Origin of the sequence: Bacillus sp. 166amftsu (genome assembly GCF_900107445.1) — a bacterium.
In the GTDB taxonomy this organism is placed as follows: domain Bacteria; phylum Bacillota; class Bacilli; order Bacillales; family Bacillaceae_G; genus Bacillus_A; species Bacillus_A arachidis.
The window spans coordinates 57,672-141,065 of the sequence record NZ_FNQA01000008.1 but is presented as its reverse complement, the minus strand read 5'-3'; the positions used below and the strand labels follow the sequence as shown (position 1 = coordinate 141,065).

At 36.9% G+C, this 83,394-nt stretch carries 72 protein-coding genes, 2 rRNA genes, 4 pseudogenes and 3 riboswitches (1 of these 81 cut by a window edge); of the genes and pseudogenes, 56 read left to right on the top strand and 22 right to left on the bottom strand.

The genetic code is table 11. The features are described 5' to 3' along the window. Together BLV40_RS18445 and rrf are read left to right on the top strand one after the other, a co-directional pair. Positions 1-136, top strand: a 23S ribosomal RNA gene (locus tag BLV40_RS18445); the annotation flags it as partial. Positions 137-186: 50 nt separating this feature from the next. After that, positions 187-302, top strand: a 5S ribosomal RNA gene (gene rrf, locus BLV40_RS18440). A gap of 201 nt (positions 303-503) precedes the next feature. Here rrf and BLV40_RS18435 read toward each other — a convergent pair. After that, positions 504-783 (bottom strand): annotated as a pseudogene (locus BLV40_RS18435) (hypothetical protein). Positions 784-1,183: 400 nt separating this feature from the next. Further along, a riboswitch (purine riboswitch) is annotated at positions 1,184-1,285 on the top strand. A 110-nt stretch (positions 1,286-1,395) separates the two neighbouring features. Between BLV40_RS18435 and purE the strand changes: the two are divergent. The 13 genes from purE (at position 1,396) to BLV40_RS18370 (ending at position 14,986) form a co-directional block, all read left to right on the top strand. Next, on the top strand, positions 1,396-1,881 hold the full coding sequence (gene purE / locus BLV40_RS18430) for a 5-(carboxyamino)imidazole ribonucleotide mutase (RefSeq protein WP_026593310.1): 486 nt from the start codon (positions 1,396-1,398) through the stop codon (positions 1,879-1,881). Continuing rightward, entirely contained in the window at positions 1,878-3,029 is a 1,152-nt protein-coding gene (purK, locus tag BLV40_RS18425; RefSeq protein WP_090692654.1) for a 5-(carboxyamino)imidazole ribonucleotide synthase, read from the top strand. The genes purE and purK overlap by 4 nt, the downstream gene beginning before the upstream one ends. Continuing rightward, positions 3,026-4,327 (top strand): adenylosuccinate lyase, encoded by a 1,302-nt coding sequence (gene purB / locus BLV40_RS18420; RefSeq protein ID WP_026593308.1) that lies wholly within the window; start codon positions 3,026-3,028, stop codon positions 4,325-4,327. Before purK ends, purB begins: the two co-directional genes overlap by 4 nt. Before the next feature lie 94 nt (positions 4,328-4,421). After that, on the top strand, positions 4,422-5,141 hold the full coding sequence (purC, locus tag BLV40_RS18415; RefSeq protein WP_026593307.1) for a phosphoribosylaminoimidazolesuccinocarboxamide synthase: 720 nt from the start codon (positions 4,422-4,424) through the stop codon (positions 5,139-5,141). After that, positions 5,134-5,388 carry a phosphoribosylformylglycinamidine synthase subunit PurS gene (gene purS, locus BLV40_RS18410; RefSeq protein ID WP_026593306.1) on the top strand — a complete coding sequence of 85 codons (255 nt, stop codon included), beginning with the start codon at positions 5,134-5,136 and terminating at the stop codon, positions 5,386-5,388. The genes purC and purS overlap by 8 nt, the downstream gene beginning before the upstream one ends. Further along, entirely contained in the window at positions 5,385-6,068 is a 684-nt protein-coding gene (purQ, locus tag BLV40_RS18405; RefSeq protein WP_026593305.1) for a phosphoribosylformylglycinamidine synthase subunit PurQ, read from the top strand. Before purS ends, purQ begins: the two co-directional genes overlap by 4 nt. Continuing rightward, on the top strand, positions 6,052-8,271 hold the full coding sequence (purL, locus tag BLV40_RS18400; RefSeq protein WP_090692651.1) for a phosphoribosylformylglycinamidine synthase II: 2,220 nt from the start codon (positions 6,052-6,054) through the stop codon (positions 8,269-8,271). The genes purQ and purL overlap by 17 nt, the downstream gene beginning before the upstream one ends. Further along, positions 8,256-9,671 carry an amidophosphoribosyltransferase gene (gene purF, locus BLV40_RS18395; RefSeq protein WP_026593303.1) on the top strand — a complete coding sequence of 472 codons (1,416 nt, stop codon included), beginning with the start codon at positions 8,256-8,258 and terminating at the stop codon, positions 9,669-9,671. Before purL ends, purF begins: the two co-directional genes overlap by 16 nt. 114 nt (positions 9,672-9,785) lie before the next feature. Further along, a complete protein-coding gene (purM, locus tag BLV40_RS18390; RefSeq protein ID WP_026593302.1) occupies positions 9,786-10,826 on the top strand; it encodes a phosphoribosylformylglycinamidine cyclo-ligase in 1,041 nt (346 codons plus the stop codon). Beyond that, the gene (gene purN, locus BLV40_RS18385; RefSeq protein WP_026593301.1) at positions 10,823-11,410 is read left to right on the top strand and encodes a phosphoribosylglycinamide formyltransferase; all 588 of its coding nucleotides are present in this window, start codon (positions 10,823-10,825) and stop codon (positions 11,408-11,410) included. Before purM ends, purN begins: the two co-directional genes overlap by 4 nt. Before the next feature lie 24 nt (positions 11,411-11,434). Then, entirely contained in the window at positions 11,435-12,970 is a 1,536-nt protein-coding gene (gene purH, locus BLV40_RS18380; RefSeq protein WP_090692647.1) for a bifunctional phosphoribosylaminoimidazolecarboxamide formyltransferase/IMP cyclohydrolase, read from the top strand. A 275-nt stretch (positions 12,971-13,245) separates the two neighbouring features. Further along, on the top strand, positions 13,246-14,511 hold the full coding sequence (gene purD / locus BLV40_RS18375) for a phosphoribosylamine--glycine ligase (RefSeq protein ID WP_026593299.1): 1,266 nt from the start codon (positions 13,246-13,248) through the stop codon (positions 14,509-14,511). Between the two features lie 64 nt (positions 14,512-14,575). Beyond that, the gene (locus BLV40_RS18370; protein ID WP_090692644.1) at positions 14,576-14,986 is read left to right on the top strand and encodes a hypothetical protein; all 411 of its coding nucleotides are present in this window, start codon (positions 14,576-14,578) and stop codon (positions 14,984-14,986) included. A 434-nt stretch (positions 14,987-15,420) separates the two neighbouring features. Here BLV40_RS18370 and BLV40_RS18365 read toward each other — a convergent pair whose 3' ends face one another. Continuing rightward, complete coding sequence (locus tag BLV40_RS18365) at positions 15,421-16,830, bottom strand: sigma-54 interaction domain-containing protein (RefSeq protein ID WP_090692641.1); 1,410 nt, start codon at positions 16,828-16,830, stop codon at positions 15,421-15,423. A 189-nt stretch (positions 16,831-17,019) separates the two neighbouring features. On the opposite strand from BLV40_RS18365, the gene BLV40_RS18360 reads away from it, so the two are divergent. From BLV40_RS18360 to gcvPB, 3 genes are read left to right on the top strand one after another with little or no spacing between them, the layout of a single operon-like run. Continuing rightward, positions 17,020-17,796 carry an SDR family NAD(P)-dependent oxidoreductase gene (locus BLV40_RS18360; protein ID WP_090692638.1) on the top strand — a complete coding sequence of 259 codons (777 nt, stop codon included), beginning with the start codon at positions 17,020-17,022 and terminating at the stop codon, positions 17,794-17,796. 30 nt (positions 17,797-17,826) lie between these two features. Then, positions 17,827-19,215 (top strand): aminomethyl-transferring glycine dehydrogenase subunit GcvPA, encoded by a 1,389-nt coding sequence (gcvPA, locus tag BLV40_RS18355; protein WP_090692636.1) that lies wholly within the window; start codon positions 17,827-17,829, stop codon positions 19,213-19,215. 29 nt (positions 19,216-19,244) lie between these two features. Beyond that, positions 19,245-20,816, top strand: coding sequence for an aminomethyl-transferring glycine dehydrogenase subunit GcvPB (gene gcvPB / locus BLV40_RS18350; protein ID WP_090692633.1), 1,572 nt, complete (start codon positions 19,245-19,247; stop codon positions 20,814-20,816). A gap of 296 nt (positions 20,817-21,112) precedes the next feature. Here gcvPB and BLV40_RS18345 read toward each other — a convergent pair whose 3' ends face one another. Next, positions 21,113-21,277, bottom strand: a complete 165-nt coding sequence (locus tag BLV40_RS18345; protein WP_035415543.1) for a type II toxin-antitoxin system antitoxin — start codon at positions 21,275-21,277, stop codon at positions 21,113-21,115. A gap of 14 nt (positions 21,278-21,291) precedes the next feature. Further along, a complete protein-coding gene (locus tag BLV40_RS18340) occupies positions 21,292-22,137 on the bottom strand; it encodes an SPFH domain-containing protein (protein WP_026593289.1) in 846 nt (281 codons plus the stop codon). Positions 22,138-22,341: 204 nt separating this feature from the next. Here BLV40_RS18340 and BLV40_RS18335 point away from each other — a divergent pair, with 204 nt between their 5' ends. Further along, positions 22,342-22,947, top strand: coding sequence for a hypothetical protein (locus tag BLV40_RS18335; RefSeq protein WP_090692630.1), 606 nt, complete (start codon positions 22,342-22,344; stop codon positions 22,945-22,947). 146 nt (positions 22,948-23,093) lie between these two features. Here the strand turns inward: BLV40_RS18335 and BLV40_RS18330 are convergent, their stop codons facing one another. Next, a complete protein-coding gene (locus BLV40_RS18330; RefSeq protein WP_090692657.1) occupies positions 23,094-23,471 on the bottom strand; it encodes a YgaP family membrane protein in 378 nt (125 codons plus the stop codon). 410 nt (positions 23,472-23,881) lie between these two features. Between BLV40_RS18330 and BLV40_RS18325 the strand changes: the two genes are divergently transcribed. From BLV40_RS18325 to pruA, 6 genes are all read left to right on the top strand, one after another. Then, a complete protein-coding gene (locus BLV40_RS18325; protein ID WP_026593286.1) occupies positions 23,882-24,571 on the top strand; it encodes a heptaprenylglyceryl phosphate synthase in 690 nt (229 codons plus the stop codon). Between the two features lie 12 nt (positions 24,572-24,583). Beyond that, on the top strand, positions 24,584-26,818 hold the full coding sequence (pcrA, locus tag BLV40_RS18320; protein ID WP_026593285.1) for a DNA helicase PcrA: 2,235 nt from the start codon (positions 24,584-24,586) through the stop codon (positions 26,816-26,818). Positions 26,819-26,832: 14 nt separating this feature from the next. After that, complete coding sequence (ligA, locus tag BLV40_RS18315; protein ID WP_090692627.1) at positions 26,833-28,842, top strand: NAD-dependent DNA ligase LigA; 2,010 nt, start codon at positions 26,833-26,835, stop codon at positions 28,840-28,842. 16 nt (positions 28,843-28,858) lie between these two features. Further along, entirely contained in the window at positions 28,859-30,052 is a 1,194-nt protein-coding gene (locus BLV40_RS18310) for a CamS family sex pheromone protein (RefSeq protein ID WP_026593283.1), read from the top strand. Positions 30,053-30,147: 95 nt separating this feature from the next. Beyond that, positions 30,148-30,918, top strand: a complete 771-nt coding sequence (locus tag BLV40_RS18305; protein WP_026593313.1) for a TSUP family transporter — start codon at positions 30,148-30,150, stop codon at positions 30,916-30,918. 157 nt (positions 30,919-31,075) lie between these two features. Next, entirely contained in the window at positions 31,076-32,623 is a 1,548-nt protein-coding gene (pruA, locus tag BLV40_RS18300; protein WP_090692623.1) for an L-glutamate gamma-semialdehyde dehydrogenase, read from the top strand. A 677-nt stretch (positions 32,624-33,300) separates the two neighbouring features. Here pruA and BLV40_RS18290 read toward each other — a convergent pair. Then, positions 33,301-33,858, bottom strand: coding sequence for a cysteine hydrolase family protein (locus BLV40_RS18290; RefSeq protein ID WP_026593315.1), 558 nt, complete (start codon positions 33,856-33,858; stop codon positions 33,301-33,303). 179 nt (positions 33,859-34,037) lie between these two features. Next, positions 34,038-34,142: riboswitch (SAM riboswitch) on the top strand. 120 nt (positions 34,143-34,262) lie between these two features. Here BLV40_RS18290 and BLV40_RS18285 point away from each other — a divergent pair. From BLV40_RS18285 to BLV40_RS18275, 3 genes are read left to right on the top strand one after another with little or no spacing between them, the layout of a single operon-like run. Beyond that, complete coding sequence (locus BLV40_RS18285) at positions 34,263-35,282, top strand: methionine ABC transporter ATP-binding protein (protein WP_090692619.1); 1,020 nt, start codon at positions 34,263-34,265, stop codon at positions 35,280-35,282. Further along, positions 35,272-35,937: a methionine ABC transporter permease gene (locus BLV40_RS18280; RefSeq protein WP_090692615.1), complete on the top strand. Its 666-nt coding sequence runs from the start codon at positions 35,272-35,274 to the stop codon at positions 35,935-35,937. The genes BLV40_RS18285 and BLV40_RS18280 overlap by 11 nt, the downstream gene beginning before the upstream one ends. 20 nt (positions 35,938-35,957) lie before the next feature. Then, the gene (locus BLV40_RS18275) at positions 35,958-36,812 is read left to right on the top strand and encodes a MetQ/NlpA family ABC transporter substrate-binding protein (protein WP_090692613.1); all 855 of its coding nucleotides are present in this window, start codon (positions 35,958-35,960) and stop codon (positions 36,810-36,812) included. A gap of 188 nt (positions 36,813-37,000) precedes the next feature. Here the strand turns inward: BLV40_RS18275 and BLV40_RS18270 are convergent, their stop codons facing one another. The 3 genes from BLV40_RS18270 to BLV40_RS18260 all read right to left on the bottom strand — a co-directional run bounded on the left by BLV40_RS18270 (position 37,001) and on the right by BLV40_RS18260 (position 38,927). Next, on the bottom strand, positions 37,001-37,195 hold the full coding sequence (locus BLV40_RS18270) for a DUF3926 domain-containing protein (protein ID WP_090692610.1): 195 nt from the start codon (positions 37,193-37,195) through the stop codon (positions 37,001-37,003). Beyond that, positions 37,188-38,366: an ArsA family ATPase gene (locus BLV40_RS18265; RefSeq protein WP_090692607.1), complete on the bottom strand. Its 1,179-nt coding sequence runs from the start codon at positions 38,364-38,366 to the stop codon at positions 37,188-37,190. The genes BLV40_RS18270 and BLV40_RS18265 overlap by 8 nt, the downstream gene beginning before the upstream one ends. Before the next feature lie 78 nt (positions 38,367-38,444). Beyond that, positions 38,445-38,927 (bottom strand): MarR family winged helix-turn-helix transcriptional regulator, encoded by a 483-nt coding sequence (locus tag BLV40_RS18260; protein ID WP_090692603.1) that lies wholly within the window; start codon positions 38,925-38,927, stop codon positions 38,445-38,447. A gap of 218 nt (positions 38,928-39,145) precedes the next feature. Here BLV40_RS18260 and BLV40_RS18255 point away from each other — a divergent pair, with 218 nt between their 5' ends. From BLV40_RS18255 to BLV40_RS18215, 9 genes are all read left to right on the top strand, one after another. Continuing rightward, a complete protein-coding gene (locus BLV40_RS18255; protein ID WP_026593322.1) occupies positions 39,146-39,382 on the top strand; it encodes a YiaA/YiaB family inner membrane protein in 237 nt (78 codons plus the stop codon). A gap of 141 nt (positions 39,383-39,523) precedes the next feature. Further along, the gene (gene gatC, locus BLV40_RS18250) at positions 39,524-39,814 is read left to right on the top strand and encodes an Asp-tRNA(Asn)/Glu-tRNA(Gln) amidotransferase subunit GatC (RefSeq protein ID WP_026593323.1); all 291 of its coding nucleotides are present in this window, start codon (positions 39,524-39,526) and stop codon (positions 39,812-39,814) included. Between the two features lie 15 nt (positions 39,815-39,829). Next, the gene (gene gatA / locus BLV40_RS18245; RefSeq protein ID WP_026593324.1) at positions 39,830-41,287 is read left to right on the top strand and encodes an Asp-tRNA(Asn)/Glu-tRNA(Gln) amidotransferase subunit GatA; all 1,458 of its coding nucleotides are present in this window, start codon (positions 39,830-39,832) and stop codon (positions 41,285-41,287) included. Between the two features lie 14 nt (positions 41,288-41,301). Further along, complete coding sequence (gene gatB, locus BLV40_RS18240) at positions 41,302-42,732, top strand: Asp-tRNA(Asn)/Glu-tRNA(Gln) amidotransferase subunit GatB (RefSeq protein WP_026593325.1); 1,431 nt, start codon at positions 41,302-41,304, stop codon at positions 42,730-42,732. A 492-nt stretch (positions 42,733-43,224) separates the two neighbouring features. After that, positions 43,225-44,130: a diacylglycerol kinase gene (locus tag BLV40_RS18235; protein ID WP_026593326.1), complete on the top strand. Its 906-nt coding sequence runs from the start codon at positions 43,225-43,227 to the stop codon at positions 44,128-44,130. A 170-nt stretch (positions 44,131-44,300) separates the two neighbouring features. Continuing rightward, positions 44,301-45,047 (top strand): HAD family hydrolase, encoded by a 747-nt coding sequence (locus BLV40_RS18230; protein WP_090692601.1) that lies wholly within the window; start codon positions 44,301-44,303, stop codon positions 45,045-45,047. 158 nt (positions 45,048-45,205) lie between these two features. Then, positions 45,206-46,567 (top strand): 4-aminobutyrate--2-oxoglutarate transaminase, encoded by a 1,362-nt coding sequence (gene gabT, locus BLV40_RS18225; RefSeq protein WP_090692598.1) that lies wholly within the window; start codon positions 45,206-45,208, stop codon positions 46,565-46,567. Positions 46,568-46,875: 308 nt separating this feature from the next. Further along, positions 46,876-48,237, top strand: a complete 1,362-nt coding sequence (locus BLV40_RS18220; protein ID WP_090692596.1) for a sigma-54 interaction domain-containing protein — start codon at positions 46,876-46,878, stop codon at positions 48,235-48,237. Positions 48,238-48,532: 295 nt separating this feature from the next. Further along, positions 48,533-49,984 (top strand): NAD-dependent succinate-semialdehyde dehydrogenase, encoded by a 1,452-nt coding sequence (locus BLV40_RS18215; protein ID WP_090692592.1) that lies wholly within the window; start codon positions 48,533-48,535, stop codon positions 49,982-49,984. A gap of 110 nt (positions 49,985-50,094) precedes the next feature. Here the strand turns inward: BLV40_RS18215 and BLV40_RS18210 are convergent, their stop codons facing one another. Beyond that, positions 50,095-51,324 carry an aminopeptidase gene (locus tag BLV40_RS18210; protein WP_090692588.1) on the bottom strand — a complete coding sequence of 410 codons (1,230 nt, stop codon included), beginning with the start codon at positions 51,322-51,324 and terminating at the stop codon, positions 50,095-50,097. Positions 51,325-51,425: 101 nt separating this feature from the next. Further along, positions 51,426-51,809, bottom strand: a pseudogene (locus tag BLV40_RS18205) (polysaccharide deacetylase family protein); the annotation flags it as partial. Positions 51,810-52,872: 1,063 nt separating this feature from the next. Here BLV40_RS18205 and sdaAB point away from each other — a divergent pair. The 3 genes from sdaAB to BLV40_RS18190 all read left to right on the top strand — a co-directional run bounded on the left by sdaAB (position 52,873) and on the right by BLV40_RS18190 (position 56,082). Continuing rightward, positions 52,873-53,571 carry an L-serine ammonia-lyase, iron-sulfur-dependent subunit beta gene (sdaAB, locus tag BLV40_RS18200; RefSeq protein ID WP_090692584.1) on the top strand — a complete coding sequence of 233 codons (699 nt, stop codon included), beginning with the start codon at positions 52,873-52,875 and terminating at the stop codon, positions 53,569-53,571. 20 nt (positions 53,572-53,591) lie between these two features. Further along, positions 53,592-54,482, top strand: a complete 891-nt coding sequence (gene sdaAA, locus BLV40_RS18195; RefSeq protein WP_090692581.1) for an L-serine ammonia-lyase, iron-sulfur-dependent, subunit alpha — start codon at positions 53,592-53,594, stop codon at positions 54,480-54,482. A gap of 280 nt (positions 54,483-54,762) precedes the next feature. Further along, positions 54,763-56,082 (top strand): amino acid permease, encoded by a 1,320-nt coding sequence (locus BLV40_RS18190; RefSeq protein WP_090692578.1) that lies wholly within the window; start codon positions 54,763-54,765, stop codon positions 56,080-56,082. A 75-nt stretch (positions 56,083-56,157) separates the two neighbouring features. On the opposite strand, the pseudogene BLV40_RS18185 reads toward BLV40_RS18190, so the two are convergent. From BLV40_RS18185 to BLV40_RS18175, 3 genes and pseudogenes are all read right to left on the bottom strand, one after another. Further along, positions 56,158-56,313, bottom strand: a pseudogene (locus BLV40_RS18185) (IS6 family transposase); the annotation flags it as partial. 329 nt (positions 56,314-56,642) lie between these two features. Then, positions 56,643-57,761, bottom strand: a complete 1,119-nt coding sequence (locus BLV40_RS18180; RefSeq protein WP_090692575.1) for a polysaccharide deacetylase family protein — start codon at positions 57,759-57,761, stop codon at positions 56,643-56,645. A 526-nt stretch (positions 57,762-58,287) separates the two neighbouring features. After that, entirely contained in the window at positions 58,288-59,484 is a 1,197-nt protein-coding gene (locus tag BLV40_RS18175; RefSeq protein ID WP_026592614.1) for a NupC/NupG family nucleoside CNT transporter, read from the bottom strand. A gap of 207 nt (positions 59,485-59,691) precedes the next feature. Next, positions 59,692-59,793: riboswitch (purine riboswitch) on the bottom strand. Between the two features lie 121 nt (positions 59,794-59,914). Between BLV40_RS18175 and rlmD the strand changes: the two genes are divergently transcribed. The 4 genes from rlmD to BLV40_RS18155 all read left to right on the top strand — a co-directional run bounded on the left by rlmD (position 59,915) and on the right by BLV40_RS18155 (position 64,109). After that, entirely contained in the window at positions 59,915-61,291 is a 1,377-nt protein-coding gene (rlmD, locus tag BLV40_RS18170) for a 23S rRNA (uracil(1939)-C(5))-methyltransferase RlmD (RefSeq protein ID WP_026592613.1), read from the top strand. A gap of 237 nt (positions 61,292-61,528) precedes the next feature. After that, positions 61,529-62,497 carry a tRNA dihydrouridine synthase gene (locus tag BLV40_RS18165; RefSeq protein WP_026592612.1) on the top strand — a complete coding sequence of 323 codons (969 nt, stop codon included), beginning with the start codon at positions 61,529-61,531 and terminating at the stop codon, positions 62,495-62,497. A gap of 260 nt (positions 62,498-62,757) precedes the next feature. Then, positions 62,758-63,288, top strand: coding sequence for a YehS family protein (locus BLV40_RS18160; RefSeq protein ID WP_026592611.1), 531 nt, complete (start codon positions 62,758-62,760; stop codon positions 63,286-63,288). A gap of 113 nt (positions 63,289-63,401) precedes the next feature. Beyond that, entirely contained in the window at positions 63,402-64,109 is a 708-nt protein-coding gene (locus BLV40_RS18155) for a M48 family metallopeptidase (RefSeq protein WP_026592610.1), read from the top strand. A 337-nt stretch (positions 64,110-64,446) separates the two neighbouring features. On the opposite strand, the gene BLV40_RS18150 is transcribed toward BLV40_RS18155, so the two are convergent. Further along, positions 64,447-65,142, bottom strand: coding sequence for an N-acetyltransferase (locus BLV40_RS18150; protein WP_090692572.1), 696 nt, complete (start codon positions 65,140-65,142; stop codon positions 64,447-64,449). Positions 65,143-65,156: 14 nt separating this feature from the next. Beyond that, a complete protein-coding gene (locus tag BLV40_RS18145) occupies positions 65,157-66,266 on the bottom strand; it encodes a mandelate racemase/muconate lactonizing enzyme family protein (RefSeq protein ID WP_090692569.1) in 1,110 nt (369 codons plus the stop codon). A 238-nt stretch (positions 66,267-66,504) separates the two neighbouring features. Between BLV40_RS18145 and BLV40_RS18140 the strand changes: the two genes are divergently transcribed. Beyond that, entirely contained in the window at positions 66,505-67,611 is a 1,107-nt protein-coding gene (locus BLV40_RS18140; protein WP_090692567.1) for a M20 peptidase aminoacylase family protein, read from the top strand. A 247-nt stretch (positions 67,612-67,858) separates the two neighbouring features. Here the strand turns inward: BLV40_RS18140 and anmK are convergent, their stop codons facing one another. Next, entirely contained in the window at positions 67,859-69,058 is a 1,200-nt protein-coding gene (gene anmK / locus BLV40_RS18135) for an anhydro-N-acetylmuramic acid kinase AnmK (RefSeq protein WP_090692564.1), read from the bottom strand. A 373-nt stretch (positions 69,059-69,431) separates the two neighbouring features. On the opposite strand from anmK, the gene murQ reads away from it, so the two are divergent. The 10 genes from murQ to BLV40_RS18080 all read left to right on the top strand — a co-directional run bounded on the left by murQ (position 69,432) and on the right by BLV40_RS18080 (position 78,613). Beyond that, positions 69,432-70,325, top strand: coding sequence for an N-acetylmuramic acid 6-phosphate etherase (gene murQ, locus BLV40_RS18130; RefSeq protein WP_280138911.1), 894 nt, complete (start codon positions 69,432-69,434; stop codon positions 70,323-70,325). Between the two features lie 36 nt (positions 70,326-70,361). Continuing rightward, positions 70,362-70,673, top strand: a complete 312-nt coding sequence (locus tag BLV40_RS18125) for a PTS sugar transporter subunit IIB (protein ID WP_026592604.1) — start codon at positions 70,362-70,364, stop codon at positions 70,671-70,673. A 233-nt stretch (positions 70,674-70,906) separates the two neighbouring features. Beyond that, positions 70,907-72,196: a PTS sugar transporter subunit IIC gene (locus tag BLV40_RS18120; protein WP_026592603.1), complete on the top strand. Its 1,290-nt coding sequence runs from the start codon at positions 70,907-70,909 to the stop codon at positions 72,194-72,196. Positions 72,197-72,269: 73 nt separating this feature from the next. Beyond that, a complete protein-coding gene (locus BLV40_RS18115; RefSeq protein WP_026592602.1) occupies positions 72,270-72,554 on the top strand; it encodes a hypothetical protein in 285 nt (94 codons plus the stop codon). A gap of 39 nt (positions 72,555-72,593) precedes the next feature. Continuing rightward, positions 72,594-73,913, top strand: a complete 1,320-nt coding sequence (locus tag BLV40_RS18110) for a 6-phospho-beta-glucosidase (protein ID WP_090692559.1) — start codon at positions 72,594-72,596, stop codon at positions 73,911-73,913. 119 nt (positions 73,914-74,032) lie between these two features. Beyond that, a complete protein-coding gene (locus tag BLV40_RS18105) occupies positions 74,033-74,362 on the top strand; it encodes a PTS lactose/cellobiose transporter subunit IIA (protein ID WP_026592600.1) in 330 nt (109 codons plus the stop codon). Between the two features lie 32 nt (positions 74,363-74,394). Then, complete coding sequence (locus BLV40_RS18100) at positions 74,395-75,480, top strand: DUF871 domain-containing protein (RefSeq protein WP_090692557.1); 1,086 nt, start codon at positions 74,395-74,397, stop codon at positions 75,478-75,480. 240 nt (positions 75,481-75,720) lie between these two features. Further along, the gene (locus BLV40_RS18090; protein ID WP_090692550.1) at positions 75,721-76,617 is read left to right on the top strand and encodes an N-acetylglucosamine kinase; all 897 of its coding nucleotides are present in this window, start codon (positions 75,721-75,723) and stop codon (positions 76,615-76,617) included. A 25-nt stretch (positions 76,618-76,642) separates the two neighbouring features. Next, positions 76,643-77,506 (top strand): MurR/RpiR family transcriptional regulator, encoded by an 864-nt coding sequence (locus tag BLV40_RS18085; RefSeq protein ID WP_090692546.1) that lies wholly within the window; start codon positions 76,643-76,645, stop codon positions 77,504-77,506. A gap of 498 nt (positions 77,507-78,004) precedes the next feature. Beyond that, on the top strand, positions 78,005-78,613 hold the full coding sequence (locus BLV40_RS18080; protein WP_026592596.1) for an SAM-dependent methyltransferase: 609 nt from the start codon (positions 78,005-78,007) through the stop codon (positions 78,611-78,613). Positions 78,614-78,665: 52 nt separating this feature from the next. Here BLV40_RS18080 and ahpF read toward each other — a convergent pair whose 3' ends face one another. Together ahpF and ahpC are read right to left on the bottom strand one after the other, a co-directional pair. Next, complete coding sequence (gene ahpF / locus BLV40_RS18075; protein WP_026592595.1) at positions 78,666-80,192, bottom strand: alkyl hydroperoxide reductase subunit F; 1,527 nt, start codon at positions 80,190-80,192, stop codon at positions 78,666-78,668. A 14-nt stretch (positions 80,193-80,206) separates the two neighbouring features. Continuing rightward, complete coding sequence (gene ahpC / locus BLV40_RS18070) at positions 80,207-80,770, bottom strand: alkyl hydroperoxide reductase subunit C (protein ID WP_026592594.1); 564 nt, start codon at positions 80,768-80,770, stop codon at positions 80,207-80,209. Positions 80,771-81,123: 353 nt separating this feature from the next. On the opposite strand from ahpC, the pseudogene BLV40_RS29405 reads away from it, so the two are divergent. Then, a pseudogene (locus BLV40_RS29405) lies at positions 81,124-81,282 on the top strand (DeoR/GlpR transcriptional regulator); the annotation flags it as partial. Between the two features lie 27 nt (positions 81,283-81,309). Here the strand turns inward: BLV40_RS29405 and BLV40_RS18060 are convergent. The 3 genes in view from BLV40_RS18060 to BLV40_RS18050 are tightly spaced (at most 48 nt apart) and all read right to left on the bottom strand, a layout consistent with a single transcriptional unit that may run on beyond the window. Continuing rightward, the gene (locus BLV40_RS18060; RefSeq protein ID WP_090692544.1) at positions 81,310-82,311 is read right to left on the bottom strand and encodes a FecCD family ABC transporter permease; all 1,002 of its coding nucleotides are present in this window, start codon (positions 82,309-82,311) and stop codon (positions 81,310-81,312) included. Beyond that, complete coding sequence (locus tag BLV40_RS18055; RefSeq protein ID WP_139265565.1) at positions 82,308-83,342, bottom strand: FecCD family ABC transporter permease; 1,035 nt, start codon at positions 83,340-83,342, stop codon at positions 82,308-82,310. Before BLV40_RS18055 ends, BLV40_RS18060 begins: the two co-directional genes overlap by 4 nt. 48 nt (positions 83,343-83,390) lie before the next feature. Next, positions 83,391-83,394 carry the 3' portion of an iron-hydroxamate ABC transporter substrate-binding protein gene (locus BLV40_RS18050; protein WP_090692538.1) on the bottom strand. It continues 920 nt past the right edge of the window, so only the last 4 of its 924 coding nucleotides appear in the window; its start codon lies beyond the right edge, outside the window; it ends in the stop codon at positions 83,391-83,393.

Genomic DNA, 83,394 nt, shown 5'->3' with positions numbered 1-83,394 from the left:
AAGCCCCCCTCAAGATGAGATTTCCCATAGCGTAAGCTAGTAAGATCCCTGAAAGATGATCAGGTTGATAGGTTCGAGGTGGAAGCATGGTGACATGTGGAGCTGACGAATACTAATAGATCGAGGACTTAACCATATAATATGAAGCAAATGTTATCTAGTTTTGAAGGAATATGCCTTCAATAGTTTGGTGATGATGGCAGAGAGGTCACACCCGTTCCCATACCGAACACGGAAGTTAAGCTCTCTAGCGCCGATGGTAGTTGGGACCTTGTCCCTGTGAGAGTAGGACGTCGCCAAGCAAAAACCTAAGTCATTTCGACTTAGGTTTTTTTGTGTATATTTTTATCCCGCTATTTACGGGTAGTAAGCCCCTCATCTCAAGATTCAGAGAGAAACGAGAAAGATGGGCGGGGGGATCAACTAACTGCTCGTAAAAGCCGGATTGGTGAGGGGTAATAATCAGTGAGGATGAAGAAAACCCCACTAATTAAAGTTTCACTTTATTTACCGAATGAAATAATCCATAAATTTAGCAATGCTAAAAATGAAAAAAATAAAAAAGAAGAGGCTGTTTAAAATAATAGCAATTTGTTTTCGTTTCCCAGATTTTCCGAACGAACCTAGAATAATTCCGATAATGGGACTAATTATTTCAATAAGCAGTATAGGTTTGAAGTAATGATAGTAGAAGAAATGAGATGTTATAAAAGAGGATTCAATAACTGCAGCAGTTACTGCGATAAAAAGAAATAAATATGACAACTTAGTAAGTTTCTGCATAATCAATCCACCTATAAATGAGTATGAGCTTATAGTAATAGTATCAGAGGATTTACTTAAATATACAAAAACGTAATTATTTACACCTTGATTTGATCACTTTCTCATATGTTAAGATTATAAAGTAATATAGATTTGAAAAAATAACGGTTATTGTAATGCGTTATAACTTTAGATAATTAAAAGTCACTTAAATGATGGCTAAAGTATTGTATCGCTATACCACTAGATCCTCATGTAGTTACGCTTTGTATTCTTATCCTAATTTCCTTTCATACATGTATATATTTTCACTTCTTCTTTTGAATATAACTAAAACACGAACGTTATCAATGACGAACAAAAAAACATTCGATTATTTGTTGACATTGTTCATGAAATATTGTTAATATAACCATAGAAACAATATTATATCGCACCTCATATAATCGCGGGGATATGGCCTGCAAGTCTCTACCTAACGACCGTTATTCGTTAGACTATGAGGGAAAGTCACTCGGTATTTTTCTATTCACAAGGGATACGTATGCCTGAGTAGAGCGCTTTCTCTCATAGTAAAAGAGAAAATGTTCTATGTCAGGCTTTTTTTATTTGAATCGGGGGGATTCTAATATGAAATCACTAGTTGGAGTCATAATGGGAAGCACGTCAGACTGGGAAACAATGAAATATGCTTGTGACATTTTAGATGAATTAAATATTCCGTATGAGAAGAAAGTTGTATCCGCTCATCGGACTCCAGATTATATGTTTGAATATGCAGAAACTGCTCGTGAACGTGGATTAAAAGTTATTATTGCTGGAGCTGGAGGAGCCGCTCACTTACCAGGGATGGTTGCAGCGAAGACAAATCTTCCTGTAATCGGCGTTCCTGTTCAATCAAAAGCGTTAAATGGTTTAGATTCATTACTGTCTATCGTTCAAATGCCAGGAGGGGTTCCAGTTGCCACTGTTGCGATTGGCAAGGCTGGTTCAACAAACGCGGGACTACTTGCAGCACAAATCCTTGGATCATTTCATGATGACATACATGATGCATTAGAACTGAGACGAGAAGCAATTGAGAAAAATGTGCGTGAAGGCAGTGAGTTGATATGACAAAAATCATTTTACCAGGAAAAACAATTGGAATTATTGGCGGTGGCCAGCTAGGAAGAATGATGGCGATAGCAGCGAAGGAAATGGGTTATAAAATTGCTGTTTTAGATCCAACAAAACATTCACCATGTGCACAAGTTGCTGATATTGAAATTGTGGCAGCATACGATGATTTGAAAGCGATTCAACATTTAGCAGAAATAAGCGATGTTGTGACATATGAATTTGAGAATATTGATTATAGATGTTTACAATGGCTTGAAAAATATGCGTATTTACCACAAGGCAGCCAGTTGTTAAATAAAACGCAAAATCGTTTTACAGAAAAGAATGCAATCGTGAGTGTTGGCTTACCAGTAGCACCATATAAACTTGTGCAGAGGCAAGACGAACTTTTAGAAGCAATTACGGAACTTTCCTTTCCTTGTGTGTTAAAGACAACAACAGGGGGATATGACGGAAAAGGACAAGTGGTTTTAAGAAGCGAAGCGGATGTTGCGAGAGCAACTGAACTTGTAAATCAAGCTGAATGTATTCTTGAGAAATGGGTGCCATTTAAAAAAGAAATATCAGTTATTGTAACTCGCAGTGTCAGTGGTGAAACGAAGGTATTTCCAGTAGCTGAAAATATTCACGTGAATAACATCTTACATGAATCTATTGTACCAGCTCGTATTACAGACGAACTTTCACAAAAAGGAGTTGAATACGCACAGGTACTGGCGGATGAACTTCAGCTTGTGGGAACACTAGCGGTAGAGATGTTTGCTACAGCAGATGGTGAGATTTATATTAATGAATTAGCACCAAGACCTCACAATTCAGGACACTATACAATTGATGCATGTGAAACGAGTCAATTTGGGCAACATATTCGAGCAATCTGTAATTTACCTCTAGGAGAAACAAATTTGTTAAAACCAGTTGTCATGGTAAACATTTTAGGCGAACATATAGAAGGGGTCCTAAGACAAGTGAATAGATTTACCGGGTGCTATTTACACTTGTATGGAAAAGAAGAAGCAAAAGCGCAGCGCAAAATGGGGCATGTAAATATTTTAAATGAAAATATTGAAGTTGCTTTAGAAAAAGCGCAGAGTTTGCATATTTGGGACCATCAAGAACAACTTTTGGAGGGAAAAAGATGATTAGTCGTTATACACGCCCTGAGATGGGTGCGATTTGGACGGAAGAAAACAAATTTAAAGCATGGTTAGAAGTTGAAATTTTAGCTTGTGAGGCATGGGCTGAACTTGGTGATATTCCAAAAGAAGATGTAAAAAAACTTCGTGAGAATGCATCATTTGATATTGACCGTATTTATGAGATTGAGAAAGAGACACGCCATGATGTAGTTGCTTTCACTCGTGCAGTATCAGAAACACCAGCACTAGGTGAAGAACGTAAATGGGTACACTACGGCTTAACATCTACAGACGTAGTTGATACAGCGTTATCTTATATCTTAAAACAAGCAAACGAAATCTTATTAAAAGACTTAGAAAACTTCATTACTATCTTAGCTAACAAGGCAAAAGAGCATAAATACACAGTTATGATGGGAAGAACACACGGTGTTCATGCAGAACCAACTACATTTGGTTTAAAACTTGGTCTGTGGTATGAAGAAATGAAACGTAACTTAGAGCGCTTCAAACAAGCAGCTGATACAGTTCGCGTTGGTAAATTATCTGGTGCAGTTGGTACATACGCGAACATTGATCCATTCGTAGAAAAATTCGTTTGTGAGAACTTAGGATTAGAAGCAGCACCAATTTCAACACAAACATTGCAACGTGATCGCCATGCGCATTACATGTCAACACTTGCACTAATTGCAACATCTATCGAAAAGATTGCGGTTGAAATTCGTGGCCTACAAAAGAGTGAAACACGTGAAGTAGAAGAGGCTTTCGCCAAAGGACAAAAAGGATCTTCTGCAATGCCGCATAAACGTAATCCAATCGGATCTGAAAATATGACTGGTTTGGCCCGCTTAATTCGTGGTTACATGCTAACTGCTTACGAAAACGTTCCATTATGGCACGAGCGTGATATTTCTCACTCTTCTGCAGAACGAGTTATCTTACCAGATGCAACAATCGCATTAAACTACATGTTAAACCGCTTTGGTAATATCGTGAAAAACTTAACGGTATTCCCAGAAAACATGAAGCGCAATATGCAAAGAACATACGGTTTAATTTACTCTCAGCGCGTAATGCTTACGCTAATCGACAAAGGTATGGTACGTGAAGAAGCTTATGATATCGTACAGCCTAAAGCGATGGAAGCTTGGGAGACACAAGTACAATTTAAAGAGCTTGTAGAAGCAGATGAGCGTATTACAAGCAAATTAACACAAGAAGAAATCAACGAATGTTTCAATTATGAACATCATATGCAACATGTTGATACAATCTTTGAACGTCTTGGATTGAACTAATTTGAAAATTTTATATGGCACAGAATAGAATCATTCTGTGCCATTTTTTATAAACATATTATTCATATTTTTCAAACTACAGGGGGCTTGCGAAATGCAAAAGCTAGAATTGCTGTATGAGGGTAAGGCAAAAAGAATTTATCGTACAGAAGCAGCAGATATGGTTTGGGTAGAGTACAAAGATAGTGCTACTGCTTTCAATGGGGAGAAAAAAGCGACAATTACAGGAAAAGGTCGTCTGAACAATGAGATTACAACTCTTTTATTCAGAAAGTTACAAGAAGTGGGAATTAAAACACATTTTGTTGAGAAGTTGTCAGATACAGAACAACTTGTGAAAAAGGTAAGTATTATTCCATTAGAGGTTGTCACAAGAAACGTAATCGCGGGAAGTCTTTCAAAACGCTTAGGAATGGAAGAAGGAACTGCACTTGCAGCACCAATCGTAGAATTGTACTACAAAGATGATGATTTAGGAGATCCGCTTGTAACAGAAGATCATATTCGTGTGTTAAACGTTGCAACGCCAGAGCAAGTAAGTACATTACGAGAAAAGGCTCTACAAATCAATCAAATATTGATTGAGCACTTCGCAAGCTGTCGTGTAAGATTAGTAGATTTTAAACTAGAGTTTGGACTAACAGAAGAAGGCGAAATCGTATTAGCAGATGAGATTTCACCAGATACTTGCCGCTTATGGGATGAAGCGAGCAATGAAAAATTTGATAAAGATGTATTCCGCCGTGATCTTGGCGATTTAACAGAGGCATATGAAGAAATTTTAAAACGTTTAGGGGGAGCTTCACATGTATAAAGTTAAGGTATATGTAACATTAAGAGAGAGCGTATTAGATCCACAAGGAACAGCAGTGAAAGGTGCTCTTCACAGTCTTTCATTCACAGAAGTGCAAGATGTTCGCATCGGTAAATATATGGAGTTAACAATTGATAAATCAGTGACTGATCTGGATACAAAGGTAAAAGAAATGTGTGAGAAACTATTAGCGAACGTTGTAATGGAAGATTTCCGTTACGAAGTTGAGGAGGTTGTCGCACAGTGAAATTTGCCGTAATCGTTTTTCCAGGTTCGAACTGTGATGTTGATATGTTTCATGCAATTAAAGATGAGCTTGGCGAAGAGGTAGACTACGTTTGGCATGATGCAGAGAATTTAGATGAATATGATGCAATTCTTTTACCAGGAGGTTTCTCTTACGGTGATTACCTTCGCTGCGGTGCCATTTCTCGCTTTGCAAATGCAATGAAAGCTGTGCAAAAAGCAGCTGAACAAGGAAAGCCAATTCTAGGTGTATGTAACGGATTCCAAATATTGGTTGAATCAGGGCTGCTACCAGGTGCATTAATGCGAAATAAAAACCTAAAGTTTATGTGCCGTACAGTGGGATTACGTGTTGAAAATAACGAAACGATGTTTACATCGCAATATGAAAAAGGTGCAGTAATCAATATTCCAATCGCACATGGTGAAGGGAATTACTACTGTGATGAAGCAACTCTTAAAGAATTAGAAGAAAAGAATCAAATTGCATTCCGTTATGTAGACAATCCAAACGGAAGCGTTTCAGATATTGCAGGTATTGTAAATGAAAAGGGAAATGTACTTGGCATGATGCCGCACCCAGAGCGTGCTGTGGATGAACTTCTTGGCGGCGCTGAAGGTTTAAAAGTCTTTCAATCTATTTTGAAACATTGGAGGGAAACATATGTCGTTAATGCTTGAACCAAATCCAACACAAATTAAAGAAGAACGTATATATGCGGAAATGGGGCTAACAGACGAAGAGTTTGCCATGGTTGAAAAGATTTTAGGACGTTTGCCGAACTACACAGAAACGGGACTATTCTCTGTTATGTGGTCAGAGCATTGTAGTTATAAAAACTCAAAACCTGTTCTTCGCAAGTTCCCAACAACAGGAGAGCGCGTATTACAAGGACCTGGTGAAGGTGCAGGGATTGTAGATATTGGTGATAATCAAGCCGTTGTATTTAAAATGGAAAGTCATAACCATCCTTCTGCAATTGAGCCATATCAAGGTGCGGCAACGGGTGTTGGTGGTATTATTCGCGACGTATTCTCTATGGGAGCACGTCCAGTAGCATTATTAAACTCTCTTCGCTTCGGTGAACTACAATCACCACGTGTGAAATATTTATTTGAAGAAGTAGTTGCAGGGATTGCAGGATATGGTAACTGCATCGGGATTCCAACTGTTGGCGGAGAAGTACAGTTTGATTCATGTTATGAAGGAAACCCACTTGTAAATGCAATGTGCGTTGGTTTAATTAATCATGAAGATATTAAAAAAGGGCAAGCACATGGTGCTGGTAATACAGTTATGTACGTAGGTGCTTCAACAGGACGTGACGGTATTCACGGTGCAACTTTCGCATCAGAAGAATTATCTGAGAGTTCAGAAGCGAAACGTCCAGCGGTACAAGTAGGGGATCCATTTATGGAGAAACTCCTTATTGAAGCATGCTTAGAGCTTATTCAATCTGATGCTCTTGTTGGAATTCAGGATATGGGAGCTGCAGGATTAACATCATCTTCTGCAGAGATGGCAAGTAAAGCAGGAATGGGTATTGAAATGTACTTAGATGATGTACCACAACGTGAAACAGGTATGACGCCATATGAAATGATGTTATCTGAATCACAAGAACGTATGTTAATTGTTGTGAAAAAAGGTAGAGAGCAAGAGATTGTAGAGTTGTTTGAAAAGTACGGACTTGCGGCAGTTACGATGGGAAAAGTAACGGAAGATAAAATGCTTCGCTTATTCCATAAAGGTGAAATGGTAGCGGAAGTACCAGCAGATGCACTAGCAGAAGAAGCACCAATTTATCATAAGCCTTCAAAAGAAGCAGCGTATTTTAAAGAGTTCCAAGAAATGAAGATGGAAACACCGAAATTAGATAATTATAAAGAAACATTGCTAGCTCTATTACAACAACCAACGATTGCAAGTAAAGAGTGGGTATATGATCAATATGATTATCAAGTACGCACAAGCACGGTTGTTACACCAGGATCAGACGCAGCCGTTGTACGTGTGCGCGGGACAGAAAAAGCATTAGCGATGACAACAGATTGTAATTCTCGCTACATTTATTTAGATCCTGAAATGGGCGGTAAAATTGCAGTAGCAGAAGCAGCACGTAACATCGTATGTTCAGGTGGAGAACCGCTGGCAATTACAGATTGTTTAAACTTTGGTAACCCAGAAAAACCAGAGATTTTCTGGCAAATCGAGAAATCAGTAGATGGTATGAGTGAAGCTTGTCGTACACTACAAACTCCAGTTATTGGCGGAAACGTATCAATGTACAACGAACGTAGCGGTGAAGCTGTATATCCAACACCGACTGTTGGTATGGTAGGTCTTGTTCATGATTTAAAACATGTAACGACACAAGAATTTAAGCAAGCTGGAGATCTAGTTTATGTAATTGGAGAAACGAAAGCTGAGTTTGGCGGAAGTGAATTGCAAAAGATGGTATACGGCAAAATCTTTGGTCAATCACCAAGCATCGATCTAGAAGTAGAATCTAAACGCCAAAAGCAATTACTAGAAGCAATTCAAGCAGGACTTGTTCAATCTGCACATGATGTTGCAGAAGGCGGATTAGCAGTCGCAATTGCTGAAAGTGCAATTGGAGCTAAAGGATTAGGTGCTACTGTGAAATTAGCTGGAGAAGCAACAGCGGCGTTATTCGCGGAATCACAATCACGCTTTGTTGTAACAGTAAAACGTGAAAAGCAAGAAGCATTCGAGAAAGTAGTAGAAGCAATTCAAGTTGGGGAAGTCACAAATACAAATGAAGTAACAATTCGTAATGAAGAAAATGAAGTATTACTTACAGCAAATGTTGATGAAATGAGAAAGGCTTGGAAAGGGGCAATCCCATGCTTGCTGAAATAAAGGGGTTAAATGAAGAATGTGGCGTTTTCGGAATTTGGGGGCATGAAAATGCAGCACAAGTTACGTACTACGGATTGCACAGCTTACAGCACCGTGGACAAGAAGGCGCAGGCATTGTTGTAAATAATGGGGAGAAAATTGTTGGTCATAAGGGGTTAGGTCTAGTATCGGAAGTGTTTTCAAGAGGTGAGCTAGAAGGATTAAATGGAAAATCAGCAATTGGTCACGTACGCTATGCAACGGCAGGCGGAAGTGAGGTAGCGAATGTTCAACCACTACTATTCCGTTTTTCTGATCATAGTATGGCATTAGCTCACAACGGTAATTTAATTAATGCAAAGATGCTTCGCCGTGAATTAGAAGCAGAAGGAAGTATTTTTCAAACGAGTTCAGATACAGAAGTACTACTTCATTTAATTAAACGTAGTACAAAAGGTTCATTAATTGAGAGTGTGAAAGATGCATTAAACAAAGTAAAAGGTGCATTTGCATATCTTTTATTAACAGGTAACGAAATGATTGTTGCGTTAGACCCGAATGGATTCCGCCCACTGTCAATCGGAAAAATGGGAGATGCATATGTTGTAGCATCTGAAACATGTGCTTTTGATGTAGTTGGTGCAACATACATTCGAGATGTTGAACCTGGAGAACTACTTATTATTAATGACGAAGGTATCCAAGTAGATCGTTTTACAAATGATGTAGAACATGCAATTTGTAGTATGGAATACATTTACTTTGCACGCCCAGATTCCAATATTGCTGGCATCAATGTTCATGCAGCGCGTAAAAGTATGGGGAAACGTTTAGCGGCGGAAGCTCCTATTGAAGCAGATGTTGTAACAGGGGTACCGGACTCTAGTATTTCTGCGGCAATTGGTTATGCAGAAGCAACTGGCATTCCGTATGAATTAGGATTAATTAAAAATCGTTATGTTGGTCGTACCTTTATCCAACCTTCTCAAGAATTGCGTGAACAAGGGGTAAAAATGAAGCTTTCGGCAGTACGAGGAGTAGTTGAAGGAAAGCGCGTCGTAATGATTGATGATTCTATCGTAAGAGGTACAACAAGTAAACGCATTGTCCGTATGCTTCGTGAAGCAGGAGCGACAGAAGTGCATGTGAGAATTGCTTCTCCACCACTTAAGTATCCGTGTTTCTATGGCATTGATATTCAAACGAGAAAAGAATTAATCGCAGCTAACCATTCTATAGAAGAAATACGTCAAATCATCGGCGCAGATTCTTTAACATTTTTAAGTGAAGATGGCTTAGTCGATGCGATTGGTCGTCCATATGAAGGGAAATACGGCGGCTTATGTATGGCGTACTTTAATGGGGATTATCCAACAGCCCTTTATGATTATGAACAAGAACTTTTAGAAAGTATGAAATAAAAAAGCGAGAAGCTTCTACTTGATTTTAAGTAGAAGCTAGCTTTTTCCTAAAACATACTCTATAGAGAGTGCCCGCTTGGGTGGGAGAAATTAAAAGACGAGGTGTAAAAAACGATGGCGAATGCATATAAGCAAGCAGGAGTAGATATTGAAGCTGGATATGAAGCGGTATCTCGCATGAAAAAACATGTACAAACAACAATGAGAAAAGAAGTACTAGGCGGTCTTGGCGGTTTTGGAGGTATGTTTGATCTATCAAAATTTGCATTAGAAGAACCTGTATTAGTATCTGGAACAGACGGTGTAGGTACAAAATTGATGCTCGCTTTCATGATGGATAAACATGACACAATTGGTATTGATGCAGTAGCAATGTGTGTAAATGATATTGTTGTCCAAGGAGCAGAGCCGCTTTTCTTCCTTGATTACATTGCTTGTGGTAAAGCAGAACCTAGTAAAATTGAAAACATCGTCAAAGGTATATCAGAGGGTTGTCGCCAAGCGGGTTGTGCGTTAATTGGCGGAGAAACAGCTGAGATGCCAGGTATGTATTCCACTGAAGAGTATGACTTAGCTGGTTTTACTGTTGGTATTGTTGATAAAAAGAAAATTGTAACAGGAAATTCTATTGAAGCAGGTCATGTATTAGTTGGCTTAGCATCTAGTGGTATTCATAGTAACGGGTATTCTTTAGTACGAAAAGTGTTGTTAGAAGATGGACAGTTATCTTTAGATCGTATACATGGTCGCTTAGAACTACCTCTTGGTGAAGAATTATTAAAACCAACGAAAATTTATGTCAAACCTATTTTAGAACTATTGAAGAAATATGAAGTGTATGGCATGGCACATATTACAGGTGGAGGATTTATTGAAAATATTCCACGTATGTTGCCGGAAGGAATCGGAGCAGAAATTGAACTAGGTTCTTGGCAAATTCAACCGATTTTCAGCTTACTTCAAGAGGTTGGAAAACTAGAAGAAAAAGAAATGTTCAATATTTTTAACATGGGTATTGGTATGGTAGTTGCGGTAAAAGAAGAAGATGCAGAAACTGTTGTCAAGCTTCTTGCAGAACAAGGAGAAAAAGCACATATTATTGGACGAACTATTAAGGGATCGGGTGTTACTTTTAATGGAGGCACAGGACTATGAGTAGATTGGCAGTCTTTGCCTCTGGAAGCGGATCGAACTTCCAAGCATTAATGAATGCAGTGGAAGAAAAAAGCTTACATGCTGAAATTAGTTTGCTCGTATGTGATCAACCTGAGGCGCGTGTTATTGGACGGGCACATTATCATCATGTTCCGTGCTTTGCTTTTTCGGCGAAAGCATATGAATCAAAAGAAGCATTTGAAAATGAGATATTAAAAAAATTGCGAGAATACGAGATTGATTATGTTATTTTAGCGGGATATATGCGTTTGATTGGTCCTACATTACTGGAAGCATACGGCGGGAAAATCATTAACATTCATCCGTCATTATTACCAAGTTTTCCAGGGAAAGATGCTGTCGGTCAAGCGTTAGAGGCAGGAGTGAAAGTAACAGGAGTCACGATTCACTACGTAGATGCTGGGATGGATACAGGACCTATTATTGCTCAAGAAGCAGTAAAAGTTTCCGAAGCGGATACAAGAGAGAGTTTACAAAAGAAAATTCAGCAAGTTGAACATAGATTGTACGTAGCTACGGTGAACGAAATCGTTCAATCTATGAAAGAGAAGGCCGTTAAATAACATTCAACTAGGGGTGAAGGATAAATGAAAAAGCGTGCATTAGTAAGTGTTTCAAATAAAACAGGTGTTGTAGAATTTGTTAAAGGGTTACTTGAACAAGGGATTGAAGTTATTTCAACAGGTGGAACGAAAAAATTATTAGAGGAAAACGGCTTACAAGTAATTGGGATTTCTGAAGTAACTGGCTTCCCGGAAATTATGGACGGGCGTGTGAAAACATTACATCCAAACATTCATGGTGGTTTACTTGCAGTACGTGATAATGAAACGCATGTGACGCAGATGAATGAATTAGGCATTCAGCCAATCGACTTTGTTGTTGTAAACTTATACCCATTTAAGGAAACAGTTGCTAAACCTGATGTGACATTTGCTGATGCAATTGAAAATATTGATATCGGTGGTCCAACAATGATTCGTTCAGCTGCGAAGAATCATAAATTTGTATCAGTAATCGTTGACCCAATAGATTATGATGTTGTACTAGCCGAGCTAAAAGAAAACGGCGAAGTTACAGACGAAACAAAACGTAAATTAGCAGCGAAAGTATTCCGTCATACAGCGGCATATGATGCATTAATTTCTAACTATTTAACGGAACAAATGGGAGAAGAAAGCCCAGAAACATTAACAGTAACATTCGAGAAAAAACAAGATTTACGTTACGGTGAAAACCCACATCAAAAAGCAACATTCTATAAAGCGCCATTTGCAGCAACTTCTTCTGTTGCATATGCAGAGCAGTTACATGGAAAAGAGCTATCTTACAACAATATCAATGACGCGGATGCAGCGCTTAGCATCGTGAAAGAATTTACAGAACCAGCAGTGGTAGCAGTAAAACATATGAACCCATGCGGAGTTGGTGTTGGTACTGATATTCATGAAGCATATACACGTGCTTACGAAGCGGATCCAGTATCCATTTTCGGAGGTATTATTGCAGCTAACCGTGAGATTGATAAAGTTACGGCTGAAAAATTACATGAAATTTTTTTAGAGATTGTTATCGCACCTTCTTTCTCACAAGAAGCTTTAGAAGTGTTGCAAAGTAAGAAAAACTTACGCCTTTTAACTGTAAATATTGAAAAAGCAGTAAGTGCAAGTAAAAAATTAACTTCTGTACAGGGTGGCCTTCTAGTTCAAGAAGAAGATACGTTAGCGCTAAATGAAGATGCAATTACAATTCCAACAAAACGTGAACCAACAGAGCAAGAATGGGCCGATTTAAAACTAGCTTGGAAAGTTGTCAAACATGTAAAATCAAATGCAATTGTTTTAGCAAAAGATAATATGACAATTGGAGTGGGAGCAGGACAAATGAACCGCGTTGGTTCAGCGAAAATTGCAATCTCGCAAGCTGGTGACAAAGCACAAGGTAGCGCCTTAGCATCTGATGCATTTTTCCCAATGCCAGATACAGTAGAAGAGGCTGCTAAAGCAGGTGTTACAGCAATCATTCAACCAGGCGGATCGATTCGTGATGAAGATTCTATTAAAAAAGCTGATGAATATGGTATTGCTATGGTGTTCACTGGCGTACGTCACTTCAAACATTAATAGAGGAAGTTTAAAAAGTCCGGTCAAGATAACCTTCGCATTTCTTCGTTGCTTTGCCAGTCCGGTACTCATGTAGTAAAAGCTACACTCCGTATCCTCCTGGCCGCAGCGCCTTGAACTGCTCGGTTCTCTTGATCCTCCTTTTTAAATTTTTATTGTTAGAGGGGGTTCAAAAAGTCCGGTCAAGATAACCTTCTTTTTGAACATGAACGAATAGAAACAAAATAGGAGCACTGCTCCTATTTTGTACTTATTTGAATAATGGAGGATAACATATGAATGTTTTAGTAATCGGCCGTGGTGGGCGCGAACATGCTTTAGCTTGGAAGTTTGCACAGTCTGAGCAAGTTGAAAAGGTATATGTAGCACCGGGAAATGAAGGCATGAGAGATGTGGCAATGCCAGTTGATATTGATGAGAATGACTTTGACGCACTTGTTCTATTTGCGAAAGAAAATAATATAGGTTTAACGTTCGTTGGTCCAGAAATTCCTCTTATGAATGGAATTGTTGATCGTTTTGAAGCAGAGGGACTTCGCGTTTTTGGTCCGAATAAAGCAGCTGCTGTAATTGAAGGAAGCAAAGCTTTTACAAAAGAGCTTATGAAAAAGTATGATATTCCAACCGCAGCATATGAAACATTCACAAACTATGAGGAAGCGGTAGCATATATTCAAAAAGTTGGTGCACCTATTGTTATTAAAGCGGATGGTTTAGCAGCTGGTAAAGGTGTAACAGTAGCAATGACGTTAGAAGAGGCATTGCAAGCTGTAAAAGAAATGCTGCAGGATGTAAAATTCGGTGAAGCAAGTAAAAAGGTTGTTATTGAAGAGTTTTTAGATGGACAGGAATTCTCTTTAATGGCATTTGTAAATGGAACAACCGTTTATCCAATGGTAATTGCACAAGATCATAAGCGTGCTTTTGACGGTGATAAAGGACCGAATACAGGCGGAATGGGTGCATATTCTCCAGTACCTCAAATTCCCGAATCAGCAGTTAGCGAAGCAATTGAGACAATTTTACATCCAACTGCTAAAGCGATGATTCAAGAAGGACGTTCATTTACAGGTATTTTATACGCGGGGCTTATTTTAACAAACGAAGGACCAAAAGTAATTGAATTCAATGCTCGTTTTGGTGATCCAGAAACAGAGGTTGTATTACCACGTTTAGAGAGTGATTTAGTCGACGTATGTAATTACGTATTAGATGGGAAAGAGCTAACACTTAAATGGTCTGAGGAAGCAGTTATTGGTGTAGTACTTGCTTCAAAAGGATACCCAGAAGCATATGAAAAAGGTGCTGTGATTTCTGGATTAGATACATTAGAAGATGCAATTGTTTTTCATGCAGGCACAGCTATGAAACATGGAGATTTTGTAACAAACGGTGGTCGCGTTTTATTTGTAGCTTGTAAAGGCAAGGATTTACAAGAAGCGAAGGATAACGTTTATAAAGAAATTAAGAAAATTGAGAGTGACGGTTTATTTTATCGAAGTGATATCGGATATCGTGCGGTTGCAAAGGTAGATTGTTAAGAGCTAACATAAATTATGTTAGCTCTTTTGATTTTATTTTGTATTTTTGGAAAGGGAGGATTATATGTTTGCGATGGGGATTTTAATTATATATGTAATGATTTGTATCATACCTACAGCAGTATTAATTACCGGCTATGTATGGCAGAAGGAAAGAGGAAGAATATTCGATGCGAAATATAGCTTTTTAATTTCAATATTTGGAACATATTATGCGTTTGTGATTTTTACTCAAGAAATGATTATTTCTAATAAGGATGGAGAAGTTGTACTTGGAATTGTAATAAGTTGTATAGGAATTATCGCAGCGCTATGGACCTTAACAAATTCACTGTATGGAGGAATTTTATTACTCATTATAAGTTTCATAGGATACGTATATAATGCTTCTTTTTTTGGTGTGTTATCCTTTTTCTTAGTTATAGGTGGAATCATTAGCTTAGGAGAACATTGGAGAAAAAAGAAAATCAATTGATATAAAAGGATACAAGGAATATTATTGATTACCAACTCCTTCCTGAATATAACTGTGGAAATATTTATAATTATATTACAATAGGTATATGTTAAATATTAGGAGAGCTGTAGGGGGAACTATTAGTTTTAGGGTATGGTCAATTTAATATTATGGGACCTATAGTTATAATATATTTTTTTCTTACTGGTATAATTGGAATTTATTTTGCAGCTTTTCACTATGTTCGTTACTTAAGAAACTATAAGAGACAAGAATAATTTATATTTTTGAAATAACATAACGTGTGCAAATTGCACACGTTATAAATTCTTGTTTTGCTATTGGTAGACAGTAATACTCCTACTTCAAAGTTCGGTGTAAGTAAGGAGATTAGGCGGGAGATAAACTTACTATAAGGTTAATTTGCGAGAGTTGAAGAAAATCTTTCATCATTACAGTTTCACGTCATTATAAATCCCGAGTTTCTCCATTTTTCTATATAATGTGCGTACACTAATCCCCAAAGCAGCCGCAGCTTGTTTTTTTCCTTCATAATCATAACCATAGTCATGAAGTTTTTGAATAATGCTTTCTTTTTCCGCTTCTTGCAATGCACCAGGTTGCTTCGTGGATGAGCACAGCAACTCCGAATGATTTTGAAGAAATGCTGGTAGTGATGATTCGGTTAATTGGCCACTTTTCTCCATATTCATGCTATATTCTAAAACATTCTCTAATTCACGAATGTTCCCAGGCCAGTGATATTGTTTTAATCTTGCTAGAAATGCCTCTGTGTAACTTTGAATGAATTTTCCTGTTCTTGTCTGTAATTTTTCAATTAAGAAAGGGACGAGTTTCTTTAAGTCTTCTTTTCGCTCGCGAAGTGGTGGTAAATGAATTGGAATCACATTGAGTCTGTAGTAAAGATCTGAACGGAATTGTTTAGATTCTATTAATTTTTCTAAGGGTTGATTTGATGCAGCGATAATTCGGACATTCACTTTTTGGGGAAGCGTTCCACCAATTCTTTGTACAACACCATCTTGTAGTACTTTTAATAACTTTGGTTGTAAATGGAGAGGAAGATCTGCCACTTCATCTAAAAATAACGTGCCTCGGTCGGCCATTTCAAAGTAACCGGGCTTTCCTTTCTTTCTCGCCCCTGTAAATGCACCTTCCTCATAGCCAAAGAGCTCACTTTCAAATAAAGATTCAGGAATGCTGGCACAATTTATTTCAATGAAATCTCCCCTCTGGAATATGCTTTGTTCATGAATAAGCTTTGCCATCAAGCTTTTCCCCGTTCCCGTTTCTCCTGTAATAACGATGGATGAGGTACTACTTTTCATGTTTTTTAAGATTTCTTTTATGTTTTGTAATGTATAACTGCTTCCAAGGATATATTCAGTTTGTTTTAATTTTGTCCCTATTTTGGAAGTAGAATAATTTGTTTCATGAATCATATCGGTAATAATCTCTTTTAACTTTTCCATCCAATAGATAAATTCTTTTTGCTGATCTAGTAATTCCTGTTGCTTATCTTTGGAAAAACTAACGAATGAAAGATAGCCATAGTGGCGTTCATTTTGAATCATATTTTGTATAATTTCTGCAGTGGATGGACAGCTCTTTTGAAAGTGGCAACCATGACACATATTCATATGCCCCGGCTTATGTACAAAGGTAATAGGATGCTCGTATAGTTTTTGGAAAAAGGGGAGGTATACGCGTTCTCCTTTTTTCTTTTTATATTCTTCCGTTGAAGAAACTAATAGCCCTTCATGGTTGAAATAGGCGATTTCTATTTGTAAGAGTTCGGAAAAGGCATGAATCATTTTTGTGATTGCTGTGATTGTAGACAATTTTGAACCTCCTTTCTATTTATGTAATTATTGTATGATAATTCAGAAAAATACAAAAGTGTCAAATGTTTGTCAAAAATGTCAAATGATCGTATCAAAGTTGCTTACTACAATAAGGGTTTTTCACGTAATAAAATTGGCATGTTTTTTGCTTAATAAAAAGCAGATGCAAATAAAGGAGGTTTTTTTATGGAAAGAGATTATTTTCAATTAAAGGATAAAGTGGCGGTTGTAACCGGAGCGGCATCAGGAATTGGGTATGCGACAGCAACCATCTTTGCTGAAGTAGGAGCTACCGTCATTCTTTTAGATATTGATGAGGAAAAAGGTATGCAGGCCACGCAGGGTTTACGAGACGAGGGGCAGAGGGCAGAGTTTTTGAAGTGCGATGTAACAAGTGAATTAGATTGTAAGAATGTGAGTGAACATATTAGGAAGGTATATGGAAGTGTAGATGTGCTGTTTAACAACGCCGGAGTTATTAGAAGAAAAACAGTTGTTGAATTAGAAGAAAGAGAGTGGGATTCAGTTATTAATGTGTCATTAAAAGGTGTATATCTTTTATCTAAATATATCATTCCAATTATGGCTGAAAAACAAGGGGGAAGTATTATTAACACTGGCTCTGGATGGGGACTAAAAGGGGGCGATAAGGCAGCTGCATATTGTGCTGCAAAAGCGGGGGTTATGAACTTAACGAAGGCGATGGCAATTGATCATGGGTCGCAAAATATTCGAGTAAACTGCATATGTCCAGGTGATACAGATACGCAGTTACTACGCGACGAGGCGAAACAATTGAATGTAGAAGAAGGGTCGTTTTTGAAAGATTCAGCAATAAATCGGCCTCTATCAAGAATTGGTACACCACGGGATATCGCAAAAGGTGTTTTATTTTTAGCTAGCGACTTGTCATCTTGGGTGACAGGGACAGCACTTGTTGTCGATGGCGGAGGCTTAGCATAATTGAATGAAATTTAACAAGGGGGTATTAAGATGACGAAAAAGGTACATCCTTACATTCCAAATATGGTACCTGAAGTAAAAGAAGAGATGTTAAAAGAAATCGGCGCTGAAACCGTGATGGAACTATACGCCTGCATACCAGAGGAACTCAAGTTAAAAGAGGAAATGAATATACCAAAGGCGCTTACAGAATATGAACTGCGTCGCCATGTTGAAGGGATACTTTGTAAAAATACAAGTACAAGTGAATATGTAAATTTTTTAGGAGCAGGGTGTTGGCAACACTTTGTACCAGCTGTTTGCGATGAAGTGAATCAGCGATCAGAATTTTTAACGGCATATGCTGGGGAACCGTATGAAGATCATGGCAGGTTTCAAGCTTTATTTGAATACCAAAGCTTAGTAGCGGAACTTGTTGATATGGATGTTGTAAATGTGCCTACATTTGATTGGGGGCAAGCAGCAGCTACATCAATTCGGATGGCTGCCCGTATAACGAAAAGAAAAAAGGTATTAGTAGCACAAACCGTGTCACCTGAGAGAATGAAAATTATCCAAAATTATGGGTCCCCAGATCTTGAATTTGTTTCTGTTGGTTATGATGATGAGAATGGTCTTCTAGATTTAGAAGATTTAGAGAATAAGATAGCTGCTAATGTAGCCGCAATTTATTTTGAAAATCCTTCCTATTTAGGATTTATTGAATCGCAAGGGATGGAAATTGCGGAAATTGCAAAGCAACATGATGCGCTAGTAGTTGTTGGTGTTGATCCGATATCGCTTGGAGTGCTAGCACCACCAAGCCACTATCAAACAGATATTGTTTGTGGTGACTTACAGCCTCTTGGTATGCATATGAACTATAGCGGAGGGCAAGCTGGGTTTATTGCTACAAGAGATGAGGAAAAATTTGTGAATGAATACCCTTCACGTTTATTTGGAATTGTCCCAACAGTAAAAGAAGGAGAGTACGGATTTGGAGATGTAGCGTATGACCGAACATCTTTTGCCCTTCGTGAAAAAGGAAAAGAATCAGTTGGTACACAAACAGCGTTATGGGGCATTACAGCAGGAGTTTATTTATCGTTACTTGGACCAAATGGTATGTATGAATTAGGTCAAACGATTATGCAAAATAGTCAATATGCAGTAAAACAATTAAACCAAATCCCTGGAGTGAAAGGTTCAAGATTAAGTTCTCCATTTTTTAAAGAGTTTGTTGTTGATTTTAATGAGACCGGTTTATCAGTAGAAACTATAAATAAGAGATTGTTAGAAAAACAGATATTTGGAGGAAAGGATATTTCGAAAGAGTTTCCTAAATTTGGTCAATGTGCCTTGTATTGTGTTACAGAAGTTCATACGAAGGAAGACATTGATCGGTTAGCTGCCGCTCTGCAAGAAATTGTGACAAATTAAAAAAGACGAACGGAAAGGAGAATCGACTGATGAAGAAAATTAAAAGGAATAGTAAAGTCCGTGACTTTCATCAAGCAAAATGGAATGAACCAATTATTTTTGAACTTCACCAGCAAGGAGAAAGGGGCGTAGACGTTCCTGTAGCGGATGAAACAATTGTGAAAGAAGTTGGTGATGGAGTTTCAAAGATTCCTCATTCTATGTATAGAAAAGAAAGAGCGAGACTTCCGGAAATCGGTCAAGCACGTGTGTTAAGGCATTATGTGAGACTTTCACAAGAGACGTTAGGATCAGATTTTAATGTTGAAATTGGGCAAGGGACCTGTACGATGAAATATATTCCTAAAATTAATGAATTATTAGTACGGAATCCTAAAATAATGGAACTGCATCCTCTTCAAGATGAAAGTACGGTCCAAGGCATGCTAGAGATTATATACAAATTGGATCTTTGTATGAGAGAAATTTCTGGTATGGATCATTTTTCATTTCAACCGAGTGGTGGCACACAAGCCTTATTTGCTATGGCATCCATTGTAAGAAAATATCATGAATCTCGAGGGGAAGGGGAAAAGCGGAATGAAATTATTACAACCATTTTTTCTCATCCTTCACAAGCGGCTACAGCGGCTGTTAAAGGCTTTAAAATCATTACGCTTCATCCGGATAAAGATGGATTTCCTGACCTTGAAAAATTAAAAGCTGTTGTTTCAGAAAGAACAGCAGGATTTGTTGTAGCGAATCCTGAAGATACAGGGATTTTTAATTCGAAGATTAAAGAGTTTACGAGGGTTGTTCATGAAGCAGGTGGGATTTGCTATTACGACCAGGCAAATGCAAACGGCCTTCTTGGGATTACGCGGGCGAAAGAAGCAGGATTTGATATGTGTTTTTTTAATCTTCATAAAACATTTGCAGCTCCGCATATGTGTGGTGGACCAGCAACAGGTGCACTTGGTGTAAGTAAAGAGTTAAAAGAGTACTTACCAGGACCAATTGTCGAATGTGATGATGAGAAATATTATTTAAATCATGAATTGAAACATTCGATTGGGAAAGTACGTGCTTTTCATGGTGTGGCACAAACGATTTTAAGGTCTTATGCATGGATTCGTGCTCTAGGACCAGAAGGGTTAAAAGAAGTGGCGACAACGGCTGTGTTAAACAATAATTATATGTATCATAAAGTACAAAAAATTCGTGGTGCAAGCGCTCCGTATGTGAAAGGGCAGCGGCTTGAACAAGTTCGTTATAGTTGGGAAGAGATGAACGATGAAACGGGTGTTACGACAGAAGATGTTCAAAGAAGGATGACGGATTTCGGTTTACACTACTGGACGAGTCACCATCCATATATCGTTCCTCAGCCGTTTACATTGGAGCCGACTGAGAGTTATTCTAAGGCAGATTTAGATGAGTATATTGCGGCACTTGAACAAATTTCGCAAGAGGCATATGGAAGTCCTGAAATTATTCGAAATGCCCCGCAAAATAGTACGATTCATAAATTAGATGAACAGGATTTTCTAGATGATCCGAAAAAATGGTGTATTACATGGAGAGCTTATCAGAAGAAAGTACAGTTACCGGAGTTAATTTAAGGTAGAGGGCAATCAAGAGATTTCTTGATTGTCTTTTTTCTTTCATGTTAAAGGATGTAACAATGATTGCGCTTTGGAAAATTTAAACATTCTAAAAATTTGAGGGTATTTTATATTTTTAGTACATCCATTTTCCAAAATAACATATGGAAAATAGTACTGAAATTGAAATAACTAATGTGATCGCAGCGCTATGTAAGTTCATTGATGAATGAAATTGTACAAGAGAATGCGAGAATCGAAAATATTCATAAGTAATGAAAAAAGACCGCTAAAACTTAGTGGTCTTTTTTCATTTAGGAATCTTGATCCTTTTTTAGTCTTCCCTTTTGTTTTGCCATTTCTCGAAGCAAATACTCGATGTGGGCGTTAACGCTGCGGAACTCATCATTCGCCCATTTTTCAATGATTGCGTGTAATTCAGGATCGATACGTAATGGGAAACTTTTCTTTTTAGCCATAATACCTACAACCTTTAATATAGACTTCCTGTATTAATAACTGGTTGTGCTCCTTTATCTGAAACGATAGCAACTAATAAGTTGTTAACCATGTTTGCCTTACGCTCATCATCTAAATCAAGTATGCCTTCTTCATCTAATTTTTGAATCGAGTCTTTCGCCATTTGAACGGCACCTTCAACAATTTCTTTACGTGCAGCCAATACAGCTTTCGCTTGCTGACGTTGAAGCATTGCATGAGCAATTTCTGTTGCGTAAGCTAAATGCGTTAGGCGAGTTTCTAATACTTCTACACCAGCAATTTCAAGACGCGCTTCTAACTCACGTTTTAATTCTTCAGAGATTTCTTCAGTGTTTCCGCGTAACGTAACGCAATTATCATCTTGGAAATTGTCATAAGGATATTTTGTTGCAACGTGGCGGATTGCCGTTTCACTTTGAATTTCTACAAATCGATCATAATGTTCAACACCAAACATTGCTTTTGCAGAATCAACAACTTTATATACAATAACAGCCGCAATTTCAATTGGATTTCCCTCAACATCATTTACTTTTAATTTCTTACTGTTAAAGTTTTCAACACGTAAAGAGACCGTTTGACGGAATGCGAATGGAATTGTTAAAAATAAACCATTTTGACGAATTGTTCCTAAATAATTACCGAAAAACGTAATTACTTTCGCTTGGTTTGGTTGAACAATTCCAATACCAGTTGCGAGAATCGCAGCTAAAAGAATAGTTAATGCTGCTACTATAAAAATTTCTTGCACAAGGCAGAATACACCGATAGTGGCTAAAATCAAAATCCCAATAATACCGAGAAAACCATTTACATAAAAAACTTGTTTTTCTTTCATATGATCGCCTCCTGATATAAAAATGATATCATTTTTATATCATTTTAAGCAAGGGGTTTATACCTAATTTTCTGAAAATATAACAAATAATTCCTGGTTACCTGTGTGATGGGTTTAAATATTACTTTTACTTGTTAGATATTTTTTTCTAAAGTAATATATAAGGGTTATTTCAAGTTTTAATAAACAGCAGGGGGCGTACTTATGAAAAAAATGTTCAAATCATTGACTTTTATCATGATGATAGGGGTATTAATGAGCATGCTTACGGGATGTTCAAACCCAGATGATACTGTACAAGAATTTTTGACAGCAGTAAAAGGCGGGGACTTTAAAAAGGCCACTACTTTTGTGCACGAAAGCAATGATGGATACGATTTTAACAATTTAAACAAAGAGCAAGACGGTATTGATGGGAAGCAGATATTTAGCGTAATCGCAAAGAACTATAAATTTGAAAAGCCAGAGCAAGTGTCCAAGAAAGATGATACAGCAAAGGTTAAGGTAAAGATTACTTCGGTTGATATGGCTGTTGCTACTACAAAGACAATCGGAGAGATTATGCCTATGGCTTTTGCAAGTGCGTTTAGTGAAAACAAAGAGCAATCTGAAAAGACAATGGAGAAAATGATGACGACAACCCTTGTGAAGAACTTGTCTGATAAAGATGCGGCAATGGCAATTCGTGAAGTTACGCTGAATTTAAAGAAAGATAAAGAAGGTAACTATAAAATTGTTTCTGATGAAAATTTACAAGAAGCATTGCTTGCAAATTCAAAATCAATAGATAAAATGTTTGGCAATAAATAATTGCGATACATAGCGTTACAAAGAGATCACTCAAAGGTTTTGCTGCCGGGTGATCTTTTTGTTTGCTGCGATAAAATGAAGAAGACTTAGCCGCCCACTGCAGCAGCTAAGTCCCTTTGAGAGCATCTTGCATCGTGACAAATGATTCAAAGCGGTTTTGCCAGGATTGCTTCCTCAATCGCTGACTCAATCTCTTTGTCAGAAGTATCATAACTTCCTTTTGACTTTTGTGTGTCATGGCTAGAAGTATGATTTACTTCTTCTTTAGCATTTCCCTTTTTGTTAAAATCCATGCTAGGTATTTTAAAGGCACCCATGTTCATATATTTTCCAAATTTACATGCTTCCGTAATAGGACAGAAACGCAAGATTCCTTCTGCAATTTTCATTGCACTAAGCCATAGCAGAATCTTTGACCAAATGCACCATGGTTTGCGTGTAAGTTTAGCTGTGCTACAACTTAATACGACCAAACCGAGTGTAATACGAATTAGAGCATTCATTATGCCGATGTTTTGCTTTATCAAAGAAAACACTCCTTCTTCATCAGCTTAGAAATAGTAAACACTATTTCAGTTGTTATTATTCCATGTAAGTTTCGCGATATGTAATCCAACATTTGACGGTAAAAAAGATGTTGGATAGGGCGTGTGTATAGGTGTCTTTTTTTGTTATAATGTAAGAATGCATAAAAGGAAGTTTAAAAAGTCCGGTCAAGATAACCTTCGCATTTCTTCGTTGCTGTGCCAGTGCGGTACTCATGTAGTAAAGGCTACACTGCGTGTCCTCCTGGCTACAGCGCCTCGAACTGCTCGGTTCTCTAGATCCTCCTTTTTAAACGTGTGTTATAAAGGAAGTTTAAAAAGTCCGGTCAAGATAACAGTCTTTTTGAACAAGCGCATAAAGGTGATTAGATAAAAGAAAGGGTGTTTTCATGTACGATATTTCACAGTGGAAACATGTATTTAAGCTTGATCCGAATAAGGAATTAAGCGATGAACATTTAGAAATGATTTGTGAATCTGGAACAGACGCAGTCATTGTAGGCGGAAGTGATGGAGTAACAATTGATAACGTATTACACATGCTAGTAAGCATTCGTAGATATGCAGTTCCTTGTGTGTTAGAGGTTTCTGATCTTGAAGCTCTTACGCCAGGGTTTGATTTTTATTACATCCCAAGTGTTTTAAATAGCCGAAAAGTGGAATGGATAACGGGAATTCATCATGAGGCATTGAAAGAATTTGGGGACATTATGAACTGGGATGAAATTTTCATGGAAGGATATTGTGTTTTAAATGCAGAAGCAAAAGTAGCTCAGCTTACAGAGGCGAAATGTGATTTAACAGAAGATGACGTTATTGCATATGCACGTATGGCAGACAAGCTTCTGAATTTGCCGATTTTCTACTTGGAATATAGCGGTACTTACGGAGATGTTGAACTTGTTAAAAATGTAAAAGCAGAATTACAACAAGCAAGGTTGTATTACGGAGGCGGGATTTCAAGTGCGAAAGAGGCAAAAGAAATGGCGCAGTACGCTGATACAGTCGTTGTAGGAAATGTAATTTATGATGATATAAAAGCAGCGTTACAGACAGTAAAAGCTGTAAAAGGAGAGTAGGCGTAGGCACATATGAGTATAACTGATAAATTATTAAGTGGTTTAAACCCTGAGCAACAAAAAGCGGTGCAAACAACAAACGGTCCACTTCTATTAATGGCGGGTGCTGGTAGTGGTAAAACGCGTGTGCTAACACATCGCATCGCATACTTACTTGGTGAAAAAGGGGTAGCACCTTGGAATGTATTAGCAATTACCTTTACAAATAAAGCAGCTCGTGAAATGCGTGAGCGTATCGATACGCTTGTCGGCCCGGAAGCAGAGGATATTTGGATTTCTACGTTCCACTCGATGTGCGTGCGTATTTTACGACGTGATATCGACCGTATTGGGATTAACCGAAACTTTACGATCTTAGATGCAAGTGATCAACTTACTGTTGTGAAGAAAATCATGAAAGAGCGAAACGTTGATCCGAAAAAATTCGATCCGCGTTCTATTTTATCTGGCATTAGCAATGCAAAGAATGAATTGTTATCTGCTGATAAATATGCAAAGCAAATTTCAATTGCTGATCCATTTGAGAAATTAATAAGTGATGTGTATATAGAATATCAAAAACGTCTTCTGAAAAATAACTCATTAGATTTTGATGATTTAATTATGACGACGATTCAATTATTTGAACGTGTTCCAGAAGTATTGGAATTTTATCAACGCAAATTCCAGTATATTCATGTTGATGAGTATCAGGATACGAACAGAGCACAATACATTCTTGTAAATAAATTAGCTGCTCGCTTTAAAAATCTTTGTGTTGTTGGTGATTCTGATCAGTCCATTTATCGTTGGCGCGGTGCGGATATTTCCAACATTTTATCGTTTGAAAAAGACTATGAGAATGCACAGGTTATCTTGTTAGAGCAAAACTACCGCTCATCACAAAATATTTTAAATGCAGCTAACGCTGTAATTGAAAATAATTCAAATCGTAAACCGAAAAAATTATGGACGGATAATCAAGTTGGAAGTAAGATTTCGTATTATCGTGCTGCAACAGAAAAGGATGAAGCATATTTTGTTGCGAAAAAAATTCGCGATGAAATTCAAATGGGGAATCGAAAATATACAGACTTTGCGGTTCTATATCGTACTAATGCGCAGTCTCGTATGGTTGAGGAGATTTTCTTAAAGTCCAATATTCCGTATAAAATTGTCGGCGGTATCAAGTTCTATGACCGTAAAGAGATTAAAGATATTTTGGCTTACTTACGTTTAATCGCAAATCCGGATGATGAGATTAGCTTTGCACGTATTATTAACGTGCCGAAGCGCGGAATCGGTGCCACGTCTATCGATAAAATTATTAACTACGGCGTACAAAATGGTATTTCATTAACTGCTGTAATGGATGAAATTGAGCATGTTGGAGTAAGTGCAAAAATCACAAAAGCAGTAAAAGAATTTGCAAGTCAATTACACAATTGGGTAAATATGCAGGAATATTTATCTGTTACAGAACTGGTAGAGGAAGTTATTGAGAAAACAGGTTACCGCGATATGCTAAAGAATGAACGTACTTTAGAAGCGGAAGGAAGACTTGAAAACTTAGATGAGTTTTTATCTGTTACCCAAACATTTGAGTCACAAAGTGAAGATAAGAGTCTTGTCGCTTTCTTAACAGATTTGGCTCTTGTTGCAGATATAGATCGTGTGGATGAGGATCCAACTGCAGGTGAAGAAGTTATTTTAATGACGATGCACTCGGCAAAAGGGCTAGAGTTCCCGGTTGTCTTTATTATTGGCTTAGAGGAAGGAGTCTTCCCACATACTCGTTCTCTTATGGAAGAAGATGAGATGCAAGAAGAACGCCGTTTAGCTTATGTAGGTATCACTCGTGCGGAAGAAGAGTTATATTTATCAAATGCTCAAATGCGTACTTTATTTGGTAGAACAAATATGAATGCAGCATCTCGATTTATTTCAGAAGTTCCGGCGCATTTACTTGAACCATTAAATGAAACAACGCCAAAGCGCGAGACATTTAGTGCGAAAGGAAGAACAGCTGGGGCTGGGGCAACGACGACACGTTCTCGCTCTGCATTTGTGCGACCGGCAGTGAAAACAACAGGAGGAGAGCAAATTGGCTGGGCTGTAGGTGATAAAGCGTCCCATCAAAAATGGGGAGTTGGTACAGTTGTAAGTGTGAAAGGTGAAGGAGATGCAAAAGAATTAGATATTGCATTCCCAAGTCCGATTGGTATTAAACGTTTATTAGCGAAATTTGCACCTGTAACGAAACAATAGAAAGGAGTAAGGATATGTCAAAAGAAGAGACAAAGCAGCGTATAGAAGAACTTCGTGATATGCTCAATGCATTCAACTATCAATATCACGTACTAGACAATCCTTCTGTTTCTGATGCGGAATACGACCGTGATATGCAGGAGCTTATAAAATTAGAAGCAGAGAACCCAGAATTTTTAACGGAAGACTCCCCAACTGTTCGAGTTGGAGGAGCAGTGCTTGATATATTTGAAAAAGTCACGCATAAATCACCGATGTTAAGTTTAGGAAATGCCTTTAATGAAGGAGATTTACGCGATTTTGATCGCAGAGTACGTCAAGGAATTGATGATTCAAATGTAAGATATATATGTGAACTAAAAATTGACGGTCTTGCTGTTTCCCTTCATTATGAAAAAGGACGCTTCGTTCAAGGAGCAACACGTGGTGATGGCGTAACTGGTGAGGATATTACGCAAAATTTAAAAACAATTAAAGCAATTCCTCTTCGTTTGAAAGAAGAAGTGACATTGGAAGCTCGCGGCGAGGCATATATGCCAAAGCGTTCATTTGTGAAATTAAATGAAGAGAAAGAGCAAAATGGTGAAGCTGTTTTTGCAAATCCACGTAACGCAGCAGCGGGATCACTACGTCAACTTGATCCGAAAGTAGCCGCGAAGCGCAAGTTATCTATGTTTGTGTACGGTCTTGCTGATGTGGAAGAAAAAACGATTGCATCACATAGCGAGTCATTGAACTTCTTAGGTGAACTTGGATTTAAAACAAATCCAAATCGTCGCACGTGTGAAACAATTGAAGACGTAATCGCTTATGTAGAAGAATGGCAGGAAAAGCGCCCAAATCTTGATTATGAGATTGATGGAATTGTAATTAAAGTAGATGATGTAGCTTTGCAAGAAAGCTTAGGAACAACAGCAAAGAGTCCACGCTGGGCAATTGCTTATAAGTTTCCGGCAGAAGAAGTTGTAACGAGATTAACAGGTATTGAACTAAGTGTAGGACGTACTGGTGTTGTGACACCAACTGCAGAACTAGAGCCGGTTCGAGTCGCTGGAACAATTGTCCGCCGCGCATCTCTACATAACGAGGATTTAATTCGTGAAAAAGATATTCGAATTGGCGACTACGTTGTTGTGAAAAAAGCGGGAGACATTATTCCAGAAGTAGTTAACGTTATTTTTGATAAACGTACTGGTGAGGAAGATGAGTACCATATGCCAACGCATTGTCCAGATTGTGACAGTGAACTTGTTCGTTTAGAAGAAGAGGTAGCGCTACGTTGTATTAACCCAGCCTGCCCAGCACAAATTCGTGAAGGGCTGATTCATTTCGTTTCAAGAAATGCAATGAATATTGATGGCCTTGGAGAGCGTGTTATTACACAGCTTTTTGAAGCAGATTATATTCGGACATTTGCAGATTTGTATCCATTAACGAAAGAGCAATTGTTACAACTAGAGCGTTTTGGTGAGAAATCGGCATCTAAATTAGTACAAGCAATTGAAGCGTCTAAGGAAAATTCTTTGGAGCGTCTATTATTTGGACTTGGTATTCGTCATGTCGGTGCAAAAGCAGCTCGCACGTTAGCTGAGCATTTTGAAACGATGGACCACCTTGTGAAAGCAACTGAAGAAGAGTTAAAAGAGATTAATGAAATTGGCGAGAAAATGGCTCAATCAATCGTAACGTACTTTGATAATGAAGACGTGTTAGAGTTATTACAACAATTTAAAGAGTACGGTGTTAACATGGCCTACAAAGGCATAAAACGTGCTGATTTACAAAATATTGCGTCTTACTTCGCTGGAAAAACAATTGTCCTAACAGGAAAACTAGAAGTCATGGGGCGCACTGAAGCGAAGAAAAAGATTGAAGAGCTAGGTGGAAAAGTAACAGGTAGTGTAAGTAAGAGTACTGATTTAGTCGTTGCTGGTGAAGCGGCAGGATCAAAATTAGCACAAGCAGAGAAACATAATATTGAGGTTTGGAATGAAGAGAGGTTCTTACAAGAGCTAAATAAGTAAGAGGTGCAAACTTACCATGAAAAAAATAGCATTAGCGGTATTAAGCCTAAGTCTACTTCTAAGTGGATGTAGTACAGGTATAAAAAAAGAAGAAAAAGTTGTTGACAAGTCGGGTAAATCAAAAGAACAAGCGATTGTTCCGAAATATTCTATTTCTGAGGATTATTACAAAACAACGGTGCCATTTGATCCAGGTTCTGCACGTGGCTTAGTTGTCCAAGGATTAAATAGCCGTCTGGATATAGATGAATTTGAAACAGGACTAATGCGTATTGCGAAAGAATCGTTTAGTACGAAAGATTATTTATTCCAGGGTGGTAAATTTTTAGAAAAAGAAATGGTTCAAATGCTTGTGAAAAGAAAGCGTACAGATGCTGAGCAAAAGGAACTAGAAGAGAAACTTGGCAAAAAAGAAGCAGATAAGCTTCCGAACATTGGATTGAACCCTGCTTTAGATCCAGGATCTGAATCATTGGAGGTACGCAATAGGAAAAAGCCAATTTATCTTTCGAATATTTTAGAACATGATTATTATGCGAGAAAAGGCGATCAAGTTGAATTAGGCGGAATTGTTATTGGTCTCGCGATGAATTCCGTTCATTATTACAATGAAGAACACGGATACCCACGTGAAGCTGAAATTAAGGAAGAAGAGATGCTAGCAGAGGGTAAACGCATGGCGCAAGAAATTTTATCTCAGTTACAACAGAAAAAGCCAGATGTGAAAAATGTCCCGATTACGTTTGCGATTTATCGTCAAGGAGCGAAATCAACACTTGTGCCAGGGAAATTTGTATCTTACGCTCAAGTCGATAAAGGTAGTGATAAAGTAGGCGATTGGAAAGCAATTAATGAAAAGTATTACTTGTTCCCTTCTGAATCAGCTAAGACGGATGTGCGTGAAGATTATACAACTGTAGAAAACTTTAAAGCAAAGCTGAGTGAGTATTTCAAAGGCGATTACACAGCTGTTGTAGGTACAGGATTTTATAAAGATGATCAATTAAAAGAAATGAAGATTGAAATTCCTGTTCAATTTAACGGAAAAGCAGAAGTGATTGGATTTACGCAATATGTGGCGGGACTTGTTATGCAATACTTCCCGAATTATGTGAAAGTACAGGTGACAATTAAATCTGTTGAACGTCCTGAAGCTATTATTATTCGTGATGCGAAGCAGGATGAACCATTTGTGAAAATTTTAGATTAAGAAAAAAGCTGTTCCTTTCTGGAACGGCTTTTTTTCTTCTGTAATTTTGTTATAATTTCTAATGTTATGAACAAAAAGGGGTAAGGAGAAAAGACATGGATGAGTTAAGTTTACAGATTGTTGTATTACTCGTTGCTTTTGGTTTTTTGGCTGCATTTATTGATTCAGTTGTTGGAGGAGGGGGACTCATTTCACTTCCTGCACTTATGTTTGTAGGATTACCACCAGCTTCGGCAATCGCTACAAATAAGTTAGCTTCGACAATGGGGTCATTAACAAGTACAGTTTATTTTATTCGTTCAAAGAAGGTTGATTTTCGTATAGTGGGAAAGTTAATCCCATTAACTATTATTGGGGCCATTATAGGAGCTTTAGTAGTAAAATTTATTCCACCGGATATTTTGCGTCCGCTTGTACTGGTAATGTTGGTATTTATTGCGATTTATATTATTGCAAAAAAGGATTGGGGAAGTGTTTCGACCTATAAAAAGATGACAAAAGGAAAAGCATTAATGTTTTACTTCGTTATTTTAATTATAGGATTTTATGATGGTTTTTTCGGACCGGGAACAGGATCTTTTTTAATTTTTGCATTTTTATTAATTGGTTTGGATTTTATTCGAGCAGCTGCGTCTGGAAAAGTTTTGAATTTTGTTAGTAATATTGTATCTTTAATTACATTTTTATTTTTAGACATTATTCATTTTGAATACGGTATTATTATGGGATTATCTATGATTTTAGGAGCATATTTAGGATCAAAGTTTGCTGTGCAAAAAGGTGTTGGGTATGTTCGTACTTTATTTTTACTAGTAACAATTTTATTAATTGGAAAAAATATTATGGAGTATGTTCATATTATTTAGCTTCATACGTACGTATGAAGCTTTTTTTTTATTTATTATATTTTAAAAATTAATTAATTTTTAAAATATAAGTCTAGGAATATTTGAATAAATCTAAATTATCGTGTAGAATAATGTTGTAAAATGTAAACGTTTTTCTAAGGGGAGGCTAAAAAGAATGGTAGTAGCATACAAACATGAGCCATTTACAGATTTTTCAGTAGAGGCTAACAAGTTAGCGTTTGAAGAAGGTTTAAAGAAAGTTGAATCTTATCTTGGACAAGACTATCCATTAATTATCGGGGGAGAAAAGATCACTACAGACGAGAAAATCGTTTCTGTAAACCCTGCAAATAAAGAAGAAGTTGTAGGTAGTGTTTCAAAAGCAAGCCGTGAATTAGCTGAAAAAGCAATGCAAGTTGCGGATGAAACATTCCAAACTTGGAGAAAGTCAAAACCAGAAATGCGTGCAGACATTTTATTCCGTGCTGCAGCAATCGTTCGTCGTAGAAAACATGAGTTCTCTGCTATTCTTGTAAAAGAAGCAGGTAAACCATGGAATGAGGCAGATGCTGATACAGCAGAAGCAATCGACTTTATGGAATATTATGGTCGTCAAATGTTAAAATTAAAAGACGGTATTCCAGTAGAAAGCCGTCCAATTGAATATAATCGTTTCTCTTACATTCCATTAGGAGTAGGTGTAATTATTTCTCCTTGGAATTTCCCATTCGCAATTATGGCAGGTATGACAACAGCTGCATTAGTTTCTGGTAACACAGTATTACTAAAGCCAGCTAGTACAACACCTGTAGTAGCAGCGAAGTTTATGGAAGTTTTAGAAGAAGCAGGCTTACCAGCAGGCGTTGTAAACTTCATCCCTGGTAGTGGATCTGAGGTTGGTGACTACTTAGTAGACCACCCTCGTACACGTTTCATTAGCTTCACTGGATCACGCGATGTAGGTATTCGTATTTACGAGCGCGCAGCAAAAGTAAATCCAGGTCAAATTTGGTTAAAACGCGTTATCGCTGAAATGGGCGGTAAAGATACAATCGTTGTTGATAAAGAAGCAGATCTTGAATTAGCTGCTAAATCTATCGTTGCATCAGCATTTGGATTCTCAGGACAAAAATGTTCTGCTTGCTCTCGTGCAGTAATCCACCAAGATGTATACGATCACGTATTAAATCGTGCTGTTGAATTAACAAAAGAATTAACTGTAGGTAACCCAGCTGAAAAAGGCATGAACATGGGACCAGTTAATGATCAAGCTGCATTTGATAAAGTAATGAGCTATGTTGCAATTGGGAAAGAAGAAGGTAAAGTAGTAGCTGGTGGCGAAGGTGATGATTCTAAAGGCTGGTTCATCCAACCAACAATCGTTGCTGACGTTGCAGAAGATGCTCGCTTAATGAAAGAAGAAATCTTCGGACCAGTAGTAGCATTCTGTAAAGCAAAAGACTTTGATCATGCACTTGCAATTGCAAACAATACAGAATACGGTTTAACAGGAGCAGTTGTCTCTAACAACCGTGAACATATCGAAAAAGCACGTGAAGACTTCCACGTTGGTAACTTATACTTCAACCGTGGATGTACTGGTGCAATCGTAGGTTACCAACCATTCGGTGGCTTTAACATGTCTGGTACAGATTCTAAAGCAGGCGGACCTGACTACTTAGCACTTCACATGCAAGCAAAAACTACTTCTGAAACTTTATAAGAAATAGATGAAAAGGCCTTCCTATAATGGGGAGAGCCTTTTTCATGTAAGAAAGATTCCGATTAGAAAACAACTATTTTGCTTTAATAAAGTGTAAGAGAGTGAAAAGGAACAAAAGTGCTAAAAAAATTAATTCATTCGTCATATTTTTCTGTATTATTTTTTTGAATTTCCTGTATAATTCAATTTGAAAGAAAATCTATGGTTAGACAAGAGAACACTGCTTTCAGTCTTGCTCACTGAAAGTAGTGTTTTTTTATTTTTTAGCAGGTGTAACTTATAACAAATAGTAAGGTCGTAGTTCGCAAGGAGAGGTAGAGTGTAATACATAAAGCGGTGATGTTAAGCTGTAATTTGATACACTTCCTAAATCTTTAAAAGTTGAGTTCAATAGAAGTTCGGATCAAGCGGATGTAAATGTTGCAGGTCTGCTATATGAAGAGAAATTAAAGAATCAGTTGATTAGAGTAAGAGGTATAGGGAAAAATAAGGTGAAGAGGAAAGCGAGTTTGAGAGACTTCAAGTTATGGTAACCTGTGAATAATAGTATAAAAGATCATGTCTTTATCCCGCCTTAACGGGAAGTAAGACCCCCACCTTAGGATTCAGAAATAGGCGGGGGATCAAGAACCCCCACCACTGATTAAAGTTTCACTTTACAGACATAATCTTTTGTTTCAGATGGAGTTCCTAAAACTTAAAAGCTCTTCGGTACTCATAACATTTGCATATAGGTCATTTAAACTTGCTAAAATTGTATTATGGATATAGACAGCGGGAATCGTAGCATTTTTAAAGAGGAGATCTTTTGTTGCACATGCATCATGTACAACAGTGCAACGAAAACCGAAATCAAAAGCAGCTCTTACTGTGGCATCAATACACATATGAGTCATCATCCCACATATAATAACATGTTCAATTTCTAAGTTCTGCAATTGCTCTAGCAGGCCAGTTTCCCGAAAACTGTTTGGATAGTGTTTGAGAATAACAGTTTCATTCTTTAAGGGGCGAACATTTTCATGAATGTGAACACCTTCTGTATTCGGAAGAAAAAAGGTAGCAGTTTCTTTAATAGATACATGTTGGATATGAAAAATAGGTTGGTTCACTTCTCGAAAATGCTGAAGTAGCTGACTTGCATACTCGCTAGCTTCAGCGGCACCACGTAGTTCCATCTTACCATTTGGAAAATAATCATTTTGAATATCGACGAGTAAAAGGGCTGTTTTCATATCAGTTATCGTCCTCCGTTTTATTTCTTATTCATGTAATGTTATTCAATTAGCAGCGGATATTTTCCTTTCCATAATCCTGATGAAAAATAAAGTTATTATTTTCTGATATTTTTGTTGACTCTTACTTTTCAGAGTTTTATAATGGGACTTAATTAAACGACAATTAAATTGATACACTCTTATCCAGAGAGGTGGAGGGACTGGCCCTGTGATACCTCAGCAACGGGTTATTTAATACCGTGCTAATTCCAGCAAGCTCTTAGAAGCTTGGAAGATGAGAAGATGTGAATGAGTATATAAGTGCTCTTCTTCTTATTTTTATTATGGATAAGGAGGAGAGCACTTTTTATTTTACCTCAAGGCTCTACTTCAAGTTGTTTCAGCATATAGGAGGGAAGAAGATGATTTCTTTTAACAATGTAAGCAAAGTATATGAATCTGGTGGGAAACCTGTTCATGCGGTAGAAGATGTAACACTGTCGATTGAAAAGGGGGAAATTTTTGGCATTATCGGTTTTAGTGGAGCTGGAAAAAGTACATTGTTACGTCTAGTAAACATGCTAGAAAGACCAACTGAGGGAACCATTTCAATAGATGATAAAGATATTACATCGTTAACAACGAAAGAATTACGAAAACTAAGACAAAGAATTGGGATGATTTTTCAAAGTTTTAATCTATTTAATTCAAGAACTGTTTTTGGGAATATTGCTTATCCATTAAAATTGGCGAAAGTACCGAAAAATGAAATAAAAGAACGAGTAAATGAATTGCTAAAGTTTGTAGGTTTAGAAGATAAGGCGAACTATTATCCAGAACAGCTATCAGGTGGTCAAAAACAACGTGTTGGAATTGCAAGAGCGCTTGCAACATCGCCAGATATTCTCATTTGTGATGAGGCCACATCAGCGTTAGATCCAGAAACAACGACAGAAATTCTAAATTTATTAAAGAAAGTGAATCGAGAATATAATTTAACAATCCTTCTTATTACACATGAAATGCACGTTGTGAAAGAAATTTGCCACCGTGTAGCCGTTATGGAAAAAGGAAAAGTAATTGAAGAGGGAACATTATTCGATGTCTTTACGAAACCTAAAACGAAGACAACGCAAAATTTTGTGCGCTCTGTTATTAATGATCACTTACCAAAAAGTGTGTTGACAAAAATTCAAAATGGCGGAAGGATTTATCGCTTAACATTCACTGGTGAAGAGACGGGGCAACCTGTATTATCGTATATTGCTAAAAATTATAATGTGGATGTAAATGTACTCTATGGAAATATTATAGAACTACAAAATGTTCTATTCGGAAACCTTCTTGTAGAACTACAAGGAGAACAGAAAGAAATTCAAAAAGCGCTGCAACATCTAAGAGTGCAAGTACAATTGAAGGAGGTTGAAGCCCATGCGAGTTGATTGGAGTATATTTTGGCCTCGGATTTTAGATGCGGCAGGGGATACCCTTTTGATGGTAATTGTAACCCTTATATTCGCTATAATACTTGGTATACCTCTAGGTTTACTTTTATATGTAACAAGAAAAGGAAACTTTTTAGAAAACAAGCTGGTCTTTTCTATTCTTAATATTGTTATTAATACGATTCGTCCAATTCCATTTATTATCTTTTTAGTAACTTTAAGTCCAATAACAAGAACTGTTATTGGAACAACAATTGGAACGGCGGCAGCAATTTTTCCAATGACACTGGTTGCATCAATTGGAATTGCAAGAATGGTAGAAACAAATCTTGTTTCAGTTCCAAAAGGCGTGATTGAAGCAGCGCAAGCTATGGGAGCATCACCACTAAGAATTGTTTTCGAAATTCTTGTTCCAGAAGCAGTAGCACCGTTAATTTTAGGGATTACATTTATGACAGTTGGTTTAATTGAATTTTCGGCAGTTGCCGGCCTTGTTGGCGGTGGTGGTCTTGGTGATTTAGCAATGACATATGGTTATCAACGTTTTGATACATCTGTTATGTTCGTGACAGTTATATTACTTATTATTCTTGTGCAATTGGCTCAAAACTTAGGAAACTACTTTTCAAAAGTATTTTTACGTAGATCATAAAACGAGAGGGGAAGAGAAGCATGAAGAAACTATTAGCATTTGCATTATCAACAATTGTAGGAATTACAGCTTTAAGTGGATGCTCAAGTGAAGATACAGGGGCAAAAGGAAAAGAAAAAGTAGTTCGTATCGGTGTAACAGGAACGGATGGAGACGCTTGGACTATTCTTCAGAAGAAAGCTGAAAAAGAAGGGATTAAAATTAAACTTGTGGAGTTCTCTGATTATACAACACCAAATAAAGCATTAGCTGACGGTGATATAGAATTGAACTCATTCCAACATATTGCTTTCTTAGAGCAATTTAAAAAGGAGCATAAGTTAGATATTACAGCCGTTGGTACAACACAGATTGCGCCAATGGGATTATTCTCTGAAAAGTATAAAAAGCCAAATGAAATTCCAGAGGGTTCAGAAATTGCAATTCCAAATGATCCAACGAACCAAGCACGTGCATTGAAACTTCTTGATACAGCTGGATTATTAAAATTGAAGAAAGACTTTGGATTATTTGGAGATCCAAGTGGTATTGCTGAAAATCCGAAAAAGCTAAAGATTACACCAGTAATTGCACAGCAAACACCCCGTGTATTAATAGATGTGGCAGCTTCAGTTATTAATAATGGTGTTGCGGGTCAAGCTGGTTTAGACCCAGTGAAAGACCCTATCTTCTTAGAAGATCCAAAAAACGAAAATGCGAAACCATATATTAATATTTTCGCAGCTCGTACGAAAGATAAAGATGATCCAACGATCAAAAAAGTGATTGAATTGTACCATTCAAAAGAAGTAATAGACGCAATTAAGAAAGAAACAAAAGATGGTTCAATAGCAGTAAATCTTTCACTGGAAGAGTTAGAGAAAATCGTAAAATAATATGGGGTAAACGGACTAACTGTAGGAACTCCTCCGTTGTTAGCTCGTTCGACATATAATCATACTTAACAGACAATACCCTAATTTTGTATCTTCCAATTCTGTATATCATAAAATCCAATGTTTGTTAGGTAAGATGAAAAGACCAGGGAAACTCCTGGTCTTTTTTATTTGATCAATTATTGTATTTATTCAATCGTAATGTTCTTTAAGTTACTAGTTGTAGGTCTCGTTGTTTCTTGCATACAAGAAGAAAGCTCTTCTTGTAAAATACTTAGCACTTTCTTTGCAGATTGCTGAACCGGAGTAGGTAATTCATTCATGATATACATTCCAACTTCCACCTTTGTACGAATTGCTTTTCTTAGTAAATCCTCACGCATGAACAGCACCTCCAAAGCGAATGTTTAATACATCCCCTTCAAATTTTGCACCTTGAACGGATAAGTGCGTTAATGTTTTGGGTAATGTAATGTTTCGTTTAACAGAGCCTGCGCGAATGATGAGTTCATCACCTTTTTGATTTAAAGAAAGCTCACTTTTATCTGAGAATGGAATAGAGAGAACAAAAATATATGCATCTCCATCTTTTTTTACATATTGTGTACGCCCGTTAAATTTTACGGCGGTTGGTTCTGCATCATCTTTGAACAAAGCATCTCCTACACGCTCTAGCATAGGTAATCCAATTACTTCTTGTTCGAACATTGGAGCTTCATAAATAGGAAGTGGTTGAAAGCTATCTTGGATAAGTGCTTTATATTTCTTTTGGGCATCTTTCCATGCTTGGAAGTAGGAGTCAGTAACAGTATCAGGGATGACACGGTTAATCATGATGGCATCGACGTTATAATCATATAAATTTAAATAGGTGAAACTACGCTGTGCTTCTTTAATAACCATTTTTTCTGGATTTACAACAACGCGAATGCTCGTTACTTCTCGATTGGATAAAATATCCCGCATTTCCCCTAGCTGTTCAAGTGTATTCGTTAATTCATCCATAATATCATCAGTAGGGAGTGGGACGCCGAGGAGTGGTTGTGCAACAGGACGGACAACTTTTAAAACTTTTCTTTTAATCGGGAAGAGTTTTTCCATCCACCAACCGAGCATATCAGGAAAGCTTAACATAGCTAGCGTTTCTCCCGTTGGTGCACAGTCAATAATGATGACATCATATGTTTTTTGTTTATAGTAATCGAGTACACGGAGTAAACTAATTAAGTCTTCCATACCTGGGAACATCGTTAATTCCTCAGTTGTAATATCGTCAGCTGCTTTTGATGTGAACAGCAATGTAATATACTTTTGTAATTTTCCCCAGCCTTTTTCCATTTCATAAATAGTATTGATTTCTTGCGCCCATAAATTTTCACGAATTTCTTGTGGTTCGGAAGATAATTTTATGCCGAATGAATCGCCTAAGCTATGAGCTGGGTCTGTACTCATGACTAATGTTTTTAGCCCTTGTTTGGCACTTTGAAGAGCTGTTGCTGCTGAAATGCTAGTTTTTCCTACGCCGCCTTTACCTGTATACAAAATAATTCTCATATTTATATCCCCTTTGTTTCGATTATCGAATATTACGAGTGTCGAAATATATTTTTGAATAAAAACCCATAAAGGGCTTTATTCGATCGGAATGTTTTTCATGTTAGGTGTAGAAAGCTTTTCGACCTGTTTTTGTTGTGACGTAGCGACGTGATTCATAATCTTTTGGAAGATTTGCAGTAAGAATGCCTTTTCTTCTTCTGATAATGCTCCTGTCACAAGATTAAAGTAATGAGCTACGTTTTTTTTCACTTCTTGAACGAGTAACATACCTGCTTCTGTTAAGCGAATTAATACGATACGTCGATCACTTTCATTTCGATAGCGCTCAATATATCCTTTTTTCACAAGACGATTTACAACACCTGTTGTTGTACTCATTGGAATATCAAGAAGCTCAGTAATTTTTGTCATCGTAATATCTTTATTTCGCTCCATCCATAAGAGACAGAATACCTCCGTTTTAGAAAGTGATAAATCAAGACTCACCCATTCTTCTGGATAGAAAAGCTTCTTGGCGTTATCTAGCAGTAAATCTAAAAAATGTTCATATTGCAACAATTATTTCCACTCCCGTATATTTCGAGATTCGTAATATTTATTTTTATTGTATGCATGTTTGAAATAAATGTCAAATCTATATTTTGTTTTTTTCAGATTAAATAAAAAATAAACTTTATAATAGAAAATAATTGTGATAGATCAGTATATTTTACATAAAAACCCATAAAAGTAATATAATCACCTATAATTAATATGCAGCTACGAGGGGGAGAACAATGAGAAGGAGAAATACGCAAGCGTTTACATTTTTAGCATGGACTTCGTTTGTTTGCGCACTTTCAGGTATGTTAATTGGTATTTATACATTAGATGAAACGCTTAGTGTAAAAGGGTACTATTTAATAGGTACATTATTTTTAACAATGTCATGTTTTGTGTTACAAAAAACAATTCGTGATAATGAAGAAGATAATGAAAGATTTCCCAAAAGCAAGCCGTCAGATAAAGAGTAATGTACGAAGAAAGGCAGAAGCCTTTCTTTTTTTATGTAAAAATACTGTAAGTGCCGCGTGTTGACTTGCTTGAAGTACTGAAAATTTGGTATCATCAATAGTATTGTAGATTGAACGATATATTATGGAGGTGGCCTAGCCGTGTCAAGAATTTCCGTTGAAAATGTAAAGCATGTAGCGCATTTAGCACGTCTTGCAATTACAGATCAAGAGGCAGAAAAATTTCAAAAACAACTCGATGCAATTGTTACATTTGCAGAACAGTTAAATGAATTAGATACAACAAATGTAAAACCAACAACTCACGTATTAAATATGAGAAATATTATGCGTGAAGATGTACCAGAAAAAGGTTTACCAGTTGAAGAAGTATTAAAAAATGCACCGGATCACAAAGATAATCAAATCCGTGTTCCAGCAGTATTAGAATAGAGGAGGGGAATTTCGATGTCATTATTTGATCATTCTGTATCAGAGTTACATAAGAAATTAAACAGCAAAGAAATTTCCGTTACGGATTTAGTAGATGAATCATACAAACGTATTGCGGATGTTGAAGACAACGTAAAAGCTTTTCTTACATTAGATGAAGAAAATGCACGCGTGAAAGCGAAAGAATTAGATGCGAAAATTGGTGCTGAAGATAATGGTTTACTATTTGGTATGCCAATCGGTGTGAAAGACAACATTGTAACAAATGGCCTTCGTACAACTTGTGCGAGCAAAATATTAGCAAACTTCGATCCAATTTATGATGCGACAGTTGTGCAAAAGCTAAAAGCAGCTGACACAATTACTATTGGTAAATTAAATATGGATGAGTTCGCAATGGGTTCTTCAAATGAAAACTCAGGTTTCTATGCTACGAAAAACCCATGGAATTTAGATTACGTTCCAGGTGGGTCTAGTGGTGGTTCTGCAGCAGCAGTAGCGGCAGGCGAAGTATTATTCTCTTTAGGTTCTGATACAGGTGGTTCTATCCGTCAACCAGCTGCATATTGCGGTGTTGTAGGTTTAAAACCAACTTATGGACGCGTATCTCGTTATGGTTTAGTTGCATTCGCATCTTCACTTGACCAAATCGGACCAATTACACGTACAGTAGAAGATAATGCATACTTATTACAAGCGATTTCAGGTATTGACCGCATGGATGCAACTTCTGCAAATATTGAAGTAGGCAACTATTTAGCTGGTTTAACAGGCGATGTAAAAGGTTTACGTATCGCTGTACCAAAAGAATATTTAGGCGAAGGTGTTGGCGAAGAAGCTCGTGAGTCAGTACTAGCTGCTTTAAAAGTATTAGAAGGCATGGGAGCAACTTGGGAGGAAGTATCTCTTCCACACTCTAAATATGCATTAGCAACGTACTACTTAATCTCTTCTTCTGAAGCGTCTGCTAACCTTTCACGCTTTGATGGCGTACGCTATGGCGTTCGTTCTGATAATGTGAATAACTTAATGGACCTTTACAAAAATACGCGTAGTGAAGGCTTCGGTGACGAAGTAAAACGCCGTATTATGCTTGGTACATTTGCGCTTAGCTCTGGTTACTATGATGCATATTACAAAAAAGCACAACAAGTACGTACATTAATTAAAAATGACTTTGACAATGTATTTGCTAATTACGATGTTATTATTGGACCAACAACGCCAACTCCAGCGTTCAAAGTAGGCGAAAAGATTGATGATCCAATGACAATGTATGCAAATGACATTTTAACAATCCCAGTTAACTTAGCGGGTGTTCCAGCAATTTCTGTTCCATGTGGATTCGGTGCAAACAACATGCCACTTGGTTTACAAATTATCGGTAAACACTTTGATGAAGCAACAATTTACCGCGTTGCACATGCGTTTGAGCAAGCAACAGATTATCATACAAAAAAAGCAAGTCTGTAAGGAGGCGAGCATAGATGAATTTTGAAACAATTATTGGTTTAGAGGTTCACGTTGAGTTAAAAACAAATTCGAAAATTTTCTCTGCGAGTCCAACAGAATTCGGAGCGGATCCAAATACACAAACAAGTGTAATTGATTTAGGATACCCTGGGGTACTTCCGACTTTAAATAAAGAAGCTGTTAACTTTGCAATGAAAGCTGCAATGGCATTAAACTGTGAGATCGCAACAGAAACGAAGTTTGATCGTAAAAATTATTTCTATCCAGATAATCCAAAAGCATACCAAATCTCTCAATTTGATAAGCCAATTGGAGAGAATGGTTGGATTGAAATTGAAGTAGACGGTAAAAAGAAACGTATCGGTATTACACGTCTTCATTTAGAAGAAGATGCAGGTAAATCAACGCATACAGGTGAAGGATACTCATTAGTAGACTACAACCGTCAAGGTATGCCATTAATCGAAATCGTATCTGAGCCGGATATGCGTACGCCAGAAGAAGCATATGCATACTTAGAAAAATTAAAATCCATCATTCAATATACAGGCGTATCTGATTGTAAGATGGAAGAAGGTTCCCTTCGCTGTGATGCAAACATCTCCCTTCGTCCAGTAGGGCAAGAGAAGTTTGGTACAAAAGCAGAGCTTAAAAACTTAAACTCATTCACTTATGTACAAAAAGGTCTTGAGTTTGAACAAGCTCGTCAAGAAAAAGAACTATTATCTGGTGGTATCATTCAACAAGAAACACGTCGTTATGATGAAGCAACGAAGAAAACAATCTTAATGCGTGTAAAAGAAGGATCTGACGATTACCGTTACTTCCCAGAGCCAGACTTAGTTGAGCTTTACATTGACGATGAGTGGAAAGAAGAAGTTCGTGCTTCTATCCCTGAACTTCCAGATGCTCGTAAAGTACGCTATGTTGAAGAGCTTGGTTTACCAGCTTACGATGCACATGTATTAACATTAACAAAAGAGATGTCTGATTTCTTTGAAGCAACAATTGTGGACGGTGCAGATGCGAAGTTAACATCGAACTGGTTAATGGGTGAGGTACTTGCATACTTAAACAAACAACAAAAAGAATTAAAAGACGTAGCATTAACACCAGCTGGTCTATCTAAAATGATTCAATTAATTGAAAAAGGTACAATTTCGTCTAAAATCGCGAAAAAAGTATTTAACGAGTTAATTGAAAAAGGTGGAGACCCAGAAGAAATCGTTAAAGCGAAAGGTCTTGTTCAAATTTCTGACGAAGGTACACTTCGTAAGGTTGTAACTGAAATTCTTGATAATAATGAACAATCTATTGAAGACTTCAAAAACGGTAAGGATCGTGCGATTGGCTTCTTAGTTGGTCAAATTATGAAAGCAACAAAAGGACAAGCTAATCCACCACTTGTTAACAAAATCTTGTTAGAAGAAATCAATAAACGCTAATAACGAGATAGCTTAGCTCTTAGAATCAAGAAGTTATTAAACAACAAAGATTAAACAACAAAGATTAAACAGAGAAAGCACCCATATTTGGGTGTTTTTTCTGAGTTAATCAAACGTTTGTTTAAATTCAGAAATTATTTAAACAAACGTTTGATTAACTGACAAAAGTGAAAAAATGTTTGTATAGCAACTATGGTATGATAGTTGCAAAAAGGTGGAAATAATGATAAATCTAGACATAGAGAGTTTTTTCATCTCGTGAAATAATGGATAATTGTTAACTCCTTGTTTTATATGCAAGAAACAGAAAGTACTATGAAGAATGAAATGATATATATTGTCGATGTAAAGTGATAAGAGCCTAGGTTCTTACTTGTCCTTTTAAATGGGCTAAAAGAAGGATATGGAGATGAGAGGAGGTAGGCATAGGAACGCTGAATAAAAGTTTGGTGTATTCTTTTTTCATAAAGAAGGAAATTCCTGTGCTAATGAATGATGAAGCGAGCAAGAATAATTTATAACCCTACTTCTGGTCGTGAGTTATTTAAAAAAAGCTTACCAGAAGTATTACAAAAATTAGAACAAGCTGGATATGAAACATCTTGTCATGCGACAACGGGTCAAGGAGATGCGACTGTGGCAGCGAGGCAAGCGGTAGAGCGTAAGTTTGATGTTGTCATTGCAGCAGGTGGTGATGGAACGCTAAATGAAGTCGTAAATGGTTTAGTAGGGCATGAACATCGTCCAAAGTTCGGTATCATTCCAGTTGGAACGACAAATGATTTTGCACGTGCAATTGGTGTACCTCGTTCTATTGAAGAGGCTGCTGATATTATTTGCGAAGGTAATACAGTTCCGCTAGACCTTGGTAGAGCGAACGATACATATTTTATTAACATTGCTGGCGGTGGACGTATTACAGAATTAACATACGAAGTACCGAGTAAGTTGAAAACGGTATTAGGACAACTTGCATATTATTTAAAAGGTATTGAAATGCTACCGTCACTACATCCAACATATGTTGAAATCGAGTATGATGGAAAGCTATTGCAAGAAGAGATTACGATGTTTTTAATTACGAATACGCGCTCCGTTGGTGGATTTGAAAAGGTTGCACCATATGCCTCTATTAACGATGGCTTATTTGACTTATTAGTGCTAAAGAAGGGCTCTATTGCTGATTTAATTAAAGCAGCAACACAAGCACAGCGCGGTGAGCATATTAATAATCCAAAGGTTTTATATACGCAGGCAAATCGTATTAAAGTTCATTCGCCAGATAAATTAATGATTAATTTAGATGGTGAATATGGCGGGGATGCGCCAATGGAATTTGAAAATATATATCATTGTCTAGAACTATTTGTTCCGAAGCATCAAGAGGATACCTTATAAAGGTATCCTTTTTATTATTCATACAGGAGCGTGCCCATGGAATATTTTCATAAATTTCTTTTGTAAATTGGGAGTAGTTTTGATTTTTATGGTATTTTTACAATTTTTTCATCCTACATCCACATTTACTTGTTACACTGAATGTAAGAAGCGCAGAAAGGTAGGGTGTTATGGAGAAAGTAAGAGCGATACTATTTGATAAAGATGGAACATTAATGGATTTTCATTCTATTTGGATAAAGGTAGCAGAAGAGCTTGTAGTTGAATTTGTACAATTATACAAATTGCCTGCATCACTACAGGACGTTCTTTTACAAGAAATTGGTGTTGAAGGAGCGTTTGTTAATCCACATAGTGCATTAGCAGCAGGAACAAGTCTTGATATAGCACAAATCTTTTGTAAACATATATCTTCTGTTGAAGAGTGTGACATGCATCATTGGATAAGTGAAAAAATATTTAAGCTTATGTACGAACACCGTTCACATATAAGAATGACAGCAGATTTACCAATAATTTTACAAACACTAAAAGATAAAGGATTTATTTTAGGTATTGTGACAGCTGATGATTTGGCGCCGACTGACCTCTTTTTAAAGCAGTGTCACTTAGAATCGTTTTTTGACTATATTATAGCTTCAGATACATTTCCAGCCCAAAAGCCAGACAAGCAAATTGTAGAATCATTTTGTGAAAAGTTTGGGTTATCTCCAAGGGAGGTAGTTGTTGTTGGGGATACGCCAACAGATTTACATTTAGCGAAAAATAGCGGGGCTTGCTATGCAATTGGTGTTCTTTCTGGGACGGGTGATCGTCAAACATTAGCACCACTTGCAGACATTATATTAGATTCTGTCGGTAATTTTATTTCTGATTCTGGAGAACTTATTTGGGAACGAGAAAAGTCTAATCTATAAATAAAATAAGTCTATATTGACTCGTAATGAGTCGATGTAGACTTATTTTTTATGTCGAAATCCTGAGAAAACTAGAAGTTTATTGTATTCATTAAATTGGCATACATCTTGCAATATAGAAAAAGAAAATCATAGCATAGAAAAGGATGGGAGAAACGATGAATACAAAATTTGCTAAAGTAAACGAACAAATTCCAGGACCGAAAGCAGCTTCTTTATTAGAACGCCGTCAAAATATCGTACCAAGGGGCGTGAGTAATGGAATTCCAACATTTGTACAATCAGCAGATGGGGCGCTTGTAACAGATGTAGATGGAAATCAATTTATCGATTTTGCGGGAGCAATTGGAACAATTAATGTAGGACATTGTCACCCTGCTGTGAAAGAGGCACTTCATAAACAAGTAGATCAATATATTCATACTGGCTTTAATGTCATGATGTATGAGCCATATATTGAACTAGCAGAGAAGCTTGCTGCGTTAGCGCCTGGAAATTTTGAAAAACAAGTACTATTTTTAAATAGTGGTGCTGAAGCAGTTGAAAATGCTGTGAAAATTGCTCGTAAATATACGAAGCGCCCTGGGATTATTGCTTTTACAAAAGGATTTCACGGCCGCACTTTGATGACAATGACGATGACAAGTAAAGTAAAGCCTTATAAATTTGGATTTGGTCCATTTGCACCAGAAGTATATAAAGCGCCATTCCCATATGAATACCGTCGTCCAGAAGGCTTAACAGATGAGCAATACGATAACTTTATTATTGAAGAGTTTAAAAACTTTTTAATATCAGAAGTTGCACCAGAAAGCATAGCGGCCGTTGTGATGGAGCCAGTCCAAGGTGAAGGTGGCTTTATTGTTCCAAGTAAAAAGTTCGTACAGGAAGTACGTCGTCTTTGCTCTGAGCATGGCATCTTATTTGTAGCGGATGAAATTCAAACAGGCTTTAGCCGTACGGGAAAATACTTTGCAATAGATCACTATGATGTCGTTCCAGATTTAATTACTGTTTCGAAATCATTAGGGGCAGGAGTACCAATTAGTGGTGTTATTGGACGAAAAGAAATTATGAATGAATCCGCACCAGGGGAACTTGGTGGAACATATGCTGGAAGTCCATTAGGATGCGCTGCGGCATTAGCTGTTTTGGATATTATAGAGAAAGAAAAATTAAATGATCGAGCTGTACAAGTAGGAAAAGTTGTAATGGATCGATTTGAAGAAATGAAGAAAAAATATAACTGTATTGGTGATGTACGTGGTTTAGGGGCGATGTGTGCGTTCGAACTTGTTAAAGATCGTACAACGAAAGAAGCAGATAAAGTATTAACAGCAAATTTATGTGCTGAAGCAAATAAACGAGGACTCCTCTTATTATCTGCTGGAACGTATGGGAATGTAGTTCGTGTCTTAATGCCACTTGTCATTACAGATGAACAATTAGAAGAAGGGCTTACAATTATTGAAGATTCCTTGCAAGCTTGTTATGAGCAAGCAGATATCGCTCGTGTGTAAATAATACGATATAAAAACCTTTCTTTTTTTGGGTGAGGGCATCTGTCGTGCATGGAAGCGGTCAGGTTCTCTTCTTGCCCCATACTAAGTGAAAATAAAGAGAAAAAATGAGCACGGGCCACGTTTTGCTTTTCGTAACAGTGATGTATATGCTGGAAAATCAAAATGAATATAAAACATATTTGTGACCATTCTAGTTTGTCTCTTGAAAAAACAGAAAATTCCCTTAAATGCAAGTTTCACTTTATAATGAAATATAAGCGATAATAAAGTGAAGCAATGGAACCTGAATTTGAGGAGTGGCTGGAATGGTTGCAGAAAAGGAACGAGCGTTTATGGATTTAAAAGATGTATTTGAATATGCATTTGATGAGATCTTTGTTACGGATGAGGAAGGAACCGTTGTTCGTGTAAATAGTACATGTGAAAGGCACTATCAATTATCTGCCGAGGAGTTAGTAGGTAAGCATGTAAAAGAGTTACAAAAAGAAGGGATTTTTTATCCATCTGCAACGTTGGAAGTAATTGAGAAGAGAAAGCCGATTGAACTTGTTCAGACAACAAAGTCGGGAGAGTATTTACACGTCCGTACAAGGCCTGTGTTTGATGAACAAGGGAATTTGCGAAGAGTCATTAGTTATTCTCGTGATCTCACTGAGCTCTACCAATTACGAAAAAAAGTAGAGGAGATGGATAATCAGTTAAAGACATATAAGAAAGAGTTAAGAGAAACATATGAATATGAAGGGCTCATTTTTAAAAGTGTAGCTATGCAAAAAATAGTCGCAACAATCAAAAAAGTAGCTATGGTAGATAGCACGGTCCTTATTTTAGGTGAAACCGGAGTCGGGAAAAGTAGATTAGTGCGTCATTTACATGAAGTGAGTCATCGTAAAAATGAAATGTTTTATGAAATTAATTGTGCGGCATTGCCAACAAACTTAATCGAATCGGAACTGTTTGGCTATTCGGGTGGTTCATTTACAGGTGCAAATCGTGAAGGAAAAAAAGGAATTTTAGAGCTAGCTCATAAAGGGACTCTTTTCTTAGATGAAATCGGTGAAATGCCGCTTGAAATTCAAGCCAAACTGTTACAAGTACTGCAGGAAAAAACATTCCGCGCAGTAGGAGGTAGGGAACTAAAGAAAGTAGATGTTCGTATTGTGGCAGCTACGAATAGAGATTTAGCTGAAATGGTAAGACAAGGTACTTTCCGAAAAGATTTATACTATCGTTTGAATGTAATACCGATTCAAATTCCTCCACTTCGCGAGCGAACAGAAGATATTTTACCGTTAGTCTATCATTATTTACATCACTTTAACGAAAAGTATGGACGTGATGTGAAATTGGCCCCTAGTACTTTACAAATGTTTGTAGGGTATCCTTGGGAAGGGAATAATAGAGAAATAGAAAATGTAATTGAAAGGATTGTTATTACTGCAGATGATATTGTCATGATAGAAGACTTACCATTATCTATGCAAGGGTCAACAGTTGAGCAGTCCGGTCAAAGCCTCTATAAAATGTTGGAAGAAGTAGAACGGAATATTATCCTTAAAGCATATAAAACATATGGATCAAGCTATAAAGTAGCAGAGTTTTTGAAAATAAGCCAGTCTGCAGCAACTAGGAAAATTAAGAAGTTTATAGGAGAGGAAATTATATAAATACAAATTGAAAGCAGGTATATAATCTTTCTTTTTAGATGAGAGAGTACCCGTTCATGCATAGAAACCATCAGCATCTTTTTTGTCGAGGAGAAAACGAGTAGAGGTTACTTTGCGTACCCCATGGCAGTAACTTATATGTTGAAAAATCAAGGTAGATTTATATAGCTATAAGGATGGCTAATGACATTTGGATGAAAGTTTTTTGTAGGGTATTTCTTTGTTCGAACGCCTTTTTGAAAGTATGATAGAAATATGGAAAAAAATGAAGTGAATATAAAGGAGGAAGAAAATAGTGAATAAGAAAGCGGCGTATGTAAATCTAGAGCAGAAAGCTATGTATATAAATGGAGAATGGATTCAGTTGCAGGAACAAATTGAGATTAATAATCCGGCGACGCAGGAAATCTTTGCAACTGTTCCAAAGGGCGGAGTTACTGAGGCAAAGCAGGCGGTAGATGCTGCACATGAAGCTTTTAAATCATGGTCAAAATTAACAGCAGCTGATCGTGCGCAAAAACTAAAAAAGTGGTTTACATTAATTGATGAAAACAAAGAAGAAATTGCGGCGATTATGACAAAGGAACAAGGGAAGCCATTTGCAGAAGCACTTGGGGAAGTGAACTATGCGAATAGTTTTGTAGAGTGGTATGCGGAAGAAGGGAAACGGGTATACGGGGACATGATTCCAGCTTCTCATCCGAATAAACGCATTTTAGTAACGAAGCAGCCTGTAGGCGTTATTGCGGCGATTACACCGTGGAATTTTCCAGCTGCAATGATTACAAGAAAAGTGGCACCAGCACTTGCAGCAGGCTGCACAGCAGTTGTAAAACCTGCAAGTCAAACACCGTTAACTGCATTGAAATTAGCTGAACTTGCACATGAAGCCGATATTCCAAAAGGTGTTTTAAATATTGTCACTGGTAGCGCCAAGGCAATTGCTGATACTTGGATGGAGGATGGACGCGTAAGAAAGGTTTCATTTACAGGATCAACTGAAATCGGAAAAGAATTAATGTCTGGAGCTGCGAAAACAATGAAGAAAGTTTCGCTTGAGCTAGGTGGCCATGCTCCATTTATTGTAATGAGCGATGCGGATTTAGATAAAGCGGTAGAAGCAGTAATTGGTTCGAAATTCCGTAATGCTGGACAAACATGTATATGTACAAATCGCGTATTTGTGCAAGAAGGGGTGTATGCAGAATTCGCGGAAAAATTCCAAAAAGCAGTAGGGCGGCTTAAAGTAGGCGATGGATTTGGAGAAGGTACGACTGTAGGGCCACTTATCGATGCGAATGCTGTAGAAAAAGTACAGGAGCATATTGAAGATGCAATCAAAAAAGGCGGCGAAATTCTATATGGAGGCCAAACACTTACAGAATTAAATGGCCATTTCATTGAGCCAACTGTCATTGGAGGCGCAAATGACACAATGTTATGTATGACTGAAGAAACATTTGGTCCTGTTGCACCAGTTGCGAAATTTGAAACGGTGGAAGAAGTTATTGAGCGTGCGAATAACACACCGTATGGCTTAGCGGCTTATGTATTTACAAAAGACATTAGCCAAGCATTTCAAATTAGTGAAGCATTAGAATACGGTATTATTGGTTTAAACGATGGACTTCCATCTGTTGCACAAGCGCCATTTGGCGGATTTAAAGAAAGTGGGATTGGTCGTGAAGGCGGTTATTTTGGAATCGAAGAGTATTTAGAAATTAAATATATTTCATTAGGATTATAATAAGGTGAAACTTTAATCAGTGGGAGCCTTACTACCCGTTAAAGCGAGGTAAAATGAAAAAGAGCTGTTTTCTAAGAAAGCAGCTCTTTTTCATTCAATCATTTATATTTTTAGAATGCCCAGTTTCCTTTACGGAAGATTGGCTCATGTCTTCCATCAGCTGTAATACCGTCGATATCAAGCTCAGCTGACCCGATCATAAAGTCTTCGTGTGTAATACTAGAGTTCGCCCCATTTTCAGCAAGCTCTTCTTTTGTCATTGTTTTACCGCCTTCTAAGTTAAATGCATAAGCATTTCCAATCGCTAAATGGCAAGATGCATTTTCATCAAATAACGTATTATAGAACAAAATATTTGTGTTAGAAATTGGCGAGTCGTGAGGTACCAATGCAACCTCTCCTAAGAAATGAGAGCCTTCATCTGTCTCTACTAAATGTTTTAAAGCTTCTTCGCCAGTATCAGCTTTATAGTTTACAATACGTCCATTTTCGAATGTAAGTGTAAAATTATCAATGATGTTGCCTCCAAAAACTAATGGCTTCGTACTTGATACTTGTCCGTTTACACCTGATTTTAATGGCATTGTAAATACTTCTTCTGTTGGAATATTAGCCATAAAGGGTACGTTTTTTTCATTTAAGCTTCCAGCTCCAGCCCATACATGTTTTTCTGGAAGTTCAATTGTTAAATCTGTCCCAGGACCTGTATAATGAAGAGCTTTATAATGTTTTTCATTTAAGTAGTCTACTTTTTCATGTAATGTGTCATCATGTTCTTTCCATGCTTCCACAGGATTTTCTAAATTTGCACGAGTTGCTTGGAAAATTGCATCCCATAGCTTTTCTTCTTGCTTTTCTGGCGCAACATCAGGGAATACTTTTGCAGCCCATTCTTTCGTAGGTACAGAGATCACGCACCAGCTTACTTTATCTGCTTGTACATAATCGCGGTATACTTTCATTGCTTCACCAGCAACCTTATGAGCACTTGCAATTCGCTTTGCATCTACACCCTTTAATAGATCTGGATTCTCTGCATAGATAGACATAAATGCAGCGCCTTCTTTTGCAAGCTCTTCACGTGCATGCGCCTTCCAAGCAGGGAATTCTGAGAATGCTTCTTCAGGAGCTAAGTCAAATTTTAAACGTGTTAATACTTCATCGTTCCAATCTACATATACATGCTTTGCGCCTGATTTATATGCTTTTTCTGTAACAAGGCGGACAAATGGAGCTGCCTCAAGTGGCGCATTAATAGATAATGTTTGCCCAGGTTGAATATTAACACCGACATTTACTGCAAGAGCAGCATACTTTTCTAACGTTTGTTCAAATGACATATGTACGATCTCCTTTATTCAAAAGATTTATTATATACATAATACAAGAAAAATTCAAAAATATAAATAGAACTCAAATGAGATTGAGTTCTATTTTTTAGTTATTTAATAGAGCGTGTAAATTGTTCCACTGTTGTGGAATGATGTATGCGAACACGCTTCATTTTGAATAATTCGTTAGGCTCACCTTTCGTAATAAACCGCCCTGGCTTTGTCGTTGTTGCAAATTGATAATATTTTTTTGTTTCTTCGACAACTTGATCATTTACATGACCAAATGGGTATGCGAAGGCAATGACAGGTTTGCCAGTAATCTTTTCAAGTTTTTCTTTTGGGCTTTCAGCATATGTTGCTGTGTGTGATTGGACAGAGAATATACCTGAATCAACCATTTCTTTTATATTCGCGGTGGATAAAGAACCTTCTGCATCGACGTTATCAACAATCACATATTCGGTTGCAGTTGGCTTAAATGTAGCGTCTTTTTCTTTTTATAGGTTTGTTAATCGTGATAATAATGTAGCCGACAACAAATATGAAAGGGATTAAAAATACATAAATAGGGATGCCAAGAACATAATGACTTTTAATGCTTAAAAATAATAAATGTAGAAAATCCAAAAGAGCATGTAATTTCATTAAAGCCTCCAATAAACTTTTTTACAAATTATAGCATTTGAAGGGAGGGAGCTACATGTTTAAGCCTATAATTTAAGCTAATTTTAAAGTTGGAGAATGAAATGGGGGAGTGACAGGATTGCTGTCATAGACCGCAAAGTAACTTTTTGAAATTCCGAATAATCCGCAGATCCGCTTTTTTCAACATCTTATATCTCCTTGTTCGATATTGTTATCTCTCATTGTCATAATTGAGAAATTGGGATTTATGCAACTATATGGACCGATTGCTGAAAAAAAGAAGTTCATTTTTTCTGAAAAATGCATATAAATTCAAAGTGGATAATAAATAACCGAAATAGATTTTATATTTTCTTAATTTATTCCTTTTCATCTACATGAATCATTTATTACAACAGCTTTCACGCATAAAATAAGATGTTTTAACAAAGAATAATATAAGTATCTTTATAATGATTTTCCAATATAGTCAACGTGTTAATCAAAGGAACTCTGTGTTATTTTTGCTTTGCTACTAACTAATACAGCTTCAAATAATGGACACAATTGCTACGTGCCAAATGTAATTTATTATTCATTCAAAATTTTATTTATTCAGTTTTTCTAAAAATAAAAAAATATTAAACTCATAAATATACAAGTTATAATGAGGGCGTCGAGAGATAATCTATTACCTCGAAGAAAATATTAAACTTGGTTCGGATACAAAAATTTTAAAGGTCTTGCAAGTAATCTTCTAAAATTGGACATACTGATACGATTTCTTCTCTAAGAAAGGTGTGTGATCAGAAGGGAAATTCATTCAACATGAAAATGGAAACGTTATCAGCCAGATTTTATTTTGAATTGGTCACTCTAATAACTTAGATTCAACTGCAATTAAAAATAATAAATGATGGGGGTGCTTATATAAACATGAATGTAGTATCTATTAAAGAAAAAAAGGTTGTTAAATACAAAAGTTGTTTTGATGTAATTGGGCCGGTAATGATAGGTCCTTCAAGTTCGCATACTGCAGGTGCTTTAGCTATTGGAACAGTTGCCAATAAATTATTTCAAGGTCTTCCAAAAAAAGTCGTGGTAAGGTATTATGAATCATTTGCTGAAACCCATAAAGGACACGGAACTGATTTTGCAATTATTGCTGGGATATTAGGATTTGCTGCCGATGACAGCAAAGTGCCAGATGCTATTAAAATAGCAGAATCTAAAGGAATTGATATTACCTTTATTGAAAAAGCAGGTGATAGTCCTGCCGGTCATCCAAATACGGCAGATGTATATCTAGAGGATGAAAATCGAAGTATTAGAACAGTGGGTATTTCGGTCGGCGGCGGATTAATTGAAGTCAAACATGTTGAAATTGACGGATTTAGTCTAGATTTACAGGGGCCATTACCAGTTATTATTGCGATTTCCGAAAGAGCTGACTTTGAATTTGTCTTACGCAGAATCTTTAAACAATATGATGTGGAAATTAACAATTTTCATAGTTTAGAAGAAAATGGAAAATATTTATATGTATTCGCTTTGGATTCGCTATTGCCTGGTGATGCTCAGAAGGAATTGGGAAGTGTAAGCAGTATAGCTAATATCATTATTCTTTAGTTATTAAGAGGTGAAAAAATATGTATATGACCATAAAGGAAATTGTAGATGCAGCTAATAAAAGGCAAAAGCCAATTTATGAATTAGCAATCGAACAGGAAATTGAACAAACTAAAACTTCTTATGAAGAAGTTTGGAGTAAAATGGAAAAAAACTTAGCGACTATGGAAAATGCCGTAAATAAAAGTATCGAGGGCAACGGGGTATTTTCTCCGACCGGTTTAACCGGAGGTGATGCTGTTAAAATAAAAAAATATCGAGAAAATGGAAAAACTCTTTCTGGAGATTTGATGGTGTTAGGGATTCAAAGTGCTATCGGTGTTAATGAAGTAAATGCTTCATTAGGAGCTATTTGTGCAACTCCAACAGCAGGTGCGAGTGGGACGATCCCGGGAGTCCTATTTAGTATTAAAGATACGTTGCAGTTAAGCCATGAAGATATGGTCCATTTTCTATTCACTTCATCTTTATTTGGAATGATAGTCGCAAATAACGCTTGTATTTCCGGAGCGTACGGAGGATGCCAAGCTGAAGTAGGCAGTGCCTCAGCAATGGCTGCAGCAGCTGGGGTAGAAGCTGCCGGAGGAACAGCGCAGCAATCTTCTGAAGCTTTCTCAACCGCATTACAAAATTTACTCGGTTTAGTTTGTGATCCGGTCGCTGGTTTGGTAGAAATTCCTTGTGTAAAGAGAAACGCTATTGGAACGGCCAATGCTTTAGCAGCAGCGGACATCGCATTAGCCGGTGTAAACAATATCATCAATGCTGACGAAGTTATTGAAGCGATGTATAGAGTTGGAAGACAGATGCCTCGCGAATTAAGAGAGACAGGTTTAGGTGGAATTGCAGCCACACCTACAGGGATTGCCATTAAAAGTAAAATCTTTGGAGAGAAACAATTAAATAAATAAACAGTTATTGGAAATATTGTGAAATAGTTAACAATTCTATTCTCCGTTGTTCTCCTAAGGGCGTCAGTATGCTAAAAGCCATTATCACTAAAATATACTACTATACAATTAAAGTATACTAATATATTATATAATTGAGTTGTTTTGTAAACGCTAACAAATCTATCAGGTTGGACACACGATGTGGCGCACCTTGTAAGCAATTCATTATTCAAGAATGGTCTATATTCCTAAGCCTTAAAAAGAGACGTAAGAATAGGATATAAGGAGGAATTATTATATGAATGGAAATACTGCAAAAAAAATAGAATTTCAAGATGAAAACACTGCAGTAAAAAATGAGAAATATCTAGATCCTAAAAAGTGGCATAAACAGGATACTACCTGGGCATTGAGCCTTTTTGGAACAGCAATTGGAGCAGGAGTACTCTTTTTACCTATTAATGCAGGTTCAGGTGGTTTATTATCATTACTGTTAATTACCATACTTGCATATCCTGTTATGTATTACTCACATAGAGCGCTTGCTAAAATGATATACGCTTCTAATTCTGCTGATGAGGGGATTACAGGTACAATAAGAGAGTATTTCGGAAATAAGGCAAGTATAATTTTTAACATAGTATACTTCGTCTCAATTTATACGATCGTGCTGATGTATTCGGTTGCACTTACAAATACTGCAAGTAGTTTTATTGTGAATCAATTGCACATGCCAGAGCCTCCAAGGGCCATTTTATCGCTTGTATTAGTACTCGGTCTTATAGCTATACTAAATTTTGGACAAGATATCACCGTGAAGATAATGAGCATGCTAGTATATCCTTTCATAGCTTCTCTACTTTTTATCGCAATATCTTTGATTCCACAGTGGAATACGTCAATGCTTAGTTTTTCAAGTGTTTCTACTGCTTCAACAGGAACGGGATATTTGGGAACGATATTGATGATACTACCAATCGTAGTATTCTCGTTTAATCATTCTCCTATGATTTCATCATTTGTTATGAAACAGAGAGCAACCTATGGAATAGAAGCTACTGATGCCAAATGTGCTCAAATACAAAAAGCTTGTTATATCATGACATTCGCTGTTGTTATGTTCTTTGTTTGGAGCAGTACATTAAGTTTGACTCCAAGTGATCTTATAAAAGCAAAAGAAGAGAACTTGTCAATTCTATCATATCTTGCTAATGAGCTTAATTCGCCTATAATCACTATTGCAGCTCCTATCATTGCTTTTACGGCTATAACAAAGTCCTTCCTTGGCCATTATATAGGAGCATATGAGGTAATGCGTGACGTGATTATCAAGTTCGGTAAAAAACGCGGAAAAAATATGGGAGAAAAAACAGTTAAGACAATAATCCTTACTTTTGTCGTATTAACATGCTGGTATGTTGCTTATGCAAATCCAAGTATTCTTGGAATTATTGATGCCCTTAGTGGTCCGTTAGTTGCTGCTATCTTATGTCTATTACCAATGTATGCGATCCGTAAAGTACCAGTACTAGCTAAATACAGAGGGAAAGCGAGTAATGTATTTGTCATTATTATAGGTATACTTACTGTCCTAGCAAGTATTAAGTCATTATTCTAATTCACTATTGTAGGTTCTGGTGCAAAAATAGTGAGATATGAAAAAAGAACGAAAGATTCTTAGCGGAATTGAATTTTATGCTGTTAAACCAAAGAGATTATGGATAAGATATATCTGTTTTTGGACAGACTTCTCACCTTGGAGAGTTTGTCCCTTTTTGGTCATATGCATAACTTTTATTTCAGCAACCACTTTTTTAGCTGTTTGCAATGATTTTAATCCAAGCATATTAGGGTGCCGCCCCACATCTATCAACTTAAGAATTTAGACTATTTTTGAATTGAAAAGCACATTACTATTCTCTTATGCTAATGAGAATAGTAATGTGCTTTTTATGAATATGAACCAAAAATAAGCATGATCTTTATTGACCGAAGAGTTATATCGATATATGTCTCCCGCTACACTTCCTTATAATTATGGTACTGGCTGTATTCAAACGGAAAGATAAACAAAAAGGTTTTTTATGTAAATGATATAACGGACTAAAGCAACAAGCTGTGATTACCTTTAAATAAAAGAAAAGGCTACTTTTTCATAAAAAGTAGCCTGAAAAATGATTAATACTTTTCTTTTACAAGTGAGATGAACTGCGCCATTGTTGTGTTAGGACCAACAAAATGACGTTTAATTAAGTATTGTTCGTTCGGTGAGCCTTTTGTAATGTGAGTTCCATGATCTGTCGTTACTGCAAATTGGTAATGTTTCTTTGTTTCTTCCACAGCTGGATCATTATAAGAACCTACTGGATAGGCAAGGGCGATGATTTTTTTGCCTGTAAGATTTTCAATTTTTTCTTTAGATTTACGTAATTCTTCATCATAGTTGTTTGTATAAGCCAACATTGCATGGTTAGCGGTATGAGATTGAATAGAAAAAATACCTGAATCAAGCATTTGTTTTACCTCGTCTGTTGTAAGACGATTTGGTTTATCAATATCATTTGAAACAAGGAATTCTGTTGCCGCTGGTTGGAATCTATCATCTTTTAATTTTTGTAAAATATGAAGAGCATTCATATTATTTTTTCGACCATCATCCATTGTTATAAAGATAGGTTTATTGACACGATTTATATCACCCCAACGTTCAAACGTTAACAGTGTATAACCGTTATCTTTTAAATACTGCATATGCTTTTCAAATTGCTCTGGTGGCACATATAAACCTAAATCGCCATCACTTGGTCCAGGGTATTTCTCAATGGCATGATACATAAGGAAAGGTACATACTGTTGGAATGTAATCGTAGATTTCACTAGAGGAACTTCTGTGTTATCTTCTTTTAATCCCACTGTTTCAATTTGAAATTCCCCGCGTTTTAAATGAAATGATTGTAAATGAAATGGGAGAGCGAAATCACGAGCTTTGTCGTGTGATACAAATGTTTGTTTACTTGCAGGTCCATCAGCTGTACGCCAAATATTGTAGCGCACTGTTTTAAATGAATCTTTTAAGTTTTTAGTGTAGAGTGTGGTGTTTTTTGCGTTGTAATCAAAGGGATCCCACGAAATAAGTCCTTGTGTTACAGGTATTTCTACTGCTTTTGCCTGTACTTCTTGCGTTTCCTTTTGCTTCTTGTAAGTTGCTTCTTTTGTCTGCTTCTCACTAATGGTGCTAGTGTTACAACCTACGAGAATAGTAGAAGAAAGTAAAGCAATACGAGCATATTTTTTCATAATATCATCCTTCTATTGTGTTTTTATCGTGCTGTCTCTCATATGTAATCGATTCTTTATCTTTTTTGATTACAAGAGACTATGCATTCAAATATTTCTATTTGAATAATACCCTTGTTCATCATATCACTATGGCATATAGAGGGGAATATCTCTTTTGGGAGAATTCGACAAAGGTGATGTTCATTTACATAGGCTTTGTCTTATGTGAAATTTTTGTGAAGAAAAATAATTGTATGTATATATTACTTGATGAAAAAAGATACCTCCGAAAATAGCTATTTTCGAAGGTATCTTTAAAAACGTTTTTTCTTTTGGGGTTTTGATGTTGGATATTTCTTTCACTATAAACAGACAAAACATATCTTAGTGCCAATACTAGTATATATTTCTTTCTTGATTTACAAAAGAGAAATTGTGCTGAAGAGTGCATGCAATTTTGCATATCGTTACATTATTAGAATCGTTACTTTTGATTAAAAAAAATCACCCCTCTCCCTAATAAAAGGAGAAGGGTGATTCATTATTAAATAAATAATCCAGCAATCGTAGCGGATAAAATAGAAGCAAGTGTTGATGCAAATAGCATTTTCCAACCAAACTTAGATACAACGCTTCCTTGTTTTTCAGAAAGGGCACGGATTGTACCAACAATCGCACCAATTTGGCTAATACTTGCGAAGCTAATTAAGAATACAGTAACGATTCCAACTGTACGTGGAGATAACGTTGTAGCAACTTCTTTTAAATCAAGAATAGCTACGAATTCATTTAAAACAATTTTTGTTCCCATGATTCCGCCAGCTGGGATAATATCATGAGCTGGAATACCCATTAGGAATGCAAATGGAGCAAGAATATAACCGAAGATTTGTTGCAGTGTAACAGCATGTCCCATTGCGCCTGAAGCTGCACTAATCACATAGTTTACAACTTCCATAACGCCAATAAATGCAATCATTAAAGCGGCAACGATACCAGCTACTTTTAAACCATCTAATGCACCGTTAATCATTGCACCGATCAAGCTGTCACCGAATAGACTTCTTTCAAATTTTTGAACTGTTTCTTCTTCTTTTTTCGTATCAACTGGTGTTAATAATGAACAAACAATTAAGCTAGAGAATAAGTTCAGTGGGAGTGCTGCTAGTACATATTTCGCATCTAGCATCATCACGTATGAAGCTGTAACAGAAGCTGAAACTGAGCTCATTGCTGAACAGCAAATGATAAACATACGGTTTTTATTAAAGTGTTTTAGGTCATTTTTAATTACGATTAATGCCTCGCTGGAACCGAAGAATACAGAGTTTACCGCATGGAATGATTCAACGCGTGGTAAACCAGTAATTTTGGAAATCGCACCACCGACGACGCGAACGATGAATGGTAAAACGCCTAAATAACTAAAAATAGAAAGAAGTGTTGAGAAAAAGATAATAATTAATAGCACGTTGAAGAAAAAGACAAAGTCTCTTTGGATTCCATTAAATAGGAAGTCAACACCTGTTGTACCAAGCTTAATCAACTTGTTGAAGACTTTACTAATAAAAATGATGATCTCTTGACCAATTTTTGTGCCAAACATAAACCAACCAATTAAAATCTGGAAACCAATCATAATAGCAATTGCACGGAAGTTGATTTTACTTTTGTTGTTTGACAAAGCAAAACATAAACCTAACACGGCAAAAATACCGATAATGCTTATTACATATTGCATGTAGTAGCCCCTTTCAGAAGTTCGTATAAAGTTTTTACATAAAACGCTCGTTATATAACTAATAAATAAAAGTAGTAGAGGTTTCATGTCATACGTAAGATGTCTGACCTTTTAGAAAAGTAAAAAATAAAAAAAGACCCATATGGATTTACTTTCATCTATGAGAGAAAGCTAATCAATATGAGTCTTTGTATACACAAAAAAGCTAATATTCATTAGTTTCCCCATAGTCCAGCAATTTTCGGTTGCCGGGTAGAAACTCTCGATCCATATTATCGAGTATATATGAGGTAACATCGTCCGTATTAAATTAGTAGTAGCGTAACACTAATAGAGAAGCATCGTCAATAGGTTTTTTTCTTCCAATAGAAAAAGACTATATAAGTATGATAAAATGTAACGCAGTGTTATGAAAAAGAGAGGTCGGAAGATGAGTACTAAAATGAAGCCACCAGTTGAAAAAAACGAGTTTATAGATGTAGTATTTGAAGATTTAACACATGATGGTGCCGGTGTTGCGAAGGTAAAAGGATATCCTATTTTCGTAAAAAACGGATTACCAGGCGAAGAAGCACAAATTAAAATTATTAAAGTAAAGAAGAATTTCGCATTTGGTCGTTTAATGAAGCTTCATACAGAAAGTCCATATCGCAAAGATGCAGAATGCCCAGTATACAACCAATGCGGGGGTTGCCAGCTTCAGCATTTAACATATGAAGGACAACTAAAGGCGAAAGAAAAACAAGTGCGTGACGTGATGCAACGCATCGGCGGACTTCACGATGTACCAGTTCATCCGGTTCTTGGTATGGAAAATCCTTGGGTGTATCGAAATAAAGCACAAGTACCGATTGGAGAACGTGAAGGTGGGCTTGTAGCTGGTTTCTATCGTCAAGGCACGCATGAGATCATTAATATGGAAACATGCTTAATTCAAGCAGAAGAAAACGATACGTTAATTCAAGAAGTAAAACGTATTTGTGAAAAACACGGAATCACAGCGTACAACGAAGAACGTCATAAAGGCACACTTCGTCACGTAATGGCCCGTTACGGACAAGTAACAGGGGAAATTATGCTTGTCTTCATTACACGTACGGCAGAACTTCAAAATAATAAGACAATCATCGAAGAAATTACAGCGAAGTTCCCAAATGTAAAATCAATTGTTCAAAACGTAAACACGAAACGTACAAACGTAATCTTTGGAGACACAACAACAGTCCTATACGGATCGGAATATATTTATGACTTTATCGGCGATATTAAATTTGCTATCTCGGCACGTTCTTTCTACCAAGTAAACCCAGAACAAACGAAAGTGCTATATGACAAAGCATTAGAATACGCAAAACTAGCTGGAAATGAAACAGTTATCGACGCATACTGCGGAATCGGATCAATCTCACTATTCCTAGCGCAAAAAGCGAAGAAAGTATATGGCGTTGAAATCGTTCCAGAAGCAATTGAGGATGCAAATCGAAATGCGGCATTAAACAACATGACAAACGCCGAATTTGCAGTAGGAGAAGCAGAAGTAGTTATTCCAAACTGGTATAAAGAAGGTGTAATCGCAGACACAATCGTTGTAGACCCACCGCGTAAAGGCTGCGATGAGGCCTTATTAAACACGATTATTGATATGAAGCCGAAGCGTGTTGTATATGTATCATGTAGCCCGGCGACACTTGCACGTGACTTAAAAGTATTAGAAGAAGGCGGATATAAAACGCAGGAAGTACAACCTGTTGATATGTTCCCGCATACTACTCATGTGGAGTGTGTGGCTTGGCTTAAGTTGGTATAATAGAAAAGCAGTTGATATAGAAAAAATCTATACCATCTGCTTTTTGGCTTATAAACATACCATTCAGGCCCGATTGTAGTTAAAATAAACATTGCCGATTTTCACAAATTATAAATGTCCACATATATTTGTGTTTGATAATAAGTTATTACGTATGGTATAAATGTAACATTTGGCTTTATATTTTTTGACCGAGAGCTTGAAATTTTGATCATAGTGAGAGGATTTGAGTTTGAAATGATAGATAATTTTTGGCGTGATTTACCACGACCATTTTTTGTACTTGCACCAATGGAAGATGTGACAGATGTTGTCTTTCGTCACGTAGTAAGTGAAGCCGGGCGACCGGATGTATTTTTCACAGAGTTTACAAACTCGGATAGCTATTGTCATCCAGAGGGCATGAAAAGTGTGCGTGGCCGTTTGATTTTTACAGAAGATGAACAGCCAATGGTGGCACATATTTGGGGGGATAATCCTGAATATTTCCGTCAAATGAGTATTGGCATGGCAGAGCTAGGATTTAAAGGCATCGATATTAATATGGGCTGCCCTGTACCGAATGTGGCATCAAGAGGAAAAGGTAGTGGCCTTATTCTGCGTCCAGACGTTGCGGCAGAACTTATTCAAGCAGCAAAAGCGGGCGGACTGCCTGTCAGCGTGAAAACGCGACTTGGCTATAAGGAGTTAAATGAGTGGGAGGCGTGGCTAACGCATATTTTAAAACAGGATATTGCGAACCTTTCTATTCATTTACGTACAAGAGAGGAAATGAGCCAAGTAGATGCGCATTGGGAGCTAATCCCGGAAATCAAAAAATTACGTGACCGTATCGCACCGAATACGCTACTAACAATCAATGGAGACATTCCTGACCGTCAAACTGGGCTGCAGCTTGCCCAGCAATATGGTATTGATGGCGTTATGATCGGGCGAGGTATTTTTAAAAATCCTTTTGCTTTTGAAAAAGAGCCAAAAGAGCATAGCAGTAAAGAATACCTTGATCTTTTAAGACTACAGCTGGATCTTCAAGATCAATATGCGGAAGTACTACCACGTTCAATTACAGGGCTTCATCGCTTTTTCAAAATTTATGTAAAAGGATTCCATGGAGCTGCTGAATTAAGAAATCAATTGATGAGTACGAAATCAACAGATGAAGTGCGTGCATTGCTTGATAACTTTGGAAAAGAACAGTGTATTTGAGAAATCAAAGCACTGTTTTTTCTGTTATTTAATGTTAAGAGAGAAACCTTTTTATTAGCATACAACGAACAAGTAAGAGATCCATAGATACAATGGTGGAGAAAAGTTCGAGGGAGACTATAAAACCTATCTTTAAAATGTTAAAGTATTAATTTGGCGGACATTAACTGAAAGGTTATATTAAACATGATAGTTTAAAGCATGTTAGAGGATAAACTTTAACAGCTGTATAAATAATCAATATTTTAGGAGGACTAACAATGGCAATGAGCAACAACGATATATTAAAAAGAGTAAGATATGCTATGGATATAAAAGATATAGATATGGTAGAGATATTTAAACTTGGTGGCATGGAAGTAACGAAAGAAGAAGTAGTTGATATGCTTACAAAAGTAAAGAAAAGTCCACAACATGAAGCTGAAAATGCGGATGTAGTCGAAGATGATTATGTATTAACATGCGATATGATGATGTTAGAATCATTTTTAAATGGCTTTATTACTTTAAAAAGAGGAAAGCAAGATCCGAAACCGGGGCAACCTGCAGGACAAGCAGCACCTTTACAGGGCAATGAGAGTGCCAATAATCTTCTTTTAAAGAAAATGAAAATAGCACTATCATTAACGAGTGAAGATGTACTTGCTATATTAGATAGCGTGGGTGTTAAGGTGACAAAAGGAGAGTTAGGTGCTCTATTAAGAAAGAAAGGCCACAAGAATTACAAAGAGTGTGGTGATAGATACGCAAGGAATTTCTTAAAGGGATTAGCTGTAAAGTATAGAGGATAAGCATTGTAACATTCATGGTAAAGCAGTAAATGATATAATAGGTAGGGTAGGACGTTTATAGCCTACTCTTTTTTATTTGTAAAATAATAAGAACAAATACGCTAGGTGATGAAATGATACATACATATTTAGGTGAGACGATTAATTTTCATATAAATTATAAGAAGAAAAAATCCGTACGTCTTTATGTAGATTCTTATGGGAATGTTGAAGTGCAAGCTCCGAAAGGGACGCCAGTTGAATATATAATTCAATTGTTAGAGGAGAAATGGGATTGGATTCAGAGAACACGTAAGGAAATGCAGGAGCGAGTGCTTGGACCGCAGGAAAAGGCTTATGATCAAGGAGAGGGTTTTCTGTATTTAGGAAACACATATCCGATACAAATCTCTCAAGATGCAAGTATTGGGCAAGACAATGCAGTGTTTGAAGGTGATAAGCTGCATATATATGTGAAAGAGCTTGAAGATGAGAAAATAAAACAAGCTTTAAAACGGTTTTATTATAAGCAGTGTAAAGCGTTAGTAGAGAAGAGTATTAAATCGTATCAAAGCAACTTTAAAACAAAACCGCGTTCCATCCGTATTTCAGATAGTAACCGTACATGGGGAACTTGTGATTCAAATCTACAGTTAACATTTAATTGGAAGCTGGCGATGGCACCACAGAGGGTGATCGACTATGTAGTCGTTCATGAAATGTGCCATATGGTTCATCTAAATCATGATCGCTCTTTTTGGCGCCTTGTTGGGAAGATAATGCCTGATTATAAGGAGATGGAAAACTGGTTAGCGTTATCAAGTTGGAAGATGACAGTTTAGTGGCGGTTACTATTACTCTAGACATGTAGAGTATATGGCTTAAAATAACGTAGAACCCTAATTTATCCAGCTATTTGCGGGTAGTAATATTTCCGCTTCAAAACTGAGTGAAAGCATCGTCCAGTTCCAGTGGCTAGAATGTTCGGTGGCTTCGCTTCTTCCTGCGAGGTAAAAAAACACCTCTACGTCAGAAGCTCCATCCCCTCACATTCTGGACGAGCCACTTCCACTTTTCTTTAAGAAGTTAGGCGGGAGATAAACTGCCCGTAAAAGCCCGATTGGTGGGGGTTAATAATCAGTGGGGGATGAAGAAGACCCCACTGATTAAAATTTCACTTTATTGTCCAAACTTCACAATAAAATTCTCATCTATTTTCTCCATCTCATACCCACGATACCCCTCCGCAAGTAATGCCTGTTGTTCACTAGTATTATTCATCGGAACGCTTTTAATATCCGTCCAATCTCTTTCCTTATCTTTACGCAACTCCTTTACAAAAACATACCGCATACTACCGCCATACTTCTCCTTCAGCGCCGCAATTTCCATTCCTTGCGCAAATTTATCTTTTAAACTCGGAATGTTAAATGGCGCAACGGTGCAACAAACGTAATCGAATTTACCATCGGCTTGTTGTAACTTTTTCATAATGACTTTCGCTAATATTTTTTGCATGCCATTGCCACGATAGTCAGGGTGGACGTTTGAAATTTCTTGATAGATAACCCGCTCTAATTCTTCATGTGTTAAACCAATATCAAGTCCTAAATGATCCTCATCAATAGGAGGGACTAATAGGGCACGGAATGCGATCAATTGGTCTCCTGCAAAGGCACCTATCATCATGCCATTACTGTTTAATATGTATTGAAATTCTTCTAGTGTCAGAGGCTGCAGACGATCCTTATTTTCTAATGCTTCAATTATGATATCCTGTAATAATAGGATTTCCTCAACGTGATTTAACGATAATGTTGTAACTCGAAAGTTTTGCACATTTTGTTTTAATGTTCCTTCATAAAGAATATCCATGGTGTAGTCCTCCTTTAGCGAACAACGTCTTGAAAGACAGTTAATTCACGTAATGTATCCTCGTTAACCTCAATACCTAATCCTGGCTTTTGGTTTAAACGAATAAATGGTATGTCGTAAGATAAATCTCCAATGTCTTTCGTGAATTTTAATGGTCCGGTCAGCTCAACACTTGTAATAATTTTTTTAGAGAAGGCAACATGAAATCCTGCAGAAGATGCAACAGATGATTCAACCATGGAACCAACTTGACATTCAATACCTGCCATTTCCGCTTGATGAGCGAGTTTCACAGCGGGGTATATACCGCCGCATTTCATTAGTTTTATATTTACCTTATCGACTGCTTCCAGTTTAATAATTTGGCGCATTTCACGAGAGCTTTTTAGTCCTTCATCAATCATAAGGGGGATGTCTGTTTTAGAGCGAATATGAGCCATTGCCTCAATATCATCTGCTACAACAGGTTGTTCAATCCAGTCGATGTTCAAATGCCCTAATGAACGAAGTGCTGTTAATGTATTTGCGCTATTTTTCCAACCTTGGTTTACATCAACACGAATGGCGATATCATTTCCTACACGCTTACGTACAGCTTCAATTCTTTTTACATCTTCTTTTACATTTGTACCGACTTTCATTTTGAAAGATTGGTAGCCTTTTTGAATCATGAAAGCAGATTCTTCTGCCATATCTTCTGGAGAAGCAATGCTTAAGACATGAGTCACAGGGAATTTTTCATGGTAGCGTCCGCCAATTAGTTGATATACAGGTTGGCCAAGTTTTTTCCCCGTTACATCAAAGCAGGCGATATCAATCGCAGCTTTTGCAGTAGGTACACCGTAAATTGTTTGACTCATGATGTCGTGTATTTTTTCGATATTCATTGGGTTTTTCCCAATTAGTGCTGGAGCCAACGTGTGTTTTAAAACATGGAAAGTACTTTCCCATGACTCACCTGTAACGTGATCATCAGCAACTCCCTCGCCGTAACCGATAATGCCCTCATCTGTTTCCAATTTTACGATAATAGATGGCATATCAGGATAAGAGCCATAGCTAATAACAAATGGGTTACGAAGTGGTAAACGAATTGCATAAATGTGAATAGCTGTAATTTTCATTGTATAATTCACGTCCTTTGTGTCATAGATTTAAAGTTATACGTATTCATAAGGAGTTTAGATAAATGATGAGTGGTTTAAAAGAATTTTCAGAATTTTAATCTTAATTATCTTATTATATTTCAAAAGAAATGAAGGGACAATCTCTTGACATTTAAGTGAATATTCAATATGTTTTTCGAAATAGGATTTTTTATAAACGAAAAACTGCTTCGAATTTAGGAAGGAGACTGGAAGGTTGAAAACTTTAGAGCTACAAGAGCGTTTAACAGAAATTTTTCAGCATTTACACGAAAACCCTGAAGTGAGTTGGAAGGAATATGAGACAACAGCTTATATCACTCAATTTCTAAAAGAAGAAGGAATTTCATATAAAACATTTGATGATTGTCCTGGAGTGATCGCAGAGGTTGGGAACGGGAAGCCAGTTATCGCGATTCGAGCTGATATGGATGCATTGTGGCAAGAAGTAGATGGAGAATTTAAAGCGAATCATTCATGTGGTCACGATGCCCATATGACGATTGCGATGGGGCTTATTTTACAATTGAAAAATGCCAGTTGGAAAAGCGGAACAGTTAGATTTATTTTCCAACCTGCAGAAGAAAAAGGGAACGGCGCTTTAAAAATGGTGGAGAAAGGTGTGGTTGATGACGCTGATTTCTTATTTGGTGTTCATTTACGTCCAATTGAGGAATTACCTTTTAAAAAAGCAGCACCATCTATCCGTCACGGAGCAGCAGCCTTCTTAGAAGCGAATATACATGGGGAGGATGCACATGGAGCACGACCGCATCAAGGTGTGAATGCAATTGATGTCCTTTCTATGATTAATATCGGATTAAAAAATATATGGCTATCTCCGCAAAAATCATATTCTGTCAAAATGACGAAATGCCAAGCTGGTGGAGATAATTTAAATATCATTCCAGGGAATGGACAATTCGGTTTAGATGTAAGAGCTGAGAATAATGCATTGCTCGAGGAGTTAATGAAAAAGATAGAGCATGTCATTCAGTCAGCTGAATCAATGGGAACAAAGATTTCTTACGGATGGGTTGATATTGCGCCTGGGGCACAGGTTTCGGAAGAGGCAGAACAAATCATGTGCAAAGGGATTATTGAAATATATGGGAAAGAAGGTTGCGCACCACCGCTTTATACTACAGGAAGTGATGATTTTCATTATTATACAGTCAAGAGACCGCATTTAAAAGCCGTTATGTTAGGATTAGGAGCAAATTTAAAGCCAGGGTTACATCACCCTTATATGAAATTTGATCATGCTTGCATAATGGATGGAGTAGAAATAATGAAGCAAACTGTGTTGAAAGTTTTAAACTAGTATTGTTTTTATTTTTTACATTTGAATCAATTTCATAATTGATCCTTTGCTTTGTTAGAGGCCAAAATTCAAATCGATAGAAATACAAACTAGCACAAATAGTTCCCGGTATTTCTATGAGAAAATTTTTTGAGTATAAGAATGACATTATAATTTCTTTACTTTATCGCGCTATCCCTACTTCAATGACGAGGTAGGGATAGTCTGATTGGTTAGAGTTAAGCATCAGATGGGGATGAAGAAATCCTCAGTTGATGAAATCCCTGCTTTCTTCTAAAGAATTTCTTATCTTAATCCAATGATCTGATGTTGGGAAGGACACGTTCCCAAGAACGACAGCGTTTTTTGCACCTGTAGCATTTGGAACGTTACTTACATTACCATGGTAGGTTTCATTTGCAAGAAGAGCAAACGCTATAGCCTCTTTAGCCTCCGAAGAGTATCCTAATTCCTCTTGGGTGTAAATTTGAATTGACTCCCCAAGTAGTGATTGAATCATTTTCAGTAAAGTTGTATTATAGCTGCCACCGCCTCCAATAATGACTTCATCGATTTTAACTTGTGGAAGGATAAAGTTGCGATAGTTCTCTACAATAGATTGCGCTGTAAACATTGTTACAGTTGCTACTATATCGTGGCTTGAAAGATTATTAAACTTATTTAATAGTTTTTGAACATATTGCTTACCAAACAATTCTCTTCCTGTTGTTTTGGGAGGAGGGCTCATAATATAAGGGTGATTTATGCAGTATGATAGGAGCTGTTCATTTATTTTCCCTTGTTTCGCTAAATTACCACCTTCATCATATCCTATGTTAAACAATTGGCGACATACCTCATCAATAATCATATTTCCAGGTCCTGTATCAAAGGCATACATGTTATCTAGTGAAGATTGCTTAGGTAAAACAGTTACATTTCCGATGCCCCCGATGTTTTGTAACAACCTTCCCTTTGTTTCACTCCGGTAAAGAACATATTCAGTATAAGGTACTAAAGGAGCACCCTGTCCACCCGCTGCTATGTCCATAGTACGGAAATTAGATATTACGGTTGTATTTGTTTCGTACGCAATTACCGAAGGTTCTCCAATTTGCAGAGTTGAGGGGACCAAGTTTTGTTCTTGTAAGGGCTGATGGTAAATCGTTTGCCCATGAGATCCTATAAGATCCAGCTGATCTAAAGGAAATCCGGCTTTTTTGCAAACTTCCTTTGTAGCATCTGCAAATAATTTTCCTAGTTTAAAGTTTAAACTACAAATTAGCTGCACATTAGATGTATCTACAGACAATGACTGTATAATTTCTTCTCTAACATCTTTTGGAAAAGGATGTGTTATAAATTCAATCATTTCTAACTCGGTGTTTAGTTTGCTATTATTCACACGGATAAGCACAGCATCAATACCATCCAATGATGTTCCAGACATTAACCCAACAATGTACATTATCATAACACCTACTTTGCATAGATTTTTTTAATTCCTTGCTAAGCGACAATGGTGATTCTTATAAAACCATGATGAAACTCTAAGTGGAAGTAGTAGTGATTCACCTAAAAAATTGATATTGCCAATGAACCTAATTTTTTTAGAAATGCTTTCTTTACTTAATGGTATACATCCTTTTCTTATTTTTAGTTTATAAAAAATGTAAGCGTTGACAATTAGTTATTATACTCGCTAGTTTTCTAATTGTGTAGATTTTTTGAAATTTTATTTTAAAATTATCTTTGATTATTGAAATTTATTTTTAACGATGCTATAGTCTTATTAAAGAAAGCGGTTTCAAAAAAGCTTTTAGATTACGAATGATAGAAGGATGATTTATATGCTAGAACATTTAACAACGGAAGGGCGTAATGAAAAGACTATATTTTTAGATGAAATGAAAACGCTTAATCTATTGGAGGTGATGAATGAAGAAGATATGAAAGTTGCTTACTGTGTTCAAAAAGAACTCCCTCAAATTGCAAAAGCTGTAGGGATGATTGTTGCAGCGATGAAACGCGGCGGTAGATTAATCTATATGGGTGCGGGAACAAGCGGGCGCATTGGATTGTTGGATGCTGTAGAATGCCCGCCAACGTTCAATACTGATCCTAGTAAAGTAGTAGGTTTAATCGCAGGTGGAGAAAGTGCATTTATTAAGGCAGTTGAGGGCGCAGAGGATAGTTTTATATTAGGTCGTCAAGATTTAGAAAAAATCCAATTAACGAGTAACGATGTTGTAGTAGGCATTGCTGCGAGTGGGCGTACGCCTTATGTTATTGCGGGGCTAAATTATGCAAATCAACTTGGGGCAGACACAGTAGCGATAAGTTGCAATAAGGAATCAGAGATTGGAAAAATTGCTGCAATTGCCATTGAAGTTGTAAATGGACCTGAAGTACTTACAGGATCCACCCGCTTAAAAGCTGGAACAGCTCAAAAATTAGTATGTAACATGCTCTCAACAGCTTCAATGGTTGGGATTGGAAAAGTTTATGGGAATTTAATGGTAGATTTGCAGTTAACAAATGAAAAGTTGGTTGAACGTGCAAAACGTATTGTTATGGATGCCACTGAATGCAGTTATGAAGTAGCAGAAAAATACTTAGTAAAAGCAAATAATCAACCTAAGGTTGCCATTGTTATGATTTTAACAAATGTTTCTTATGAGGAAGCCGTAGAGCGTTTAAACGCAGCAGAGGGATTTATAAGAAAAGCAATTTAAAGCTTCTATATAAAAATATTATGAGGGGGAGTAAAAATGAAAGTATTATTTGTATGTTCAGGTGGAATGTCGAGTGCGATTGTTGTAAATGCGTTGAAAAAAGAAGGGGAAAAGCATGGTCAAAATTTAGAAGTATTAGCTGTTGGTACGCAAGAATTTGATTCAGAGGTTCGAAACGGTTGGGATGTTGCTATGGTTGCCCCACAAGTAAAACATCGATTTGATGGTTTTAAAGCTTCTGCAGATGAAGCAGGAGTCCCGTGTTTAATGATTCCTGCTCGATCATATAGTCCCCTTGGTGGACCTGCTCTATTAAATTTAATTAATGAAATAATACAATCAAATTAAAGTTGTTATTTATTTTGTTATTCGCGGGTAGTAAGACTTCTACCTCAAGAATCAGAGAGGAAAGAGGAAGGTAGGTGAGAGATTACCTACCCGTAAAATCCCGATTGGTGCAGACTCATTGGGGGATGAGAAAAAATAACTGCTGGAAGTTTCACTTTATTCGTTTGTGGATAGTAAAAACATAATCTAGCAAGAAATCTTAACTACTAATCAATCTAAAGGGGAAAATACAAATGAACAAATTTGTAGCTTTTTTAGAAAATAATTTATCGACACCTATGGCTAAATTGTCTGAGCAGAAGCATTTACGTGCGATACGTGATGGTGTAGTTTCTGCTTTGCCATTCATCATCTTTGGGAGCATATTTCTTATCATTGCTTTCCCACCCGTGGCAGCAGATTCCGCAATAGGTCAATGGGCAGCAAAACATATCGCGGAGATTTTAATACCTTATCGATTAACAATGTTTATTATGACCCTATATATTACTTTTGGAATCGGTCATAGTCTGTCTCAAAGCTATAAGTTAGACCCTTTATCAGGAGGATTATTATCGGTAGCTGCCTTCTTATTCACAATAGGCGTAAAAATGGTGAAAGATATAGGTTTTGTATTGCCAATGACAAACCTCGGTGGGCATGGGCTCTTTGTAGCGATGATTGTTTCTATATTTTCGGTTGAAATGATACGTTTATGTAAGACTAAAAATATTACAATAAAAATGCCAGATTCTGTTCCAACGTCCGTATCTCGTTCATTTGAAGCGTTAATACCAGTTACAATCGTACTCTCTATTATGACATTAATTACAGTAGTTGCAGGTGTTGATCTACATTCACTTGTTGATAAAGCTGTTGCACCACTTATTAAAGCTGGGGATACATTACCAGGTGTATTAATTCCAGTCTTTTTAATAACATTTTTCTGGTCATTCGGTATTCATGGTGTATCAGTTGTAGGTGCTGTTGCTCGTCCAGTTTGGGAAGTTTACTTGGCTAATAACTCAGCGGCAGTTGCTGCTGGTGAGACGATCCCTCACGTAGCTCCTGAAACATTCTTCCAATGGTTTATTTGGATTGGGGGATCTGGTGCAACATTAGGATTAGTAATTGCGATGTTATTAACAGCAAGATCTACTTATAGTAAGACGATGGCAAGAGCAACAATTGTTCCAAGTATATTTAACATCAATGAACCTGTTATTTTTGGGATGCCAATTGTGCTAAACCCAATTTTAATTATTCCATTTGTCGTGACACCATTAATTGGTGCAACAATTGCGTATGTCGCGACATCAATCGGATTAGTAAATCCGACATATGTAATGGTTCCATGGACATTACCAGCCCCAATAGGTGCCTACCTTTCAACGGGTGGTGACTGGAGAGCAATTATTCTTGTATTAGTCAATATTACGATTTCAGTTATTGTTTATCTACCATTCTTTAAAATGTATGATCAAAAGCTATTAGCACAAGAAAATCCAACAGAAACAAAAGAGGACACAAACGTAGCCTTATAAAAATACATGAAAGGAGGTTTGGGACTAATTGCTCCAAACTTCCTTTCATATAAAAGAGAGAAGGGAGATAAAAATGAATTCAACATCTAGAATTCACTTTTTTAGTTACAAAAGTGCGTTTCTATTTTTTAGTTTTATTCTTGTTTTTAATCTTATCTTTAATCCTTTAATGAATGCAGTTGGAATAGACAAACGCTTGTCATTGTACCTAGATAATATCTTTGCAATCAGCGCAGGGTTAACTCTTGTTCTTATTTTTGTTGAAGGTAAGTTTAAAAACAAGAAACAAGCGTTAATTTTGTTCTTGTCTTTATTAGTAGCGAGTGCACTAATTTGTTACCCAATTGTCTATGCGTAAATGAAAAAAGTAAGTTATCTAAAATGAGGTGTTAGTGAAATGGAAAAGCGAAACGGAATAAAAATTGCCACAATTGGTGGTGGATCTAGTTACACGCCAGAATTAATTGAAGGTTTTATTAAACGTTATGATGAGCTACCAGTTAGAGAACTTTGGTTAGTGGATATTGAGGCCGGAAGGGAAAAACTTGAGATTGTAGGGAACTTAGCACGAAGAATGGTTGAAAAGGCAGGAGTTCCTATGGAAATTCATTTGACGTTAGACCGCCGTCAAGCTTTACAGGATGCTGATTTTGTGACAACGCAAATGAGAGTTGGTTTACTAGATGCCCGAATTAAAGACGAGCGTATTCCTTTGCAACTAGGGTTAATTGGGCAAGAAACAAATGGTGCAGGAGGCCTATTTAAAGCATTACGAACAATCCCTGTTCTTCTAGAAATCGCAGAAGAAATGCAAGAACTTTGCTCAAATGCATGGTTAATTAACTTTACAAATCCAGCTGGAATGGTAACAGAAGCACTCCTTCGTTACAGCGAGCATAAAAAAGTAATCGGTGTATGTAATGTACCATTTAATATGCACATGTCTATTTCGAACATGTTAGGTGTTGAAATGGAGAGAGTACACATTGATTTCGCTGGATTAAACCATATGGTATTCGGGATACATGTATATGTTGATGATCAAGAAGTAACAGAGAAAGTACTTGAAATGCTAGGGAATCCAGCGATACAAATGTCAATGAAGAACATTGCTCCACTGCCTTGGAATCCAAGATTTTTGAAATCATTAGGCGTAGTACCTTGCCCCTATCATCGTTATTATTACAAAACAAAAAATATTCTAGATGAAGAATTAGAAGCATTTAAATCAGGGAAAACGCGTGCTGAAATTGTCAAGAAATTAGAGGAAGATCTATTTGAGTTGTATAAAGATGAAAAGCTAGACATGAAACCTCCACAATTAGAAAAGCGGGGTGGTGCATACTATAGTGATGCAGCGTGTAATGTAATTTCTTCTATCTATAATGACAAAAAGGAAATTCAAGTATTAAATATTCAAAACAAAGGCGCAATTAATGAGGTTGATTATGATTCAGCGGTTGAAGTGAGTTGTATTGTAACAAAAAATGGACCAGTTCCTTTGACGATGGGGAAATTGCCTATTCAAATTCAAGGATTAATTCAGCAAATCAAATCATTCGAAAGAGTAGGTGCTGAGGCAGCCGTAACGGGTTCTTATGATAAGGCTTTATTAGCTTTAACAATTAATCCACTTATTCCAAGTGATGATTTAGCGGAAGCTGTATTACAGAAGTTATTAGAAGCCCATAAAGAGTATTTGCCTCAATTTTTTTAGATGATTAGGAGAATAATAAATTTAATATGAAAGACAAATTGAGACATGATATTTTCTGAAACGTAACTTCAGTTAGAGAATATTGTCCCATACTTTACTACGATATGGAGTGCTATGATATGTCAACGGAAATCAATAATAACGAAATGGAAATTTTTGAAATTATTTCTCATGGTGGAAATGCAAGAGGTTTAGCTTATGAAGCATTAACAGCTGCAGAGGAATTTGACTTTGAAAGAGCAGCGAATCTTATTAACCAAGCTGCAGAAGAACTTAGCTTGGCTCATAAGACACAAACAAAGTTAATTCAAGCTGAATTGAACGGAATTCCAAGTGAAAAAACGTTGCTAATGATTCATGCTCAAGATCACTTAATGACCGCGATAAGCGAACAAAAATTGATTGAACATATGATCCGTATCATAAAAAAACTGGCGCCACAACAATAATTGGGATGTGGGAGGGTAAAGGTGATGTAAAGATGAGAAAATTAGGTATCTCCATTTATCCAGAACATTCAACCGTAGAAAAAGATATAGAGTATATTGCACTTGCACACAAATATGGATTTAAAAAAATCTTTACTTGCTTGCTGTCAGTAGAAGGTGATAAGGAAAAAATTATGAGGGAATTTAAAGAAACAATTGCATTTGCAAATCAATTAGGTATGGAAGTAATGGTTGATATATCTCCTCGTGTATTTGGAGATTTAGATATTTCCTATAAAGACTTATCATTCTTTGCTGATTTAGGAGCGTACGGAATCCGTCTAGATATGGGATTTACAGGAACTGAAGAGTCCATCATGACACATAATCCCTATAATTTAAAAGTTGAAATTAATATGAGCAATGCAACGCATTATTTAGATAATCTCATTGCTTATAAGCCTAATAAAGAGAATTTAGTAGGGTCACATAATTTCTATCCTCATCGTTATGCGGGATTAAGCTATGCTCATTTTCTAAAATGCTGTGAGCAATTTAAACACCATAATATTCGTACAGCAGCATTCATTAGTTCACAAGCAGCAACTTACGGACCTTGGCCGGTAACAGAAGGTTTATGTACATTAGAAATGCATCGTGAATTACCAATTGTAACGCAAGCCAAACACTTATTTGCAACTGGAGTAATAGATGATGTGATTATTGCTAACGCATATGCATCAAAGATTGAATTAGAAGCCCTCAGTACATTAAACAGTAAATTGCTAACGTTTCATATAGAACTATATGACACAATTACAGAGTTAGAGAAAAAGATTGTGCTGGAAGAATTTCATTTTTATCGTGGAGACGTTTCAGAATACCTTATTCGCTCGACTCAATCACGTGTAAAATATAAACGAGAAGAACTTAAACCAACCTATACCCCTGATATTAGAAGAGGAGACATTTTAATTGAGAATGAGCTATATGGACAATACAAGGGTGAATTACAGATTGCGTTGAAAGACATGGAGAATTCAGGTAAAACGAATGTGGTTGGCCGGATAGTTGAGGAAGAAATTTTTCTCCTTGATTATCTCGATCCTTGGGAGAAATTCCAATTTTCAATTAATTGATTTTATCGAGAAAAACCTCAAAGTAAGGGAAAGGGAAGGGACAGAACGCTCCTTCTCTTTTTATTTATACTGTTATTTACGGACAGTAAGACTCCCACCTCAAAATTCGGTAAAAGCAAAGAAGATAGGTGGGAGATCGACTGTCCGTAAAAGCCCGATTGGTGAGGGCTGATAATCAGTGGGGGATGAAGAAAACCCCCACTAATTAAAGTTTCACTTTATACACAAGGAGGAACCTGTATGAATTATATTATTGGAGTAGACGGTGGAGGTACTAAAACGGAAGCGGTAGCTTATAATTTAAATGGTGAAAAAATAAGTGAAGGTAAAGCAGGGTTCGGAAATTTACTTTTAGATGAAAAACAAGCTATACATAATATTATTAGTGCGATTGAACAATGCTTAGTTCCTTTAAAAAAGGAAGAATGCCAGTATATATGCCTAGGATTGGCCGGGTATGGAGGGGTTAAAAATACAAAAGGTATAAAAGAGGCTCTCTCTGAGGCGTTTCATATTCCGTTTACGATTGTCAATGATGGAATTATTGCACATGCAGCTTTACTAAAAGGGAAAGATGGTATTTTAACAATTTCAGGAACCGGTTCTGTTAGTATTGGAATTCATAATGGTATTGAAAAATTAGCAGGTGGTTGGGGACATATTCTTGGAGATGAAGGAAGTGGGTATTGGATTGCTATGCAGGCTTTTATTAAAATGACGCAAGAGGAAGATGGGGAAGGGAATTATAGTGACCTAACTAAGTTGGTACTAACAAAACTTGGTTATCAGAATGTACTAGAATTAAAAACATTTATTTATTCCTCAACTAAAGCGGATATTGCGTCATTTGTTCCAATAATCGTTCAACAAGCAAAAGCAGGAGATGATTTTGCAGAGAATATTCTCAAGCAAGCGGGCTATCACCTTGCCAAGACTACGCTTGCTGTTTGGAAGAAACTAAATTTTGATAACGATGTTACAATTGCTATTAAAGGGGGTATATTAACTAATATACCGTCTGTACAAACCGCCTTTATTGAAAATATTAAACAAGAAAAACCGAAAGTCCAATTTATTTTAGAAGATGTATCATCTACATTAGGGGGATATTATTTAGCTCTGAAATATATGAGTTAATTAAAAGGTAAGGGAGCCATTCAATATGCATGTTGTAAATGTATTGTTAAAAATCGAGAGTTTATTACATCAATTACCAAAGTCTGAAGGGAAAATAGCACAATATATTTTAGACAATCCTCAAGAAGTGATTAGAATGACTATACATGAATTAGCTGCGCATGCTAATGCTAGTAGTTCGGCGGTCACTAGACTTTGTCGTTCTATCGAAATTGCTAGTTTTTCGGAGTTAAAGGTATCTCTATCATCGTATATCTCACAACCAGAGAAGAAAGGTTTTTATGATATTGAACCAAATGAAACAATAGCGGAAATTAAAGAAAAAATAGTTTCTAACTCTGTACAGGCGATACAAGAAACAGCGATTTATTTAGATGAAGTTATTCTTAATCAAATTGTTGAAACTATGAGAAATGCTGATGTTATTTATGTCTATGGATTAGGAGCTTCATGGCTTGTTGCGGAAGATATTACTCATAAATGGTTACGTTTAGGAAAGATTGTAAGTGCAAATCAAGACGCACATATCATGGCGACAGCACTTGCTGCATCCACAAAAAATTGTGTTTTTTTCAGTATATCTAATAGTGGAGAAACTGAAGAAGTACTGCAACTTGTTGATATTGCTAAAGCATCTGGTATTCAAACAATTGGATTATCACGATTTGGTAATAACAGATTAACTAACAAAGTCGATATGTCTTTGCAACATGTTCGTGCACCAGAGGCAAAATTTCGTAGTGCAGCAACTAGTTCGTTATTCGCACAATTTCTGACTATTGACATAATCTTTTATGCATATGCATCAAAATATTATGATGAAAATATTAAAGAAATTGAACGTTCAAGAGAATCAGTATTAAGATTCACAGGAAAAAAATCCTTCTAAGATATAAAGTGTAATAAATCTCATTACAAATTATTTACCTGTGATTTTTGCTGCGTAGTTATTGAACTGTTATTTAAAGAGCCTATGTCTATTTAAGATAAGGCTTTTTTCTTTGTATAACTTTTACTATTAGAAGAATCATAGCATCGCCATCAAGACAAGATTTTGAAGTACTTTCGATAGGAGGTTCGATGATCAAGATAGAAAAAACGTTTGGAATCGTCTTATTAACTCTAAATCATATAATAGGCATAGAGGAAATTAACGGCTTCTCTTGTTTTTGGTTTGTGTCGTTATTTGCATTATACAAAAATTTGGAATAGTACTCCTTTTTGTGTCCTCAAAATCCTTGGTATATTAGAATTGGAAATTATGAAATTGATTCATATGATAAAATTGGATCGCATGTAATTTGGATTCCGTAGAAAATAAAAGACGGAAAATCGAAAAGATTCTGGATTGTATCAAGATTCTTTTTGTAGAGAGTAGGGTGAACACATGAACGAACAATATTATGACGCGGTATTAAATATAAAAACAGTTGGAGAACAAAAAGGATTTAATAAATCTTTACATTATCATCGCTATGAACCAACGCCATATAGTGGTCTAGAAGAACTGTTGAATCAATATGAAATAAGTAGTAATGATCGAATAGTAGACTTTGGGTGCGGAAAAGGGCGACTAAACTTTTATATGCATCATAAGTGCGGTGCTTCAGCAGTTGGGATTGAAATGAATGAAGAGTTCTATAAGGAAGCAATGGAAAACCGTGAGCGTTATGCAAGAAAATCAAAGAATATTAAGGATAAAGTTCAATTTCAATGTTGTTTGGCACAAGAATATGAAATTGATCCACGTGATAATCGATTTTATTTCTTTAATCCATTTTCAGTGCAAGTATTTATGAACGTAGTGAATAACATTTTGCTTTCGGTAGAAGAAGTAGAGAGGGATGTTGAACTTATTTTGTATTATCCGTCGGAAGATTATATCTTTTTCTTAGAGAATCAGACTGCTTTTGACCTGAACAAGGAAGTTAGATTGCCTGGAGCTTATGAAAAGAACGGGAATGAGAGGTTTTTAGTTTATAGATTAGAATTATAAAGAAAGCAGGTGTCGATAAGACACCTGCTTTTGTAAAGTTCATATCAGTTCATTAATTTCGGATTAGATAATCAAATGCACCTAAAGCTGCATTCGCTCCTGATCCCATAGAAATAATGATTTGTTTGTACGGATTATTTGTACAGTCGCCTGCAGCAAACACTCCCGGTACATTTGTAGCACCGTGCTTGTCTGTTACGATTTCACCGCGAACACGTTCAACAGTATCGCCTAACCAATCTGTGTTTGGTACAAGACCGATTTGAACGAATACACCTTGAAGTTCAATATGATGAACTTCTTCAGTTTCACGATCGATATAAGAAATACCGTTTACTGTGTCAGTACCAGTAATTTCTTTTGTTTGAACGTTCTTTAGAACCGTTACGTTAGGTAGGCTGTAAAGACGTTCTTGCAAGACAGCATCAGCTTTTAATTCTGGCATGAACTCAAGAACAGTTACGTGTTTTACGATACCTGCTAAGTCGATTGCAGCTTCAATACCAGAGTTACCGCCGCCGATAACTGCTACGTGTTTTCCAGCGAATAGTGGACCGTCACAGTGAGGGCAGTATGCTACACCTTTGTTTTTGAACTCAGCTTCACCTGGTACGCCAACATTGCGCCAACGAGCACCTGTTGAAATGATTACGCTCTTACTTTTCAGAACAGCGCCATTTTCAAGTTCCACTTCAATAAGTTCTTTCTTTTCTAACCGTTTCGCACGTTGTAATTTCATTACATCAATATCGTACTCTTTTACGTGCTCTTCAAGGCTTGCTACTAGCTTAGGACCTTCAGTGCGTTTTACGCTAATGAAGTTCTCAATGCCCATTGTATCCATTACTTGACCACCGAAGCGCTCAGCAACGATACCTGTGCGGATGCCTTTACGTGCTGCGTAAATTGCTGCACTTGCACCAGCTGGACCGCCACCAACAACAAGAACATCGTATGGATCTTTATCAGAAAACTCTGATGCGTCAGGACCATTACCCATCTTAGCTAGAATTTCTTCAAGTGTCATACGACCACTGCCGAAGGATTCACCATTTAAGTAAACAGTTGGTACTGCCATGATGTCTTTGCTTTCCACTTCTTCTTTAAATGCAGCGCCGTCAATCATAGTATGTGTAATACCAGGGTTAAGAACGCTCATTACATTAAGTGCTTGTACAACATCCGGGCAGTTATGACAGCTTAAGCTGATATAAGATTCAAAATGATATTCACCTTGAATGTTTTTAACTTGATCGATTACTTTTTGTTCAACTTTTGGAGCACGTCCACTCACTTGTAGTAACGCTAACACTAATGAAGTAAATTCGTGTCCTAAAGGAATACCAGCGAAAGTTACTCCAGTGTCTTCACCGATGCGATTTACGCTAAAGCTTGGTGTTCTTTCAAGCTCAGCTTTTTCCACTGTAATCTTAGATGACATAGTAGCTAATTCATCTACTAGAGCTAACATATCTTTAGATACGTCATCGGATCCTGCGCTAACTTTAAGTAGAATATCGTTCTCCATTAATTGAAGGTATTGGGTTAGTTGTGTTTTTATATCTGCATCTAGTATCATTTTGATCAGGCTCCTTAGATTTTGCCTACAAGGTCAAGGCTTGGTTTAAGTGTTGCAGATCCTTCTTTCCATTTAGCTGGGCAAACTTCGCCTGGATTGTTACGAACGTATTGTGCTGCTTTAATTTTGTTAGCAAGGATGCTTGCATCGCGGCCGATACCGTCAGCATTGATTTCCACAGATTGGATAACGCCGTCTGGATCGATGATGAATGTAGCACGAGCAGCAAGACCTTCTTCTTCAACTAATACGTCGAAGTTGCTAGTGATTGTGCGAGTAGGGTCGCCGATCATAATGTATTCGATTTTGCCGATAGTTTCTGAGCTATCATGCCATGCTTTATGTGTGAAGTGAGTGTCTGTAGATACAGAGTATACTTCAGCGCCTAGTTCTTTTAAAGCCCCGTATTGGTTTTGTAAATCTTCAAGTTCAGTTGGGCATACGAATGTGAAGTCTGCTGGGTAGAAGCAAACTACGCTCCATTTTCCTTTGAAACTTTCGTCAGTAACTTGGATAAACTCTCCATTATGGTAAGCATTCGCTTTAAACGGTTTTACTTCTGTTCCGATTAATAACATATTAAAATTCCTCCTAAATGTGGGTTTTGAGCATTATAGATTAGCTTGCTCATAGAATAAAGTTTTTAAATTAACAATAATAATTCTAATTCGATATTAATTATCATATAAAATTGTTTATTTTGTCAAGGGAAATGTATAACTTTATTGAAAATAATTATCAATTGTTTTAGAAATGTAATGTTTTTTCCCTTAAAATAGATGCGATACTGGTAAAATTTATTGTTTCCTTTCATTCTATTATAGTAAAAGATACCATCAATAACGCTAACTCTAATTTGAATATTATTTGAAATTTCAAGCCGGTCTTTTTCCATAACCTCATTTGGTGAAAATTTTTATCTGTTAGGGGAGCTTCTTTAAAACAGTATTTAGAGTCAATTTATATTGATAAAGCCTTTATTTCAAGTAAAACGCTGAGCTTTCATGAAGGTTTGACAGATACGTCTATCGATGAAGGGGAAGCGAAACAAGCAATGCTTAGCAAATCAAGTGAACAAAAACCCCCTTGAGAAAAAATTCATTCTCAAGGGGGTTTTTTATTTTTTAAGCAACAAATACATAAAATAAGGAGCTCCAATTAAAGCAACCATAATCCCAGCAGGAATACCGCTTGGTTCTACAATATTACGACCAACCGTGTCTGCCAGTAACAATAACCAGCCACCGATTAGAATGGCTACAGGAATAAATAATTGATGTCTCGGCCCGACTAAAGATTTTGCGATGTGAGGAGCCATGAGTCCGATAAAGGCGATTCCTCCTGTGACCGAAACGGCAGAAGCAGCTAATGCAACGGCTGCTATAAGGAGTGAGCGGCGTTCTTTTTCGAGTGCAACACCAACACCAATTGCTACATGCTCGTTTAATGCAAGGAGATTCAATCGATTTGCTTTATAGAGAGTAAATGGAATGAGCACAGCTAACCATGGAAGGAGTGCGAAAACAAAAATCCAGTCGTCCCCCCAAATGTTACCAGCAATCCACTTTGCGATGAAGTCTACTTTTGCACGTTCAGCAGATGAAATAAGTACAATCATTATTCCAGAAAGAGCGAATGAAAATCCAATTCCTGTTAGTGTCAGTCTTATCGGCTGAAGTCCGGCAGTTTTACTATATGAAAATGCATAGATGAGACAAGCTGTAATAAAGGCGCCGATAAATCCAACAATTGGTAGTAAGTAAACAAATGACCCTGCATCTATTGGAAAATATAAAAAGAAAAGGGCAATTGCAACACCTGCTCCTGAATTAATACCGATAATACCAGGTTCAGCTAAATCATTACGCGTTATGCCTTGTAGTATAGCTCCTGATAGTGCAAGGGCCATACCAGCTAATAGTGTAATTACAATTCTAGGTAATCGAAGAGAAAATAAAATAAACTCTTCTTTAAATGTGCCTTGGCCAAAAAGTGTCGGCAGTAGCCTATCATAGGATAGCGAAGCAGCCCCTAGGCCCATTCCAATTGTGATGGTTGTTGCAATAAGTATAAGTAAGATGAGCACAATTACTCGTTGTTTTTTAGATTGTTGAATCATGAGAACGATCTTCCTCCTTTACGTACGATAAATAGGAAGAATGGTAAGCCTACTATTGCGATAATTGCAGCGATTGGCGTCTCATACGGTGCGTTGATTGTACGTCCAAGTGTGTCTGCTAATAACATAAAAGAAGCACCGGTAATGGCAGACATCGGTATAACAAACCGATAGTCAGGTCCGACAATAGGACGGACCATATGAGGTACCATTAAACCTATAAATGCCGTATTTCCAACAAGTGCAACAGAAGCACCAGCAAGTAAAATGATAACGATAAAAAGAATGATTTTAATGACGATAATTTTTTGACCTAATCCGACTGCAACTTCTTCGCTTAGGCTAAGAATAGTCAGTTTCTTTGAAAATAAGATTGCTATGAATATACTAATTGAAATAACTGGAACAATGACCTGCAGTTGGCTCCATGATGTTCCGATTACTCCTCCGGCAGTCCACATAGATACATCTTGTGAAATTTTAAAGTAAATCCCAATGCCCTCTGAAATCGCGATTAAAAATGCTGAAACCGCGGCACCAGCGAGTACAATACGAAGAGGAGAAAGGCCACCTTTTTTCATCATACCAATTCCGAAGACCATAATGGCCCCGACAGCGGCACCAATAAAACAAGCAATCATTATATGAAAATAGTTTGCAGAAGGGATAAAGGCAATTGTAATCGCCAAGGCAGCGTTGGCGCCACCAGTTAGCCCAAGTAATCCTGGATCAGCGAGTGGGTTTCGCGTTATGCCTTGCATAATTGCACCAGAAACAGCGAGCCCAGCTCCAACAAAAATGGCTGCAATTTCACGGGGGAGCCGAAGTTCACGGATGAGGGAGAGCTTTTCTCCAGTAGCGTTAGAAGTAAGTGCGGTCCATACATCTTGTATGGTGGTATCTGCTGCGCCAAATACCATGGCAATCATAAAAATAAGGAAGAACATAATGATTCCTAAAATGAACTTGTATATAAAGGAGGTGGAACGTAGATTGTCTTTTGTCATCAGTTTCACATCTTTTCTTTTTATAGAATAAAGGAAGAGGAATTCTTAAAATAAGAATTCCTCATTGTTGTATTAT

Coding starts and splice junctions, on each gene's coding strand:
- purE (WP_026593310.1), top strand. CDS start 1,396: ATGAAATCACTAGTTGGAGTCATAATGGGAAGCACGTCAGACTGGGAA.
- purK (WP_090692654.1), top strand. CDS start 1,878: ATGACAAAAATCATTTTACCAGGAAAAACAATTGGAATTATTGGCGGT.
- purB (WP_026593308.1), top strand. CDS start 3,026: ATGATTAGTCGTTATACACGCCCTGAGATGGGTGCGATTTGGACGGAA.
- purC (WP_026593307.1), top strand. CDS start 4,422: ATGCAAAAGCTAGAATTGCTGTATGAGGGTAAGGCAAAAAGAATTTAT.
- purS (WP_026593306.1), top strand. CDS start 5,134: ATGTATAAAGTTAAGGTATATGTAACATTAAGAGAGAGCGTATTAGAT.
- purL (WP_090692651.1), top strand. CDS start 6,052: ATGTCGTTAATGCTTGAACCAAATCCAACACAAATTAAAGAAGAACGT.
- purF (WP_026593303.1), top strand. CDS start 8,256: ATGCTTGCTGAAATAAAGGGGTTAAATGAAGAATGTGGCGTTTTCGGA.
- purM (WP_026593302.1), top strand. CDS start 9,786: ATGGCGAATGCATATAAGCAAGCAGGAGTAGATATTGAAGCTGGATAT.
- purN (WP_026593301.1), top strand. CDS start 10,823: ATGAGTAGATTGGCAGTCTTTGCCTCTGGAAGCGGATCGAACTTCCAA.
- purH (WP_090692647.1), top strand. CDS start 11,435: ATGAAAAAGCGTGCATTAGTAAGTGTTTCAAATAAAACAGGTGTTGTA.
- purD (WP_026593299.1), top strand. CDS start 13,246: ATGAATGTTTTAGTAATCGGCCGTGGTGGGCGCGAACATGCTTTAGCT.
- BLV40_RS18370 (WP_090692644.1), top strand. CDS start 14,576: ATGTTTGCGATGGGGATTTTAATTATATATGTAATGATTTGTATCATA.
- BLV40_RS18360 (WP_090692638.1), top strand. CDS start 17,020: ATGGAAAGAGATTATTTTCAATTAAAGGATAAAGTGGCGGTTGTAACC.
- gcvPA (WP_090692636.1), top strand. CDS start 17,827: ATGACGAAAAAGGTACATCCTTACATTCCAAATATGGTACCTGAAGTA.
- gcvPB (WP_090692633.1), top strand. CDS start 19,245: ATGAAGAAAATTAAAAGGAATAGTAAAGTCCGTGACTTTCATCAAGCA.
- BLV40_RS18345 (WP_035415543.1), bottom strand. CDS start 21,277: ATGGCTAAAAAGAAAAGTTTCCCATTACGTATCGATCCTGAATTACAC.
- BLV40_RS18340 (WP_026593289.1), bottom strand. CDS start 22,137: ATGAAAGAAAAACAAGTTTTTTATGTAAATGGTTTTCTCGGTATTATT.
- BLV40_RS18335 (WP_090692630.1), top strand. CDS start 22,342: ATGAAAAAAATGTTCAAATCATTGACTTTTATCATGATGATAGGGGTA.
- BLV40_RS18325 (WP_026593286.1), top strand. CDS start 23,882: ATGTACGATATTTCACAGTGGAAACATGTATTTAAGCTTGATCCGAAT.
- pcrA (WP_026593285.1), top strand. CDS start 24,584: ATGAGTATAACTGATAAATTATTAAGTGGTTTAAACCCTGAGCAACAA.
- ligA (WP_090692627.1), top strand. CDS start 26,833: ATGTCAAAAGAAGAGACAAAGCAGCGTATAGAAGAACTTCGTGATATG.
- BLV40_RS18310 (WP_026593283.1), top strand. CDS start 28,859: ATGAAAAAAATAGCATTAGCGGTATTAAGCCTAAGTCTACTTCTAAGT.
- BLV40_RS18305 (WP_026593313.1), top strand. CDS start 30,148: ATGGATGAGTTAAGTTTACAGATTGTTGTATTACTCGTTGCTTTTGGT.
- pruA (WP_090692623.1), top strand. CDS start 31,076: ATGGTAGTAGCATACAAACATGAGCCATTTACAGATTTTTCAGTAGAG.
- BLV40_RS18290 (WP_026593315.1), bottom strand. CDS start 33,858: ATGAAAACAGCCCTTTTACTCGTCGATATTCAAAATGATTATTTTCCA.
- BLV40_RS18285 (WP_090692619.1), top strand. CDS start 34,263: ATGATTTCTTTTAACAATGTAAGCAAAGTATATGAATCTGGTGGGAAA.
- BLV40_RS18280 (WP_090692615.1), top strand. CDS start 35,272: ATGCGAGTTGATTGGAGTATATTTTGGCCTCGGATTTTAGATGCGGCA.
- BLV40_RS18275 (WP_090692613.1), top strand. CDS start 35,958: ATGAAGAAACTATTAGCATTTGCATTATCAACAATTGTAGGAATTACA.
- BLV40_RS18270 (WP_090692610.1), bottom strand. CDS start 37,195: ATGCGTGAGGATTTACTAAGAAAAGCAATTCGTACAAAGGTGGAAGTT.
- BLV40_RS18265 (WP_090692607.1), bottom strand. CDS start 38,366: ATGAGAATTATTTTGTATACAGGTAAAGGCGGCGTAGGAAAAACTAGC.
- BLV40_RS18255 (WP_026593322.1), top strand. CDS start 39,146: ATGAGAAGGAGAAATACGCAAGCGTTTACATTTTTAGCATGGACTTCG.
- gatA (WP_026593324.1), top strand. CDS start 39,830: ATGTCATTATTTGATCATTCTGTATCAGAGTTACATAAGAAATTAAAC.
- gatB (WP_026593325.1), top strand. CDS start 41,302: ATGAATTTTGAAACAATTATTGGTTTAGAGGTTCACGTTGAGTTAAAA.
- BLV40_RS18235 (WP_026593326.1), top strand. CDS start 43,225: ATGATGAAGCGAGCAAGAATAATTTATAACCCTACTTCTGGTCGTGAG.
- BLV40_RS18230 (WP_090692601.1), top strand. CDS start 44,301: ATGGAGAAAGTAAGAGCGATACTATTTGATAAAGATGGAACATTAATG.
- gabT (WP_090692598.1), top strand. CDS start 45,206: ATGAATACAAAATTTGCTAAAGTAAACGAACAAATTCCAGGACCGAAA.
- BLV40_RS18220 (WP_090692596.1), top strand. CDS start 46,876: ATGGTTGCAGAAAAGGAACGAGCGTTTATGGATTTAAAAGATGTATTT.
- BLV40_RS18210 (WP_090692588.1), bottom strand. CDS start 51,324: ATGTCATTTGAACAAACGTTAGAAAAGTATGCTGCTCTTGCAGTAAAT.
- sdaAA (WP_090692581.1), top strand. CDS start 53,592: ATGTATATGACCATAAAGGAAATTGTAGATGCAGCTAATAAAAGGCAA.
- BLV40_RS18190 (WP_090692578.1), top strand. CDS start 54,763: ATGAATGGAAATACTGCAAAAAAAATAGAATTTCAAGATGAAAACACT.
- BLV40_RS18180 (WP_090692575.1), bottom strand. CDS start 57,761: ATGAAAAAATATGCTCGTATTGCTTTACTTTCTTCTACTATTCTCGTA.
- BLV40_RS18175 (WP_026592614.1), bottom strand. CDS start 59,484: ATGCAATATGTAATAAGCATTATCGGTATTTTTGCCGTGTTAGGTTTA.
- rlmD (WP_026592613.1), top strand. CDS start 59,915: ATGAGTACTAAAATGAAGCCACCAGTTGAAAAAAACGAGTTTATAGAT.
- BLV40_RS18165 (WP_026592612.1), top strand. CDS start 61,529: ATGATAGATAATTTTTGGCGTGATTTACCACGACCATTTTTTGTACTT.
- BLV40_RS18160 (WP_026592611.1), top strand. CDS start 62,758: ATGGCAATGAGCAACAACGATATATTAAAAAGAGTAAGATATGCTATG.
- BLV40_RS18155 (WP_026592610.1), top strand. CDS start 63,402: ATGATACATACATATTTAGGTGAGACGATTAATTTTCATATAAATTAT.
- BLV40_RS18150 (WP_090692572.1), bottom strand. CDS start 65,142: ATGGATATTCTTTATGAAGGAACATTAAAACAAAATGTGCAAAACTTT.
- BLV40_RS18145 (WP_090692569.1), bottom strand. CDS start 66,266: ATGAAAATTACAGCTATTCACATTTATGCAATTCGTTTACCACTTCGT.
- anmK (WP_090692564.1), bottom strand. CDS start 69,058: ATGTACATTGTTGGGTTAATGTCTGGAACATCATTGGATGGTATTGAT.
- murQ (WP_280138911.1), top strand. CDS start 69,432: ATGATTTATATGCTAGAACATTTAACAACGGAAGGGCGTAATGAAAAG.
- BLV40_RS18125 (WP_026592604.1), top strand. CDS start 70,362: ATGAAAGTATTATTTGTATGTTCAGGTGGAATGTCGAGTGCGATTGTT.
- BLV40_RS18120 (WP_026592603.1), top strand. CDS start 70,907: ATGAACAAATTTGTAGCTTTTTTAGAAAATAATTTATCGACACCTATG.
- BLV40_RS18115 (WP_026592602.1), top strand. CDS start 72,270: ATGAATTCAACATCTAGAATTCACTTTTTTAGTTACAAAAGTGCGTTT.
- BLV40_RS18110 (WP_090692559.1), top strand. CDS start 72,594: ATGGAAAAGCGAAACGGAATAAAAATTGCCACAATTGGTGGTGGATCT.
- BLV40_RS18105 (WP_026592600.1), top strand. CDS start 74,033: ATGTCAACGGAAATCAATAATAACGAAATGGAAATTTTTGAAATTATT.
- BLV40_RS18100 (WP_090692557.1), top strand. CDS start 74,395: ATGAGAAAATTAGGTATCTCCATTTATCCAGAACATTCAACCGTAGAA.
- BLV40_RS18090 (WP_090692550.1), top strand. CDS start 75,721: ATGAATTATATTATTGGAGTAGACGGTGGAGGTACTAAAACGGAAGCG.
- BLV40_RS18085 (WP_090692546.1), top strand. CDS start 76,643: ATGCATGTTGTAAATGTATTGTTAAAAATCGAGAGTTTATTACATCAA.
- BLV40_RS18080 (WP_026592596.1), top strand. CDS start 78,005: ATGAACGAACAATATTATGACGCGGTATTAAATATAAAAACAGTTGGA.
- ahpF (WP_026592595.1), bottom strand. CDS start 80,192: ATGATACTAGATGCAGATATAAAAACACAACTAACCCAATACCTTCAA.
- ahpC (WP_026592594.1), bottom strand. CDS start 80,770: ATGTTATTAATCGGAACAGAAGTAAAACCGTTTAAAGCGAATGCTTAC.
- BLV40_RS18060 (WP_090692544.1), bottom strand. CDS start 82,311: ATGATTCAACAATCTAAAAAACAACGAGTAATTGTGCTCATCTTACTT.